At 61.8% G+C, this 112,632-nt stretch carries 107 protein-coding genes (2 of these 107 only partly in view); 48 read left to right on the top strand and 59 right to left on the bottom strand.

Features of this window, described 5'->3' with window-relative positions; translation table 11 throughout:
* The 4 genes from QD172_RS02440 to kdgR form a co-directional block, all read right to left on the bottom strand.
* Window positions 1-921: the 5' portion of an L-carnitine dehydrogenase gene (locus tag QD172_RS02440; RefSeq protein ID WP_279854789.1), read on the bottom strand. The gene continues 33 nt to the left of window position 1, outside the view; 921 of the gene's 954 nt are visible here — the first part of the coding sequence; the start codon lies at window positions 919-921; its stop codon lies off the left edge, out of view.
* Window positions 918-1,853, bottom strand: a complete 936-nt coding sequence (locus QD172_RS02435) for a 3-keto-5-aminohexanoate cleavage protein (protein ID WP_279854788.1) — start codon at window positions 1,851-1,853, stop codon at window positions 918-920. Before QD172_RS02435 ends, QD172_RS02440 begins: the two co-directional genes overlap by 4 nt.
* A gap of 723 nt (window positions 1,854-2,576) precedes the next feature.
* Window positions 2,577-3,605, bottom strand: a complete 1,029-nt coding sequence (locus tag QD172_RS02430) for a polysaccharide lyase family 7 protein (protein WP_279854787.1) — start codon at window positions 3,603-3,605, stop codon at window positions 2,577-2,579.
* Between the two features lie 597 nt (window positions 3,606-4,202).
* A complete protein-coding gene (kdgR, locus tag QD172_RS02425; protein ID WP_077371163.1) occupies window positions 4,203-5,003 on the bottom strand; it encodes a DNA-binding transcriptional regulator KdgR in 801 nt (266 codons plus the stop codon).
* Window positions 5,004-5,354: 351 nt separating this feature from the next.
* Here kdgR and QD172_RS02420 point away from each other — a divergent pair, with 351 nt between their 5' ends.
* The 7 genes from QD172_RS02420 (at window position 5,355) to QD172_RS02390 (ending at window position 16,094) form a co-directional block, all read left to right on the top strand.
* Window positions 5,355-5,699: a cupin domain-containing protein gene (locus QD172_RS02420; protein WP_279854786.1), complete on the top strand. Its 345-nt coding sequence runs from the start codon at window positions 5,355-5,357 to the stop codon at window positions 5,697-5,699.
* 165 nt (window positions 5,700-5,864) lie between these two features.
* Window positions 5,865-6,638: an SDR family oxidoreductase gene (locus QD172_RS02415; RefSeq protein ID WP_279854785.1), complete on the top strand. Its 774-nt coding sequence runs from the start codon at window positions 5,865-5,867 to the stop codon at window positions 6,636-6,638.
* 137 nt (window positions 6,639-6,775) lie between these two features.
* Entirely contained in the window at window positions 6,776-8,935 is a 2,160-nt protein-coding gene (locus QD172_RS02410; protein WP_176494129.1) for a heparinase II/III family protein, read from the top strand.
* A gap of 105 nt (window positions 8,936-9,040) precedes the next feature.
* Window positions 9,041-11,182, top strand: coding sequence for a heparinase II/III family protein (locus QD172_RS02405; protein WP_279854784.1), 2,142 nt, complete (start codon window positions 9,041-9,043; stop codon window positions 11,180-11,182).
* A gap of 224 nt (window positions 11,183-11,406) precedes the next feature.
* Window positions 11,407-13,194, top strand: coding sequence for a transporter (locus QD172_RS02400; RefSeq protein ID WP_077371173.1), 1,788 nt, complete (start codon window positions 11,407-11,409; stop codon window positions 13,192-13,194).
* A 337-nt stretch (window positions 13,195-13,531) separates the two neighbouring features.
* Entirely contained in the window at window positions 13,532-14,224 is a 693-nt protein-coding gene (locus tag QD172_RS02395; RefSeq protein WP_167592992.1) for an oligogalacturonate-specific porin KdgM family protein, read from the top strand.
* Window positions 14,225-14,378: 154 nt separating this feature from the next.
* Window positions 14,379-16,094 carry a hypothetical protein gene (locus QD172_RS02390; RefSeq protein WP_279854783.1) on the top strand — a complete coding sequence of 572 codons (1,716 nt, stop codon included), beginning with the start codon at window positions 14,379-14,381 and terminating at the stop codon, window positions 16,092-16,094.
* 23 nt (window positions 16,095-16,117) lie between these two features.
* On the opposite strand, the gene QD172_RS02385 is transcribed toward QD172_RS02390, so the two are convergent.
* Window positions 16,118-17,155: a LacI family DNA-binding transcriptional regulator gene (locus QD172_RS02385; protein ID WP_279854782.1), complete on the bottom strand. Its 1,038-nt coding sequence runs from the start codon at window positions 17,153-17,155 to the stop codon at window positions 16,118-16,120.
* A 162-nt stretch (window positions 17,156-17,317) separates the two neighbouring features.
* Here QD172_RS02385 and ltnD point away from each other — a divergent pair, with 162 nt between their 5' ends.
* The 6 genes from ltnD (at window position 17,318) to QD172_RS02355 (ending at window position 23,764) form a co-directional block, all read left to right on the top strand.
* A complete protein-coding gene (gene ltnD, locus QD172_RS02380) occupies window positions 17,318-18,256 on the top strand; it encodes an L-threonate dehydrogenase (RefSeq protein ID WP_279854781.1) in 939 nt (312 codons plus the stop codon).
* A complete protein-coding gene (otnK, locus tag QD172_RS02375; protein ID WP_279854779.1) occupies window positions 18,256-19,608 on the top strand; it encodes a 3-oxo-tetronate kinase in 1,353 nt (450 codons plus the stop codon). Before ltnD ends, otnK begins: the two co-directional genes overlap by 1 nt.
* On the top strand, window positions 19,605-20,258 hold the full coding sequence (otnC, locus tag QD172_RS02370) for a 3-oxo-tetronate 4-phosphate decarboxylase (RefSeq protein WP_084208428.1): 654 nt from the start codon (window positions 19,605-19,607) through the stop codon (window positions 20,256-20,258). The genes otnK and otnC overlap by 4 nt, the downstream gene beginning before the upstream one ends.
* Before the next feature lie 38 nt (window positions 20,259-20,296).
* Complete coding sequence (gene otnI, locus QD172_RS02365; RefSeq protein ID WP_279854778.1) at window positions 20,297-21,109, top strand: 2-oxo-tetronate isomerase; 813 nt, start codon at window positions 20,297-20,299, stop codon at window positions 21,107-21,109.
* 127 nt (window positions 21,110-21,236) lie between these two features.
* Window positions 21,237-22,232: a D-erythronate dehydrogenase gene (denD, locus tag QD172_RS02360; RefSeq protein WP_279854777.1), complete on the top strand. Its 996-nt coding sequence runs from the start codon at window positions 21,237-21,239 to the stop codon at window positions 22,230-22,232.
* Window positions 22,233-22,387: 155 nt separating this feature from the next.
* Window positions 22,388-23,764, top strand: coding sequence for a gluconate:H+ symporter (locus QD172_RS02355; RefSeq protein ID WP_077371191.1), 1,377 nt, complete (start codon window positions 22,388-22,390; stop codon window positions 23,762-23,764).
* A 94-nt stretch (window positions 23,765-23,858) separates the two neighbouring features.
* On the opposite strand, the gene QD172_RS02350 is transcribed toward QD172_RS02355, so the two are convergent.
* The gene (locus tag QD172_RS02350; protein WP_084208432.1) at window positions 23,859-24,803 is read right to left on the bottom strand and encodes a hypothetical protein; all 945 of its coding nucleotides are present in this window, start codon (window positions 24,801-24,803) and stop codon (window positions 23,859-23,861) included.
* A 412-nt stretch (window positions 24,804-25,215) separates the two neighbouring features.
* Between QD172_RS02350 and QD172_RS02345 the strand changes: the two genes are divergently transcribed.
* The 3 genes from QD172_RS02345 to QD172_RS02335 all read left to right on the top strand — a co-directional run bounded on the left by QD172_RS02345 (window position 25,216) and on the right by QD172_RS02335 (window position 28,523).
* The gene (locus QD172_RS02345) at window positions 25,216-25,551 is read left to right on the top strand and encodes a hypothetical protein (RefSeq protein ID WP_240499702.1); all 336 of its coding nucleotides are present in this window, start codon (window positions 25,216-25,218) and stop codon (window positions 25,549-25,551) included.
* Window positions 25,544-27,055 (top strand): sodium:solute symporter family protein, encoded by a 1,512-nt coding sequence (locus tag QD172_RS02340; protein ID WP_279854775.1) that lies wholly within the window; start codon window positions 25,544-25,546, stop codon window positions 27,053-27,055. The genes QD172_RS02345 and QD172_RS02340 overlap by 8 nt, the downstream gene beginning before the upstream one ends.
* Window positions 27,056-27,296: 241 nt before the next feature.
* Complete coding sequence (locus tag QD172_RS02335; RefSeq protein ID WP_279854774.1) at window positions 27,297-28,523, top strand: GGDEF domain-containing protein; 1,227 nt, start codon at window positions 27,297-27,299, stop codon at window positions 28,521-28,523.
* Here the strand turns inward: QD172_RS02335 and QD172_RS02330 are convergent.
* The 3 genes from QD172_RS02330 to QD172_RS02320 all read right to left on the bottom strand — a co-directional run bounded on the left by QD172_RS02330 (window position 28,507) and on the right by QD172_RS02320 (window position 32,884).
* Window positions 28,507-30,126 carry a sigma 54-interacting transcriptional regulator gene (locus QD172_RS02330; protein WP_279854773.1) on the bottom strand — a complete coding sequence of 540 codons (1,620 nt, stop codon included), beginning with the start codon at window positions 30,124-30,126 and terminating at the stop codon, window positions 28,507-28,509. The two genes, QD172_RS02335 and QD172_RS02330, sit on opposite strands and share 17 nt — an antisense overlap.
* 65 nt (window positions 30,127-30,191) lie before the next feature.
* Complete coding sequence (locus QD172_RS02325; protein WP_077371203.1) at window positions 30,192-31,625, bottom strand: hypothetical protein; 1,434 nt, start codon at window positions 31,623-31,625, stop codon at window positions 30,192-30,194.
* Window positions 31,626-31,714: 89 nt separating this feature from the next.
* Complete coding sequence (locus tag QD172_RS02320; protein ID WP_077371205.1) at window positions 31,715-32,884, bottom strand: iron-containing alcohol dehydrogenase; 1,170 nt, start codon at window positions 32,882-32,884, stop codon at window positions 31,715-31,717.
* 342 nt (window positions 32,885-33,226) lie between these two features.
* Here QD172_RS02320 and QD172_RS02315 point away from each other — a divergent pair, with 342 nt between their 5' ends.
* From QD172_RS02315 to QD172_RS02305, 3 genes are all read left to right on the top strand, one after another.
* Window positions 33,227-34,321 carry a helix-turn-helix domain-containing protein gene (locus QD172_RS02315; protein WP_279854772.1) on the top strand — a complete coding sequence of 365 codons (1,095 nt, stop codon included), beginning with the start codon at window positions 33,227-33,229 and terminating at the stop codon, window positions 34,319-34,321.
* A gap of 63 nt (window positions 34,322-34,384) precedes the next feature.
* A complete protein-coding gene (locus tag QD172_RS02310) occupies window positions 34,385-35,239 on the top strand; it encodes a trimeric intracellular cation channel family protein (RefSeq protein ID WP_136939264.1) in 855 nt (284 codons plus the stop codon).
* Between the two features lie 160 nt (window positions 35,240-35,399).
* The gene (locus QD172_RS02305; RefSeq protein ID WP_084208438.1) at window positions 35,400-36,290 is read left to right on the top strand and encodes a LysR substrate-binding domain-containing protein; all 891 of its coding nucleotides are present in this window, start codon (window positions 35,400-35,402) and stop codon (window positions 36,288-36,290) included.
* Here the strand turns inward: QD172_RS02305 and QD172_RS02300 are convergent.
* A complete protein-coding gene (locus QD172_RS02300) occupies window positions 36,247-37,578 on the bottom strand; it encodes a Y-family DNA polymerase (RefSeq protein WP_279854889.1) in 1,332 nt (443 codons plus the stop codon). The genes QD172_RS02305 and QD172_RS02300 overlap by 44 nt on opposite strands.
* An 8-nt stretch (window positions 37,579-37,586) precedes the next feature.
* A complete protein-coding gene (umuD, locus tag QD172_RS02295) occupies window positions 37,587-38,048 on the bottom strand; it encodes a translesion error-prone DNA polymerase V autoproteolytic subunit (RefSeq protein WP_176503848.1) in 462 nt (153 codons plus the stop codon).
* Between the two features lie 203 nt (window positions 38,049-38,251).
* On the opposite strand from umuD, the gene QD172_RS02290 reads away from it, so the two are divergent.
* Window positions 38,252-39,166 (top strand): LysR family transcriptional regulator, encoded by a 915-nt coding sequence (locus QD172_RS02290; protein WP_176494115.1) that lies wholly within the window; start codon window positions 38,252-38,254, stop codon window positions 39,164-39,166.
* A gap of 21 nt (window positions 39,167-39,187) precedes the next feature.
* On the opposite strand, the gene QD172_RS02285 is transcribed toward QD172_RS02290, so the two are convergent.
* From QD172_RS02285 to QD172_RS02250, 7 genes are all read right to left on the bottom strand, one after another.
* Window positions 39,188-39,937, bottom strand: coding sequence for a 2OG-Fe(II) oxygenase (locus QD172_RS02285; protein WP_279854771.1), 750 nt, complete (start codon window positions 39,935-39,937; stop codon window positions 39,188-39,190).
* 110 nt (window positions 39,938-40,047) lie between these two features.
* The gene (locus tag QD172_RS02280) at window positions 40,048-40,368 is read right to left on the bottom strand and encodes a multidrug efflux SMR transporter (protein WP_279854770.1); all 321 of its coding nucleotides are present in this window, start codon (window positions 40,366-40,368) and stop codon (window positions 40,048-40,050) included.
* A gap of 14 nt (window positions 40,369-40,382) precedes the next feature.
* Window positions 40,383-40,751 carry an SMR family transporter gene (locus QD172_RS02275; RefSeq protein ID WP_279854769.1) on the bottom strand — a complete coding sequence of 123 codons (369 nt, stop codon included), beginning with the start codon at window positions 40,749-40,751 and terminating at the stop codon, window positions 40,383-40,385.
* Window positions 40,752-40,953: 202 nt separating this feature from the next.
* Window positions 40,954-42,363: an NAD(P)/FAD-dependent oxidoreductase gene (locus QD172_RS02270; RefSeq protein ID WP_279854767.1), complete on the bottom strand. Its 1,410-nt coding sequence runs from the start codon at window positions 42,361-42,363 to the stop codon at window positions 40,954-40,956.
* 171 nt (window positions 42,364-42,534) lie between these two features.
* Window positions 42,535-43,392 (bottom strand): PAS domain-containing protein, encoded by an 858-nt coding sequence (locus QD172_RS02265; RefSeq protein ID WP_279854766.1) that lies wholly within the window; start codon window positions 43,390-43,392, stop codon window positions 42,535-42,537.
* Window positions 43,389-44,276 (bottom strand): response regulator transcription factor, encoded by an 888-nt coding sequence (locus QD172_RS17345; RefSeq protein WP_347882021.1) that lies wholly within the window; start codon window positions 44,274-44,276, stop codon window positions 43,389-43,391. The genes QD172_RS02265 and QD172_RS17345 overlap by 4 nt, the downstream gene beginning before the upstream one ends.
* Window positions 44,273-45,583: a histidine kinase gene (locus QD172_RS02250; RefSeq protein ID WP_279854765.1), complete on the bottom strand. Its 1,311-nt coding sequence runs from the start codon at window positions 45,581-45,583 to the stop codon at window positions 44,273-44,275. Before QD172_RS02250 ends, QD172_RS17345 begins: the two co-directional genes overlap by 4 nt.
* Before the next feature lie 274 nt (window positions 45,584-45,857).
* On the opposite strand from QD172_RS02250, the gene QD172_RS02245 reads away from it, so the two are divergent.
* The 3 genes from QD172_RS02245 (at window position 45,858) to QD172_RS02235 (ending at window position 50,289) form a co-directional block, all read left to right on the top strand.
* Window positions 45,858-48,269, top strand: a complete 2,412-nt coding sequence (locus tag QD172_RS02245; RefSeq protein ID WP_279854764.1) for an aminomethyltransferase family protein — start codon at window positions 45,858-45,860, stop codon at window positions 48,267-48,269.
* A 355-nt stretch (window positions 48,270-48,624) separates the two neighbouring features.
* A complete protein-coding gene (locus QD172_RS02240) occupies window positions 48,625-49,983 on the top strand; it encodes an ammonium transporter (protein WP_077371230.1) in 1,359 nt (452 codons plus the stop codon).
* Between the two features lie 138 nt (window positions 49,984-50,121).
* Window positions 50,122-50,289, top strand: coding sequence for a hypothetical protein (locus QD172_RS02235; RefSeq protein WP_157109453.1), 168 nt, complete (start codon window positions 50,122-50,124; stop codon window positions 50,287-50,289).
* Between the two features lie 139 nt (window positions 50,290-50,428).
* Here QD172_RS02235 and QD172_RS02230 read toward each other — a convergent pair whose 3' ends face one another.
* The gene (locus tag QD172_RS02230; protein ID WP_279854763.1) at window positions 50,429-51,838 is read right to left on the bottom strand and encodes an NAD(P)/FAD-dependent oxidoreductase; all 1,410 of its coding nucleotides are present in this window, start codon (window positions 51,836-51,838) and stop codon (window positions 50,429-50,431) included.
* 901 nt (window positions 51,839-52,739) lie between these two features.
* Between QD172_RS02230 and arfA the strand changes: the two genes are divergently transcribed.
* On the top strand, window positions 52,740-52,919 hold the full coding sequence (gene arfA / locus QD172_RS02225) for an alternative ribosome rescue factor ArfA (RefSeq protein ID WP_077371234.1): 180 nt from the start codon (window positions 52,740-52,742) through the stop codon (window positions 52,917-52,919).
* Between the two features lie 111 nt (window positions 52,920-53,030).
* On the opposite strand, the gene QD172_RS02220 is transcribed toward arfA, so the two are convergent.
* A complete protein-coding gene (locus tag QD172_RS02220) occupies window positions 53,031-54,242 on the bottom strand; it encodes an oxidoreductase (RefSeq protein WP_279854762.1) in 1,212 nt (403 codons plus the stop codon).
* 118 nt (window positions 54,243-54,360) lie between these two features.
* Between QD172_RS02220 and QD172_RS02215 the strand changes: the two genes are divergently transcribed.
* Together QD172_RS02215 and QD172_RS02210 are read left to right on the top strand one after the other, a co-directional pair.
* On the top strand, window positions 54,361-55,254 hold the full coding sequence (locus tag QD172_RS02215; RefSeq protein ID WP_279854761.1) for a LysR family transcriptional regulator: 894 nt from the start codon (window positions 54,361-54,363) through the stop codon (window positions 55,252-55,254).
* Window positions 55,255-55,354: 100 nt separating this feature from the next.
* Window positions 55,355-56,164 carry an NYN domain-containing protein gene (locus QD172_RS02210; protein ID WP_279854760.1) on the top strand — a complete coding sequence of 270 codons (810 nt, stop codon included), beginning with the start codon at window positions 55,355-55,357 and terminating at the stop codon, window positions 56,162-56,164.
* A 144-nt stretch (window positions 56,165-56,308) separates the two neighbouring features.
* Here QD172_RS02210 and QD172_RS02205 read toward each other — a convergent pair whose 3' ends face one another.
* Entirely contained in the window at window positions 56,309-57,421 is a 1,113-nt protein-coding gene (locus QD172_RS02205) for a CNNM domain-containing protein (protein ID WP_084208453.1), read from the bottom strand.
* A 519-nt stretch (window positions 57,422-57,940) separates the two neighbouring features.
* On the opposite strand from QD172_RS02205, the gene QD172_RS02200 reads away from it, so the two are divergent.
* Window positions 57,941-58,954: a helix-turn-helix transcriptional regulator gene (locus QD172_RS02200; RefSeq protein WP_279854758.1), complete on the top strand. Its 1,014-nt coding sequence runs from the start codon at window positions 57,941-57,943 to the stop codon at window positions 58,952-58,954.
* 134 nt (window positions 58,955-59,088) lie between these two features.
* Here the strand turns inward: QD172_RS02200 and QD172_RS02195 are convergent, their stop codons facing one another.
* From QD172_RS02195 to QD172_RS02185, 3 genes are all read right to left on the bottom strand, one after another.
* Complete coding sequence (locus QD172_RS02195; protein WP_279854757.1) at window positions 59,089-61,068, bottom strand: tripartite tricarboxylate transporter permease; 1,980 nt, start codon at window positions 61,066-61,068, stop codon at window positions 59,089-59,091.
* 79 nt (window positions 61,069-61,147) lie between these two features.
* Entirely contained in the window at window positions 61,148-62,281 is a 1,134-nt protein-coding gene (locus QD172_RS02190; protein ID WP_279854756.1) for a tricarboxylate transporter, read from the bottom strand.
* A gap of 206 nt (window positions 62,282-62,487) precedes the next feature.
* Window positions 62,488-63,603: a 4-oxalomesaconate tautomerase gene (locus QD172_RS02185; protein WP_279854755.1), complete on the bottom strand. Its 1,116-nt coding sequence runs from the start codon at window positions 63,601-63,603 to the stop codon at window positions 62,488-62,490.
* A 134-nt stretch (window positions 63,604-63,737) separates the two neighbouring features.
* On the opposite strand from QD172_RS02185, the gene QD172_RS02180 reads away from it, so the two are divergent.
* Window positions 63,738-64,628 carry a LysR family transcriptional regulator gene (locus tag QD172_RS02180; protein WP_279854754.1) on the top strand — a complete coding sequence of 297 codons (891 nt, stop codon included), beginning with the start codon at window positions 63,738-63,740 and terminating at the stop codon, window positions 64,626-64,628.
* A gap of 267 nt (window positions 64,629-64,895) precedes the next feature.
* Window positions 64,896-66,728: a dipeptidase gene (locus tag QD172_RS02175; protein ID WP_279854753.1), complete on the top strand. Its 1,833-nt coding sequence runs from the start codon at window positions 64,896-64,898 to the stop codon at window positions 66,726-66,728.
* 191 nt (window positions 66,729-66,919) lie between these two features.
* Here the strand turns inward: QD172_RS02175 and QD172_RS02170 are convergent, their stop codons facing one another.
* Window positions 66,920-68,368: an amidase gene (locus tag QD172_RS02170; protein ID WP_279854752.1), complete on the bottom strand. Its 1,449-nt coding sequence runs from the start codon at window positions 68,366-68,368 to the stop codon at window positions 66,920-66,922.
* Between the two features lie 275 nt (window positions 68,369-68,643).
* Between QD172_RS02170 and QD172_RS02165 the strand changes: the two genes are divergently transcribed.
* Window positions 68,644-68,838, top strand: a complete 195-nt coding sequence (locus QD172_RS02165; RefSeq protein ID WP_077371330.1) for a DUF3008 family protein — start codon at window positions 68,644-68,646, stop codon at window positions 68,836-68,838.
* A 197-nt stretch (window positions 68,839-69,035) separates the two neighbouring features.
* Here QD172_RS02165 and QD172_RS02160 read toward each other — a convergent pair whose 3' ends face one another.
* Complete coding sequence (locus QD172_RS02160) at window positions 69,036-69,827, bottom strand: OBAP family protein (RefSeq protein WP_279854751.1); 792 nt, start codon at window positions 69,825-69,827, stop codon at window positions 69,036-69,038.
* Between the two features lie 262 nt (window positions 69,828-70,089).
* On the opposite strand from QD172_RS02160, the gene QD172_RS02155 reads away from it, so the two are divergent.
* Together QD172_RS02155 and QD172_RS02150 are read left to right on the top strand one after the other, a co-directional pair.
* Window positions 70,090-70,818 (top strand): HAD family phosphatase, encoded by a 729-nt coding sequence (locus QD172_RS02155; RefSeq protein ID WP_176494099.1) that lies wholly within the window; start codon window positions 70,090-70,092, stop codon window positions 70,816-70,818.
* A gap of 230 nt (window positions 70,819-71,048) precedes the next feature.
* Entirely contained in the window at window positions 71,049-72,086 is a 1,038-nt protein-coding gene (locus tag QD172_RS02150; protein ID WP_279854750.1) for a capsular polysaccharide synthesis protein, read from the top strand.
* Window positions 72,087-72,355: 269 nt separating this feature from the next.
* Here the strand turns inward: QD172_RS02150 and QD172_RS02145 are convergent, their stop codons facing one another.
* Window positions 72,356-72,787: a hypothetical protein gene (locus QD172_RS02145; RefSeq protein WP_279854749.1), complete on the bottom strand. Its 432-nt coding sequence runs from the start codon at window positions 72,785-72,787 to the stop codon at window positions 72,356-72,358.
* Window positions 72,788-73,176: 389 nt separating this feature from the next.
* Between QD172_RS02145 and QD172_RS02140 the strand changes: the two genes are divergently transcribed.
* Window positions 73,177-74,808: a BCCT family transporter gene (locus tag QD172_RS02140; RefSeq protein WP_077371258.1), complete on the top strand. Its 1,632-nt coding sequence runs from the start codon at window positions 73,177-73,179 to the stop codon at window positions 74,806-74,808.
* A 102-nt stretch (window positions 74,809-74,910) separates the two neighbouring features.
* On the opposite strand, the gene QD172_RS02135 is transcribed toward QD172_RS02140, so the two are convergent.
* The gene (locus QD172_RS02135; protein WP_191237162.1) at window positions 74,911-75,921 is read right to left on the bottom strand and encodes an LLM class flavin-dependent oxidoreductase; all 1,011 of its coding nucleotides are present in this window, start codon (window positions 75,919-75,921) and stop codon (window positions 74,911-74,913) included.
* A 232-nt stretch (window positions 75,922-76,153) separates the two neighbouring features.
* On the opposite strand from QD172_RS02135, the gene QD172_RS02130 reads away from it, so the two are divergent.
* The 9 genes from QD172_RS02130 (at window position 76,154) to QD172_RS02090 (ending at window position 85,689) form a co-directional block, all read left to right on the top strand.
* Window positions 76,154-76,924, top strand: coding sequence for an extensin family protein (locus QD172_RS02130; RefSeq protein ID WP_279854748.1), 771 nt, complete (start codon window positions 76,154-76,156; stop codon window positions 76,922-76,924).
* Window positions 76,925-77,194: 270 nt separating this feature from the next.
* Window positions 77,195-77,575 carry a hypothetical protein gene (locus tag QD172_RS02125; protein WP_084208465.1) on the top strand — a complete coding sequence of 127 codons (381 nt, stop codon included), beginning with the start codon at window positions 77,195-77,197 and terminating at the stop codon, window positions 77,573-77,575.
* 80 nt (window positions 77,576-77,655) lie between these two features.
* Window positions 77,656-78,402: an SAF domain-containing protein gene (locus QD172_RS02120; protein ID WP_176494095.1), complete on the top strand. Its 747-nt coding sequence runs from the start codon at window positions 77,656-77,658 to the stop codon at window positions 78,400-78,402.
* Between the two features lie 133 nt (window positions 78,403-78,535).
* Window positions 78,536-80,518 (top strand): pilus assembly protein N-terminal domain-containing protein, encoded by a 1,983-nt coding sequence (locus QD172_RS02115; protein ID WP_279854747.1) that lies wholly within the window; start codon window positions 78,536-78,538, stop codon window positions 80,516-80,518.
* A gap of 10 nt (window positions 80,519-80,528) precedes the next feature.
* The gene (locus QD172_RS02110; RefSeq protein WP_279854746.1) at window positions 80,529-81,296 is read left to right on the top strand and encodes a hypothetical protein; all 768 of its coding nucleotides are present in this window, start codon (window positions 80,529-80,531) and stop codon (window positions 81,294-81,296) included.
* On the top strand, window positions 81,293-82,729 hold the full coding sequence (locus QD172_RS02105) for an ATPase, T2SS/T4P/T4SS family (protein ID WP_176494093.1): 1,437 nt from the start codon (window positions 81,293-81,295) through the stop codon (window positions 82,727-82,729). Before QD172_RS02110 ends, QD172_RS02105 begins: the two co-directional genes overlap by 4 nt.
* 1 nt (window position 82,730) lies before the next feature.
* Window positions 82,731-83,594, top strand: a complete 864-nt coding sequence (locus tag QD172_RS02100) for a type II secretion system F family protein (protein WP_167592994.1) — start codon at window positions 82,731-82,733, stop codon at window positions 83,592-83,594.
* Window positions 83,591-84,472 carry a type II secretion system F family protein gene (locus QD172_RS02095; RefSeq protein ID WP_279854745.1) on the top strand — a complete coding sequence of 294 codons (882 nt, stop codon included), beginning with the start codon at window positions 83,591-83,593 and terminating at the stop codon, window positions 84,470-84,472. The genes QD172_RS02100 and QD172_RS02095 overlap by 4 nt, the downstream gene beginning before the upstream one ends.
* A 50-nt stretch (window positions 84,473-84,522) precedes the next feature.
* On the top strand, window positions 84,523-85,689 hold the full coding sequence (locus tag QD172_RS02090) for a hypothetical protein (RefSeq protein ID WP_176503872.1): 1,167 nt from the start codon (window positions 84,523-84,525) through the stop codon (window positions 85,687-85,689).
* A 52-nt stretch (window positions 85,690-85,741) separates the two neighbouring features.
* Here the strand turns inward: QD172_RS02090 and QD172_RS02085 are convergent, their stop codons facing one another.
* Entirely contained in the window at window positions 85,742-86,164 is a 423-nt protein-coding gene (locus QD172_RS02085; RefSeq protein WP_077371280.1) for a VOC family protein, read from the bottom strand.
* Window positions 86,165-86,419: 255 nt separating this feature from the next.
* Between QD172_RS02085 and QD172_RS02080 the strand changes: the two genes are divergently transcribed.
* The 4 genes from QD172_RS02080 (at window position 86,420) to QD172_RS02065 (ending at window position 91,367) form a co-directional block, all read left to right on the top strand.
* Window positions 86,420-87,103 carry an SCO family protein gene (locus QD172_RS02080; RefSeq protein WP_279854744.1) on the top strand — a complete coding sequence of 228 codons (684 nt, stop codon included), beginning with the start codon at window positions 86,420-86,422 and terminating at the stop codon, window positions 87,101-87,103.
* Window positions 87,100-87,573 (top strand): hypothetical protein, encoded by a 474-nt coding sequence (locus QD172_RS02075; RefSeq protein WP_077371284.1) that lies wholly within the window; start codon window positions 87,100-87,102, stop codon window positions 87,571-87,573. Before QD172_RS02080 ends, QD172_RS02075 begins: the two co-directional genes overlap by 4 nt.
* A gap of 111 nt (window positions 87,574-87,684) precedes the next feature.
* Window positions 87,685-89,202 carry a PepSY domain-containing protein gene (locus tag QD172_RS02070; RefSeq protein WP_176494089.1) on the top strand — a complete coding sequence of 506 codons (1,518 nt, stop codon included), beginning with the start codon at window positions 87,685-87,687 and terminating at the stop codon, window positions 89,200-89,202.
* A gap of 74 nt (window positions 89,203-89,276) precedes the next feature.
* Entirely contained in the window at window positions 89,277-91,367 is a 2,091-nt protein-coding gene (locus QD172_RS02065) for a TonB-dependent receptor (RefSeq protein WP_279854743.1), read from the top strand.
* Between the two features lie 154 nt (window positions 91,368-91,521).
* Here the strand turns inward: QD172_RS02065 and QD172_RS02060 are convergent, their stop codons facing one another.
* Window positions 91,522-91,896, bottom strand: coding sequence for an NAD(P)H-dependent oxidoreductase (locus tag QD172_RS02060; RefSeq protein ID WP_347882020.1), 375 nt, complete (start codon window positions 91,894-91,896; stop codon window positions 91,522-91,524).
* A 271-nt stretch (window positions 91,897-92,167) separates the two neighbouring features.
* On the opposite strand from QD172_RS02060, the gene QD172_RS02055 reads away from it, so the two are divergent.
* Window positions 92,168-93,247, top strand: coding sequence for a site-specific integrase (locus QD172_RS02055; protein ID WP_279854742.1), 1,080 nt, complete (start codon window positions 92,168-92,170; stop codon window positions 93,245-93,247).
* Window positions 93,248-93,413: 166 nt separating this feature from the next.
* On the opposite strand, the gene QD172_RS02050 is transcribed toward QD172_RS02055, so the two are convergent.
* The 14 genes from QD172_RS02050 to QD172_RS01985 form a co-directional block, all read right to left on the bottom strand.
* On the bottom strand, window positions 93,414-93,635 hold the full coding sequence (locus tag QD172_RS02050; RefSeq protein WP_271302897.1) for a pyocin activator PrtN family protein: 222 nt from the start codon (window positions 93,633-93,635) through the stop codon (window positions 93,414-93,416).
* A 47-nt stretch (window positions 93,636-93,682) separates the two neighbouring features.
* Complete coding sequence (locus QD172_RS02045) at window positions 93,683-94,096, bottom strand: hypothetical protein (protein ID WP_279854741.1); 414 nt, start codon at window positions 94,094-94,096, stop codon at window positions 93,683-93,685.
* On the bottom strand, window positions 94,093-94,734 hold the full coding sequence (locus QD172_RS02040; protein ID WP_271302899.1) for a helix-turn-helix transcriptional regulator: 642 nt from the start codon (window positions 94,732-94,734) through the stop codon (window positions 94,093-94,095). The genes QD172_RS02045 and QD172_RS02040 overlap by 4 nt, the downstream gene beginning before the upstream one ends.
* Before the next feature lie 50 nt (window positions 94,735-94,784).
* Window positions 94,785-95,189, bottom strand: coding sequence for a hypothetical protein (locus QD172_RS02035; protein ID WP_279854740.1), 405 nt, complete (start codon window positions 95,187-95,189; stop codon window positions 94,785-94,787).
* Window positions 95,190-95,512: 323 nt separating this feature from the next.
* On the bottom strand, window positions 95,513-96,217 hold the full coding sequence (locus QD172_RS02030; RefSeq protein WP_141391752.1) for a hypothetical protein: 705 nt from the start codon (window positions 96,215-96,217) through the stop codon (window positions 95,513-95,515).
* 77 nt (window positions 96,218-96,294) lie between these two features.
* Window positions 96,295-96,666, bottom strand: coding sequence for a hypothetical protein (locus tag QD172_RS02025; protein ID WP_279839972.1), 372 nt, complete (start codon window positions 96,664-96,666; stop codon window positions 96,295-96,297).
* 1 nt (window position 96,667) lies between these two features.
* Complete coding sequence (locus tag QD172_RS02020; protein WP_271302902.1) at window positions 96,668-96,940, bottom strand: hypothetical protein; 273 nt, start codon at window positions 96,938-96,940, stop codon at window positions 96,668-96,670.
* Window positions 96,937-98,322 (bottom strand): DEAD/DEAH box helicase, encoded by a 1,386-nt coding sequence (locus QD172_RS02015; RefSeq protein WP_279854739.1) that lies wholly within the window; start codon window positions 98,320-98,322, stop codon window positions 96,937-96,939. The genes QD172_RS02020 and QD172_RS02015 overlap by 4 nt, the downstream gene beginning before the upstream one ends.
* 8 nt (window positions 98,323-98,330) lie before the next feature.
* Complete coding sequence (locus tag QD172_RS02010; RefSeq protein ID WP_271302904.1) at window positions 98,331-98,483, bottom strand: hypothetical protein; 153 nt, start codon at window positions 98,481-98,483, stop codon at window positions 98,331-98,333.
* Entirely contained in the window at window positions 98,480-98,632 is a 153-nt protein-coding gene (locus QD172_RS02005; protein ID WP_279854738.1) for a hypothetical protein, read from the bottom strand. The genes QD172_RS02010 and QD172_RS02005 overlap by 4 nt, the downstream gene beginning before the upstream one ends.
* 159 nt (window positions 98,633-98,791) lie before the next feature.
* Window positions 98,792-99,658, bottom strand: a complete 867-nt coding sequence (locus QD172_RS02000; RefSeq protein WP_279854737.1) for a PD-(D/E)XK nuclease family protein — start codon at window positions 99,656-99,658, stop codon at window positions 98,792-98,794.
* 10 nt (window positions 99,659-99,668) lie between these two features.
* The gene (locus QD172_RS01995) at window positions 99,669-102,167 is read right to left on the bottom strand and encodes a primase-helicase family protein (protein ID WP_279854736.1); all 2,499 of its coding nucleotides are present in this window, start codon (window positions 102,165-102,167) and stop codon (window positions 99,669-99,671) included.
* 268 nt (window positions 102,168-102,435) lie between these two features.
* The gene (locus QD172_RS01990) at window positions 102,436-103,002 is read right to left on the bottom strand and encodes a 3'-5' exoribonuclease (protein WP_279854735.1); all 567 of its coding nucleotides are present in this window, start codon (window positions 103,000-103,002) and stop codon (window positions 102,436-102,438) included.
* Between the two features lie 72 nt (window positions 103,003-103,074).
* Window positions 103,075-103,368 carry a hypothetical protein gene (locus QD172_RS01985; RefSeq protein WP_279854734.1) on the bottom strand — a complete coding sequence of 98 codons (294 nt, stop codon included), beginning with the start codon at window positions 103,366-103,368 and terminating at the stop codon, window positions 103,075-103,077.
* A 235-nt stretch (window positions 103,369-103,603) separates the two neighbouring features.
* Here QD172_RS01985 and QD172_RS01980 point away from each other — a divergent pair, with 235 nt between their 5' ends.
* On the top strand, window positions 103,604-104,398 hold the full coding sequence (locus QD172_RS01980) for a hypothetical protein (RefSeq protein WP_279854733.1): 795 nt from the start codon (window positions 103,604-103,606) through the stop codon (window positions 104,396-104,398).
* Between the two features lie 19 nt (window positions 104,399-104,417).
* Here the strand turns inward: QD172_RS01980 and QD172_RS01975 are convergent, their stop codons facing one another.
* The 15 genes in view from QD172_RS01975 to QD172_RS01905 are tightly spaced (at most 51 nt apart) and all read right to left on the bottom strand, a layout consistent with a single transcriptional unit that may run on beyond the window.
* Entirely contained in the window at window positions 104,418-106,268 is a 1,851-nt protein-coding gene (locus QD172_RS01975; protein WP_279854732.1) for a DNA polymerase, read from the bottom strand.
* Window positions 106,268-106,804: a dCTP deaminase gene (dcd, locus tag QD172_RS01970; RefSeq protein WP_279839965.1), complete on the bottom strand. Its 537-nt coding sequence runs from the start codon at window positions 106,802-106,804 to the stop codon at window positions 106,268-106,270. Before dcd ends, QD172_RS01975 begins: the two co-directional genes overlap by 1 nt.
* A 51-nt stretch (window positions 106,805-106,855) precedes the next feature.
* Window positions 106,856-107,677: a hypothetical protein gene (locus QD172_RS01965; RefSeq protein WP_279854731.1), complete on the bottom strand. Its 822-nt coding sequence runs from the start codon at window positions 107,675-107,677 to the stop codon at window positions 106,856-106,858.
* Between the two features lie 10 nt (window positions 107,678-107,687).
* A complete protein-coding gene (locus QD172_RS01960) occupies window positions 107,688-108,410 on the bottom strand; it encodes a hypothetical protein (RefSeq protein ID WP_279854730.1) in 723 nt (240 codons plus the stop codon).
* 1 nt (window position 108,411) lies between these two features.
* Window positions 108,412-108,612, bottom strand: coding sequence for a hypothetical protein (locus tag QD172_RS01955; protein WP_279854729.1), 201 nt, complete (start codon window positions 108,610-108,612; stop codon window positions 108,412-108,414).
* Complete coding sequence (locus QD172_RS01950) at window positions 108,605-109,570, bottom strand: hypothetical protein (RefSeq protein ID WP_279854728.1); 966 nt, start codon at window positions 109,568-109,570, stop codon at window positions 108,605-108,607. Before QD172_RS01950 ends, QD172_RS01955 begins: the two co-directional genes overlap by 8 nt.
* Complete coding sequence (locus QD172_RS01945) at window positions 109,567-110,019, bottom strand: hypothetical protein (protein WP_279854727.1); 453 nt, start codon at window positions 110,017-110,019, stop codon at window positions 109,567-109,569. Before QD172_RS01945 ends, QD172_RS01950 begins: the two co-directional genes overlap by 4 nt.
* A 16-nt stretch (window positions 110,020-110,035) precedes the next feature.
* Window positions 110,036-110,614 (bottom strand): hypothetical protein, encoded by a 579-nt coding sequence (locus QD172_RS01940; RefSeq protein WP_279854726.1) that lies wholly within the window; start codon window positions 110,612-110,614, stop codon window positions 110,036-110,038.
* A 12-nt stretch (window positions 110,615-110,626) separates the two neighbouring features.
* The gene (locus QD172_RS01935; protein WP_279854725.1) at window positions 110,627-110,926 is read right to left on the bottom strand and encodes a hypothetical protein; all 300 of its coding nucleotides are present in this window, start codon (window positions 110,924-110,926) and stop codon (window positions 110,627-110,629) included.
* The gene (locus QD172_RS01930) at window positions 110,923-111,363 is read right to left on the bottom strand and encodes a hypothetical protein (RefSeq protein WP_279854724.1); all 441 of its coding nucleotides are present in this window, start codon (window positions 111,361-111,363) and stop codon (window positions 110,923-110,925) included. The genes QD172_RS01935 and QD172_RS01930 overlap by 4 nt, the downstream gene beginning before the upstream one ends.
* Window positions 111,364-111,373: 10 nt before the next feature.
* On the bottom strand, window positions 111,374-111,580 hold the full coding sequence (locus QD172_RS01925; protein ID WP_271302921.1) for a hypothetical protein: 207 nt from the start codon (window positions 111,578-111,580) through the stop codon (window positions 111,374-111,376).
* The gene (locus QD172_RS01920; protein WP_279854723.1) at window positions 111,577-111,738 is read right to left on the bottom strand and encodes a hypothetical protein; all 162 of its coding nucleotides are present in this window, start codon (window positions 111,736-111,738) and stop codon (window positions 111,577-111,579) included. The genes QD172_RS01925 and QD172_RS01920 overlap by 4 nt, the downstream gene beginning before the upstream one ends.
* Window positions 111,738-112,166 (bottom strand): hypothetical protein, encoded by a 429-nt coding sequence (locus QD172_RS01915; RefSeq protein ID WP_279854722.1) that lies wholly within the window; start codon window positions 112,164-112,166, stop codon window positions 111,738-111,740. The genes QD172_RS01920 and QD172_RS01915 overlap by 1 nt, the downstream gene beginning before the upstream one ends.
* Window positions 112,167-112,168: 2 nt before the next feature.
* Window positions 112,169-112,492: a hypothetical protein gene (locus QD172_RS01910; protein WP_279854721.1), complete on the bottom strand. Its 324-nt coding sequence runs from the start codon at window positions 112,490-112,492 to the stop codon at window positions 112,169-112,171.
* Between the two features lies 1 nt (window position 112,493).
* Window positions 112,494-112,632, bottom strand: partial view of a hypothetical protein gene (locus QD172_RS01905; protein ID WP_279854720.1) — the 3' portion only. 488 nt of this gene lie beyond the right edge of the window; the window shows 139 of its 627 coding nt (coding positions 489-627); its start codon lies beyond the right edge, outside the window — the gene reads right to left on this strand; the stop codon is at window positions 112,494-112,496.

Here is a 112,632-nt window from a genome sequence, read left to right as displayed (position 1 = left end):
CCAGTACTTGCGCGTCAGCGTCAGCAGCTCGACCAGGAAGTCATCGCGACGACGATCCAGCTCGGCAACCGGGCGACCCGCTGCCTGGTATTCGCAGCCTTCCACGACCTTGTCGATCAGCTCGTCGGTCAGCTCCGGCGCTTCGAGCTTGGTCCACGGCAGTTTCAGGGCCGGGCCGAACTGTTCGAGCATGTGACGCATGCCCGGCTCGCCGCCGGCGAGGTGGAAGGTCAGGAAGGTGCCCATCAGCGACCAGCGCAGACCACAGCCATAGACGACGGCCGCGTCGATCTCTTCGGTGGTGGCGACGCCATCGTTGACCAGGTGCAGGGCTTCACGCCACAGCGCTTCCATCAGACGATCCGCGATGTGACCTTCGATCTCGCGACGCACGATCAGCGGACGCATGGCCAGTGCTTGATAGTCTTCGCGTGCGCCTTCCAGCACCGCCGGGGAGGTGTGCTCGCCACCCACCAGCTCGACCAGCGGCAGCAGATAGACCGGGTTGAACGGGTGGGCGACGATGACGCGGCCCGGCGCCTTCTTGCAATCCTGCTGCAGATCGGTCGGCTTGAAACCGGAGGTGGAAGAGCCGATCACCACGTGCTCTTCGGCCGCGGCATCGATGGCGCTGAGGATTTCCTGCTTGAGCGGCAGACGCTCCGGCACGTTTTCCTGGATCAGATCAGCACCGACGACAGCTTCTTCGAGGGTCGCGGCGAAGCGCAGACGCTCGACGGAAGCGCCTTCCGCCAGGCCATCCTTCTCCAGTGCATGCCAGGCATTCTCGACGAAGGCGCGAGTGCGGGCTTCGGCGTCCGGGGCCGGATCAAAGGCGACCACATCCCAGCCATTGGCCAATGCACGTGAGATCCAGCCATTGCCGATGACACCGGTTCCTACGACAGATAACTGGCTCATGCGACACCTCCAGCGGTTTCGAGGGCTGCCACGTCGCCGGCGGTCTTGCCGGTGGACGGATCACGCAGCTTGAGGAAGGCGCGAGTCTCGGCCGGGGTCATCACGCTGGAGCCCAGGTTCTCGATGATGCCAGAGGACTTCTCGACCAGCTGAGCGTTTGTGGCCATCACACCCTTGGACAGATAGAGGTTGTCTTCGAGACCGACGCGAGCGTGACCGCCCAGCAGCACAGCCTGTGCGACCATCGGCATCTGCATGCGGCCGATACCGAAGGCTGCCCAGTTGGAGTTGATCGGCAGCTTGTTCTTCATGGTCAGCATGGTTTCGGTGTCGGCTTCCGCGCCCCACGGAATGCCCAGGCACAGCTGGAACAGCAGGTCGTCGTCGAGCAGGCCTTCCTGCTGCAGCTGGCGAGCGAACCAGACGTGGCCCAGGTCGAAGCACTCGAGCTCCGGCTTGACGCCAGCGGCCTGCACCAGACGAGCGTGCTCACGCAGCCAGTCAGCGGTGTTGATGTAGACCATGTCGCCGAAGTTCAGGCTGCCGCAGTCCAGGGTGCACAGTTCCGGCAGCAGTTCCTGGATCGGCGCGTGACGCTCGGCCGGGGTCTGGATGTCGGTGCCCGGGCCACCACGAGTCGGGTCGTTGACGTCAGGAATCCAGTCGCCGCCGCCACCGGCGGTGATGTTCATGACGATGTCGGTGTCGGCGGAACGCACACGGTCCATGACTTCACGGAAGTGCTCGGTAGAGTGGCTGATGCCGCCGGTCTCCGGATCACGCACGTGAATGTGGGCCACGCTGGCGCCGGCCTTGGCCGCCGCGATGCAGTCATCGGCGATCTGCTTCGGCGTCACCGGGACATTCGGGTTCTTGCTGGCGGTATCACCCGCGCCAGTGATGGCGCATGTCAGGATAGTCTTGCGATTCATCGTCGAGCCTCACGTGTCAGGACACTTGTCTGCGGTAAGTCGCAGCGGCCATGTCACCAGACGTCAACCTGCACGTCCCGGTCGTATCGCCTCTGCGCCTTTGTTGAACACAGTGTCGTGAAGTTGGGGGCAGCGAGATGATCAGAACACGCCGGATACTTTGCGTTTTACGTCAACCTGCCGCTCGTAGCAGATTGAGGGTGATCACTGACCTCCCTTGCAGGCTTCTCGACGTCTTCTCCGGCAGGCAGGGCAAGGTTATCGATACGCTCATTGCGTTGAGGAGGAGAGGGTCGAGATGAAGGAAGAGTGTAGGGATGAGAGATGAGAGAGGAAGTGAGAGGGAGTGAGAGGAGAGAGGGAGTGAGAGGAGAGAGGGAGTGAGAGGGAGCGAGAGGAGAGAGGGAGTGAGAGGGAGTGAGAGGGAGCGAGAGGAGAGAGAAGAAAGGTGGCGTGAGAAGAGAGCGACAGGAAGGAGAGACAAGCCAAGGGAAATGGACAGTCTCGAGTGCCCTGGTCATCGGCAACGCAACTCCCCCTGGATTGCCAGAGGTAGGGCTTCTGACAATCCAGGGGGAAGAGGACGACATGCCCCTGGCTGAAGAGACATGTCCCTGGCTCAAGAGTATGAGTGGCAATCCCTTGCCCGAGACTCGTGATCTCACGCGGGTCTCATCCCTTGGGCGTCTCAGCGCTTCAGCATCTGATCAGTTCAATCTTTCATCACTGAATCTTGCCGCTTTTCAGCTCAGAGAAGACCACCTTGGCGTAGTCGCCGTTGGCCTTGTCGGTTTCCCATACGCCCGTACCTTCACAGGCATTGGAACTGGCCTTGGTGTTGCACTGGTTGTAGGAGCCCGCCTTGAAGTACATCCAGTCACCGGCGTAGCCCGCCGGAAGGTCATCTGCGTCCACCTTGCCGTTGGCATCGACATTGTCGGCAAGGTTGATCTCGAAATTGCGTGTCGGATGGCCGTCCGAATTGAAGGTCAGATGCATGATGTCGCCCTTGACCTCGACCTTGTAGCTGAAGGTCTCGCCCAGCGAAATGCCTTCCTTGCCGGGATCAGCGTTGCTGCTCCAGTCGTTGCCCCATACCGCATAGCTGACATCCGTGCGTTTGGGATCTTCCTTGGCGAGATTCTTCTCGTAGTTCCAGAACACCGAGCCAGTGTCCTGATCCGGCAGCTTCTTGTAGAAGATCTTGAGTGGCTCGTTGCCATGTCCAAAGCCTTCATTCGCCTCCATCAATGCCTGGTCCTTGCCAGCATGTATCTGGCCGATGACCACCGAATAGGCTGACTTCCTGTCTGGTTTCTTCGAACGCTCCGCGACATGTTCCACGCGCAACGTGGCCTCAAGGTAGCCGCCTATCTGAGCGAATTCATCGGCCTTTTCATGCGAGGCGAGTGCGAAGTTGTTCTTCGGATCATGGGTGCCGATGCTGGTGTCGGTACCGCGTAGCATCTGACGCAGTTCCGTGCGGGCATTGCTTGAATTTGGCGTCGTGAAGGCGCTGTTGGGCGTCACGAAGACCATATGGGAATCATCGTCGAGATAGAAGTAGTCAGAGTGACGATAGCTCTGAAGGTCTGACACCTTGATTTCATCCACCTTGCCATTGCCGTCGGCGTCCATCGGCAGTGTCAGCTTCCAAGTGCTGAGGTCGAATGTCTCTCCGGGGGGAGTGTCATTGGCAGCACTTGGCGATGAAATGATACCTGCACTGGCAGCGAGGAGAAATGCTGTCACCAAGGGGTGGCGTACCCGAGTATTACGCATGGTCTCAAGCCTTTTTTATGCTTATGGGGTGAGTGCCAAGATGGCAGTCGAAGGCTAGAGCCAGTTGATCATGACTGTCAAGACGATTATTGATGAAAATGAAATAGCGTTTTGAAAACTGGATTTCCAATATTTTACAGAGGGTTATGTGGTGATCTGAGAGGTGGAATCGTGCTTTCAGCCATGAGAGAGGAAAGGTATCGCTGTTGGCATCTCAATGATTGATAAGGAAAAAATCATATCAATGCGTTTTCTTGAATTTCCATGTCATCCATTGGTCATGCATGGCGGTTTCGCCATGGTGGACGCTGAATGAAGACAAGGCTTGACCGCCTCACGCAAGAAGAGAGTGAGTAGTTGCCTGAAGAGAATGAAGAAGGTGTGGCACGGCGTGTCGACGCAATTGCTGGCATGAAGTGCTGGCATGCGGACAACGGTGTGACAGCGGAGATTCTTTCACGCTATGACATCCATCCATGGATGTCAGGCGACTGGCGAGCAATGACTTGCACGCTGCGTGTCGGATAGCGAAGCGCTACCTGACGTCGTTCAGGCGTGATGCGTGTCTCAATCCGTTTCCTTCCAGCCAAGTTGGCGGGAAATATTGCGCCCGGATTCACACAGGTTGGCCTTGTAGGCCAGGGTGATGTCCTGGTGATAGCGAATGGTGGGGATGGACATGCTCAAGGCGGCAATGGCCTTGCCGGTGTGATCAAGAATCGGTGTCGCGAAACAGCACACTCCGGCGTCCATTTCCTCGAGATCTTCTGCCAGACCCGACTGACGCGCCTGTGCGAGCTGCTCATCCAGCGCCTGACGCGAGGTCAGCGTGCGCTCGGTACGCGGTTCCAATGGTTGCAGTGTCAGCAGGTGCTCAAGCTGGGCTTCGGTCATGCGTGACATCAGCGCCTTGCCCATGGCAGTGGTGTGCGCGGGGCAACGGTCACCGATGCGGGTATTCATGCACAGGTTGAAGTGCGAGTTGTACTTGTGGACATAGACGATCTCCCCGGTGCTGGCATCCAGAGTGCCCAGGTGAACCGCTTCACGGGTCAATTGCGACAGGGCGGCCATGTCGGGGTCCGCCATCTTGATCAGGTCCATGTTGCCCAGGGCTGAACTGCCCAGCACGAAGGCTTTCATGGTCAGGCGGTATTTCTCGCTTTCGCTGTCCTGGGCGACATATCCGAGGTTCTTGAGTGTCTGAAGAAACCGATAAGCAGTGCTTTTCGACATCATGGCACGCTGCGAGAGTTCGGCGAGGCTGGACTCATGATCGATATCCAGCCCCTCCAGCACTGCCATCACCTTCATCACCGCGGTGACGTTGTCGACCTTGGCTTCGGCAGCCTTGGTTTCTGAAGACATGAGATCCCTTATTCTGAAATTAATGAAACTTGATTTTAGAACACCCATCTTCGCTTTTACACCCTCAGCCGCGCTACCACAACGCTTGCGGCCGGTGGTGGCATCGATGGATGCGCTGAGCGGCAGATCATCGTCCAGGGATTGGAGCGGTCTAAAAGTCTAAGATGGAATGAAATGCTGTTTCAAAAATAAAAATCCCCTGCTACGTTTTCAAAACGCCATTTCAGATTGATGTCTCAATCGACGGTGTCCCTCGCGAATCTGCTCGCGCTGCGAGTGCGAGGGAGCGTCTCAAGGATGGGACATGGTGCTCAGGATTCAGTACCCGGTACTCAGCAGGGAGCGACAGCGATGAACGCAGGCAGTTTCTTCATCAACGACGAACAGGATTGGCAGGATGTCGAGCCGGGCATCCAGCGCAAGATCGTCGCCCACACCCCGGACCTGATGGCCGTATGCGTCAAGTTCGACCTCGGTGCCGTCGGTACGCCCCATCAGCACGAGATTCATGACCAGATCGGCTACGTCGTGCAGGGCGCATTCGAGGTCGTGCTTGACGGCGAGAAGCGCCGGCTCGGGCCGGGCGATGCCTTCGTCGCACCGCATCACACCCTGCATGGCGCCGTGGCGCTGGAGTCTGAGAGTGTGGTGATCGATCTCTTCTCGCCGCGCCGCGATGACATGCTGACACCGTGACGTTACGCCGCTCTCGGGCTCTGGCCCGGGTTGGCACTCTGGCGTCCTTAATGATGCGGTTTATCTAAATAAGACTTTGTTGATTGATGGGTGATGGCCGTTGTGCCGGGGCCACTGACGCCCGCCATTCCCCCAATTTCATTCCACAATTTCAGGAGTGTCGTGATGTTTGAAGATCTCAAGGACAGACGTGTATTGGTGACCGGTTCCACTGCAGGCATCGGGCTTGAGGTGGCGCGAGCCTTCCTGGCGGCAGGTGCCAAGGTCGTGCTGCACGGCAGCCGGAGCCCGTCTCAGGCGGAATCGCTGCTGAGCGAGCTTTCCGCGCCGGGACGCGTGTTCTATCTGCAGGCGGACGTGCGCGAGACGGCTCAGTGCGAGGCGCTGGTGAAGCAGGCCGTCGAGGCCATGGGCGGACTGGACGTGCTGGTCAACAATGCCGGCGGTCTTGGCGGGCGCCAGGGGCTCGAGGGCATTGACGATGACTTCTTCGACAATGTCATCGACCTCAACATTCGCTCGGTGGTGATGGTGACGCGCTTCGCGATTGAGCCGCTGCGCGCCTCGGCCCACCAGTCCGGACAGAGCAGCAGCGTGATCACGACCGGGTCAATCGCGGGGCGTGAAGGCGGTGGCCTGGGCGCGTGCCTTTACGGTGGCAGCAAGGCGATGGTGCACAACCTGCATCGCAACTGGGTCAAGGAATTCACCAAGGACAGCATCCGCTTCAATACCGTGGCGCCGGGCACCATCGATACGGCCTTCCATGCCGACAAGAGCGATGCGCTCAAGCAGACCATCGCCGGCAGCATCGCCATGGGGCGCTTCGGCGAGTGCCAGGAAATGGCGCCGACCTACCTCTATCTCGCCTCGCATGCGGCCAGTGGCTATGTCACCGGCCAGGTGATCGACGTCAATGGTGGGCAGATGTGTCCGTGAGTTCGTCAATCCGTGCTCAGGCAACCCCAGCGCCCCCTGGTGTCGCGGGACCGGGCGAGACTGAGCCAACCCGGGCCGCCCGACGAGCTGTCGGGCATCAAGACGACACGCCAACCATCATCACGAGTGGCCACGCCATGGAACAGACATTGCTATTGGATCGCGCAGCACTGACGGCGCTGCGCCAGGCCCATGAATCGCAGGACAGGAGCGGACTGCTGGCACGCCGGCTGGCACATGCCGAGACGAGCCTGGCGTCGGTGCTCTCGGCACCCCTGTGCATTCCCGGGCAGGGTGAGGCGGGCGGAGAAGAGCATGCACGCCACAAGCTCAACTATCAGCACGTCAATCTGGCCTCTCAGCTGTGGCTGGTGACACATGATGAGCGCTATCTCGAATTCGTGCGTGGCCTGTTGCTGGGATATGCCGAGATCTATGAAGCGCTGCCCGCCCATGTCTCCAGGGACAGCAATCCGCCGGGCAAGCTGTTTCACCAGTGTCTGAACGAGGGGATGTGGCTGCTGTACGCCGCGGATGCCTACGGCAATATCCGCTCCGAATTGCCTGAGGCGGAGCGTGAGCAGATCGAAGCGCATCTGTTGCGTCCGATGATCGACCTGCTGGTGGTGCAGAACGCCCATGACTTCGATGTGGTGCACAACCATGGCATCTGGTCCGTGGCGGCGGCGGGGATTGCCGGGCTGGTACTGGGAGACGAGGCGCTGGTGGAGCAGTCATTGCTCGGCAATGCCCGTGATGGCGTCAGCGGTGGCTTTCTCGCCCAGCTGGACCAGCTGTTCTCGCCGGATGGCTATTACCTGGAAGGCCCCTATTACCATCGCTTCGCCCTCAGACCGATGGTGCTCTTCGCCGAGGCATTGGTGAACAGTGGCGTGCGGCCGGACATCCATGATCATCGCGATCAGATCATTCGCAAGGCGATTCTGTGTCTGCAGGAGGTCGCGTTCCCCGATGGCCGTTTCCTGGCGCTCAATGACAGCTCAAGAACCATGGGACTGATCGATGAGGGCGCGATGCTGGGCGCGGCCACGCTGCTCAAGCGCTATCAGGATACGCGGCTCAATCCGGCGGTGGCCGGGCTGGTGCGCGACAAGGTCGAACGCCTGCCGCTGTGTGGTGGCAGTCAGTCGCTGGCGGAATTCGCCGAGACGGCGTCACGGGCCCCCGGCGCACGCGCCAGTCAATTCATTTCCGATGGACGCGAGGGCAATGCGGGCGGTCTGGCCATCCTGCGTGCGCCTTCGGCGAGCGGTGCGGAAACCATGGTGTATCTGGCGTTCGGCCAGCATGGCAGTGACCCCACGCTGCACTCGGCGCTCGATCATGGTCACTTCGATGGCCTGCACTTCGGTTATCACAACGGCCAGCACGAAGTCCTGACCGACTATGGCTTCAGTCGCTGGGTCAATATCGAACCGAAATTCGGTGGCCGCTACACCCCGGAGAACCGTTCCTACGCGAAGCAGAGCGTGGCGCACAACACCCTGGTCGTGGATGAAACCTCGCACCATGGACTGGACACCGCGCGCGCCTGTGAACATCACGGGGAACTCGACGCCTTTGACACGACTGACCCGCGTCTGCAGATGGTTCGGGCGCGGCTTCGGGATTACGTGCCGGGCGTGGTGCTCACCCGCAGCCTGCTGCTGGTCTCGCTGCCGGAGATGGCCGAGCCGCTGGTCGTGGACCTGATGCAGGCACGCAGTGATGGCACGCATCGCTATGACTACCCCTTGCATTACCAGGGGCAACTGATGATGGCAGAGCCGGCGCTCGAGCAGCAGGCCTCACCCACGGCATTGGGTGCAGCCAATGGTTACCAGCACCTGTGGAAGATGGCATCCGGCGCGGAGCAGGCGGCGGGCGTCTCGCAGGCTGTCACCTGGTTGCAGGAGAACCACTTCGTCACCGCGCGCATGGTGTGCACCGCGCCTGCCACGCTGGTCCAGGGCGTCATCGGGGCGAATGATCCCGAGCGCAATCTGCGCGATGAGCCCTACCTGCTGCTGCGCTCTCAGGCCTCTTCGCAGACGGTGGCCTGTGTCATCGAGACACACGGTGTCTTTGAGGAAGCGCGCGAGATCGCCAGTGAGGCGCGTCCCCGTGTCCTCAAGCTTCAGCTGCTTCAGGAGAGTGACGAGGCCTGTGTGCTGGCGCTTGAGCTGCGCGATGGCACTCGACACCGTCTCGCCGTCGCGCTGACGCCCGGCGAGCAGCATGCGGTGAGCGTGGCAGGCGAGCGTCTCGAATGGCAAGGCGGGTGCGCCTTGCTGTGATGCACCGCCACCTGCCTCGTGAGGCCATCCGTGTCGGTCGCTGCGAGGCAGGCCCCGGGCAACAGGCAGGATCAGTGAACGCTTCATTCAGTGAGAATTCTATCTATGTCGGCACAAGGTGATTACCTGCTCTGGACCCGTGAGGAGCTTGACGAGATTCGCAGGCAGCAGGGGCAGGACAATGCGATGGGGCGCAGCCTCGCCGCGCTGGAGGCCAGAGTGGCGGCCAGCATGGCGCGCGGTATCGTGATTCCGGGGCAGGGCGAGGCGGGTAGCTTCGAGCACAATACCCACAAGGAGAATGCCCGCGTGATCGAGGGGGCGGCTCTGTGGGGACGGCTCAGTGACAACGCGCAGGCCCTGGCGCACGCCGAGGAGCTGCTGGCGGGCTACGCGGCCTGCTACCGCGACATGCCGTATCAGGTCGCGCGCAATACCAATCCGCCCGGCAGGCTGTTCCATCAGATTCTCAACGAGCATATCTGGCTGCTGCATGCCTCGCTGGGGCTGGCGTTGCTCAAGCCGTCCCTGAGCGAGGCGCGGTATCAGGCGCTGCTGGATGGGCTTTTCCAGCCGATGCTCGAGATGTTCACCGAGACCTACCGCCACGATTTCGACCGCATTCACAATCACGGCCTGTGGGCCGTGGCGGCAGTCGGGATCTGCGCGATGGTGATCGAGAGTCCTGAGCATCTGGCGATCTCCATCGATGGCCTGGATGGCAGCGGCGAGACCGGTGGCCTTCTCGCCCAGATCGCGCTGCTGTTCTCCCCGCAGGGCTATTACGTCGAGGGCCCCTATTACCACCGCTTCGCCATCCATCCGCTGTGTCTGTTCGCGGAGGCGATCGAGCGTCACCACCCTGAACGCAGGGTGCTGACACATGCCGACGGACGCATCGAGAAATCGCTGCACGTGCTGCTGTCCACGGCCTATCCGGATGGGCGCTTTCCGGCGCTCAATGACGCCTCGCGCAGCATGGATCTCGATGATGAGGGCGCGCGCTGCGCCATGTCGCTGCTGGCGGCACGCTATGAGGCACCCCGGGAGCTGCTGGCTCTGGCGCGTCAGCAGCAGGGCTGCTGGATCCATGCCAATGGGCTGGCGCTGCTGAACGCGGTGCAGGGTGTCGACACGCAGGTGGAAGCGACCAGCCAGCTCTTCCGCGATGGCCCGGATGGCCAGTCTGGCGGGCATGCGCACCTCAAGCGTGGGCAGGGGCTTGCGGCACAGCATGTCGTGCTGACGGCCGGTCAGCACGGCATGGGGCATGGCCACTTCGATGAGCTGGGGCTGAGCTTCTTCTCGCGCGGCAAGGAAGTGCTCAAGGAATATGGCTTCGCACGCTGGGTCAATGTGGAGACCAAGTTCGGTGGGCGCTACCTCAAGGAAAACGAGGGCTATGCCAAGCAGAGTGTCGCCCACAACCTGGTCGTGGTGGACATGCAGTCGCAGCACGCGGCGAACCACGCGCTGGCGGACGAGCGACATGGCGAGATCTCATTGCTGTCTGGTTGCGCGGCGGGTGCGCGTGCCAGATGTGACAACGCGCATGACGGCGTGGCCATGCAGCGTGAGGTGCTGCTGGTGGAAAGCCGCCATACCGAGACGCCGATTCTGCTGGATGTCTTCACGCTGACCTCGGAGCAGCCGCACGTCTATGACTACACCTTCCATCATGGTGGCCATGTCGTGCGCTGGTGGGGAAGTGAATTCACCGCGCTGGATGCCCTGGAAGTGATGGGGGATCGCCACGGCTATCAGCACCTCTGGAAGCAGGGGCAGTGCCGACCCGCCACCGGACACAGCATGACCTGGCTTGAGGGTGACAGTTTCCATAGCTGGCATCAGATCACCCAGGCACCTGCTGAAGCCTTCCAGCTGCGTGTCGGTGCCAATGACCCTGATCACAACCTGCGGCCTGACGCCAAGGTGATGACGCGCCTGACCGCCACCTCGCAGACCTTCTATTCCCTGTTCGAGAGTCACGGGCATTTCGATGAAGCTCTGGAGCAGTGTGGTGGGGCGCGTCCGCAGGTGATCCATTTCCGGGTGCTGCCGAGTCCGGATGGCGTGACGATTATCGAGTTGACCTTCGCTACCGGTCGACTGCTGGTGGTGCTGGCCGAGCCAGCCCGACAAGGGGAAAGCCTGACGCTCGAGGCCGGGGAGCGCCCCCTGCGAATCGAGCAGGATGTCACGCTCATTGATCTTCCAGACAAGGCGCGGGTGTCACACAACGCCTGACCCGCCGTCGGCGTCCGAGGTCTGGATGGCGTCAACCGGGAGTCGATTCAGGATGTGATTTGGACCGATCCAAGCAACGGCCGGGATCTCTCCCGGTGGTAGAAGACGCTGCCAGCGACAGATGAGACAGCGGCCCCCGTGGTCAGGGAAAGGCGGCGGGGAAACGTGCACTGCCGGGTGCGCAACAACAATGACAAGACAGATAAAGACAAGAGTGCATTGCCATGAACCTAGATCTGGATACTGCCGTCATCGGCATCTATTTCCTCTTTCTGATCGCCATAGGCTGGCTGTTCAGAACCTTTACCTCAAGCACCAGTGATTACTTCCGCGGTGGCGGCAAGATGCTGTGGTGGATGGTCGGTGCGACCTCCTTCATGACCCAGTTCAGTGCCTGGACCTTCACCGGTGCGGCAGGCAAGGCCTACAACGATGGCTTTGCCGTGGCGATCATCTTCATGGCCAATGCCTTCGGCTATCTGATGAACTATCTGTATTTCGCACCACGCTTCCGGCAGCTGCGGGTCATCACCGTGATCCAGGCGATCCGGCAGCGCTTCGGGGCCGTCAACGAACAGGTCTTCACCTGGTCCTCCATGCCCACCAGCATCATCAATGCGGGCATCTGGCTCAATGGTCTGGCCATCGTGACCTCCGGGCTGTTCGGCTATGACATGGAAACCACCATCATCGTGACCGGTCTGGTCGTGCTGGTGATGTCGGTGACCGGCGGTTCCTGGGCGGTCATCGCGTCCGATTACATGCAGATGGTCATCATCATGGCCGTCACCATCACCTGTGCCATCGTGGCCGTGATCCACGCCGGCGGCCCGAGCCATGTCGTGGAAGACTTCCCGGTGAACTTCCTGATCGGGGGTGACATGAACTACCTGTCGCTGTTCGCGCTATGGGGGTTCTTCATCTTCATCAAGCAGTTCAGCATCACCAACAACCTGCTCAACTCCTATCGCTACCTGGCGGCCAAGGATTCGAAGAATGCGCGCAAGGCGGGTCTGCTGGCCTGTGTCCTGATGACCATGGGTCCATTCATCTGGTTCATGCCCAGCTGGTTCATGGCCAGTGAAGGGGTGGATCTGTTCGCGATGTATCCCGAGGCAGGTGCCAAGGCGGCCGACTTTGCCTACATGAGCTTCGTCAGCCTCTACATGCCTGCCGGGATGCTGGGGCTGCTGGTGGCGGCGATGTTCGCCGCGACCATGTCCTCGATGGACTCCGGCCTGAATCGCAATTCCGGGATCTTCGTGAAGAACTTCTATGAGGTCGTGCTGCGTCCCAAGGCGTCTGAAGGTGAACTGCTGCTGATGTCGCGCCTGTCCTCCACCGTCTTCGGCCTGGCGATCATCGGGTTTGCCCTGTTCATCAACTCCCTGAAGGGACTGAGCCTGTTCGACGCCATGATGTATGTCGGCGCTCTGATCGGTCTGCCGATGACCATTCCCGGCCTGCTCGGCTTCTTCATCCGCAAGACGCCTGACTGGGCGGCCTGGGCGACGCTGGTGGTCGGTGGCCTGGTGTCCTATGTGGTCGGCTTCTTGATGACGCCGGACTTCATCGTCAACACCTTCGGTCTCGACGCGGACCTGACCTCGCGTGAATGGAGCGACATGAAGGTGGCGGTCGGCATCATGGCGCACACCGTGATCACGGCAGGCTTCTTCGTGCTGACCACGCTGTTCTATCGCGGCCTTTCCGCCGAGCGCGAAGCGGAAGTCGCGACCTTCTTCACCAACCGTGACACGCCCGTCATCAGCGATGACGAGGAACATCGCAGCGTCGACAACCGCCAGCGCAACATTCTCGGCTACCTGATCCTGGTTGCCGGCCTGGGCGTGATGCTGATGTTCCTGGTACCCAATCCCTTCTGGGGACGCATGGTCTTCGTGCTGTGTGGCGGCATCATCGTGGCGATCGGTCTGCTGCTGGTGACCTCCATCGACAAGACGTCACATTCCAGGGAAGAGCGCCTGGTCAGCGATGGCAGTACGCGCTGACGCGGCGTGATGGTGAGCGGCGCTGGCACCTGGTGCCTCGTCGCTCACTTGGCTCGCCATTCGTGCGCGCCACTCGCTCCGTGAACCTCTGATACCCCGAACCCGAATCCCCACCTCCTGACTCGGTCAACGCCAATGACCACATCAGCAGGAGAGTCGATGCGCCTTTGCGCCATCGGCAGGGGATTCTGCGGCCTGCATCTGGCGTCTGGATCGATCCAGTACGCCGATGCCAACACAAGGCAACCCACGCGCTAGCCAATGCCGGGCACGCGACAGGACGCGGGTTGCCTGCAAGTCAATTGACTGACTCCCCATAAAAACAATGAGGTACGCCATGAAACACTACAACAAGATCTCCCTTTCGATTGCCGCACTGGTGTTCACTACCAGCGCCCAGGCCGTGACACTGGATATTCGTCATGAATACAAGCATCACGCCAAGCAACATGCCACCCGAGTCAAGGTGAGCGATTCCATCGACAACTTCTATTACGGGCTGGAATCCAAGTTTGCGTCCGAGAAACGTGAAGATGGCTCACAACCCGCGATGGGGAATCTGGAGCGCGGTGACAGCGAGATCGATTGGGGCTTCAAGTTCAAGCTGGACGATAACTGGTATATCCAACCCGGCATGCCCATCGCGTTCGGGGACGGCAAGTACACGATCAAGCCGCAGCTGCGTGTCGGCTACAAGGCCAGCAGTATCCCCTTGACCACGGCGCTGCGCTATCGTCGGGAATACTCCAACTACAGTGAAGATTCCAATGATGATTATGAACAGAACAAGATCACCTTCACCATGTCCTACAACCACGGCAAGAATAAATACTGGCTGGAGGCCAACTATTATCGCAACGAAGACAAGGACATCTACAACAATACCCGCGAGAACTACGATTATATTCTGAGTGCGGGGCGTCGCATGGGGTCATGGTTCCCGTATCTGGAATTCGCGGATGTCAGTTCCAGTTCCAGTTCCGATACGCGTCAGCTCAAGACGCGTGTTGGCTTGAAATATTATTACTGATCATGAAGTGCTAGACAGATGAGCGCGCAAGTCTTGCGCGCCCGGCGTCAGTATCACGCCTCATGATGGGGAAGGGCACTCTCGAGCCCCCGCATACTTGTGTTCGAGAGTGCAGGAATGTGCGTCGGCACGGGAATGATCGGCAGGGAGCCACATGACACAGCTGGATAGAGTCGCACTGTTCTTCTCCATCATCCTGATCGTGCTGACGATCCTGGTCTATCGTCGTCGCAGCCAGACCCCGGACAGCTTCATCCGGGGGAGCGGCAACGTGCCCTGGTGGATGGCGGGGAGTACGGCGTTCATGACGCAGTTCTCCGCCTGGACCTTCACCGGGGCCGCCCAGAAGGCCTACGAGGATGGTTTTGCCGTGCTGGTGATCTTCTGGGGCAATGCGCTGGGCTTTCTGCTGGCGGCGCTGTATTTCGCGCCGCGTTTCCGCCGGCTGAGGGTCAGCACCTATTCCGACATCCTGGAGCTGCGTTACGGCAAGACGACGCAACTCGTGTATGTCATCAGTCAGATCTTCCTGACGCTGATGACCGCCTCCATCGGCCTCTACGGCGTCTCGCTTTTCCTGAGCGCGGTCTTCGGCTTTCCGGTGGTGAGCATCGCCGTGCTGATCGGCAGCCTCATCATCGCCATTACCCTGGTGGGCGGCGTGTGGATCGTCTCGGCCAACAATTTCATACAGATGATGCAGCTGGCGATTCTCACGCTTGTCATCGGTGGCTTCTGCCTCACGCTGATGTGGAACGGATCGTTGAGCTTCCCTGAGTCGAACCGGGATTTCTGGATCGGCAGTTCACACAATAGCCTGCTCATCATGGGGATCTGGTCACTGGCCATGCTGGTCAAGCAGTGCATCAGCATCAACAATGCCACTTCCAGTTATCGCTTTCTGACCACGGCAGATGACGGCGAAGCGCGCAAGGCGGCAGGCCTGGCGTCGGTGCTGTTCGTGATCGGTCCCGTGACCTGGTTCCTGCCGCCGTGGTTGCTGGGGTCGGCGGGCATCGACCTGGCGGCACGCTATCCTGAGCTTGGCAATGACGCGGCCAACGTGGCCTATGTGCATTTCATCATCCACTACCTGCCGTCCGGTGTGCTGGGACTGGTGATCTCCGCCATGCTGGCGGTCACCATCGCGCCCATCACCACGGCCTTCAATCGTGATGCCGGCGTGATGATGCGACTCGTGATGCCACTGCTCGAGCAGACCTCCGGCATGGCAACGCGACTGGTGAGCCTGGGGCGGATGTTCGGTGTCGTGCAGGGCGTCATCGTCGTCCTGTTCGTCATCGTCCTGAGTCGCGTTGAGCTGGTGAGCCTGTTCGACATCATGATCATGTTCGGGGTCCTGCTGCAGATGCCGCTGGCACTCCCGGCCCTGATGGTGCTCTTCAGAACGGGGGCGCCTGACTGGGCCGGGTGGGGCAGTGTGCTGGTGGGGATCACGGTCACGCTTGGCAGCTATCTCTGGCTCGACATGGCGACATTGCAGCGCCTGCCCTGGCTCTCGGGCTTCCCGAAATCCCAGCTGGTCGACATCAAACTGGCGATATCGCTGGTCATCCAGATCGTGACTGTCGTCGGCTTCCTGTTCCTCGCCCGTTATCTGTATGCGCCAAGACGCCCGTTCTCACGCGCGCGACGGCTGGCGGAATTCTTCGCCAACCTCAGGCGCCCCGTCATTGCCCAACGTGAATCCCTTGAGCCTCGCCGCACGTTCAGCCTGCCGTCGCGTCTGATGTGCGTCGCGGCACTGCTGTCCGTGGCGCTGGCCAGCTTCTCCTCCACGCTGGCGGGCCTGAGTGTCTTCGTGTGTATCGCGCTGGGCCAGCTGATGATGGCGTGGCTGATGCGCTGAGCTTGTGTGTGCTCAGGGGGTGTTCAGGTACTGTCGCCGACCCGCAGCGTGAATCCCAGGTCGTGACTCAGCTCACCCACGGGCTCGCCTTGGATGCGTGCCAGCAACTTGCGTGCGGCCACACGGCCGATCTGCTCTCGCGGTGAGACGATGGTGGTGAGACGCGGGGTGACGTGCTCACCGATGGGCAGGCCATTGAAGCCGGCGATGGCGATATCCTCCGGGATGCGTACCCCAAGCCGCGCGGCGGCGAGAATCGCGCCACAGGCCATGTCATCGTTGGCGAAGTGAATGGCGTCGCAGTCAGGGTGGCTCTCGCGGATGCGCTCCAGCGCCTGCGCACCGCTGGTCATCTGCTGGCGCACGGGCAGGTCGAGCAGGGGAGCCTCCTCGATGCCGGCGGCGGCCAGCGCCTCACGGTGCCCGGCGTAGCGCATCGCTGCGCGATAGTCGCGATCGAGCTCGGCACCGGCGAAGTGGATCGTGCGATATCCGCGTGCCAGCAGGTGCTCGGTCATGGCGCGTCCGGCGGCGACATGATCCATCCCCACGTTCAGATCCAAGCCTTCCCCCAGCTCCATGATCTCAACGATCGGCTGATTCCAGTTCTCCAGTATCTGGCGCGTCGCATCGTCATGGCGCAGCCCCGTCACCACCAGTCCCGCGGCCGACCAGCCCAGAAAGGTACGGATCAGCTGGGTTTCCCGAGCCAGATCGTAATCCGTCTTGCCCAGCAGCAGCTGATAGCCGTGCGCCTCGAATTCGTCCTGCAGGCCCTTGATCACATCGATGAACACCACGTTGGACAACGAGGGCACGATCACCGGAATCACGCGACTGGAGGCCGAGGCCAGGCTGCCGGCAATCATGTTGCGCACGTAGCCGACCTTCTCGATGGCCGCTTCGACCTTGAGGCGGGTCGCTTCGCGCACGCTGTCGGGACTGTTGAAGTAGCGCGAGACGGTGATCGAGGAGACCCCGGCTTCCCGGGCCACGTCATTCAGGGTCGGCTGCATGGCACCCTTGCGGCTGCGGCGGGGAGATGATGGTGGATTAGACATATGTCGCGTTTTCTCATTTGCCGCTTGTCGTGGCTTGGAGCCTAATCTATTAATGATGTTAGCGCTAACATGGTAGCGCTAACATTCAGTAAAGTGCTGATCGGTGTGCCGCATGAGGTCGCCTTGATCATCACTTGAAACAGCTTCCGCGGGAGATGCGAGATGACAGCAGCAACGACTTCACCAGTGATCGGCCTTGTCGGCCTCGGCGCGATGGGAATGGGCAGTGCGCGCGCCATGCTGGAAGCAGGCCTGGACGTGATCGGCTGTGATATCTCGCCCGCCGCCTGTCAGGCCTTCGAAGCGGCGGGTGGCCGCGCCGTTGCCTCGCCGCTGGAACTGGCGGCCGAGTGTCAGGTGGTGGTGCTGGTGGTGGTGAATGCCGATCAGGTCGAGCAGGTGCTGTTCGGGGCGCAGGGTGAGGGGGGGCTGGCCGAGCGACTCGCGCCGGGTAGCCTGGTGATCCAGTGCGCCACCGTGGCGCCGAGCTTCGCGCGTGATCTCGAAACCCGCCTGAACGACATGCAGCTGGAGCTGCTCGACGCCCCGATCAGCGGCGGCGCCGTCAAGGCACGCAGTGGTGAGCTGTCCGTGATGTCCTCCGGTAGTGAAGCGGCTTACGTCAAGGCGGAACGCGTGCTGGCGGCGATGGCAGCCAATGTCTATCGGCTGGGCGACTGCGCCGGCCCGGGCTCGAGCGTCAAGCTGGTCAACCAGCATCTCGCCGGCGTTCACATCGCGGCGGCGGCAGAAGCCATGGCGCTGGGCATGAGCATGGGGATCGACCCCGACACCCTGTATGACGTCATCACCCATTCTGCGGGCAATTCCTGGATGTTCGAGAACCGCGTGCCGCACATCCTCAAGGGCGATTACACGCCGCTGTCGGCTGTCGACATCTTCGTCAAGGACCTGAACATCGTGCACAGCACCGGGCGCGAGCTGAAGCTTGCCATGCCGGTGGCCGGCAGTGCCCTGCAGCAGTTCACCGCCGCCAGTGGCGCCGGCTTCGGGCGCGAGGACGACTCGGCGGTCATCAAGGTCTATCAGCGTCTCGGCAGCTTCAGCCTGCCGGCCGCCAATGATGAAGGAGCGCAGTGATGCCGATCGTACTGGGCGGAATCGCCGATGACTTCACCGGCGCGACGGATCTTGCCAACAACCTGGTACGGGCCGGCATGCGCACCGTACAGGTGATCGGGGTCCCCCAGGACGCGCTGCAGGAAGGGGCGGCGAACGGGCTGGATCTGACTGAGGTAGATGCCGTGGTGGTCGCGCTCAAGTCGCGTAGCTGCCCGGTGGATCAGGCGATCAGTGAATCGCTGGCGGCGCTTGAATGGCTGAAAGCCCAGGGCGCGCGCCAGCTGTTCTTCAAGTACTGCTCGACGTTCGATTCCACGCCGGAGGGCAATATCGGCCCGGTCGCCGATGCGCTGCTGGAGGCGCTGGACAGCACTCAGACCGCCTTCGTGCCGGCGTTCCCGATCAACGGGCGCAGTGTCTATCAGGGGCATCTGTTCGTCGGCGACCGCCTGCTCAATGACAGCGGCATGCAGCATCACCCCCTCAACCCGATGACCGATGCCGACATCGTGCGCGTGCTGTCACGCCAGACGCCCCATGGCGTGGGGCTGCTCAACCACGCCACGCTGAGTGAGGGAGCGCAGGCTGCTGGTGAGCGACTTGCCACGCTGAAGGCTCAAGGAGTGCGTCATGTGGTCTGCGACAGTCTCGACGAGCGTGATCTCGAGGTATTGGCCGAGGCGCTGGTGGAGCACGCGCTGGTCACCGGTGGCTCTGGCCTCGCGCAGGCCTTGCCTGCCCAGTACCGCCGAAAGGGCTGGCTTGCGCAGATCGATGATGCGGCGGTGCTGGCCCCGGCGCAGGGCGCCGCGATGGTGCTGTCCGGCAGTTGTTCGCGCATGACGCTCAAGCAGGTGGCGCACTTCACCCAGCAGCATGCCGCCTTCGCGCTGGACCCCGTCAAGCTCAACGCGAGCGATGCCCACTTCGAGGCGGCACTCGACTTCGCTCGTGAGCAACTGGCGGCGGCGGCCCCCCGGCCATTTCTGATCTACGCCTCGGCCGAGCCGGAAGGCGTCAAGGCGGCGCAGGTGTCACTGGGCGTCAAGCAGGCCGGTGAACTCATCGAGTGCGCCCTGGCCAGTCTGGCCAGCACGCTGGTCGCGGAAGGGGTCGGTCGCCTGCTGGTGGCGGGGGGAGAAACCTCCGGCGCGGTGGTCTCGGCACTCGACATCCGTGAGCTGCGCATCGGCGGTCAGATCGACCCCGGCGTGCCGTGGACACAGGCACCGCACCCGGCCGCCGGCCCCTCGCGGCCGGAGGCGATGCTCTCGCTGACCCTCAAGTCCGGCAACTTCGGCGGCGAAGACTTCTTTACCCGGGCATTCGATGTCCTCGATGCCATGAATCCTCGCGAGGAGACCGCATGAGTCAGTCACGGCACGACATCAACGTGTTGCGCGAGCAGATCGCCACCTACGGCAAGTCACTGTTCGACCGCGGCCTGACCATGGGCTCCAGCGGCAACATCAGCCAGCGGCTGGAGGATGGCGGCTGGTTGATGACGCCGACCAATGCCTGTCTGGGGCGCCTGGACCCGGCGCGCATCTCGCGTCTCGACGCCCAGGGCGTATTGATCGATGGCGATGCCCCGACCAAGGAGCACTTCCTGCATCGCGCCATGTATGACGAGCGCCCGCAGTCCGGTGCCATCGTTCACCTGCATTCGACCCACTCGGTGGCGGTGTCCTGCCTGCCGGATGTGAATCCCTGCGAGTGCATTCCGCCGCTGACGGCCTATTACGTGATGCGGGTCGGCAAGCTGCCGCTGGTGCCTTACTACATGCCGGGCGATCCCGCGCTGGGCGATGCCGTGCGTGGTCTGGCCGGCAAGCATTGCGCCGTGCTGCTGGCCAATCATGGCCCGGTGGTGGCCGGCAAGACCCTGGAAGCGGCGGTCTATGCCACCGAGGAGCTTGAGGAAACCGCCAAGCTGTTCCTGCTGCTGCAGGGCAAGAACCCGCGTGGGATGACCCCGGAACAGGTGGCGGAACTCGAAGCCAAATTCGGCCGCCCCTGAGTGATGACCTCTTCGTCTGTGACATCCAAGGATCTGACATGACCCGATTGGCCGCCAATCTCAGCATGCTGTTCACCGAGCATGACTTTCTTGATCGCTTCGCGGCTGCGGCCGACAGCGGTTTTCGCGGGGTCGAATATCTCTTCCCCTATGCCTATTCCCCGGAAGAACTGCGCGCAAGGCTCGAGGCACACCAGCTGTCGCAGGTGCTGTTCAATCTGCCGCCGGGCGACTGGGAGGCCGGTGAGCGTGGCCTGACCTGTCTGCCGGGCCGCGAGGAGGAGTTTCGGGCCTCGGTGGCCGAGGCGATTCGCTATGCCCAGGCACTCGATTGTCCCCGCGTGCATGCCATGGCGGGGCTGGTGCCGGAGGGGGCGGATGACGCCATGCGGGCCCGTTGCACCGAGACCTACCTCAGCAACCTGCGTTACGCCGCCGCAGAGCTTGAGAAGGTCGGCAAGACACTGCTGATCGAACCGATCAACCCGCGCGACATGCCCGGCTTCTATCTGAGTGGCCAGGCGCAGGCACGCGAGATTCTCGCCCGGGTCGGCGCCGCCAACCTCAAGGTGCAGTTCGATCTCTATCACTGCCAGATCGTCGAGGGGGACCTGATCCGCAATCTGGAGGCGCAGTTCGCACACATGGGTCATGTGCAGATCGCCGGCGTGCCGGACCGTCACGAGCCGGATGTGGGGGAAGTGCACTATCCGGCGCTGTTCGCCCGGCTGGAAAGCCTGGGCTACGACGGCTGGATCGGCTGTGAATATCGTCCACGCGGTGAGACGCGCGCAGGCCTCGGCTGGGGACAGGCTTTCGGGCTCAACGACGGCCTGTCCGGCACCGCCTGATCATCAGACAAGCCAGCAACAACGCCGATAACACCAATAACGCCAACAACCACAACAACCACAACAACCACAACAACGACAACACGCCATGGGCCGTCATGCCGACGGCTGGCAAGGAGTCCACACGATGCACGTCATGATTACCGGCGCCGCCGGATTCCTCGGTCAGCGCCTGACCGAGGCCCTGATCGACAAGGGCAGCCTGAACGGCCAGCCATTGTCACGCCTGACCCTGCTGGATCAGATCGAGGCGCCACGTCCCGAGGCGGCGTCATGTCTGGCAGTCGAACCGGCCACCTCGCTGGATGTCGAGATCGTCGCCGGCGACATCGCCGATGCCGAGGTGCTTGATCGCTGCCTGGCGGGCGAGCCTGCGGTGATCTATCACCTGGCAGCCGTGGTCAGCTCGGCGGCCGAGGCGGATCTGGCACTCGGCATGCGCGTCAATTTCGACGCGACTCGCCTGCTGCTGGAAGGCTGCGCGGCACACGGGTTGAGCGATACCCGACTGGTGATGGCCAGTTCGGTCGCCGCCTATGGCGGTGATCTCCCCGAGACGCTGAGCGACATGACTGCCCTGGTGCCGCAGAACTCCTACGGCACTCAGAAGGCGATGTCGGAACTGCTGATCAATGATTACAGCCGTCGCGGGCTGGTGGATGGCTGCGTGCTGCGTCTGCCCACCATCATCGTGCGCCCGGGGCGCCCCAACGCGGCGGCCTCGAGCTTCGCCTCCTCAATCCTGCGCGAACCGCTCAATGGCGAAACCGCCATCTGCCCGGTACCGACCGAGCTTGAGATGTTCGTGATGTCGCCGCGTCGCGTGGTCGCGGCCTTGATTCAGGGCGCGGAAGTGCCGGCGGCTGATTTCGGCCTCTCGCGCTGCTTCATGCTGCCGGGCATCACCGTCAGCGTCGCCGAGATGCTCAAGGCGCTGGCAGACATCGCCGGCGAGCAGTCGCTGGCCCTCGTCAAGCATGAGCCTGACCCGCGGATCACCGCCATCGTCGGCAGTTGGCCGGCGCGCTTTGACACCCGCAAGGCGCGTGCGCTGGGCTTTGCCGGCGATGCCGACCTGCACGAGATTCTCAATGCGTATCGCGACGAGAGCGCCATCGCCTAGCCAGCGTTCGGGCATCTCATCCAGGACGAGCTCGCCAGACACCTTCGCCAGACCTGCTCGTCACACCCGTACGTCAATAACAACGATCGGTGACATGCCAGACGGCAGCGCCGACACCGCACGCCACACAATAACAATCGACAGGAGCATCACCCATGACAGACGCCGCCGTCGCGGGGCCACAGGTCATCATCGGCCTGGGTATCGCCATCTTCGTCATGATCTATCTGGTATTGAAGACCCGCGTGCATGCCTTGCTGGCCTTGATCATCGCCGCCTCGCTGGCGGGGTTGATCGGTGGCATGCCGCCCAATGAGGTCATCAGTGCCATCACCACCGGCTTTGGCAAGACGCTTTCCACCATCGGTCTCGTGATCGGCTTCGGCGTGATGATGGGGCGTGTGCTGGAGGTGACCGGTGCCGGACAGCGCATGGCCTATGCCATCCTCAATCTGCTGGGCAAGAACAAGGAAGAGGCCGCGATGGCGCTGACGGGCTACATCGTCTCCATCCCGATCTTCTGTGATTCGGCCTACGTCATCCTCAACCCGCTGGTGCGTTCACTGGCGCGCAACAGCGGACGCTCGGTGATCGGTCTGGGCATCGCGCTGGCGGCTGGCCTGATCATCACCCACTCTAGCGTGCCACCGACCCCGGGCCCGCTGGGCGTGGCGGGTATCTTCGGTGTCGACATCGGTCTGATGATCGGCTGGGGCCTGGTGATCACCGCTCCTGCGCTGATCGCACTCGTCATCTACGCCCGTATCATGGGCCCGCGCATCGAGGCGATGCTGGAGGCCCAGCCGGGTGGTTTCGAAGGTAGCGTCAAGCATGACACCGACAGCATGCTGCCTGAATCGGAGCTGCCTTCCCTGCTGATGTCCTGCATGCCGATCGGCCTGCCCATCGCGCTGATCTTCCTCAATACGCTGGTCAGTGCCGTGATGGGCGATACCAGCAATGCGCTCACCAGTACCATCGCCTTCATCGGCAACCCGGTAATCGCCGTGGGCATCGGGGTGCTGGTCGCCATCTATGGCCTGATGCCGAAGACCCCCAAACAGGAAGTCTTCGATCATCTGGAAAAGGGCGTCGAGACGGCGGGGATCATCCTGCTGGTCACCGGTGCCGGTGGTGCACTGGGCTCGGTACTGCGTGCCAGTGGCGGCGGCGATTACATCGCCATGCAGGTCGCGGCACTGGGGCTGCAGCCGCTGTTGATTCCGTTCATCATCGCAACGCTGGTGCGCTTCATCCAGGGGAGCGGCACGGTGTCGATGATTACCGCGGCCTCGATCTCCGCGCCGATCCTGATGGGCATGCCGGACGTCAACATGGTGCTGGCCGCGCAGGCCGCCTGTATCGGCGCGATGTTCTTCAGCTACTTCAATGACAGTTATTTCTGGGTCGTCAATCGCATGCTCGGCGTCAAGAGCACCAAGCATCAGATGCTGGTGCTGACATTGCCGACGACACTCGCCTGGGCCATCTCCATCATCACGCTGCTGATGCTCAACGCCATCGTCGGTTGAGCCAGCCAGGACAGTCTGCTGCAACAGCAACGCCGGGCCTCATCGAGGCCCGGCGTTGCTGTGTTGAGCTGCGTGTTCTTGAGCCGTGTATCCATCAGCCCTTGAGCTGCTCCTGATAATCGATCCTGTCGCTCTTGCCGATCAGCGCCTTTCGGGTCTTGAGATAGATCACCGGGAAGGACAGCACCAGGCAGAGACATGCGGCCCACCAGGGGTAGGTCAACCCGGGACCCAGCCCCTCGGAGAAGTGATCGATGAGGGCGATGATGAGGGAGGAGAGGAAAGGCAGCATGAGCAGAAGCACCATGACCAGAGCCAGCAGAGGTTTCCTCATCCTGCGCCGCCAGAAGAAGTGCTTGCCGTACTTCTCGAGGACACCATCGATGTCGATCTTGTCGTCATATTGCAGCACGACCATGTAGCCGTGGTCTGGGCTTCCCTGGCGCGCGAGTCTCAAGAACGGGAAGAGAGTCCGAAACGGTGGCGATACGCCGTCAGGGACATGGGCACCAATGACGGATATCTCCTCGCCGAGGGCTGGACGGACGATGTCATCAGCCCCGGGCGGCAAGATCAGGCGGGTATTGCCCAGATAGTAGTGGCGAGTGGTGATCTTTCTGGGGTTGCTGGAGTGATAGCTGATGCCTTCATGTGTCTGTTTCCATCCCTGTCTTTGAAATCTGTCCTCGATGATCGAGTCCGGAGGGGTAGTGGGGGTCGAGGATGTCACTTCCTCAAGCTGCCCGGTCATCCGTCCTGCCGTCGGTGGCATGCCATGACGGGCGTGGTAGGGCAGGCTCATGAGAAACAGGCCCACCCACACGATGACGATCACCACCAGGTCGGCAGGCCAGGGAAGGCTGTCCTTCGCCGGGAAGAGCAATGGCGCCATCAGGAATACGCATGAAAGACCCACCAGCAGGATGCCTACCAGCGCCAGGCTCCAGGCGGTATATAGCTTGCGTCTGCGGATCGGGGCGACATATTCCTGTTCGTGCCGCGTGAAATATCGAATGTCCTTTTCGAAGATGGGGGTCACGGTACCAATGCCTTGTCGGTAGATGAGGGAGAGCTCGCTCAGCGCGCTGCAAGTGAGCGAGGCGTCTCAGGAGGTGGCTCTCGGCAGAATTTCTGCACAGGAGGCCTGGGGATCAAGCACCTCTCGATGCTCCTCGGTTGAATGCGTCTTGTCTGATGAAAGATCGCGCGAACGCTACCACAGCCAGCCGATGCCCTCCATTCAGTGCTGGTGGAGACTCATCGCATCCGCATGACCGGACTCTGCCCTGACTCTGACCTGACTCTGACCGGATGAAGAGGTCAGAGCATGACCACTGACATCCCCGGCGGTCAGACCTTTTACCCTCATGGCAACTCCCCAGCCGCGCTTCAAGCGGCTACACTGCGCGCCGAGATTTTTCATTCACTCCCTGTTCATATCGGAGCTTGTCTTGGCTACGCCTGACACCTCGTCGTCTTCCTCTCCTTCCTCCGCGCCGGACACCGGCGAGGTTGCCTCCACGTCACGCCTGCCATGCGTCGTCATGCCTGCCAGCTGGCGGGGCTGGAGTCTCTTGGCGGTCTTTCTGCTGTTGATCGCGCTGGGTATCTGGCCGGTGATCGGCTGGGTCAATCAGCAGAGCTCGCTGTGGGGCATGCCGTCGTTGATCCTCTGGAGCTACCTGATCATCTTCGCCTGCAGCGGGGCCATGCTGCTGGGCAATCGTCTGTTGCCGGATGAGGAGGATGGCGCACCGCGCGAGGATGAGAGGGCGTCACATGAGTGAGTCACTGACCCTCACGTCCTGGCAGGGCAGCGTGCCGCTGATGATGACCCTGGGCTATATCGCGCTGGCGATGCTGATCGGCTTGGGCGCGCGCGGCGGCCGACGCATGGATTCGCTGGAGCAGTGGGGCGTGGCCGGCCGCTCGATGGGGCCGATGACACTGTATCTGTTGATCGCGGCGGGCAGCGTGAGTGCCTACACCTTCATGGGCGCGCCGGGCTGGGCCTACAGCAAGGGAGTGCCGGTCTTCTATGTCGCGATCTATCTGGCCTATCTGGCGCTGGTGGCCTGGTACTTCGGGCCCAAGGTGTGGAAGTTCGGTGAGCAGTTCGGGCATGTCACCCAGGCAAGCGCGATCGCGGATCGCTATCAGAGCCCCGCACTCGGCGCGCTCTCGGCGCTGGTGATGTCGATTGCCTCGGTGGCCTATGCGGTGCTGCAGACCATCGGCTCGGCCTACATCCTGCTGGTGATGAGCGGGGGACGTATCCCGCTGTGGGCCGGCGTGCTGCTGGTGCTTGCGGCGATCGCCGTGTATCTGTTCGTCAGTGGTCAGCGCGCCATCGGGCGTACCAATGTCTTCCAGGGCGTGCTGATGGTGGTGGTGGCATGGGTCATCGGCCTGTGGGCGGCGCACCTGGCCACGGGGGAGTGGGGCTTCAGCGGAGTGTTCGAGCGCCTCGAGCGGTCACATCCCGAGTATCTCCGCCTGCCGGGGGCGGGGGGCGACATGAGCTTCAGCTTCTGGACCACCTCGATCATCGTCTCGATGCTGTCCTTCATGCCACCGGTGTGGACGCAATGGATGAGCGCCTCCTCCGCGCAGACCATCCGCCGCAGCGCCAGCTGGCTGCCGACCTACTACGTGGTGATCCTGCCGCTGGTGGTGGTGGGTTTCATCGGCATCTTCAGCCTGCCCGAGCTTGAGCGTGCCGATACGGTGGTGCTGGAGTACGCGATGGCCAACATGCCGGTCTGGCTGGTGGGGCTGCTGGGGGCGGGGACGCTGGCTGCCTCGATGTCCTCCAGCGAGCCGTTCATCCATTCGGTAGCCCTGAGCCTGAGCCGGGATGTGCTGCAGCCCGGGTTCAAGCTCAGTGATGCACGCGCCGGCCAATGGGCACGGTGGCTGATCTTCCCGGTGATGTTTCTGATCATCGCGCCGCTGGCCATCATCGAACCGGGCAATCTGGTGATGATTCTGCTGATCGGGCTGGGCTTTGCCTCCCAGGTGCTGCCGGCGTTTCTCGGCATGTTCTTCTGGCCGCGTGCCTCGGCCGCCGGGGTGTTTGCAGGCATCTGCGCCGGCTTTGTCGTCACGGTGCTGTTGACCATCGTCTGGCCGCATCCGCTCGGGATTCACGCCGGTTTCTGGGGCCTGATGCTCAATCTGCCGGTCTTCGTGCTGGTCTCGCTGATCACGCGTCCCGTGGACGAGGCCGTCACGCGGCGCTTCTTCCGGATTGCCGCGCCGTGGCGCTTTTCATTGCCTGCCGATCGCTGAGGGCGCACTGCCGATTGTCGCCTGCAGGGGGAGAATCTCGGGTGATGAGCGAGACGGGAGGGACCCCGTCGCCTCGTCCCACCCGCCGGGGCGTGGGGGCAATGTCCGAGGCCTCGAATATTTGGACAATCGTTTGACAAGCGTGAACGATTGTCACGTTTGGTCCTCATGCCTTATTCACCGGTGTCGCCTTGTATAGAGTGTGATCATTGATTGACTGTCCTCAAGGGAGGGGGCGTGGATGAATGATCTGATGGTACAGGTGGACAGGCAGATACACCGCAACGGCGGGCTGGGTATCGACTTCCCGGACGAGATCGAGGCGCGGTTCGAGCGGGACATCCACGCAGAGCGCAGTCACAAGCTTGTCTGCATGGGGGCGGTGGCGATCAGCATCTATGTGCTGTTTCTGATCAATGACTGGCGCTTTCGGCCGGATCACATGCTGGAAGCCATCATCATCCGGGTCGGAGTGATGACGCCCATCGCGTTGCTCTGCATCTACCTGCTCAAGCGCGGTGTGTCGCCGGTGTTGCGCGAGATGCTGATGACCGCTCTCGTGTGCTTCGCGATGATCTTCACGGCCCTGTTGATCCAGTTGTCAGTGTCACCGCATTCCTTTCTGGATCTGTTCGCGCTCGGGCTCATCGTGCTGGTGGGAAATGTCCTGTTCCAGCTGCGTTTCTGGTACGCCCTGTGTTCGTCGGCCTTCCATTTCTGCGTGATGCTGTACCTGGTCACCGCCCATCCTGCCCCCTACGAGTCGGCAGGGTTCATGGCGTTGATGGTGTTCTTCTCCATCACGCTGTTTTCCATCATCTCCAATCTGCGCAGCGAGAAGGCCGAGCGGCTTTCCTACCTGTTGCTGCTGCGCGAGCAGTTGCGGGTCGAGGAGTTCACGGAGAAGAATGAAGAGTTTCGGCGACTTGCCTCCATCGACCCCCTGACGGAAGTCTACAACCGCCGCCACTTCGACAGCCTGGTGAGTTCCCTCATCGGCAAGCAGGTCGATCGCCGACTCCAGTACGGCGTCGCCATGATCGATGTCGATCAGTTCAAGGCCTACAACGATCACTACGGTCACGTGAAAGGCGATGTCTGCCTCAAGCGCATCGCGACGGCCATCTTCGAAAGCGTGCACCCCGATGTCGACATCGTGGCGCGTTTCGGGGGGGAGGAGTTCGTGGTGCTTCTGCCATCGTGCTCCCCGCAAGCGGCGCTGGCGCGAGCGGAGGAGATTCGCGAGCATGTCAGCGGACTGGCGCTACCGCATGCGGGCAATCCGCAGCAGGGGATCGTCACCATCAGCGTGGGGGTCTCCGCCGCTGGCAGCGGGGAGGATTACGACTTCGAGAATATCCTGAATCAGGCGGATGAAGCGCTCTATCACGCCAAGGCCAGAGGCAGGGACCGCTGCGTGCTGTCACCTCGCTCGCTGCCCGAGACCCCGGTCACTGCTGACGCCTGATGGCGTACTTCTGCATCTTCTTGACCAGTGTCGATTGATTGATGCCCAGCGAGGAAGCGGCAGCACGCGTCGTGACATGTCGCTCGAGCGCCCGGTGGATCAGTTCCCGCTCCAGAGCCTGGGTGCATTGCGTGAGTGTGGCGTGGTGCTCGCGCACTCCGGCAGGTATCGTCGCAGCGGCAGAGGGGGCCGCGAGACCGCCTGGCCCCAGGCATTCGGCGGGCAGCATGTCCGTGGTGATGAGCGTCTGGTCGGTGGTGACGACCAGTCGCTCGACCAGGTTGATCAGCTCACGGATGTTGCCCGGCCACTGATGCGAGGCCAGCAGTTCCAGCACCTCGGGATCGAAGTGGCGAACGCGGGCATGGCGTTGGCAGAAGTGACCCAGATAGTGGCGTAGCAGCGGGATGACCTCACCACGGCGCTCGCGAAGCGGGGGCAGCGTGATGGGGACGACGCTGAGGCGATAATAGAGGTCTTCGCGAAAGCGCCCCTCCCTCACGCGAGCGGCCAGGTCATGATGTGACGCGGTCAGCAGGCGCACGTTGGTCCGCCTGAGCTCGGTCCCGCCCACGGGCATGAAACGTTGCTCCTCGACGACCTTCAGCAGCTTGGCCTGCAGCGAGAGTGGCAGGTCGCCAATCTCGTCGAGAAACAGCGTGCCACCATTGGCCACATCCAACAGCCCCTGTTTTCCCCGGGCATTGGCACCGGTGAAGGCCCCGGGCGCATAGCCGAACAGTTCCGCCTCCAGCAGTCCTTCGGGCAGGGCGGCACAGTTGAGTTCCAGAAACACACCGGCAGAGCGCTCGCTGTGCTCGTGAAGATAGCGGGCCAGCAATGTCTTGCCCGTGCCCGTCTCGCCCTGGATCAACACCTTCACGTCGGTGGCGGCCACGCGTTCTGCCAGCGCGAAGCAAGCGGCCGTGGCCTCGCTGGTGACGAGTTCCAGTGCCTGCTCGTCGGTACCGGCGTTGACGCTGTAGGTCTCGTGCAGAGAGTGCAGTTGTCGCAACTGCTCCTGGGCATGCTTGGCGCGCAGCAATTCGGTGATATCACGCACGCTGGTGACGACGTGACTCAAGGCGCCATCCCGCGCGTGCATGGGCAGGCCACTGACCAGGATCTTGCGGCCATCGTGCAGGCTCTGGACCAGAGTGACGGGCTTGCCGTCCCGGATGACCTCCAGAGAGACCGACTTGGAGATATAGCCTCTGCGCACCAGTTCCTGCATGTGCCGGCCCAGCACATCGCTGCGCTTGAGCCCCGTGATGCGCTCATAGGCCTGGTTGATGGCCACGGTCACCCCGAGGGCGTCGGTGATGTAGACCCCGTCGTGCAAGGCATCCAGCACTCGCTGCACCGGAACCTCGGCCAGCAGGTCCGTGGCGGTGTCCGGTGGGCCGTCCGGCCCGGCGGCGAGGGTGCGCTGATTCGACCGGGCGAGGCGTTCCTTGCGCTCGGCGGCGGATTCCACTTCCTGGCGCGTCAAGACGCCGATCACCTCGCCGCGGGTGTCGATGACCTCGACAGCCTCCAGTGACTGACGTTCCAGCAGTGCCAGCGCCGCTTCCAGCTTGAGATCCTGTTCCACGTTCTGCATTGAGGGTTCCCCTGACAGAAGCCCCCGCGCGTTCAGGCGGCGGGGGGCCATGGGGTTACGATACGTCAATGCGAGGATGTCGTGGAAACGGTTGGCGTCACGTCACTGGCGGGAGCGTCGATATCGCCCTTGCCGAGATCGCGGCTGAAGGTCTCGTCGTTTTCCCCCGAGAAGAAGCGCTTGCCGTAGATCAACAGGCACAGGGCGATCCCGATTCCGAAGGCCCAGGCGGCGCCCTTGATCACCAGAACGGCGGCGATCACGCCGGCAATGCCGAGGTCACGCTGGCTGCGGGCTTCGAGAATCCCCAGTCGCACGCTGACATAGCCCTGGATCAACAGGGTCAGTGCCAGCGCGATCCCCAGAATGGGCTGGACCAGACTGACGATGGGCAGCAACAGCAGGCCGGTATTCGTGCCCCAGCGGAAGGAGCCTGAGCCCCCGAACAGCGAGTGCATCGCCTGCTTGCCTTCCTTGTAGCGCTCGACCACGACGACCTGCATGGCGGCCCACAGCGGCCCGCACATGGTGACGTCCGGACCGAACAGGCTCATCAGCGTATTGCGGCCACCGAAGATCATGTGGGCACGGTTGGCGTCGTAGTCGATCTTCTCGTCAGGCCGTGACTCATCGGCTTCCTCGACCAGCGCCTTGGATTGCAGGACATCGCCGAACAGCACGATATAGGCGGCCAGTACGGTGGGCAGGGCGGTCAGGAACATCGACAGCGGCGGCAAGCCCACGCCAAAGACGGTGTACTGGCTGAACATGGTTACGAAGTCCGGCTGACTGAAGCCCCACTGCACGTCAGGCCAGGCGGCCTCGCCGACCAGCGGTGCGACGATGATCGCCAGCAGGATGATCGGGAAGATCCCCAGCTTGCCCAGGTTGCCCCAGAACGGATTCGAGGTCTTCAGCCTTGCGAAGTGGCGCGAGAAGATGATGTAGAACGCCAGACCCACGGCGATGCTGATGGTAATGGGATAGGTGTCGAAGCGTCCGCCTTCCTTGAAGACCACGCTGATCGCGGCCAGGCCTGCCCCCATGATGATGCCGGCCTTGATGGCCGAGGGAATCAGGTTGACCACCTTGCTGGCCAGCCCCGTTCGCCCGAGCACGATGGCCAGTATCCCGAGCATCAGCTGGAAGGCGATCAGGGCATGCACCCGCGTCTCGCCCTCGGGGAAGGTGGCCACATAGGCCATCAGCAGAGGGATGGCCGGCGTGATCCAGCCGGGAATGACCGGGTCGCCCAGCAGATGGTGAACGAGATACAGCAGCCCGTTGAGCATCACGATGGCCAGGGCGGCTTCAAACGGCATGCCCAGCAGCTCCGTCATCAGCGGGATGGCGGCGAGATCCACCGCGCACATCAGAAGTCCCTGCAGATAGTCGGGCAGCTCGAATCGGTAGTGCAGGAAGGGCAGGCGAATCTTGAAAGGCCCCAGAGCGTAGTAGGGGCTTTCCTCTCCGGGTTGGCGGGTTTTCCAGTGGCTCATGATGGCGTTCCTGTTGTTATCGTTATTCATCTTCACCTGGGGTGGAGATGGTGTTCACGAGAAGGGGCAGTGCTCATGCCTGGCGGGCTTCACCAGGCGGCGCGATAGATGCACTCGATGTCGTGCTGGGTCAGTTGACGCGGATTGTTGCGCAGCAGGCGTTCCACCTTGACGGCATCTGCCGCAAGCGAAGGAATATCCTTTTCGGAAATGTCGAAATGGCGCAGGCCACTGGGGATGTCCACGTCTCGGCACAGCTGGTGCAGGCGCTCGACGACCAGTTCAGCCGCGGCCTCATCCTTGAGTGCATGATGCGCAGTATCCAGTGCCTCTGCGATATCCCGGAAGCGTTCGACGCAGGCCAGCGCATTCCAGCGCATCACATGCGGCAGCAGCAGGGCGTTGGTCACGCCATGGGGCAGGTGGTAGCGCCCGCCCAGCGGGTAGGCCAGGGCGTGGACCGCCCCGACCCCCGCATTGCCGAAGGCCATGCCTGCCAGCAGACTCCCCGTGGCCATGGCTTCACGCGCCTCGAGATTGCCGGGATTGGCATAGGCCTTGGGCAATGCCTTGATGATCAGGCGCATGGCCTTGATGGCCAGCGCATCGGTGATGGGCGTGGCGAAGTTGGACAGATAGGCCTCGATGGCATGCACCAGAGCATCGACGCCGCTGGCGGCAGTGACATGGCGGGGACAGCTGACCGTCAGCTCCGGGGCGACGATGGCGACGTCCGGCAGCAGGTAGTCATTCACGATACCTTTCTTCATGCGTGCTTCGGTGTCAGACAGAATGCCGATGTTGGTGACTTCGGAGCCGGTGCCTGCCGTGGTCGGCATCGCGATCAGCGGTGCACCACGCACACGGGCCTTGTCTTCCCCGAACAGGCTTTCCAGATCGCCGTCATGGGTGGCGTACACCGCCACGCATTTGGCGATGTCCATGGCGCTGCCGCCGCCCAGCGCGATCAGGCCATCGCACTGCGCCTCGAGGTAGACGCTCATGCAGTCCTCCACGATGTGCACTTCCGGCTCGGCACTGACCTCGCTGAAGATGCGGTAATGGGTCAGCTGGCCATTGGCCTTCAGTACATCGAGCTGATCCGTGATCGGCTTGAGGGTACCCGATCCCAGCACACCGGGGTCGGTGACCACCATCGGGCAGCGCATGCCCAGGCGAAGGATTTCTTCACTGAGGCGTGATGAGGCCTGTTGGCCCGTTATCAGGCGGTGGGCGGATTTGAAGCTGGCGATGCTCATGGCGATATCCTGTCCTGGATGACATGGGGAAGGGCGCTGGTTGGCGCCTCCTGTCAGGATGGATAGCAAATGGCATGCCAGTTTCTTGCTCTTTACAAGCCACTGAATTAATTGGGTTTTTATTGAGTTTTCGCCTAAGGTCGCTACGCCCAAGGTCGATGTTATGATGCCGTATGGAATCACTCGCGTGGCTTGAGTGATGCGTTATGTCATCAGACGCGATGCGATGTTGGCAGGTGACAGACGATCGAAAGCCGCGATTCTGCACAGGTCACTGGTCTCTTTTCCCCAATGTCATTATCGTTTGATGAAAACCGCCGAAGGATTGATGAAAATCGCCATATGCCTGATACCCCGACCGCGCTGGACATGAAGCCCTTGAGCACTGGTGCGCATCCCTACCCGCGGCCGAACTCACCACCCGTGCTGGCGCCCGGCGCCGCCGAGAATACGCTGAATGTCTGGCTGGTACCGCGCTTCTCGATGTTGACGCTGTTCTGCCTGCTCGAGCCCTTGAGGGTCGCCAATCGCTTCGGGCGGGATCTGTTCGCCTGGCGGCTGTTGTCAGCGGATGGTGAGGCGGTGGTGGCCAGCAATGGGGTCCGTATCGATGTCGATGGTCGCCTCGATCAGCTGATGACGGGGGAGCCCCGCCAGGCATCGGAAGCGGTGTGTGAACAGACCTCGGCATCCATGGCCCGGATGCGCCTGATGGTGGTGTCGTCCTATGAGCCAGAAGCGAGTGTCGACAGTGAGTCGCGTGCCGTGCTGCGCTGGCTGGCGGCCCATGGTGCCTGGCTGGGGGGGCTGGATACCGCCCCCTTCATCCTGGCGCGGGCCGGTGTGCTGGCGGGGCACCCGGTGGCGTTGCACTGGGAAAGCGTGCCGGCCTTTCAGCAGGAGTTTCCTGAGCTGGACGTCAGCTCGGCCCCTTATGAATGGCAGGGTGAGCGTCTGACCGGCTCCGGCGGGGCGGCCAGCATCGACATGATGCTGGCCTGGATCGAGCGGCTCTATGGCCCTTCGCTGGCCGATGCCGTGGGACGTCAGATCATGCACCAGCGCACGGCCGTGAATGTGGAGAGCCCGACTCCGCGCGATTCGTCGTTGCCGCGCAGTGTCGTGCGGGCGCTGGCGGTGATGGAGGCCAATCTTGCCCAGGCCCTGCCCATTCCGGTGGTCTGCCGGCTCGCGGGGCAGTCACAGCGCCAGCTGACGCGCCTGTTCGTGGCGCAATTCGGCGAGACACCCAAGCAATGCTATCTCGGCATGCGTCTGGATCATGCGCAGCGGGTGCTCGCCGACAGTCGGGTCAGTGTCTCCCAGGCGGCCTTTGCCACGGGATTCACCCATCTGGCGCACTTTTCTCGTGCCTATCAACAGCGTTTCGGTGAGGCACCCAGCGTGACGGCGCGTCGCGGACTGGCCGCTGAATGAACGGCCGTCACGCTCGCGTGTGGCGCATGAATGACAGTTTCGACGTCTGAGGATGCTATGGGTATGAACTGGATAACCTGGCTGGATCTGGCCGGTGTGATGATCTTCGCGCTGACAGGCGTCGTCGTGGCCTGTCGTTCGCGGATGGACCCGATCGGCATGCTGGTGCTCGGCGCCGTGACCGGTATCGGCGGCGGCACCCTGCGTGATCTGGTGCTGGGCATCAGGCCGGTGTTCTGGGTCGAGCAGCCGGTCTATCTCTGGGTGATCCTGCTCACGGTGGGCGTGGCGACATTGGGCTTTCACTACATTCACCGCCTGACGCGGGTCTTTCTGCCCGTGACGGATGCCTTTGGCCTTGCGCTGTTCACCGTGCTGGGCGCTCACAAGGCCCGCACGATGGGGGTAGACGGCATCGTTGTCGTGGTGATGGGCACCATGAGTGGCGTGGCAGGCGGCATGATCCGGGATGTACTGGCGCGCCGCGTGCCGATGGTGCTGCGTCAGGAAATCTACGCCTCGGCGTCGCTGGCGGGCGGGATTCTCTATATCGCGCTGCTCGAGCTCGGGATGCCGCTTGCCTGGGCGACAGGCGCGGCCATCGTGATGGTATTGATGATTCGACTTCCGGCCATCTACTGGAATCTGACGCTGCCGACCTTCGCCTGGGTCATCATCCCGCCACCGGACCTGTCAGCGAGTGGTGAACCCCGCACGTCGGGCACGCCCTCAGACAATCAGCGCGAGCAGGGTGATGCCGAATTCGCCACCACCCTGGGGGGCTCAGTGGGGCTCAGCAAGCTCGAGGCCTCGATGAAGATCGACCAGCCCCCCGAGCCGCCGATGCTGCCACGTCGTACTCCCAAGGCGCGGGTGCGCATGCTGCGCCCCGGCGAGAGCCGGCGAGGCAGGAACTGAGCACGGAAGGCCATGGCGTGATCGCTTGGAAGCGGTGCGTGATTGTGGTGCAAGAAGTGCCTGACAGGTGCCGATCATTGCGATTTCTGCAAGGATTCGGGCCGAACAAGGGGTCATCAAGGTCTGACAAGGGCCATCGTCTTCTGGGAGAAGTTTCATCATGCGCAGTCGCTCACAAGACCTTGAATGGTTGCTGGCGGTGGTCGACAGCGGAGGTTTCAGTGCTGCCGCCAAGCAGCGGGATGTGCCCGTGGCCAAGGTGTCACGGGCCATCCAGCGGCTGGAAAGCGAGCTTGAGACACCGTTGTTGACTCGTACCACCCGCAGCGTCGCCCTGACGGACGAGGGGCGTGCTTTCGTCGAGCGCATCAGGGAAGGGCTGCAGCAGTTGAGCGAGGCCGAAGACGTCTTGCGTCAGCAGCGTGATCAACCCAGCGGCCGTCTGCGGGTCGATGCCGCCAGTCCTTTCGTCCTGCATCAGCTGGTGCCGCTGGTGGGAGAGTTCGAACGTCGCTACCCCGGCATTTCCCTGGAGCTTTCGGCGGGTGACGACATCATCAATCTGCTGGAGCAGCGCACCGATGTCGCCATTCGCATCGGCGAGCTCGAGGATTCGACCCTGCACGCCAAGGTACTGGGGCGCTCGACCCTGCACCTGGTCGCCAGCCCCGCTTATCTGGCAAGACATGGCACGCCGACGAGCGTCGCGGCGCTGGCGTCGCATCGCCTGCTGGGATTCCTGCCGCCCAGTCGCCTGAATCGCTGGCCACTCAAGGGTGCGCCCCGGGAACTGGAAACGACGCCGCACCTTTCCACCTCCAGCGGTGAAGTCATGCGCCAGCTATGCCTGGCCGGCCACGGCATCGCGCTGATCTCCCGCTTCATGCTCGCCGATGACCTGGCGTCGGGCGCTCTGGTAGAAGTGCTGCCGGGGCAGGTCCAGTCGCCCAATCCGCGTGAGTTGATCCAGGCGGTGTACTACCGCAACAGCACGCTCTCGCCCCGTATCAGTGCCTTTGTCGAGTTTCTTGCGTCGCGCCTGGCGTTGTAGGGAGCCGAGGGGGGCTCCCCAGTCGCTTCAGCTCCTGCCAGCGGGTGGTATAGCGTGAGCTGCGATGCGCGCAGCGCAGCTGCCAGGCGGCATCCGGGCGCGCGACGCCCAGACGCACGGTGCCACGGCCCATCTTCTGATTCATCGCATCCAGTGTCGCCATCAGCTGCTGGTTGCGTTCTCGTCTGGCGATATCGGCCTCGCTGTCGAGCAACGAGAGCTGCTCTCGGGGCTGGTCGATGAGGTCCAGCAGCATCACGCCTGCCTTCATGAAGCGATAGCCGCGCAGATAGATACGCTCGAGCGCCTGATGGGCGGCGGCGAGTATCTCGCGGCTGTCGCTGGTCGGTTCGGGGAGTTCGATGATGGTGCTGGGCGAGTATTGCGGGAGATCCGGGCGGTGGCGGTTGCTCTTGAGGAAGACCAGCACGGCACGTGTCTGGCTGCCCTGATGGCGCAGCTTCTCGGCGCCGCGCTGGGCGTGCTGGCGAATGGCATCCTTGAGCTCATTCATGTCATCGGTCATGCGGCCGAAGGAGCGTGAGGTCATGATGCGCTGACGGGCATCATCGGGGTCGTTCATCTCGAAGCAGGGCGTGCCTTGCAACTCGCGCACGGTGCGCTCCAGCACGACGGAATAGCGCTGACCGATGGCGCGCGGGTCCGCACAGCGCAGGTCCCAGGCGGTATGCAGCCCTTGCAGTGCCAGCCGTTCGACCAGGCGATGGCCCACGCCCCAGACATCGCCCAGCGGTGTGTCTTCCAGCAGGCGCTGGGTGCCGACTTCGGCAGGTTCCAGCACGCAGACGCCGCCGAATTCCGGCCGCTTCTTGGCGGTACGGTTGGCCAGCTTGGCCAGGGTACGAGTGGGGGCCACGCCGACACATACCGGGATGCCGGTGAACTTGCGCACATTGCGGTGCAGGGTACGACTCAGCGCCAGCATCGCGTTGCGGTCAAAGCCATCGAAGCGCACGAACATCTCGTCGATGGAGTAGGGTTCGACCCCCGCGCTGTATTCCTCCAGCACGTCGCGCACGCGCGCCGACATGTCGCCATACAGCTCATAGTTCGAGGAGAGCAGGTGGATGCGCCCCTCGCGTACCAGGGATTGCAGCTGGAAGGCCGGGGTACCCATCTCGATGCCCAGCGCCTTGAGTTCCTGAGAGCGCGCGATCACGCAGCCGTCATTGTTGGACATCACCCCCACGGGGCGGCCTTCCAGGCGCGGATCAAAGACTCGCTCACAGCTGGCGTAGAAGTTGTTGCAGTCGACCAGCCCGATCATCGGCGCGCTCATACCGCGTATTCGTGGATGACGGAGCGCACCACCCCCCAGACCTGACACTCGAGATCGACGATGGCCACCGGCGGATACAGGGCATTGCCGGAGCACAGATACGGCCGCTGGCCGATCAGTTCGTAGCGCTTGACCACCACCTCGCCCTCGACCAGCGCCACCACGATATGTCCGGGGCGGGCGTCGATGGAGCGATCCACGACCAGGGTGTCATTCTCGTAGATGCCGAAGCCTTCCATGCTGTCACCTGCCACCGTCATGAAGAAGGTCGCTGCCGGACGCTTGATCAGCCGCTCGTTGAGATCCAATGTCCGGCCAGCGTAATCCTCGGCCGGTGACGGAAAGCCGGAAATTCCCGCACGCCCCGTGATGTGGGGGTATGGCAGCTCACATGGCGCAGGAGCGGGATGAGGGCGAGCCAACGTCTCGTGAGTGGCAAGGGGGGCAGATGCGGTCATGGAAAGCTCTCCTGTCATGGCTGTATTTATATACAGTATCCGTGGCAGGCAAGCGTTAGGCAACCGCTAATATGCAAAGCCGCCTCAAGTGAAAGTGGCCGCTGCGAAGCCCGGATGGCGAGGGTGTTATGCTCGGCATCGGCGAATGCCATCGGGCGCAAGGTCCGGTGTCTACGTGAGAGGCGGATTCACTGTGGAGAGCCATGAACGAACTGACCCAACGACTGCGCACCTTCCTCAAGGTGGCGGAGCATCAGAGCTTCAATGCGGCTGCGCGTGAGCTGGAGATCGCCAGTTCCACGGCGACGCGTCACGTCAATCATCTGGAGCGACAGCTGGGCGAGCCGTTGCTGGTGCGCACCACGCGCCATGTGCGGCTTTCGCCTGCCGGTGAGCGAGCCGTGATCCGTTTCCGAGCCATCCTGGGCGAGGTGGCTCAATTGACGGATGAGCTCGAGACGCTGAGTGAGCGAGTCGCGGGGCCGCTGCGCATCTCGGTGCCGTGGCGATATTCGCGCCTCTATCTTGCGCCGCTGGTGAGTGAATTCATGCAGTGCTACCCCGAGGTGGCGCTGGATATCGTCAGCAGTGATCAGCGCGTGGATCTGATCGAGGAGCAGTTCGATGTCGCCATCCGCATCGGCCATCTGGAAGACTCGAGTCTGATCGCACGGCACATCAGTGACCAGCGTTTCGTGCTGGCCGCGGCGCCGTCCTATCTCAGTGCCCAGCCGCCCATTCGTCAGCCTGAGGACCTGGAGCGGCACCGCCTGCTGACCTTCAGCTATACCACCGCCAATCATCACTGGCGGCTGGTGCAGGGTGAGCGGGAGCACCGCATCTCGGCGCGAGCACGCGCGTTGCGCACCAACAACGCCGACATTCTGACCCAGGCAGCCCTCGAGGGAGCTGGTGTCGTGGTGCAACCGCTCTGGGCCATCCGTGAAGAACTGGACCAGGGACGCCTCGTGGCGGTGCTGGAGGACCATCAGGTCACGTCGTCGGATTTCGACACTGGCATCCATGTCGTCTTCGCACGCGAGAATCAGCACAACCCGCGCGTGCGTGCCTGGGTCGACTTCCTGCTCGCCCGCCGCGAGCGGCTGGCCGGTCGCTAGCAGGTTCTCGGCAGGTGGTCATCAATAGAGAATATCGCTGCGGATGATGTACTTGGCACCATCGCGGATCGGCTCGCCTGCGTGCACGCAGTGCTGCGGGTGCGAGCCATGCGGGAAGCACAGCACGCCACCCTTGGGCGTTGCGACCGAGACTGTCTGGATGTCGTCCTGTGACTGGGCAGGCCTTTCGGGGTCGCGACGGCTGACCAGAAACTCGGTGCGCCCGCCGGTATAGCCATCGCTCAGGAAGATGAGGAAGGTGTACTGGCTCATCAGGCCCGGATAGGCGTCCTGGACGATCTCGCCATTGATGACGCGACTACCCGGCCAGGCACCATCGGTATGCGGCTTGAAGAAGTCGCCGGCCTCGTAGCGATAGACACGAAAGCGCGCATTGATGCCTTTTGCGCCTTCGCCCTGGATCTGCTCGGTCACCAGTGGCGCCGAGCGCGCCCAGATGACCTGATCGATGGCGTCACTGACGACCCAATTGACGTTGTGGTTGTGGCGTACCGAACGCGGCAGGGAGACGGGCGCATCCTCCTCGAAGCCCATTGCCTCCAGGGCGGCGACGAAGTTGTCGGCCTCGGCAGGCGTCAGCACATTGAGCAGCTGGAAGGCGCCCGGGACACCCTCGACCTCCTGACGGACCACCTCTGGTGTCGCCTCGGTCTCGAAGAGGTCAGACACGTCACCGTTGTCCGTCCAGATGGGCAGGGGCGTGGGAGAGAAGCCGCGCTCGTGACTGACGGCGTAGAAGGACAGGCTCATGGCAAGACTCCTGAATGGCATGATCACGAATGTTGCCCGAGAGGCTAGTGCACTGCCGACGACAGAAAAAGGCACCTGACGGCAATTGGTCATTGCACGAATGGCAATGATCAATGTCCGCCTGTCAGGTTGAGGCCGACGATCGACAGCACGATGAGGCCGATGCAGGCCATGCGGCGAAACGAGAAGTGCTCACGCCAGAACAGTACGCCGATGATGGCGCTGACCACGGTGCCGATGCCGGAGAATACGGCATAGGCGATGCCCAGGCTGATGGTGTCCATGGCCAGATACAGCAGGCTCAAGGAGGCGCTGAAGCCCAGTGCGACCAGTAACACGCCCATGCGGCGGTGCTGATTGGCGTACTGGTTGAAACCGGTGACGCCGACGACTTCACAGCAGCCGGCGGCGATCAGATAGACCCAATCCATGTCATCCCTCCTGCTCATTCACTGACGGTGGTCTGTGGTGTGGCACTCGCGCGAGTCCGCTTATCGGCAGGCGCGCCGGGGGCCGTCTTGAGCACGATGATGCCGATCAGCATCAGCACCACGAAGCCCAGCGTGGACCACTGGAACTCGAGCTCGAAGAACAGCAGGTCAGTCACCACCGTCCCCAGCGTGCCCAGGCCGACGAAGATGGCGTAGGTGGTGCTGGCGGGCAGTGTCCTGGCGATCTGGGTGACCAGACTCAGGCTGATGATGACCAGCAGCACCGTCAGTGCCCATTCCAGGGGAGTGTCGGCGACCTTCAGGCCCGTGGCCCAGCCGATTTCGCATAGGGTCGAGATCAGGAAATAGAGCGTGATGCGCATGGTGATCGGGCGTCCTTGTGGGGTGTCGGGAAAATGAGGCGTTCAATCGCCAGCGAAAGACATGCGTTGCATGAATGCGAGTCTATATGAGGTTTTGTTGATGTTTCTGGCCATGAAAAGGCGGAGGGAGCCCCTCCGCCTGGTGCCTGGCAAGTCGTCCGCGCAGCTCCTTCTCACAAGAGCGTCAGGTGACCAGAAAGCGTCAGGAGGCCAGCGGCGTGGTCGTCGCCTGAGCAGCTGACTCCTCGTCGGATGGCGCCTCGGCCTCGGTCGTCTGGGCCAGATAGGCTTCCAGCGAGTCATCCATCGCCTCAAGCCACGGCGTGTGATGTCTGGGCGCCTGGGTGCCGGTCATCAAGGAGCGATAGCCGTGATCGCGGAAGGTCATGATGTTCTCGTGCTTGTGATGCTCCCACTCGAGGAAGGTGCGATTCACGCCATCGATATCGAAGCTCGGGTAGTCGGTCTCGCTGATCAGCGATTTCACGTAGTCACCCTGGAAGATGATCATCGCCTCGTCGCTATCCAGCGTTTCCTCACGCTCGCGCCATGCCTGGCTATCGGCTTGCATCGCCGCTTTCGCCGGCAGTGTCTGGGTGCCGAGAATCGCATCGCGCACCCACCAGGCCTGGGCATCGAACATGTTGAAGGTGTACCACTGGTCCTGCATGCCGAGATAGAACAGGCGCGGATTCTCTTCCCACACCACGCCCTTGTAGAGCCCCAGCGGCCACATGCGGTTGGCAGTCTTGAGGCGCAGCGACTCCTCGAGGAACGGGAAGTGATGCAGATAGCCGGTGCACAGGATGATGGCATCGACTCGCTTATGGCTGCCGTCACTGAAATAGGCGGTATCGCGATCGACCTTCACCAGCAGCGGCTTCTCTTCCCAGTTGTCCGGCCATTTGAAGCCCATCGGGGCGGTGCGGTAGCTGGTGGTGATGCTGCGCGCACCGTATTTGTAGCACTGCGAGCCGATGTCCTCCGCGGAATAGCTGCTGCCGAGCAACAGCAGATCCTTGCCCTTGAATTCCAGTGCATCGCGGAAATCATGCGCATGCAGAATGCGGCCATTGAAGGTCGCGAAACCGGGGAATTCCGGCACGTTCGGAGTCGAGAAATGCCCGGAAGCCACGATGACGTGATCGAATTCTTCGCTGGTCACCAGATCGAGCGCCTGATCATGCACGCTGACCGTGAATTGCTGGGTAGTCTCATCGAAGGTGACCTGGCGCACCGGGCAGCCGAAGCGGATGTACTTGCGCACGCCAGCCTTCTCGACACGCCCCTTGATGTAGTCGAACAGCACGGCGCGCGGCGGGTAGGAGGCGATAGGGCGCCCGAAATGTTCTTCAAAGGAGTAGTCGGCGAACTCGAGACACTCCTTGGGACCATTCGACCACAGGTAGCGATACATGCTGCCGTGGACCGGCTCGCCGTGGGCATCCAGGCCGGTGCGCCAGCTGTAATTCCACAGACCACCCCAGTCATCCTGCTTCTCGTAACAGACAATCTCGGGGATCTCGATGCCCTTGTCGGCAGCGGATTGAAAGGCGCGCAATTGAGCCAGTCCACTGGGGCCTGCGCCGATGATCGCGATACGTTGGGTCATGGATACCATCCTGTTCTTGTTGTGTCTTGATGCGTTACCTGAGGTTTCGTGACGTGATGACGTCGAGAAACACTGACAACGAAACAGGCTAGCGAGATGTGACCTGGCTGCACATTGCTCGGAAAGGGTAGCCATAAAGGAGTATGCGATGCCGGTGCCATACCCACCGGATCATGCGGAATCCCCTGCCAGGTCCGAGGTGTCGACGGCGAAGATGATGCCTTCCACGGCCAGTGGCGTGCCGTCAGGTGAATAGATGCCATGGCCCTTTTCCTGTACCCGGCGCACGTCGCCATCGCGGTGACGAATGCGGTAGGCAAGGGTGAAGGGTGTGTGTGCCTGGAGGGCGGCCTGTACCTGGTCCCACACGCGGTCGGCATCCTCGGGGTGGATCATGTCGCCGTAGGTGAGGGAGGGATGATCGAGCAGGTCGCGCGGGCTGAGGCCGGTGATGGCCAGGCAGCCGTCACTGATGTACTCCATCGACCAGTGGCGGTTGTTGCGCGCGCGATAGACCATCGCGGGCAGGCCCTTGATCAGGCGCGTCAGGCTGCGCAGGTTGGCGGCGTCGATCTGCTCCTGCTGCACGCGCTCGCTGATGTCATGCACAGTGAGCGTGGCGGGCCAGGGCGATGCCAGCGAAAGTGACTGGCTACGGACTTCACACCAGCGATAGTGGTGGTCCGGCCCGAGGATGCGCAATCGCCAGCAGTCAGGCCGCTCACGGCGTGACACGTGGCGGGCCAGCACGTCCCAGCGGGCGTGATCTGCGGGGTGCAGTGCTTCCCGCAGGCGCCGCGGTGCCGTGCCGCCCCCCTCCGTCCGAGAGGCGATTGGCGTGTCTTCCCGTGGGCCGCTCGATTCGTGTCCGCTCAGGGCCTGCCAGCCACGCGAGGCATACAGCAGCGTGCTGTCAGCATCCACCACGACCACGGCATCACTCAGGCTGTCGAGAATCGCCTGTGCGCTGAAGGGCGAGGCAGTCGAGGCGGGTGAGGCGGAGGCGAACTGTTCGAGAAAGCGCATCATCTCAGGCTCTCCTTTTCGGCCCGTGTCATGGCCTCTTTGGCGCTTGTCGCGTCCTCGGTGGGCGCTCGGCTGGCATCACTCGCTGGCGTCAGCGGGTGGGCGTAAACCCAGGCGGCCAGCTCCAGTCGTGAATGCAGGTTCAGCTTGCGCAGCAGATTCTTGACGTAGACCTTCACCGTGCTGTCACTGATGCCCAGCTCGCGCGCGATCAGCTTGTTGCTGAGGCCGCGCCCGATCCATTTGAGGGTATCGCGCTCACGCTCGGTCAGACCGCGATGCCAGTCCGCCGTCTCGATCTCAGCCATGCCGTCAGTCAGGGCAGCGTCTGTCGCCTCGGTCAGCGGCACGCCCGGACCCGGCGTGGGAACGCCACCTTCCGGCGGTGCATGTTCGCGTGCCGAGCGCTGGCGGTGGTCCTGCTGCAGGCGCCTGGCCAGCAGCAGCAAGGTCTCTTCCTCCAGCCCCAGCTTGCCGTCGATGACGGCCTGCAGGCGCTCGAGAATGCGTTCGGGGGCGGTGTCCTTCATCAGGTAGCCATCCGCCCCTTGCTGGATGGCATCCAGCAGATGTCGGCTGTCGTCGGAGGCGGTCAACAGCACGACCTTGAGGGCGGTATCACGCTGCTTGAGATGGCGCATCAGGGTCAGGCCATCGAGTTGCGGCATCTGCCAGTCGACGATCACCAGCTCGGGGGCGAGGGCGGGGAGGCGCTCGAGCAGATGCGCACCATCATCGAAGTCGGCCACGACCTCGAACAGGCCACCTTCACTCAAGAGCTCGGCAAGCCCGCGCCGAAACAGCGGATGGTCGTCGACGAGTACCACTCTTGTCGGGAGTGTCTGACGTGTCGGGTGCGTCGAGGGTGTCTGTCGTGTCGCGGTCATGTGTCGCGGCGCTCCCAGCTCAGTGTCACGCGGGTACCGCCCTGGCGAGGCTGGGTGATGGCGAAGTCGGCCCCGAGGTGGCGTGCGCGATCCTGCATGATGCCCAGCCCGAAATGCGCGGCGGGGATCTCGGTGGGATCGAACCCGCAGCCGTTGTCCTCGACGGTCAGCAACACCCGCGCCGCCAGCTGCGGCCCAGAGGACTGATAGCGCAGTTGCAGGCGCAGGTGGGTGGCCCGGGCATGGCGCACGCTGTTGGTCATCGCTTCGCGCACGATGAACATCACCTGCAGGGACAGGGCATCGGGGAGGTGCAGTGACTGGATGCGATTGTCGAGCTCGAACACCATGCTGGAACGGGTCTCGAATTCCTCGATCAAGGCCTCCAGCACACAGGCAAGCGGCGCGTCTCCCCAAGTGGCGTGCGCGCCATTGATCAGTTCACGGGTCTGGCGGAAAGTGCGCCGGGCCTGGGTATGCACCTCCTCAGCCAGTGCCTGCACCTCTTGTGGCGCATGGCGGGCGGCACGTGTCAGGCGTGCGCTCTGCATCTGCAGGTAACTCAATTCCTGGGCGAGGGTATCGTGCAGCTCCGCCGCCAGTTGTCGTCGTTCGTTCTTCAGGGCCTGTGCCACCGCTGCCTGCCTGTCTTCGGCGTGACGCGCCTGTTGCTGCTGCTGCAATGCCAGCCCACGGCTCAGAGCGTCGATGACGGCGTGTGCCAGCGGTGTCTCGCGTGAAGGGGCTGCGGCTGCCGGCTCTCCAAGCCATAACCAGCCATCGCCCGTCGCCCCTCTGCCCGTCTCCCCGCTGTCAGTGGCGTCCGTGAGGGCGATCAGCACGCCACCTGGCGTGCCGGCTATGCCAGACGCCTGCTGTCGAGCGCCGGGATCGCGACCGATATCCCTGACGACTTCCTGCAATCTCTGGCGCGCAGCGGCTGACAAAGCGATGCCGGCAGGGGAAATCACCGCATGGGTCGCCTGACCGGGTGCGCGATGCACGACACAGAGTTCGCCAATCGAGGAGTGCGCCATGCCGCTTTCAGGACAGCCGTTCAGCATGTCCAGCAGCTCTCTCAGCACGGATGGCAACGCCTCCTCAAGGTCAGCGCAGGTAGCGATGCGCAAGGTGATGGCATCGAGGTGGTGTCTGTCACGCAGATCAGGCGGCGGGATGGTAGCAGGGCGAACGGGAGTCTCGGCATCGGCGGGACAGCCTCGTGCGCGCTGGACATCAAGGCGATGCGCTATCCCTTGCGATGCAGGCGCCTTGCCTGTCTTCGATGCGCCGAGACTGAGTGCCATGCGAGTTCCTCTGTCGTTTCGCCGCCCCTGCGGCGCGCCATGATTCGAGTGTCACACCAGCAAGCTTCATGCCAGCGAATGGATTACTCCTTCATGGGTACCTCTCTTGATGGATTGTCGTCGCATCTACTGAGAGTAAATTTAATTAACCATGAAGAACGTGGTGCGCGCCGCAAGGGGTCATGCACCATCCAGGCACATCTGATCCAGGCTTGCCCTTCGAGCACTTCCTTCGACTGGCTCGCCTGCCATGACAACAAGAGGTATCACCAGGATGGGACTTGCAGTCGAGATACCCGCTGCCACGCCGAACCAGCCGTATCGTTACCGAATCGCCGGCCTGGAGGTGTTGGCACTTGATCTGTCGCCCGGCGATAGCGTGCAGGTGTCATCCGTGGACGGTGCGCAGTCCTGTGAGTGGCTGGCGCTGAAGGCAATGGGTGATGAAGCCGCCGATGCGGCACAGCAGAGCGGGGAAAGTCCCCGCGAAGCGGTGAAGGGGGCAGGCACGACAATCGAGGCGTCGCTTGCGCACTTCGCGAGCGTCGTCAGCCAGGGAGATCACGCCTTCGCCAGTCAGCCTCAGGCCAGCGAGGCACAGGAGATGTCCGGCAACAGGAGTCCGCACACTCAGGCACGCCTGGAGGCGCTGGGAGTCGCGCATTGCCCGCCATCGCACTGGCAGCGCCTGTCAGCGGCCGGATTGCCGGCCGAGATTCGCTGGCCGCTGGAAGCGCCTGCCGCACGCCTGATTCTGCTGGCCCCCGGCAGTGACATGACGATCGAAGGAGAGCGGCTGGCCACTGAGCTTGAGGTGTCCCATTTCTGCACAGGGCTTGTGGGGCTGGAACATCTGCCGGTGCCGCTGGCGCCGATCCGCCAGGAGACGAGAGTCGCGGCGGGGACGGTCGAGGTCTATGAGGTCAAGCAGGGCGAGTGGATCCAGATCATCGATGTGGCGGGGCGTCAGTGCTCCGACTTCGTGGCCTTCGACGCCACTGCCTGGGCACAGGGCGAGGAGCTGGGGCTGGATGCTGGCGCCACGCGCAGCCTGTCCGGGCATTGCATGCCCAATCCGGGACTGTATTCGGTGTTCTTTGATCAGCACCTGCATCCGATGCTCGAGGTGATCCAGGACACGGTCGGACGTCATGACAGCTTCATGCTGGCCTGCTCGCCGCAGTATTACGAACACCACGGCTACTTCGGTCACGACAGCTGCACGGTCAACTTCAACAATGCCCTGTCGGCGTCTCATGGTATCCGACAACGTGCCAGCTGGCCGGCCATCAACTTCTTCTTCAATACCTGGGTACAGCCCTGCGGCACCCTGGCGGTGGATGAGCCCTGGTCACGTCCCGGCGACTATGTGCTGCTGCGCGCCGACCGTGACCTCATCTGTGCCTCATCCGCCTGTCCGGACGACATCGACGCCGCCAACGGCTGGGTGCCGACCGATATCCATGTGCGTATCTACGCCGCTGAACATGACTTCCCCCGCGGTATCGCCTATCGCAACCGGCCCGAGGAATTGCCGCGCATGACTTTGCCCACCGCCTTCCATCCCTGCACCTCCGCCTTGACCAAGCAGTACATCGATTACCACGGCTACTGGCTGGCCACCCATTACGAAGGGTGGGGCGCGCGGGCCGAGTATCTGGCCTGTCGCGAACGGGTCGCGGTGATGGATCTCTCCGCATTGCGCAAGTTCGAGGTCGCCGGACCGGACGCCGAACGCCTGTTGCAATATGCGCTGACCCGCAACGTGCGCCGACTCTCCATCGGAGAAGTGGTGTATTCCGCCATGTGTCAGGAAACCGGCGGCATGCTCGATGACGGCACCCTGTTCCGCATGGGCGAGCAGACCTTCCGCTGGATCTGTGGTGATCCGGCCAGCGGCCAGTGGCTGCGGGATCTCGCAGAGCAGCAGGGCTATCGCGTCACGGTGCGCGACTCCACCCATCAGCTGCACAACATCGCGCTGCAGGGGCCGAAGAGCCGCGAGGTGCTGGCGCCGTTGATCTGGAATGCGCGTACCCAGCCGGAGGTGGAAACGCTGGGCTGGTTCCGCTTCATGGTCGGTCGCCTGGCGGGGCCGAATGGCATCCCGCTGATGGTGTCGCGGACCGGCTATACCGGTGAGCTGGGCTATGAGATCTGGTGTCATCCGCATGACGCCCCGGCCGTGTGGGAGGCGATCTGGGCGGCCGGTGAGCCACATGGCATCGCGCCGCTGGGGCTGGATGCCCTCGACATGCTGCGGATAGAGGCGGGGTTGATCTTCGCTGGCCATGAATTCTGCCCGCAGACGTCTCCCTACGAGGCCGGCATCGGCTTCACCGTGCCGATGAAGAGCAAGGAGGATGATTTCGTCGGGCGTGCGGCCATGCAGCGCGAGACGCCGGAATCCCGCCATCGGATCATGGGCCTGAAGATGGACAGCAGCGAGCTGGTCAGCCATGGCGATCTGGTCTATCACGGGCGTTATCCGGTCGGGGTGATCACCAGCGCGACCCGCTCTCCCTTGCTCAACCAGTCCATCGCCATGTGTCGTCTTGCCCCGGATTTCTCAAGCCCCGGAACGCAGCTTGAGATCGGTCAGCTGGATGGCCACCAGAAGCGTCTCGTCGCCGAGGTGGTGACATTGCCTTTCCATGATCCTGAGCGTCTCAAGGTGCGCAGCTGAGTGATGCATGGCGCATGACCGAGACCTCGCGCGTGAGGCTGGCCGGTGACGATCCGTATATGCAGTACGACTCACGTCATATCACGGTGCAGGACGCCGCCTGCCTGCCTCAATAACGAACACCCTCTTGCCAGGTGGTGATTTCCGGGCTTCATATGTGAAGAGGTGTCCACGATTTCGAGAAGATGCCAATGAAAACAACGTATTACTGAAGGTGGCCATCAGGGGTCATCTGGCATGTCGCTTGCTTTATCCAGCAGGTCCCCCTTGAAAAACAACAACAACCTTCGGGCAGACAGGGTTTCCACCGGCAGGCATGCGGTGGCAGACCCGGCCCGGAAAAGGAGAAAAGACGATGGATGAAAAGACGTTGCAAAGCATATTGGATATGCACCAGGCGATGAACATCGAGGTGTTCTACTGGTGGTGTACCGCCATCATGTTCCTGATCCACGCAGGCTTTCTGGCCTATGAGATCGGTGCCTCCCGTTCCAAGAATGCCCTGGCGTCCGGCATGAAGAACGTGCTGACGCTGGCCTCGATCATCCCCGCCTTCTACTTCGTGGGCTGGTGGATCTACAACGCCTTCCCCAACGGGCTGATTCCCATCGAGGCTTCCGCGGCACTGCCGTGGAGCGCGAGCATGCGCCCGGACGCCGATGACATGGGCACCGGTATCTTCTTCGCGGCCTTTGCCCTGTTCGGTGCGACCACGGGCTCGATTCTCTCGGGGGCGGTGATCGAACGCATCCGCCTGGGCGCCTTCCTGTTGCTGGCGGTGATTCTCGGTGCGGGTGTCTGGATCCTGGCGGGTGCCTGGGGCTGGCATCCGGATGGCTGGATGCTGCACAAGCTGGGCTACCACGATGTCGGCGCGGCGGGCGTGGTGCATGCCGTGGCCGGCTTCTTCGCGCTGGGCGTGCTGCTCAATCTGGGGGCACGCATCGGCAAGTACAGTGACGATGGCAAGCCGCAGGTGATCGCACCGCACAACATGCCGATGACCTTGATCGGGCTGATGCTGATCATCGTCGGTTTCTTCGGCTTCCTGGGTGGCTGCATCATCTTCAACACCGGTGACATCGGCTGGACCACCATCTACGGCAATCGCACCAACCTCTCGGCCTTCGCCTTCAACACTTTGATGGGCTTCGGTGGCGGCGTGATCGGTGCCTATCTGTCCTCGCGTGATCCCTTCTGGACCATGTCCGGTGCGCTGGGCGGCATCATCACCGTCGCGGCGGGGCTGGATCTCTACAACCCGGGCCTGGCCTTCGTACTGGCCGTCACCGGTGGCGCCTTGATGCCGAAGATCGGCGCGCTGCTCGAGAAGCGTGGCCTGGACGACTCCGTCGGCGCCTTCGCGGTACATGGCTTCTGCGGCTTCTATGGCGTGGTACTGGTGGGTGTCTTCGCCGCGGGCTTCCCGAATGTCGGCGAAGGCGTGCCGGACGTCTCCTTCACCGGGCAGCTGACAGGCGCGGTGGTGATGGCAGTGACGGGCTTCGTGCCGGGTTGGGGCGTTGCCTATCTGCTCAAGAAGTTCAACCTGCTGCGCGTGCCGCCGCATGTCGAAGTGCTCGGGCTGGACCTGTTCGAAGTGCCGGCCAAGGCCTACCCGGAGAGCATGGCAACCGAGTCATCTTCCAGCGTTCCGGCACGTTCCGGTGGGGTAGTGGCAGCACCGATGGACAAGCGTCCCGATATCAGCTGAGTCGGTTCTGACGATCACCCGCATGAGGATTGGCTCGTTTGTTGCAGCGTTCGTTGCCATCTGTCCTGAAGTCTGGCTGCCAGCCAGCGACGGAGCGAACGGGCCGATTCGTTTTCTTTCTTCTCCAGGAGTCTTGTCATGGAAACTGTCGATACTGCGGTACATGCTGCCAACTATGCGTTCTTCTTCAGCAATTCAGGGATGGTGGCGGTCAGTCTGTTGATCGCGGCTGGCGTCTGCATCTCGTTGAGCGTCAATATCCTGCGCCATGAGAAAGCGTCATTCCGCAGCAAGAAGACCCTCTGATCCATCGGGGCCTTCTTGCTCCGCAACCACAGAATGCACAACGCCGCGAAGCCATGCTTCGCGGCGTTGTGCATTCTGTGGGCCGACGTCACATGTCAGGTGACACAAGGCTGTCAGTCAATCAGATCCTGTCCGTCACTCAGACCTTGTCAGTCGCGAGGGAGCGTTCGGCGGCTGTCTGACTGCCTGCCTGGCGGGTGTCGCGTTCGGGCTGCGCCAGGAAGGCTTCCAGCGAATCATCCATCGCGTCGAGCCAGGGCGTGTGATGGCGTGGGGCCAGGGTGCCGGTCATCAGCGAGCGATAGGAGTAGTCACGGAAGGTCATGATGTTCTCGTGCTTGTGGTGCTCCCACTCGAGGAAGGTGCGATTGACGCCGTCGATATCGAAGCTCGGATAATCCGTCTTGGAAATCAGTGACTTCACGTAATCGCCCTGGAAGCGGATCATCGATTCATCGCTGTCTAACGTCTCTTCCCGGTCACGCCATGCCTGACTGTCTGCCTGCATGGCCTCGCGGCTGGGCAGCGCGATCTCACCGAGAATCACGTCACGCACCCACCATGCCTGGGCATCGAACATGTTGAAGGTGTACCACTGATCCTGCATGCCGAGATAGAACAGGCGCGGATTGGCTTCCCAGGCAGCGCCCTTGTAGAGACCGAGCGGCCACATGCGGTTGGCTGTCTTGAGGCGCAGCGGTTCATCGAGGAACGGGAAGTGATGGAGGTAGCCGGTGCACAGGATGATGGCATCGATCTTCTTGTGGGTGCCATCGCGGAAGTAGGCGGTGTCGCGGTCCACTTTCTGCAACAGCGGCTTCTCTTCCCAGTTCTCCGGCCAGGCAAAGCCCATCGGGGCGGTGCGATAGCTGGTGGTGATGCTGCGAGCGCCATACTTGTAGCACTGTGAACCGATATCTTCGGCAGAGTAGCTGCTGCCGATCAGCAGCAGGTCCTTGCCCTTGAACTCCAGCGCATCGCGGAAGTCATGTGCATGCAGAATACGGCCATTGAACTCCGAGAACCCCGGGAATTCGGGCACGTTGGGGGTAGAGAAGTGTCCCGATGCTACGATGACGTGGTCAAACTGCTCCTGAACGACCGTGTCCGACTGCTGGTCATGGACGCTGACGGTGAACTGCTCGCGGGTATCGTCAAAGCTGACGTGGCGCACCGGGCAATTGAAGCGAATGAACTTGCGCACGCCCGCCTTCTCGACCCGACCCTTGAGGTAATCGAAGATGACCGCGCGAGGCGGGTATGAGGCGATGGGGTGGCCGAAGTGCTCCTCGAAGGAATAATCCGCGAACTCCAGACATTCCTTGGGGCCGTTGGACCACAGGTAGCGATACATGCTGCCGTGGACGGGTTCACCATTTTGATCAAGACCGGTGCGCCAGCTGTAATTCCACAGGCCGCCCCAGTCGCTCTGCTTTTCAAAACAGACTATCTCGGGAATGTCGATACCCTTGTCAGCGGCAGATTGAAAGGCGCGCAGCTGTGCCAGGCCACTCGGCCCTGCGCCAATGATCGCAATGCGTTTTGTCATGGGTATTTCCTGTTGAGACTGTAATGAGACGTCGTGTTCCGTGAACCCCGCGTTGCGGGATGTCGTGTTGACCAGGTGCTTTTTCCTCTGTAGTGGATCGCGATAATAATGAGCATTATCCAGCGCTTGGGTGGCCTGGAAAGGTAAGGAATCCAGTTGACTGGCCACCTGTAATTTCGCTGAGCCTGAGCACGGAAGGCGTATTTTTTATTGCCTTGAGAGCCATCTACGGCTCGCGGAACGTGAGGCATCCTCGCAGAAATGATGCGTCATCTCAAATGTGAGGTGTTGATTCTGAGTGCATGAAGTGTACACGATCATGAGAGTGTTTAGGCTTTAGTGGCAAGATCCTTGTGGATTGTGTCTTTCTCCAGAATGGCCAGGATGAAGGATGTGGTTTATCGGCTCATGGTTGGTGTAGTTATTTGGTAAATTGTTGATTTTCAGTATCTTTTTTATGTCGTGGTGGATTTCTATGGCGTTGTCTGGCGTGTTTTTCTGTGTAGAAAAAAGAAGATTTCCGTGTTGCAATGCCGCTTGGGAGGTGGATGATTTTCTGTCTCTTCAATGCGTAATTTGTCAAGCGGTTGGTGGGATAAAATATCCTCTTTGTCAAGCAGGTTGGCGCTCGTGATTTTGAGGTGTGGAGTAAATAAGGGTGTGAGAAGGATGTGAGCGTAGTGTCGGAGTAGTGAGTGGCGTGAGAATGGAGAAAGAACAGAAATCAGAAAGGAAAAGGGTGCCAGATTATCGAATGATCCTCGCTGGAGGATTTTCTAGAGGATCTGCGGGGCTATTCACTCACCAGACCAGCGACGAGGGGTAAGCGGAGGTTGATCACTCTGCATGGCGAAAGGGCGTATACTGGGCCGGTGACAGAGAGGCCACAGGAGAAGACACCATGACTCACAAGCGCAAGGTGCAGGACAACGCCCTCAAGGCAGTGCTGCGTACCCCGATGTTCAAGCAGCGTGTCGTGAAGGCGCGCAAGGGCAAGGGCAGCTACCAGCGCAATGGCAAGCAACAAGGGGGTAGCGGTGGCAGTGAGGCTCCTTCAGTCGGTGTGTATTGCGCCGCTTGAAGAAGCCTCATTGCCGCCTCTGAAGGGAGCCCCTGTCTAAGGCGCTGGTCACACGAACGCCGCAGCATCAGCGCTGCGGCGTTCGTGTATCTGGCCACTTCGAGAAGCGGCTCAGTCGCGGAGACAGTCGGCGAAGTGCGCGTTCCAGGTCTCGGCGCGTGCGGCGTCGCGCGCTTCATAGTCGGCCAGCACCGTCTCCAGTTCGCCCAGTGATTCCTGCTCACGGTCCTCGCCCAGCTGGGTCAGGCGCAGCGTATACCAGGCGGTCACCCCACCTTCCGGCGGCGCGCTGAAACGCGGGAACTCTGGCGCGGGGCATTCTCCCGCTCGCCATAGCGTGGGCAGTGACGGGTGCAGCGCCAGTGGGCGGGCCAGGCCGACGAAGTCGACGGCGCCTTGTGCCACGGCGTCTTCGGCCTGCGCCAGAGTCTTGAAGCCGCCGGTTGCCATCAAGGGCAGGGACGTCACCGCGCGTGCACGCCTGGCGAACTCGACGAAGTAGGGGCCGCTGGCACTGGCGTCCGACGCGGAGCTGGCGCCGGGGAAATAGGTGCCGCCACTGATGTCGATCAGATCGATGGGCAGCTCATCGAGCGCTGCTATCACCTGTAGCGCTTCGGCTTCCTCGAAACCGCCCTCAAGTTGATCACTCGAGTTGAGTTTCACCACCACCGGGTAGTCGTGGCCAACGGCCTCACGCATGGCAATGATCACCTCACGCATCAGCCGCATACGGTTGTCGAGGCTACCGCCGTAGTCATCCGTGCGCTGATTGAAGAGGGGAGACAGGAACTGGCTGAGCAGAAAGCCGTGTGCGGCATGTACCTGCACCCCGCCAAACCCGGCGTCACGGGCCAGGCGCGCCGTGGTTGCCATGGCGGCAGGCAAGGCCTTGATGGCCTCCAGGCTCATGGCCTCGCAACGTAGCCCGGGGATATCCAGCGCGCTGGGGCCATGTGGCGTACTGGTCGGCGGGTAGGCCATCGCGCCGGCATGGCCGAGCTGCAGCCAGAGCTCGGCTCCGTGCTGCTGGCCGCGCTGCGCCAGTTGCGTGAAGGCCGCGAGGTCGGACTGCGCATTGAGGACCAGATTGCCGGGCTTCTCGGCGTGGTGGTGGTCCGGTTGCACTTCCCCGACCAGCGCCGCCGCCACGCCGCCTTCCGCCCAGCGCTCATAGAGGCGCATCTGGGCGTCACTCGGATGCCCCGTACCATCACCGAGAGAATCCGACATCGCGGCCTTGATGAGGCGATTGGCGAGCACTCGCCCGCAAGGCAGCGTGAAGGGCGTGAACAGGGCGGAAGCGGTCGGCTGATCTATCATGGTGGCGATGTCTCTGGGCACTGAATATGGCATGGAAGGAACAGATGCCATGGTGACATGGGCAGTGTCTGGTGATAATCCGGTGTGTGAGCACAGTATCCGTGAGCCAATGGAACATATGAAAACGTATACGGATCTCGATATCTTTCATGCCGTGGTCGATGCCGGCACCTTTACGGGAGCCGCGCGACAGCTCGGCATTACCCACTCGGCGATCAGCAAGCGCATCGCGCATCTCGAGCAGCGCCTGGGCGCGCAGTTATTGATTCGCTCCACACGGCGGATGCGCCTGAGTGAAGCGGGTCAGCTCTATGCCTCGGAGACACGTGAGCTGCAGGAGCGGCTGCGCAATGTGGAGCAGGAGATCGCCGAGGGCAGTGGTGCACTCAAGGGGCGCATTCGTCTCTCGTGTTCCAATGCACTGGGGAAATTGCAGGTAATGCCGTTGCTGATGCGCTTCATGGAGCGCTATCCCGAGGTCATCGTGGACCTGACCCTGACGGATGCCGTGGTCGACCTGGTGCATGAGGGGATGGATCTGGCCATCCGCAGCACCGCAAAGCCCGAGCCCGGCCTGATCGCCAGGCGGCTGGCCACCAATCAGCGTGTCATCTGTGCATCGCCGGAGTATCTGGCAAGACATGGCACGCCGCGCTCAGTGGCGGATCTGGCGGAGCATGTCAGCCTGATCCTGAATCTCCCCGGTGGCTTCAACGCCTGGGGGCTCAGGTCACTGCCCGAGATGCGTTGCGGCTTTCTCTCCAACTCCCTGGAAACCCTGCACGCCGCCTGTCTGGGAGGGCGTGGCATTGCCTGTCTGCCGTACTACCTGATCGCCGATGACCTGGCCTCTGGGCGCTTGATCCCGCTGCTGGAAGACATTCGTGGCGACGGTGCCGATACCAGCATCTTCCTCGTCCGCCCGGAGGCGTCGATTCTGCCGCGCCGGGTGAGATTGCTGATGGATGCCTTGATCGCGGGATTTGACGCAGAGGAAGCTCAGCGTACGTGAGTAAACGACGATTTACCGAGTGATTGTCTTGCAGGATTCATGACATATTGACCCAAGGAGCGACCTTGAGACTCCTGTGACGTAGATCATGGAGCGAGACATGTCACCAACGGGAAAAGATCGATTTGCGGTACTGATTGATGCAGACAATGCCCAGGCAGCCGTCTGTGAGGAATTGCTGGCGGAGATCGCGAAACTGGGAATCGCCAGTATCAAGCGCGCCTATGGGGACTGGACTACCTCCAATCTGACGCCCTGGAAGGAGCCACTTCTGCACCATGGCATTCAGCCTATCCAGCAGTTCCGTTATACCCAGGGCAAGAACGCGACAGATTCCGCCTTGATCATCGATGCCATGGATCTGTTGTATGCGGGCAATGTGGAGGGATTCTGTCTGGTGTCCTCGGACAGTGATTTCACGCGCCTGGCGACACGTCTGAGGGAAAGCGGCATGCGCGTGCATGGCTTCGGGGAAGCCAAGACCCCTCAACCCTTCGTTTCCGCCTGTGACAGTTTCCTGCATACCGAGTGTCTGCGCAGGGAGCCGGATACGCCCGCCATGGCGAAGCCCTCGAGCAAGTCGCCTGTCGTGAAGAAGCCCCCGAGCAAGCCGCCGGCCGAGACGGTCACCCTCGTCAAGCCGACCAAGGCACAGCGACAGCTGAGGTCGCATATCCTCAATGCACTGAACGAGCTGCCACAGACGGATGGCTGGACGGCCCTGTCAGCGCTGGGAAGTTACCTGAAAAAGAAGATGCCCGGCTTCACGCCGGCGGATCATGGTGCCAGCAAGCTGGGGGGAGTGATTCAGCAATTGGAGTATCTGGACAAATGGCAACGCCCTGTCAAAGGCGGTTCCGTGCATTTGTATGTCCGGAAAAAGGCCAGGGAGACGGCAAAGGCCAGCTGAATCCTCGTCATCTCACGATGCACGATGCCTTTCGACACAGAAGCCCCGTGATGGCCAGTCTCCTGTCTGGCTGTCACGGGGCTTCTGTCGTTCAGTGTGGCGGTGGTTTCACGCCTGACGCGCGCGGGGCTCGCGCAGTCCATGTCACGACTGGCCGGGCTTGGAGTCCTCCGTTGATGCCTTGTGTTCTGTCGGTGATGTGTCGTTCTGTGAAGAGCTCTCTCGGGCGTCGTCCGGTGTCGAGGGGGCGGCACCGATGCGCTTGATCCAGCGCTGGCGGGCGAAGCGACGCAGATTGGCCACGTTGTCCGTCTCGTCGATGATGTCCTCGCCGAGAATCGTCTCCATCACGTCTTCCAGCGTGATGACCCCCAGCCAGTTGCCGAGATTGTCGTAGACGACACACAGGTGCTGGCGCTCGCGCTGCATGCGAGCGAAGGCCTGTTCGACGTTGTCTTCGGCGTGCAGTTCGCTGATCGGGCGCATCAGGTCCTTGAGCGGAGTGGTGGGTTCGGCCTGATGCGCATCGGCGCGGTGGATCATGCCCAGTGTCCTTTCATCGGCGGTCATCACCGGGTAGCGGCTGAAGGGCCAGACCGTCAACTGGTCATTGAACTCGGCCACGGTCATCTCGGGGCTGACCGTCTGGCAGACAGGACGTGGCGTGAGCACATCACGCACCTTCATCTCATGCAGGTTGAGGATGTTGGTGATGACGCGTTGCTCATCATTTTCCAGCGCCTTCTTTTCCAGCCCCAGTTGTGCGAGCGCCTTAATCTCGCCACGCAGATCAATGTCATGCGAGTGCTTGCCGATCCGCGAGGTGATCATTTCCGACAGCCAGATCAGCGGCTTGAGCGAGATGACCATGATGTTGAGCACGCCGGGCAGCATCGGGGACAGCTGACGCCAGTAGGTGGCACCGATGGTCTTGGGGATGATTTCCGAGGCCACCAGGATCAGCAGCGTCATGACCGCCGAGGCAACGCCGACCCAGGCCTCGCCGAACACGACGGACACCTGTGCCCCCACGCCTGTCGCACCGACCGTATGTGCGATGGTATTGAGCGTCAGGATGGCGGCCAACGGCTTGTCGATGTTGTCCTTGAGGGTGGCCAGCGCCGCATGGCGCTTGGGGTGTTGCTCACGCAGGCTTGCCACATAGCTTGGGGAAAGCGACAGCAGCGCCGCTTCCAGCACGGAGCAGATGAACGAGATGCCGATGGCGATGGCGGCAAAGAGAATCAGCAGAAACATGCAGCGTGCTCCTTGGGTGGATAGGCCACCATTAGTGACAGATGCCCGGTGACTGTCAAACCTTTGGCGTTGATTGCCTGGCGCTTGTCATCGCGACGCACATTTGGGTGTTGGAGGCACTGTCGGGAGAGGGTGCGTGGAAGAAGGCGAGTGGAGAAGGCTAGAGGGAGAGTCGCAGCGCGAAATATGAATGAGATTGTTTTGCTTTTGAGATCTGTTGTATTTTAAAGCAGCTCTTATCAAGGGAATTTGCATAAATAAAGGTGTGAGGCAGTCAATTCCTCGATTTCTTCGATGTCATGGCACGTCGCTCGCACGCCCAGAGGCAACTCCTACCTATCCATGACTCCAGGGAATGGCGCTTTCATGCAGCAGGGCTTGAGACAGCAGGGCTTGAGACAGCAGGATGCTTCCTCCTTGCCTCCGTGCGGTGTGCGGAGGGGGGGCTGGCAGTCCGTCCGCTATGCATACAGCACCGGCTGGGTTCAGGAGATCCCGGTCTGGCCCGGAGGGCGTCTGGTGCTGTGTGATCTGACGATCCGTGACGGCTATCAGGAAGTGCATCCCTTCCATGAAGGACTCTATGTCTGCCTGATACTGGAAGGCACGCTGAGGCTGTCGGGCATGGCAGCGACGCCAACTGCCACGTGCCCGTGTCCTGAGCCCCTCTTGAGTGCAAGCGAGAAGGTCGCGGAAGAGACGCGAGTCCAGATCGATGTCACCCGGGGAGAAGGCGGCGCCTTTCGTGCCCCGATGGTGGGTTCCCCGCATGCTCTGAACGTCGGGTACTTCCCCGGGCGGCTGCGGTGTGTGGTGCTGCATATCGAGGATGAACGTCAGCAGTCCGACAACATCCTGCAGCGCTTTGCCGAGTGGGATCTGCATTCGCCCCCCTGGCCGGCTCAGCCTCGCCGGTGGCGGCCGGGGTCAGGCCTTCGTCAGCAGCTGGCGGAATGTCTGGCGCAGCGCCTCGACGGTGCAGAGCACACTCGTGAGACATGTTGTCTGCTGGAATGGCAAGGGCTGGGCCTGCAATTGCTGGGAGGTGCCTTGCGTCGCCGGCATGCTCGGCAGTGTCATGCCGGTCAGGTGTCCGAGGATCGGGTCGCTCGTGACAGGGGCGCTGACGGCCGAGCCCCGAACGCCAATCGACGAGAGAAACGGGCTCACGAGAGGCTGACGCCGGGGTACCCGGAGACATCCAGCAGTACGTGTCGGCATCTCGAGGCGGTGCGTCAGCGGTTGAAGATGGCGCCGGAGCGTCAGCATGCCTTGCCGGAACTGGCGCGGCTTGCCTGCATGAGCGCGTCGAGTCTGCGCCAGAAGTTTCGCGAGACCTATGGTTGTTCGCTGAGCCAGTATCAGCGCGAATGTCGCATGCAGCGCGCACGTCAGGCCTTGTTGCAGGGCATGAGTGTGCAGCAGGTGGCGCATCGTGTCGGCTATGCGCATGCCTGCAACTTCGCGACGGCCTACCGGCGTCATTTCGGGCTCTCGCCCCAGGCTGTGCGGGCTCGGCCCCGGGCTGACTGAGCACTGCTGGCCGTCAGCCTCTGTCATGGTCGGGCGTGAAAAGAGAACGGGCACCCTCAGGGTACCCGTTCTCTTGTGTCGTTGCCTGGTATCTCTTGCGCTGCGTTGCGTGGCTGTCTGCGGCGCGAGAGGCCTTACAGGAAGGGAATCATCGGCAGTACCACGTCATCCAGCAGTCCCGTCGGATAGTGCAGATTCATGGCCGCCTGCATCCCGAGCAGGAAGACCGCGACGCCCAGGGCGAAGAGTCCCGCGAACGCCGCTGACTTGCGTGCGACGATGAGCTGGAAGCCCAGGCAGAACAGCACGGCGGTGGAGACGAAGCCCAGCAGTGCGCTGACGCCGATCAACCCGAAGAAGCCGAGTACCACACCCACTGCCTTGAAGGCCGGTTGCTTGACGCGAATCATGCCGCGACGCCAGCCGTTGAAGACCACGGCAATCACCGAGACCAGCGTGATGAAGGCGGCCAGCGTCGGGAAGGCCTTGCCGAGTGGCATCAAATCCTTGACGTCGTAGAGCGCCCAGAGGCCGGCGAGCCCCATCAGGCCCAGCAGCAGGAAGTCGACGCCACCGAAACCGCGTGATTCCAGCACATCCTCTTCTGGGGACGGCGCGGTCTCGACCACTTCATGGGTCTGGCGACGACGCATGATCGCCTTGCGGATCACCGGCAGGAAGAAGGCCAGCAGGATCAGGCCGAGGATGATCAGCACGCCCGGACGCAGGAAGGCTTCGGCGCCGTGGAACTGCATGCTCTGATAGAAGTAGTTCTCGGCACCCGGTGCCAGCACGAAGCCGATCAGGAAGGCCGGACGCGACCAGCCTGCCGTCTTGAACAGCACGCCCAGCATGCCGATCATGCCCAGCGCGGCCCAGTCACCCAGCGAGCGGCTGGCCTGATAGGCGGCGAACAGGATCAGCACGGTGATGGCCGGCGCCAGAATGGCGAAGGGCACACGTGTCAGCTGCGCGACCGGACGCGCCAGCATCAGACACAGGCCCGCGCCCAGGATATTGGCCAGCGCCAAAGACCAGATGATGGTGTAGGTCATGTCCAGATTGGTGGTGATCATCGACACGCCCGGCTCCAGGCCCAGCAGCAACAGGCCCCCCAGGAAGACGGCGGCCGTCCCGGAGCCCGGCACCCCGAACAGCAGGGTCGGCACCATGGCGCCACAGGCACAGGCATTGTTGGCGGACTCCGGCGCGATGACGCCGCGGATGTCGCCCTTGCCGAACTGGCTCGGGTCCTTGGCGGTCTTGACTGCGAAGCCGTAGGTGATCCAGTCGACCACGGAACCCGCCAGACCCGGAATGGTGCCGATCAGGCTGCCGATCCCGGCGCAGCGCGCGACCAGCCACCTGTTCTTGACCACATCCTTGATGCCGGCAGACCAGCCCTTGCCCAGGTCCGTGTTGCCGTCCTTGGCGATGCTGCCACGTCCCAGCAGCAGCTCGACGATCTCCGGCAGGGCGAAGATGCCCAGACCCAGCACGATCAGCGGCACCCCGTCGTACAGATAATCGATATCCAGATTCATGCGGTACTCGCCGGTCGCCGGCGCGGCACCGATGGCACCGACCAGCAGGCCAAGACCACAGGCCGCCGTGCCCTTGAACAGGTTCTTGCCGGACAGCACCGCCACCATCGTCAGACCCAGCAGCGTCAACACGAACAGCTCTGCTGACGAGAAGGCCAGTACGAGGGGGCGCGCGACGAGGATGAAGCCGGTCAGGATGATGGCACCGATCACGCCCCCACACAGGGAGGACAGGAAGGCACTGGTCAGCGCACGCGCCGCCTGGCCTTTCTTGGCCAGCGGGAAGCCATCAAGCACCGTGGCCTGTGACGCGCTGGAACCGGGGATGCCCATCAGCACCGAGGCGAAGGTATCGCCGGTCGGGATGACCGCGACCATGCCCATCAGCATGCCCAGTGCATAACCGGGGTCGAGCCCGTAGAGGAACGGCAGCAGTAGCGCCATGCCGGCGATGCCGCCCAGGCCGGGGATGATGCCGACCAGCAGGCCGACGAAGATGCCGATCATCATGAACAGCAGATGCGTCAGCGTGAAGACGTGTCCAATGCTGGACAGGAGGGTGTCGATCATGGCGTTGCTCAACCTCTTGTTCTTCTCTGGTGCTTCTTGCGCTCTCCAGCGTCATGGCGCTGGAGAGCGTCAGCGGGCTTCAACGAGATTGCAGGCGAATACCGTGTCGTTCCATCAGCCAGTGCTTGACCCATTCGTGCTGGGTTTCGCTCAGTTGCATGGCGTCTTGCAACTGCGCCGCTGCCGCCTTGCCGACCATCAGGCCATAAGGACCGACCTTCACCGCCGCTTCCTTGAGGAACTCGGGGTCCTTGGCCATGTCACGTGCCGCCTGACGGTATTGCTCCAGCAGTGCTGGATCGACGCCCTTCGGCACCAGCAGCATCTTCTGCATGGCGTAACCGGAGGCGAAGAACTTGTGGAAGATCTGATAGGCCTCGTCATCGCGTGAATGGCCTTCCCGCGCCAGATACAGCTCGGAGAAGGTCGGCAGGTCCGGGAAGGACGGGTCGCGCTCGATGTGGCCTTCGTCATTCATCACGCCGAGACTGAACAGCGGCACGGCCTGGCCGGCGTCGACCAGCGGCGTGACGTTGCTCCTGTAGGCAGAGGTGGTCTGGAAATCGAGGGCGACTTCGCCACGCTCGAAGGCCAGGCGACCTTCACCACGGCTCTTCATGCCGAAGACCGGATCAACCTGGAAGTCGAGCAGATCGAACGCCATCAGCACCGGCATCTCGAGCCCGGTCGGGTTCTGGCCGGCGAACTTCACCGTCTGGGAGGCGAGGGCCTCGAGCACACTGGCGCTGTCCTTGCCCAGCGAGCTTGAGGCATAGACGACACCGCCTGTCGGGGCGGCGAGGATCGGTTCCCAGTCGGCATAGTCGTAACGCACGCGGCGATCACGCAGCATGGCCGGATACTGGGTAGAGGCCGAGGTGACGACCATCTCGTCGCCGTCATCGCCGGCACGCTTGCTGAACAGGTTGACGCCGGTGATGGAACCGCCCCCCGGCACATTGTCGATGACGACAGCCGGGTTGCCCGGCAGGTCCCTGGTCACCCAGTTGGACATGAAGCGTGCCCAGACATCGGTGCCGCCCCCGACCCCGAAGGGCACGGTCCAGGTCAGGGTGTCAGGGACTTTCGCCGCGGCGTGCACGGCGGAAGACAGCGGCAGAAGGCCCATGACGGGCAGCATGACGGCCAGGGCGGTGGTGCGGGCATGGCGCTTGAGGGCATGGCGTTTGGGCGTAGACACGATGAGGGACATGGTCTGACTCCTGATTATTGTTGGAATGCGTTGTCAATCAGTGATGCGCTAACTGCATGGCGGCGCAGAGAGGTCATTTCATTTCAATCAAATGCATTGTAAATCAATCTTCTGCAGTACTTTCGTCACGCTTGTCGAGGCGCTGTCGGCGCTGAGTCGCATGCGATCGTGACAGCCTGGCGATCCTGCACGCGCGCGGACTGCGCTCAGGCGCGTTCAGGCATTTCCAGCGAGTCCGGGAGGTTCAAGAACACCTCGCCATTCATGATCTTGCGTGCCGTGCGCAGCAGGGACACACGGCTGGGGGTCATCGGGTCGTCATCGGCGTGTTCGACCTCGACGTCCAGGAACCCGGCCGGGTGTTCGAGCTTCACCTTCTCCGCCAGAGTCCCCGGTGTCAGGGTGCCGGCGGCCAGCGCCACGCGGTTGGCCAGAGTGCCGGGGAGACTGGTCGCGACGGCCAGCGTGATGGCCCCCGTGACGGCCAGCGCGCCATGGCAGCGATGCGGCACGAAGTAGCGTGCGCACAGGGTGCCGCCCTCGGTGCGCGGAGCGGAGAGAATCACCGGCTTGGGCAGCACCGAGTCACTGACGTCGCCCATGCCCATCAATTCCCCCGCCTTGAGGCGAATCTTCTCGAGGCGTGCCATCGCGTCACGGTTGGCGTCCATCTCGGCCGGCGCTTCGTTGCCTGCCCAGCCCAGACTTGCCGCTTCGATCAGTACCACCGGCGTGGCGGAGTCGAGGCAGGTCACCTCCACGCCCTCGATCACGTCGATGACCTGACCGCTGGGCAGCAGCTTGCCTGTCTTGGCACCGACAGCGCCCAGAAAGCCCAGCTTGATGGCACTGCCGGCGCCGGGCACACCACTGATGCGCGTGTCGCCCAGGTAGGCGACGCGACCATCGGGTGTCGGGACCTGGCTATCGATCAGGGTGCCGGTGTTGAGGTTGTGAATCCGCAGCCGGGTCAGGTCACCCTTTGCCGGGATCATGCCGGTCTCGATGGCATAGGGGCCGACCGCGGCCAGCATGTTGCCGCAGTTCGGCGAGAAATCGACCTTGTCGCCCTCCACATCGACCTGGGCGAACAGATAGTCGATATCCGCTTCAGGATGCGTGGAGGGGCCGACAAGGGCGACCTTGCTGGTCAACGAATTGCCGCCGCCCAGCCCATCGATCTGCAATGCGTGGCCGGAGCCCATGACCTGGCGCAGGACTTCGCGACGGCCGTCGTCATCGGCGGGGAGGTGATCCAGACGCAGGAAGGGGCCCCGAGAGGTACCGCCACGTAGGATCATGCAAGGAAGTGAATGCATCATGTTGGAACACGCTCCTGTCTGTTTGCGCCTTTCTGAAGCATCACAGCCGATGATCTATGCATCAAATGCAAATAAAAACTATACTGTCACCATTACGCGCATTAATCCGAATAATGAATCAATAGGATAGTTGCATGCATAGATTGGAGTTTCTGGATCTGTCGGCATTTGTCGAAGTGGCCGAGAATCATTCCTTCAATGAAGCGGCGGAGCGACTGCACATCTCGCAGCCGGCCCTGTCGCGCCGTATCCAGAAACTGGAGGAAGTGCTCGGTGCAAAAGTGCTGGAGCGTACGACACGGAAAAGCCGACTGACGCCAATTGGACGTGATTTCCTGCCAAAAGCCCGCAAGTTGCTCGAAGATTACGAATCCTCTCTGGTGGGCGTTCGCGAGCTGGCCACCCACCGCAAGGGGGTGCTGACCATCGCCTGCCTGCCCACGGCAGCCTTCTACTTCCTGCCCAGCGTGGTGCGCGAGTTCAACACCGCCTACCCCGGCATCCGGATTCGCATCCTGGATGTCAGTGCCAATGAAGGGGTCGAAAGGGTGGTCTCGGGGGAGGCAGACTTTGGTATCAACATGGTCAGTGCCCACCACCCGGCAGTGGATTTCACCTCCATCTATCGTGATCCCTTCGTGTTGGCACTGCGTCGCGACCATCCGCTTGCACAGAAACAGCGCGTCGAGTGGAGCGATCTGGATGATGTGCGCCTGATCACCGTCTCGCGTGACAGCGGCAACCGCATTCTGCTCGACAACACCCTGCTGTCCGCCGGATTGCATCTGGACGGCTTCTACGAGGTCCAGCATCTCTCGACCTCGCTGGGGCTGGTCGAGAGCGGGCTTGGCGTCGCCATCCTGCCGTCGATGGCGATGCCCGGGCCGGAGCACGAGGTGCTGTGTCAGCGTGAGCTGCCCGAGCCACGCATTGATCGCACCATTGGCCTGCTGCGGCGCCGTGGGGGATCCCTGTCACCGATCGCGGAGCTGTTCATCGAGATTCTGCTCAAGCGCTGGAACTGACCACACGCAAGGGAAGGGCCCATGAGTGTCAGGCGTGCAGGGGCTGGCCAGCCCCGGCTCAATACATGAGGTGTTTATGTATAAGTTTTTTGTGTTTCACTAAAGGAACAGGTCACGGCCAGCATGTTCGACGGCGTGGCCGATGACAGCGTCTCGATGTCGCGGGATCCGCCTGATGGCGCAGGTCGGTGAGGGGCCTGCTCCCACCTCCTGCCGTCAGGCCATTGATGACGTGGATACCTGCCCAACACAAGGATGCACATGCCCATGAGTACCCGCATAGCCACTCACGCCACCTCCCGTCAGACAGCCCTTGCGCTGGGCCTGGCGCTCGGGCTTGGCAGCGCGCTGCCTGTCAGCGCAGATGAGCCGATGGCAGCCGATGACACTGGCAAGCGCGCGCCGCAGGGCGAGCACACGCTCAAGCATGAGCAGCTGGCCAGTCTGGTCGAGCAGGGGCAGGAGACACTGGCGGCAGACTTCAACGGTTTCCTCAAGCAGGTCGCGGAACGCAATCAGGAAGACAGCGCGGTTTCCGGCGCCATTGACCACTATCTGGCCGGCGAGCCGCTGGAGGGGGATGACTTCGTCAACGTCTATCGCCTGCTGGGGGTCTACAACCGACTGCAGTATGGCGATGACGTCCAGGAGCTGCTCAAGGAAATGGTCGCGATCCCGACCTTCAAGGTCGGTGAGAAACCCCAGCATGAAAACCCCGAGATCTCGCGTTTCGGTGAGTTGATCAAGGACAAGGCCGAGGCATTCGGCTTGACGTTCCGCAACGTGGATGACCGTGTCTTCGAGGTGGAGCTCAAGGGGACGGGGGAGAATGTGTTCGGCATTCTCACCCACGGGGATGTGGTGCCGGCGGACCAGGAGGGCTGGACGCTTGAGGATGGCACCCACCTGGATCCGTTCGAGGTCACCGAGATCGATGGCAAGCTGTACGGGCGTGGCACCGAGGATGACAAGGCCTCCATCGCCGCGGCGCTGTATGCCATGAAGTCTCTCAAGGAGAATGCGGTGCCGGTCAAGCGCACCATTCGCCTGATGATCGAGACGACGGAAGAGACCGGTGGTGACGGCTTCGCCTATTACAAGGCGCACAACGCGCTGCCCGAATACAACATCGTGCTGGACAGCGGCTATCCGGCAATCACCGCCGAGAATGGCTTCGGCACCATCGATGCGCGCTTCCCGCTGGCACGCGAGACACAGACGGGGCAGGCGGCGGATGCCCTGCCGGCGATCACTTCCTTCAAGGGGGGACTTGCGACCAACCAGATTCCCGAGCGCTCCGTCGCCACCTTACACGCCAGTGATGCCGCGGGCGCCAAGGCGCTCAACCACAAGCTGGAAGCGCTTGGCAGCCGTTACGTCAACGAGCACGGCAAGGATTTCAGCGTCGCCAGTGAAGTGAAGGGCGCGGACGTCATCGTCACGGTGACGGGCAAGTCGGCCCACTCATCGGCACCGGCCAATGGCGTGAATCCGGTGACACGACTGGCGGGACTGCTGGCCACCTCCGGTATCGATTTCCAGGACAGTGCCTATGAAGATGCCGTGCACTACCTGAATGACAATTACGGGCTGGATTATCACGGCAAGCTGCTGGGCATTGCCTACTCCCATGAATTCATGGGGCCGCTCAAGGTGACGCCGACCTATCTGGAGAAGGAGGACGACGCGCTGCGTGTCGCGGTCAACGTGCGGGCTCCGGCGGGCGAGAAGTCGCCTGAGGAACTCAGCCAGGTGATCAAGGAAAAGCTCACAGCCTATGCCAGGGAGCAGGGCATGGATGTGGCGCTGAACGTCGAGATTCGCGACTGGATGCTGCGTGACCCCAGTGGTGCCTGGCTCCAGACGCTGCTCAACATCTTCGGCGATACCACGGGACTCGATGCCGAACCGCGTTCCTCGGCGGGGAGCACGACCGCCAAGCTGCTGCCCAATGCGATCAACTTCGGGCCGTCGATGCCGGGCGAGACCTATACCGGGCATACCTCTGAAGAGTTCAAGCGTGTCGACAATCTGCTGCTGGACATCCAGATGTTCACCGAGATGATGGCCCGCATCGGCAATCAGGATTCGCTCAAGTAATCGGGTGAGTTCGCGGGGCCGTGGTCATGTGAATCGCCTTTTGCATGGCGTATTGAAATAGCCCTGGAAATTGCCTCTTGCCTGGGTGACAGGCAACACATGCCAACGCCCGCCACCGCCCCTGATGAAGAGGCAGTGGCGGGCGTTGTCGTCTGTGAAGGTCGCCGGTCAGCCAGTGCGGCCGCGCGACCTCACCTCGGGCGGTAGGGCTCGGCGGGGTGCGCGGTCGGGTAGGCGTCCATATAGGCGGTGGCTGCTTTCAGGAGATGGACGTCAGCGTGCCTGGCGCCTGCCAGCTGAAAGCCGACCGGCAGTCCCTGCGAAGTGAATCCGCAGGGGACCGAGGCGGCGGGTTGGCCGCTCAGATTGAAGGGGTACGAGAACGGCGCCCATTCCTCCCAGTCGTGCCATTGGCTGGCGGGCGGCACCTGATGATTCAGTGCGAAGGGGAGGACGGCGACGCTTGGCGTCAGCAGCAGAGGGTAGTCCTGATGGAAGCGCTCAAGCTGTTGGGTGAGCCGGTGCCTGGCCTCGAAGGCCTCGAACAACTCCAGCGAGGTCCAGTCGCGGGCACGCATGGCATTCTCGACCAGGCCGGGGTCGAGCTGTTCGCGCTGGCGGGCATCACAGCCTTTCCAGACCCCTAGCGACGCGGTGAACCAGATCTTGCGAAACATCTCGAGGCTTGAGTCGATGGGGGGATCGACCTCCACGATCTCGGCGCCAAGCCCTGCCAGACGCTCTGCGGCGCGTGCTACCCGACTGGCGATCCCGGGGTCGACATCGGCCTGCCCGAGGCGCGGGGAGTAGGCGATTCGCAGGCCTGTCAGTGGCGTGCCGATCTCCACGCCCCAATCCTCGGGTTGTCCGCGGGTGGCGTAGGGGTCCTGTGCATCATGACGGCCGATGACATTGAGCATGGCGGCGGCGTCGCGCGGGCTGCGGGTGAGCGGCCCGATACTGGACAGGGACGCGGCCTGGGCGGGAGGCCACTGGGCTGTCCAGCCGAAGGTGGGCTTGAAGCCGAAGACACCACTGAAGGCGGCAGGAATGCGAATTGACCCGCCGGAATCCCCGCCCTGATGCAGGACTCCCAGGTTCAGGGCGGCGGCGGTGGCCGCCCCCCCTGAAGAGCCGCCCGGGGTCAGCGCGGTATTCCAGGCATTGCCGGTGGCGCCATGCACGCGATTGTCGGTGACGGCCTTCCAGCCGAACTCGGGGGTATTGGTCTTGCCCAGCAGAATCGCGCCTGCCTCGCGCAGGCGCCGCACCGGAGGGGCGTCCTGCTGACAGGGCGTGGCCGCCGTGGTGAGCGAGCCCTCGCGCGCCGGCATGCCGGCGACATCGGTGAGATCCTTCAGCGAGATCGGGATGCCATCGAGCGGGCTCAGGGGCTTGCCCGCCTGCCAGCGCTGTCTGGCGTGATGCGCCGCCTCCAGCGCCGTGTCATGCGCGACATGCACGTAGGCGTTGACCGCCGGATTGAGTCGCTCGATACGGGCGAGCACTGCCTGTGTCACTTGCAGCGGGTCGAACTGGCCACGTTGATAGCCGCGCGACAGCTGCTCGGCGTCCAGGGTGGTCAGGTCATCCTGGGCGGAATGTGGCGTCAGGTCGAGGGGGAATTCGGCGTCGGGCATGGCGGCTCTCCTGCGGGTGAACGGGGCCTATCGATGGATGGCATATGGCGCTTGCATGGATGAGCGGTACGCTGTGGCTGGCGCATCGCAGACAAGACGTGGCCTGTTGTTCATGGCCTTGGGTCAGCGGGGCGAAACTCAAGGCTTGTCGAGGCTTGAAAAGCTCGCGGGAGAGCCGCATGGCGGTGAATGAGCATGACAGCGAGTCACCGCGTCAGGCTCGCTGGCGCCGATCATGGCGCATGAAATTCATCCAGAGTGACGGGAGGAGAGTCATGCCAGCCAAGTCCAGAGCACAGCAGATGGCAGCAGGAGCGGCGTTGGCCGCGCGCCGGGGAGAGCAGAAGGCGAGCGAGCTGGAGGGCGCGGCGCGTTCGATGTACGACTCCATGAGCGAGGAGGAACTCGAGAAGATGGCCTCCACCTCACGTGAGGGAAAACCGCGGCACGACAACCAGAGCGACGATTAGCACGACGACCAGAGCGACGACCAGAACTACAACCAGCACGACCGCCACGATCGAGGTGGTGCCGAGAAGAAGCCACCCCGAGTGGTTTGCTCAGATGACAGGGCGCCCGGCAATTGCCGGGCGCCCTGTCATGAGTGCTGTCATGAGTGCTGTCATGAGTGCTGTCATGAGTCGCGTCATTCGCTGTCGAGAGAGGGTCAGCGCTGGTCGTCCAGGCTCTCGTGAGGCGGCTGATGCGACTCGTTGTCAGGCGGTGTCGGGCCGCCATTGGCCTTCGGACTGACCTTGGGCATCGCGATATCCGCACGCTTCCGGCGGCGCTCCTCGGTGCTGATGCCCAGGCGTTCATCGCGGCGCTTCATCAGCTCCTCGTCGATCTGGCCGTCACGGGTGAAGGCCATCATCAGTTGCGGAATCCCGTAGGGGAAGTCGTCGCGGTCGATCTGCCAGGTGTGGAAGGTCTTGCCGTAGGTCGTGACCAGATCCTCGAAGTAACTGCGCTCGGCCAGTTCCGGGATGCCCGGAGCCACCAGGATGCCGGACTTCACCTCATAGTGATGGCTGTGCCAGAGCGGCTTCTCTTCTTCGGGGAGACGCTCGTAACGTTCGGCGCTGATGATGTACTCGATCCCGATCAGACGTGCGTCGCTGCGGTTGGAATCGAAGATGACGCACTGGTGGAGATCATGTTCCAGGTGGATGCAGAAATGACTGGCTTCCACCTGGCGGCCCATGTCATCGGCGTAATGGTGGAAGCCGTTGAGGTAGGTGCTCATCGCTTCCATCGGGTACTTGCGCTGCATGACCTGCGAGGCCGCGTCCAGCACCTGGTGCTTGAGCGGATGGCCACTGCTGACCTTGCGAGCACTGTTGAGACGGCGCCCCAGAAAGAAGGCGGTCGCCGCGGCCGCGCCAGCGAGCAGGCCAGTGCCGAAGCCGCGCGTGGAATGTGAGGCGTGATGGCATGGGGTGGACGTACGATGTTGCATACTTCCTCCTGCGTGGTCGTCTCGAGTAAGTGAGAATCCCTGTCACACCTTCTCATTGCAGTGCATCTTGCTTGGCGAGGTCAAGGGATGCGCGATGGTGACGTTCGGAACACGGCAATTCGTGCTCAAGGATTGCCTTGTGTCGCCTCCGCCCTCATGAATGAGGGTAATGATGACTGTCATGGCGTCATCGTTGCCCTGACAAGCCCCCTCGGGTGACAGGCCGATGCCATGCACCTCCCTTTGATTGCCTGGAGATTGAATGAAACAGCTGATATTTGATTGTGATGGAGTCCTGGTCGATAGCGAGATCATTGCCGACGGCGTGCTCAAGGAGAAGCTGCCGCTGTGGCTGCCGGATCTCGGCACGAGCGAGCAGATCGAGCATGAGCTGGATCGCTGCCTGGGGATGATGACGCGTGACATCCTGGTGGACCTGGAAGGCCGCAGTCAGCATCGCCTGCCGGCCGATGCCCTGGAGCAGGTTCGTCTGGAGGTGGATCAGCGTCTCGCCAATGGCCTCGAGGCCATGCCGGGCGTGGTGAAGACGCTCGAGTGGATTCGCGATCAGCGCCTGCCCCTGGCGGTGGTGTCCAACAGCTCCGCCTCACGCATGAAGATCAATCTCGAGAGCTCGGGACTGCGTGGCATTCTGGACGAGATCGCCGCGGCCAATGGCGACCGCGAACTGCCGATCTTCACCTCCGATGACGTCATCAACCCCAAGCCGGCGCCCGACCTCTATCTGCTCGCCCTCAAGACGCTGGGTCGTTCCGCCGAGGAATGCCTGGTGGTGGAGGATAGCCGCACGGGAATGCAGGCAGCCGTGGCTGCGGGTCTCAAGGTCGTGGGGCATCTGGGGGCCAGCCACATTCCGCCGGGCCACGCCGAGGTGCTGCGGGATACCGGCGCCTGGCAGCTCATCAAGCATTGGGAGGAATTCCCCGAACGCTGCCGGGAGGCAGGCCACCAGGTGCAGGAGCCGGCATGACACGATGCCGTCCGAGGTGAACGACTGACATTGTGCACCCGCAGGACGGCACTGGCCGGCTGTTGTAACATCGCGGGAGTGCCGTCATCGAAAAAGCGTCACAAGGGTGTCGCCACAGCGTCGCAAGCCGCTGTGCCTGATACCGTCGCGTGTCGAGATGCCGGCAGTCCTGTCCATTCATCGCTCCCTCGTGGCTTCTGGAGCTACCTCTTCGTCTTTCGGAAATCGTGATGATCAACGCCTTCATTGCCAGTGATACCTTTGAAAACAAGGGCTATTGGCTGCGCAAGCGTGTCCCCTGGTTCAGTCGTCGCTACGACGCCCATTACGGCATTGACCAGCTTGAGCCCGGCACCCCTCGGCATCAGCAAGCCTCTGCGGCGCTTGAGCATCTGCGCGCCGCGTGCGAATGCCAGACGAGTGAAGAGCAGCAGGGCGTCGAGAAGATCATCTGGATGTATTGGCACGCCCCGCTACAAGAGGCGCCGGAAGTGGTGCAGTTGAGCGTGGCATCCTGGCAGAGACAGAATCCGGATCACGAAGTGCGCCTGTTGAACGCTGACAATCTCGAGCAGGTGCTGGGCGTGGACCTCATGGCAGCGTTCGAGCTATCCACCGTCAGGCTGTCGATGGCGATGAAGACGGATGTTCTCAGACTCTATCTGTTGAGTCGCTTCGGTGGCATCTGGGCGGATGCCACGACGTTCTGCCTGGCGCCGCTCGAGATATGGTTGCCCGGCGCCACCGCCAGACATGGCGTCTTCACCTTCCGTCAGCACAAGGCGCCCAGCCGGCCCGTGGAAGCCTGGTTCATCGCCGCCCGGCAAGGGGCCCCGGTGGTCACGCGGGTTCTGGCACTGTTCGTGGAGCATCTGTTCCAGCCACGCCAGACGGCCGTGTTCGTGTCCAATCGTGCCAAGAATCACGCGAAGCTGGGGATCGGCCGTCAGCATCCCACGCTGCTGTATGCCGATTTCGTTCGGGACGCCGAGCGCCACGGTTTCATGCCGTATTTCTCGGTGGGCTACTTCTTCAACGAGAGCCTGCGTCAGCACTACACGCCTTCTCTGATCGAGGCGTTCATGGCGCTGGACAATCGCTTCGCCAGCAATGGTGCACCGTTCGAGGTGTTCGAGACGGCCGTGGTCTCCAAGCAGACCTACAAGCGAGACTATGAGCACCGTGAGTTGTTCAAGGCACGCAAGGCCCACCTGCTGGCGCTGCTGGAAAGGCATCCCGAGACAGCGCCAGAAGCGGCCGAGGTCTGAGCCTGGCCAGTGTCCATCCCTGGGTGTCTATCCTTGGGTGTCGACAGATGAGGTCAGCGGCGTCGGCGGGAGGGTGACGCGAGAGTGACGCAAGAGTGACGCGAGGGTGACGCAAGAAAGCAAGACGACAAGACAGGCCCCCGGAGTCTCTCCGGGGGCCTGTCTTGTCATGGGACGTAGCGGTGGGAGCTGGCAGCAGGAGCTGGTGGCAGAAGGGCGTGCTTGCCGGAGAGCCCCACAGAGCCTGCGAGGCGTTGGGCGTGTCATCGCTAGCGAAAGCAGATCCGCGTTCCCCAGGCCAGCAATTCCTCCTGAGTGAGGGAGCGCGACACCATGCCGATCATCTCATCCCCCCACTGATCCGCCCAGGTCAGCACGCCGTGACTGATGCCCCGCGATCTCATGAGGTCGCGTATCTCTCCCGTGCCCTTGAACCACAGGGCCTTGCCATCAAGGCGAGTCAGATCGGAAATGCCGTGGCAGTGGTGAATGCGCACCTTGTAGATGCCATCCAATGACATGACCTCGACGACCGGCACCATGCCCTGTTGCAGGGCGCGCGACAGGGAGTCGAGCGTCATGCTGGCCTCAGCCTGCCGCTCGGCAGGTGAGCTGACATGCAGTGTGTCAGGGGGCGTTGTAGGGAGGGTGGCATTCTCGGTGTTCGCCGTGTGGCGCGAGGTGGAGGCTTGAACAGGCATCGGGGATTCTCTCCGTGGCAGGTCATCTTTCTATCACTTGTGTACAAGTAATGTAGAAGTCTTTCGGCGTGTTCGCCAATGCCCGTCAGGAGCCGCCTGCCAAAAACCGCCTGTCATGAGCTGCCTGTCAGGAATCATCTGGCAAGCTTCGCCTGCCATGAATTCACACGCCGCTTTCCGACATCAGGATGATGCCCGTCATCTGCCTGCCCCTTGGCGCACCCAGCGCCGGCCAGACGCAAGTTTTCCGTCGCTAGCCCTTGAAGTTCTGGGGAATCAGAGTCATGTCTACAAGGCACTGCGAATATTCGTTGGCGATAGCGCTACTCGTTTCTCGCTGGTGCGCGATCCACCTCACCGCTGTCACAGCTAACAGGGAGTAGCGATATATGACATCTGGAGGAAAGCGCGTATTCAGCGCGTCAGTCATCATCATTCTGGGTCTGGTCGCGTTGGGGGCAGGATTCCCCACCCGTTTCGGTGAATTGGCTGATCAGGCGCTTGGCGCCGTGACCAGCATGTTCGGCTGGTTCTATCTGATTTCCGTCTTTGGTTTCGTGATCTTTCTGGTCAGCCTCGCGCTGAGCAAATACGGCAAGATCCGTCTCGGGCCGCAGGATTGCCGGCCTTCCTACAGCTTCTTTTCCTGGGTCAGCATGCTGTTGGCGGCGGGGTTCGGGGTCGGGCTGGTGTTCTACGGCATGGCAGAGCCCATGCAGCACTATCTGAAGCCTCCCTTCGGTGACATGCCGGGGGAGACGCCTGAGTCCGCGCGCTACGCCATCCAATATGCCTTCTTCAACTGGGGCGTCCATCAGTGGGCCGCCTTCTCGGTCGTCGGGCTGATCATCGCCTATTTCCAGTTCAGGAAAGGGCAGGCGGGGCTGGTCTCCTCGGTGCTGTCGTCCGTGACGGCCAAGCACCCCAAGGTGCGCCGCTACGGGCCAGTTCTGGATGTCTTCGCGGTGGTGGCCACCGTGATGGGGGTCGCGACGTCGCTGGGGCTTGGTGTGTTGCAGATGAATGGTGGTCTGCACTTCGTCTTCGGAGTGGAGGAGAGCTGGCAGTGGCAGTTCATCATCATGGGGGTGATGTTCTGTGCCTACATGGCCTCGACCTGGTCCGGGCTCGACAAGGGCATCAAGCGGCTGTCCAACCTCAACATGAGCATCTGCATCGCGCTGATGCTCTATGTGCTGTTCACCGGGCCGACGCTGGACATCCTCAAGACGATCACGCTGGGGATCGGCGATTATCTGCAGAACTTCATCGGCATGAGTCTGCGCATGTCGCCCTATGACGGCAATGACTGGAACAGTTCCTGGACCGTCTTCTACTGGGCATGGGTCATCGCCTGGTCACCCTTCGTCGGTACCTTCGTGGCGCGTGTCTCGCGGGGACGCACCATCAAGGAATATGTGGTGGGCGTGCTGATCGTGCCGCCGCTGCTGGCCTGTCTGTGGATCGGTGTCTTCGGTGGCGCGGCGCTCAACATGGAGCTGGGCGGGGATGTCGGACTGGCTGCCGCAACGGATGCCAACATCACGTCCGCGCTGTTCGAGATGTTCGATCTGATGCCCTTCAGCAATGTGCTGTCCGTTGTCGCGATATTGCTGATCTTCGTGTTCCTGGTGACGTCGGCGGATTCCGCTTCCTATATCGTGGCGCAGATGACGGACGCCGGCTCGATCAACCCGCCGCTCTACAAGCGTGTGGTCTGGGGCGTGCTGATCGCGGCCATCTGTCTGACGCTGATCTCGACGGGCGGTCTCAAGGGCCTGCAGTCGGCCTCGGTCCTCTCGGCCTTGCCCTTCACCTTCATTCTTTACGGAATGATCGTGGTGCTGGTGAAGGAGCTGCGTGCAGACCGCCGCCAGATGCTCAGCCAGCTCTATCGCCGTCATGGCGAGACACCGGTCGGTGCGGATGTCTTCGAGGCTGATAGCCTGGCCGAGGAAGACCGCATCCGTCGTGCACCGGACGTCAAGAATCGCCGAGTGAACCCGCGCGATCACCATTGAGCCGAGCCTGTGCTCTGACAGCAAGACGCCGCTCACATGTCATGTGGGCGGCGTCTTGCGTGGGGCAGGAGGGTGGGGCGTGGTGGGGAAATCCCCTTTCGGTCAACGCCTGGCGACCTCGGCGAGTATCTCGTAGCTCTTCAGACGGTCTGCATGGTCATAGAAGTCTGAGTTGAACATCAATTCGTCCGCCTGCGTCACTTCCAGCAAGTGCTCGAGTTCGCGGTGAATGCGCTCAGGCCCACCGATGATGGCGGCTGCCAGATTCTGGCCGACCATGGCTTCCTCCCGCGCTGACCAGTCCAGCGTCTCGCGGGGTGGCAGGGCGCGCGTGCTCTCACCGCGGATCAGGTTCAGGAACTTCTGTTGCTGGGTGCTGGCCAGGAAGTGGGCGCGTTCATCGCTCTCGGCGGCGATCAACGGCAGGCCGAGCATCACGTAGGGCGCGTCCAGCACCGCGGAGGGCGTGAAGTTCTCACGATAGAGCCGGATGGCCTCCAGCATGTAGCCGGGCGCGAACTGGCCGGCGAAGGCGAAGGGCAGTCCCTTCTCGGCCGCCAGGCGTGCACTGAAATCACTCGACCCCAACAGCCACAGGGGCACATGCGTGCCTTGGCCCGGCATGGCCTTGACGCGCTGAGCGGGGGAGGCCTCGCCCAGGTACTGCTCAAGCTCGGCCAGCCGCTGAGGGAAGTCGTGCACGCCGGCGGAGGGATCGCGGCGCATCGCCTGCATGGTGATGCCATCGGAGCCCGGCGCTCGCCCGAGTCCCAGGTCGATGCGGTCAGGATAGAGCGTGGCCAGGGTACCGAACTGCTCGGCCACCACCAGAGGGGGATGGTTGGGCAGCATGATGCCGCCGGAGCCGACTCTCAGACGTGATGTCTTGCCGGCGACATGGCCGATCAGCACTGATGTCGCGGCACTGGCGATCCCATCGATGTTGTGATGCTCTGCCAGCCACAGGCGATGAAAGCCCAGCGCTTCGACATGCTGGGCGAGGCTGACGCTATTGTGGAAGGTTTCGGCAACACTGCCGGTGTCTCGGATGGGGGCAAGGTCCAGCACCGAGAGCGGTATCCTGCCCAGTCGTGAGGTGGATGCTGTCGTCATGTTCGCTCCTGAAATCGCGTTGCCGTGCAGAGGCAGTCAGAGGATCGCGGCCCATCAGGGTGCGTCTGACCGCTCTGCTGGATTGCGCCCAGCATAGTGGACAGGCGAGTGTCTGGCAGCGCCTCATCCTTCATTTCACTGTTTCTGATATGGCATGCATGGGAGATGTCTCAGGCATGCCGGGAGCCGAGCACGGCGACGAGGGACTCGAGCCACGAAGAGGAGACATGTCATGGACAGACCGCAACGCAAGGCAGGACGCAAGGGCCGCTGGGTCACGCTGATGTGCCTGGCAGTCATCCTGCTGGGCGTCGCGCTTCAGCGGGACATCCTCGTGCTGTCACGCTGGATACCCGAGCATCATCTGCCGTGGACGCCTCTGCAGCTGGCCGACCCGCCCGGCATGCTGACCGGCTGGAAGCTCTCACGACTCGACGATGATCCGGCCGCCTGTCGCGCCTTTGTCGAGCGGGAAGCCCCGCAACGGGTGACCTTTCTGCCAGATCGCCCCAGTGACAGTGGCTGTGGGCTCATCAACAGCGTGCGCATGCATGCCGTGCCCGGGGACACGGACAAGGGGCAGGGCGTTCGCTTCAACCAGTCCTTCATCGCCAGCTGTCCATTGGCCGTGAGCTGGTTGCGTTTCGAGCGCCATGGCCTGCAGACGGCGGCGCAGGAGGTGATGGGGAGTAGGGTGACGCAGGTGACCCATCTGGGGAGCTATGCCTGTCGCAACATCTATGGGCGGGAGAACGCACGTCGCAGTGAGCATGCCACCGCAGATGCGCTGGATGTCTCAGGCTTCACGCTGGCGGATGGGCGTCAGGTCCGCCTGCCACGCGACTGGACGGCACCAGAGGATGAGGATGCCCCGGGGCGTTTCCTGCGCGCCGTGCAGGACGCTGCCTGCGAGAGCTTCGGCACCGTGCTGGGGCCGGATTACAACGCGGCACATCGTGATCATTTCCATCTCGGCACACGGGGCTGGCGATTCTGCCGGTGATTCCTCACGGCGTCTGAGCGGCGCTTTCCAAGCCGACCAACATTGATCGAAAAAGGCACTGATGCGACTCGCACAGTGCCTTTTTCATGCCTGATGGCTACGCCATTTCCGGTGTGACATGGCGCGACACATTGGTTTGCAGTTGAAACTCTCTGAATCCATTAGTCTTCATGGCGTGGGCAGACGATGCAGATGACAGTCTGACGGTGGCCACGAATTGTCGGACAGGAAAGCGACGCTGACGCAGATATCCTCACTGGAGATTCTCAGATGAAAAAGACAACCAAGAAGTCCCAGGCAGGTTTCGTGATGACGACCGAGTTGGTGTTGATTCTCTCGGTGATGGTCATCGGTATGGTGGTAGGACTTGTCACCATGCGAGATTCATTGACGGCGGAAATGGAGGATGTCGCGGAGGCGATCGGGCAGCTTGATCAATCCTATGCATTTGATGGTCTGGTCAACGCGGAAGGTACGGCATTCCTGGAAGGTTCGGGCTTCATTGACAGTACCGATACCAATGCCGGTGACGAAGTCACCTTTGATTTCGTGGCGGTCGACTTCACCGAGTCCGGCGCTGCAAATGGCTCCGGGCCAAGTACGGGTGGCGCTGCGGATGATGCGGCAAGTGCCAGCAGCTTCACTCCGTAATCGACATCGTCACGGGTCGGGTATCAGCGTCAGGATCCCCGGCCCGCCCGCCATGCCATAACTGAATATCGGAGGATGCCATGAACATTCGTCTCAATGGCAGCACGACGATCGCCATGGTCGTTTTCCTGATATCCACCTCGATGGCAAGCCTGTTGGGGTATCGACAGTACGAGCGTGTGGGGGCTGAAGAGGTGCTGGTGGCCAACGATCTCATCGCTCGGGGTCAGATCGTCACCCCTCAGATGCTGGAACTCAAGATGATGAAGGATGTGGCAGGAGGGTTGCAGGACATGAGCATGGCAATCGGCAAGGTCATGACGCGCAATCGTCTGCCGGGGGATGTCATCCAGCCTCAGGATCTCCAGCCGGTGAAACGTCAAAGTCTCTCGCACTACATTCCTGAGGACAGAGTACTTTTCTCGCTCCCCATGGCGAGTCATTCCTTCCCCGTCTCACAGATAAAACCCAGTGATACCTTCGATGTCATCGGTAGCCTGAACGGGCGAGTCCGTGTCATCGCACAGCAGGTTCGCCTGATGGGTACCATGAACAATCCGCAGCCTTCTCCGGTGGAGAGTGGCCCCCTGTCATCGCTGTCACCCCAGGCCATCGGCAAGTCTTCCAGTCAGACATCCGGCCTGGTCATCGCGGCTCTTCCTGAGGATATCTTCCGGCTTGCAAGTCTGGGCGCCCAGGAAAGAGTGTCATTGGTATTGCATGGCAAGGAGGTCAAACATCGCTTGCCAATCGCACCTGCCGTTCAGACGCGTCAAATCGAGATCTTCCAGGGATTGCAGCGTCGAAGCGTGGACATAACGCTGTAGGATTTCCGCTGGTGGAGACAGGGCCTTTTCCTCATCTGATGCCCGACGATTCGTGAAAGGAATACCGAAAACGTCTTTCTTGGATCAGCGGTCTCGGCGTGATCCTCGAGATCAGCCTTACCCCGGAGTGCCCATGAACAAGCTTTCCACTCTTCTTCCCGAGACCCCTCGTCTCCTGTTGTGTCTGGCACTTTTCAGTGCCGGCACAAGTCATCTCGTCATTGCGGCCGAGGTGGACAGTGCTCCCCTTGCCGTGGGAAAGCCGGCCTTGGTCGGCAGTGATCTCCCCGCCGCCGGGCTCATCAATGTGGATACGGCCTACAGCAGCGGCAGTTCCCGTTCGCGCACCCTGGTGCAGTGGACGCACGCGCGATTGGCCTTCGGCAAGGACATCGAACGCATTGCCGTCGGCAAGCAGAGCATCATCGAGGTCGAGGTGATCGGCGGCCGTGAAGTCCTGATGCTGGGCAAGGAAGTCGGTCGTACCACGGTGATGGTGTGGTACGCCGATGGCAGCAACGAATCCTTTCTGTTCAGCGTGAGCCCGGATCTGAGTGTCCTGGGCAGTGCGCTGCGCGAGATTCACCCCTCCATCTCCATTCATTCCGCCCCGGACAGGCCTGTACTGGTGATGCGCGGCAAGGTGCCCACGGCAGACTATCGCCAGGCCGCCCAGCAGGCCGCGATGGATTACCTGCTCTCCGGTCAGCGTGGCGCCGCCCAGCCTGCCGCCGCCATGGGGCTGCAGGCAGGAGCACCGACGATGGGCATGAGCACCAGCATGGCAAGCCCGGTCATCAACCTCATCAAGGTGACCCAGAAGCCCAAGCCGGTTGCCGACAAGCTCAAGGAGGCCATCGCGTCGCTGGGGGGAGAGGAGGTCACGGTCAGGCGGCTGCAATTCGGTGAGATGCCCAATGATCTCTTCGATACCTTCCTGCTGGAAGGGGAGGTGCGTGATCAGGTGGCGTTGACGCGGATTCTGAACGTCGCGGCGCGCGTCGTCGGGGGCAGTCCGCTGGCCGGTGGTGATGCGGGGATCGATGTGCTGGCGGATGAGTCCGGGGCGCTGATGGGGGACAACGCTCGCGCCGGGGGCTATGGAGGCTCGATCACCTCCAGCAGTGGTGTCGGTGGTGGCGGCAGCCTGAGCAACAACATCCGCAACAACATCGCCCGCTCCAAGGTGCTTTCCATCGCGGGAGGGCGCCTCATCTCGATGATCGAGGTGCGTGACGTGCCGCAGGTACGGGTGGCGATCCAGATGCATGAGGTCAATCGCTCGCGCATGAAGGCCTGGCGTCCGGACCTGAGCATCATGACCAACGGCTACAACGCCAGTGGTCCGCTGGCGCTGGGCGAGACCGGCGCCGCCGGTGCCTCGGGGCTCGAGAATGCCCTGCAGATTCTGGATGGCACCCTGATCAACAACCTGCAGATCGGCGGCAGTGACATCGCCTTTGACCTGCTGTTCAGCCTGATGGAGAACGAAGGCATCTCGCGCACGCTGTCGCGTCCGACCTTGACGGTACTGGCCGGCGAGAGCTCGGTCTTCCAGGTCGGCGGCGAGATTCCGGTCCCGTCCGCCTTCGCGCCCTCCGGCGTGGGCCAGGATGACACCCTGGGCGCCAACACCAACGGGGTGTTCAGCGGGACTGACTTCAAGTCGTTCGGGGTCCAGCTCAGCGTGCGTGCCCTGGTCGATGAAAATGATCGCATCACGCTGGATGTGCTGCCCACCATCTCGACGCCGGACACCCTGCTGACTCAGCAGATTGCCGACAGCACCGGCTCCGAACTCAACAGTACCGCCTTCAATGTGCGCAGCCTGCGCACCACCACGCGCCTGCGCGACGGGCAGCCGCTGATTCTGGGCGGACTGGTCTCGCGTGACATGAGTGGCCAGGAAGACCGCGTGCCCGGCGCCAGTGACGTCCCGCTGCTCGGCTGGATGACACGCTCCTTCAATCGTTCCGATGTCGACAAGGAGCTGGTCATCATCGTGACCCCCACCTTGATACGGGAGCCGATCAATGAAGTCGCCCAGTGGAGTTTCCCGGATGGTGCCAGCCGTCTTGCCGACATGCCGCTGAGTCGTCTGCCATCTTCGCGTTGAGGAGTCCGTCATGAACATTCGTGAATCCGTGTGTCGTCTTGGGGTACTGGGCGTGATGGTGGGGTGGTTGGCTGGCTGTGGCTCCATCGACAGCATGCGGGAGTCTCGCCCGGATGCCGGAGATCGCCTCGAGTACCTCAACGAGCGCTATCAGCAGTTGATGGTGCAGGGCCGAACCTGTCTGGAGCTTGAGGATGTGGCGAGCCCGATGGTGGATTGTCAGCGCCTGCTGCGGGAAGCGGAGCGGCTGCATGTCGAGTACCCGCGCAATCCCGAAGTCCTGTACTTCAATGCCTTGCTGAGTCATGCGGCGGGGCGTGGAGACAAGGCCCAGTTCTTCCTCGATCAGATGAGCATCGGGCCCTCGCACCCGCCGGAGGCCTTCGTGCTGCGCAGTCAGTTGGCGCTGGAAGAGGGCAACACGACCCTGGCGCGCAACGTGCTTGAACGTGGCATGTTGCTGCACCCGAATTATGCCGGTCTCTATGAAGGGCTGGCGGCGGTGGGCTATGTCGAGGGGCGTTATGACGATGCCGAGCAGCAGTTGACGCTGGCCTCGCGTCTCGGGGCGCCGGCCTGGCGGGTGGAGTATCACCGTGGCTTGATCAATGAGGCGCAGGGGCATCTGGCGAACGCCTGCCGTCAGTTCGATGCCAGTCTGGCCAGCAGGCAGGACCATCAACCGGCACGTGCCCATCTGCTGCGCCTGGCGACGGCAGGGCACTGTCGGGGCGATGCCCTGAAGGCAGCGGCTGGTGGGATGAGGATTTCCTCATGAACGGCGCACTGTCACGCATGCGACGTGGTCGAGCGTCCTCACAGGATGCTGAACGCCTCGCGGTGAGCGAAGTGGAGGAGGTCTCAGTTGCTGAAACACGTGTCTTGATCGCGCCCGAGATCATGGATCGTCTCAAGCGCGTACTGGTCACGCGTCTGGCCGATGAGCAGGGACAGGCCGTGCGTTATCGTCGCCTTGCGACGCGCCAGGGTGACCTGGAGGGGGATCACCAGACTGCCATGGAAGGGGTGCAGCAGCGCCTGGCCTCATCCCTCACCGTGCTCTGCGAGGAGTACCAGATCCAGCTCGATGGGCCCAGTCGCGAGCGACTGCTGGCCAGTCTGACCAATGATCTCTGTGGTTTCGGTCCGCTCACCGAGTTGATGAGTGATGAGAGCGTCAGTGACATCCTCGTCAATGGCGCTGATGAGATCTGGGTGGATCGCGGCGGGCGACTGGAGGCCACCTCACTCAGTTTCGACGACGAGGCGCATCTGCAGCGCTTCGTCGCGCGCCTGATCGCGCCGCTCGGCAAGCACCTGGATGCCTCAAACCCCATCGTGGATGCACGTCTGGCCGATGGCAGTCGTCTGCATGCAGTCTGCGCACCCCTGACCCCCGATGGCATCCTCGTCTCGATTCGCCGGTTCCGCCGGCACCATCTCACCGGGGCGAGGCTCGTGGACAGCGGATTTTTGAGTCCGGGCCTGCTGGCGTTGCTGGAAGCGGCCGTGATCGCTCGGCTCAACATCGTCATCAGTGGCGGTGCCGGGGCCGGCAAGACCTCCTTGCTCAACCATCTGGCCGGTTACATCAATGCGCGCGAGCGGCTGGTGAGCGTGGAGGAGTGCGCCGAGCTGGATCTGCAGCATCCGCATGTCGTCAGGCTGGAAAGCTATCCCGTCGCCGGAGACACGCCGCGCCCACAGGGGCTGGGGGAGCTTCTGCGCGCGGCATTGAGGATGCGCGCGGACCGTATCATCGTCGGCGAGGCACGTGGTGGTGAAGTCTTCGAGATGCTGCAGGCCATGACGGTGGGGCATGACGGCAGCCTGACCACCCTGCATGCCAATGGCGCGCTGGATGTGCCGGTGCGCATGCTGGCACTGGCCTTGATGAGCAGTGCTCATCCGGACCGTCAGGTGATCGAGGAGATGGTGCGTCTGAGCGGGGCGCTGATCGTGCATCTCGAGCGCGATGCCGACGGCCACCGTCAGCTTGCCAGCCTGGCTTGGCTGGGTGAGGCGCGTCCTCGTGAGCTGTTGCAGCGTCGTGCAGGCATGCCGGCCGGTGAGGCATGTGATGAAGACGCCTATCAGGCCGACCCGGAGGTGCTGGATGCCTTCCTCGCGCATCTGGCATCGCGCGGGGCCTCCCTGGCAAGCGGTGTCAGGGATGGCTGGTGCCAGGGCCCGTCACCGCAGGGGAACTGACATGTTGATCCTGCTGCTGGTCTGCATCGCGCTGTCTGCCCTGTGGTTGATCATCAGCATGATCAGGGCGCAGCGTTTCATGGGCGCGGATACCACGCTCGGGCTGATGCACCGCCGAGAGATGCCACGTCTCGAGCGCCTGCTGGCGTTGCTGGACATCAGCATGCGGCCGGTGCTGTTCGTGGCGGGCGTGTGGGGAAGCAGCGTGATGATCTTCGTGATCTTCCTCGGCTGGTTCCCCGGCAACCTGTTGCTTGCCTCACTGGCATTGATGACGAGCCTGTTGCTGGTCGGCTTCCTGCTGCATGAATTCGCCAGTCGGCGCATCTTCCGCTTCGAGGGGGATCTGATCCAGGCGCTGGACATGCTGGAAGCGAGCCTGAAGCTGGGAGACAACCTGCGCAACGGGCTGCGCCTGGCGGGGGCATCGTCCCTCAAGGCCTCACGCCGCGAACTGATGCAGCTTGTCTATCGGCTGGACATGGGACTGTCACTGAACGAGGCCTGCGAGCGGATGCTGCGCCTCTACCCCTGCGAGAGCGTCAGACTGTTCACGGCGGCGATGATCAGCGCCGAGCGGCGTGGCATGAGCTTCGCAAGCCTGCTGCCCTCTCTGCTGCCCACGCTGCATGAGCGTTACCAGATGCGCCGTCAGCTGCGTACCGAACTGTCCGGCGCGCGCTACTCCCTGCTGGTGATCGCCTTGCTTCCCTACGCCATCGTGCCCTTCATTCTCTGGAAGGAGCCGGACTGGCTGAGATTGCTGCTGGAGCACCCGCTGGGCAGCGTGCTGTTGCTGGGCGCCGTGTGCTGCCAGATTCTGGGCTTTGCCTGGCTGCGTCACATGATGAGGAAGCAGCCATGAATGGCCTTGCCTCGCTGCCGTCATGGTCGCTCCCCGACGCCTACCTGCCGGACATCATCATCCTGTGTGTGCTGGGCGCGCTGCTGGCGCTGTATCTGGCCCTGCAGAGCACCTTCAGGGTTCGTCTGGAGCAGAGCGGCATCGCGCAGGTGCTGCAGGAGCTGTTGCGCAATCCCGATGACATCCGACAAGGCCGCTCACTCACGCCACGTCGGCGCATGCGTCAGGCCGGGCTGGAGTCGCGTCGCGTGATCTGGTGGTGGGTATTCCAGCTGATGTTGCCCGTTCTGCTGGGCTTGCTGGTTCTGCGCGTTATGGGTACGGGGCTTGGCGCTCTGGCGGGCCTGCTGATGGGAATCCTCCTGCCGCATCTGTGGCTGGGGCAGCGTCGGCGTGAACGCCAGACACGCATCGCCGCGGCGCTGGGCCATCTGCTGGCCGTCTCGCTGGCGTATCAGCGCCATGGCCTGTCGCTGGCCGCATCGTTGCGGGAGGCTGCTCGTCAGGCACTGCCGCCTGCCCATCCGCTGGCCTTCGAGCTTGAGCTGTTCAGTGCAGAACTGGAAGGCGGGTTGTCGCTCAAGGAAGCCGCCTCGCGAATTTCTAGGCGCACTGGCAGCCGCGAATTGCACCAGTTCGCCATGTTGCTGGTGGCGGGCAACCGGATGGGCAACCCCTTGCATGATGTGCTGGAAGCCTTTGCCGCCCAGCTGGCGCGCCAACAGAGCGAGCGCCAGCGCAAGGCGATGCAGCAACGCAGCGTCAAGGCGCTGTTTCCGATGTTGCTCGTCGGCGGCCCCTTGTTCTTCGTGCTGGTGATCTTTCCGGCCAGTCTGCGCGTTCAGGAGGTTCTGATCCTGATGAGAGAGCTGTGGTAATGCGGCGAGGCCGACAGCCTCGCCAGCACAATCATCTCGGGGGAAAGCACATGGCGGCAGATAAGAGGTCGGTCACTCACGCATGCCGTTCGCCTGGCAGACAGGGCGGTTTCATCATCACCATCGAGCTGATCCTGATCACTTCGATCCTGATCATCGGCTCGCTGGTCGGGCTGGCGGCGATACGGGATGCCCTCTTCAAGCATTACATGACCCAGCAGTCACGCGAGCTGGTGGTCGAGGATGCCAACGGGCGCGCGCTGGGTGAGGTCTTCGATGTCGATGAGCATGACGCCCCGCGCATTCTGTATTTCGATCGCAGCCAGCCTCCCGTGGTCAGTCGCGCCTTGATCGGGATACGGGATGACCGCTTCTCCAGTCGTGAGCCACTCTATTACGCCACTGCCAATTGCAGTGGTGACCCTTGTCTCAAGTCCGCCAGTGATGAAGCGACCGACAGCCGTGATATCGCCGGTGACGTGAATGCCGGCAGTGTCAGCTATCTGCATGCGCTGCAGGGCGGACCTGTCTATGCCATCGGCCCCGGCGAACCTGCTGCCTTGCCGGGATTTCTCTATCGCGGAACACCCCAACAATGTCCTTTCAGCGGCAGGGACGTGCAGTCGCGCTGGATATCGCAGAAGGTGATCGCGGGGACGCCTTGCGAGACGTTCACGCTGGAAGAGCAACAGAATCCGCCGGCGGATACCAGCTGTCTGTTGAGCACCGGGGTGCTCGACCTGTGCACGCCACCCCCCGGGACCGTCGCGCAGGATGACATTCTCACCAATTACCTCGGCCCGGTGGATGCGTTGGTGGATGCGACCCTGGGCACGGTGAATGCATTGCCCACCTGTAGTCTGCTGGGAGTCTGTGTTCCAGAAGTGGAGGTGGGAACCCTGTACTGTCCCGTGGGGACGCAGCTTCAGGAGGACGGTGATCTGGTGACCGCACTGGTACGTTCGTTGTTCGATCAATTGCGAGCTACCACTGACCTGGGACTGATCGAGCCCTTGCTGCAGGAGGTGACGAACCTGCTCCCCGGCACGCTTGAATGCTCCGCGGAAGGGGGCTTCCAGCTGGCGGAAAGCGTGCCCTCTGCGGAGAATCCCTCCGACAATGCGCTCGAAGGACTGGCAGCGCCCTTCCAGTTGCGGTCACCAGGCAGCGCAGGCAATGTCTGGTTCAGAACCTCGCCGGATGGAGAAGGGCGCTAGCGGCATGAGCCATCGGCGTGTCTTTTATTTCGTGTCTTTCACTGCGCGTCTTTCACTGCGCGTTCTTGACACCTCGGCTGATCACCGGCGCGCAGCGCTCGGGGTTGATGCTGACCACGCGCAGGCGATGCCCATCAGGCAACACACAGTCCAGGACCTGCCAGGCACAGCCCGGGGCGCTGCTGCCGTGGCTTTCCATCAAGTGTGCGCCGTGGGCCTGCAGCAGGTACCTGACGTGGGGGAAGTCATCGCGATCCACCTCCAGAGTCAATTTGCGGCTGTCCGGTTGCTCTGCGCTCAACTGCAACAACAGGACGCTGGTCTGCCCATCGGGTGCGTGATGCAGTTCGAGCGTCGCGCTGGTCGCGTTGCGCAGCAATGTGGGCAGGGCGAGAGTCTCCTGGAAGAAGCGGCAGGCGGCTTCCAGATCGCGCACCTCCAGAATGGCTGGGTGCAGGGACAGGCGTTGAATCATGGGGGACCTCATGACAAGAGGGAGGGAATGAGCCTAGTGTCGTGGCAGTCCGTGGGCGGCGCACTTTGAATCTGATGATGGTCATGATGGCTTGTCGCTATCGCAGCGTGCACCGAGCGTGGCGTGGCAACTTGTCGCATTTGTCGCATCTCGCGACTGAACCGTTAGCATCCGTGCAACTGACAGAGTCAGGACCCATCGTCCAGGCGCACCGCATCGTGCGGTGACGCTCATTGCCATGCTTCCGGGGCTTTCATGTCGCTGCGCAAACTGGCCCTCATGGGGCTCAGTGCTCTCGCTATCATGTTGATCGTGCTGGTGATGGGGTTCAATGCCTCCCATCAACCGCGCGAGGCCTGGCCGACGACGCTGGAACTGTCTTCAACGCGCGGCACCTTGACTCCCGGCACGCTAGCCGGTGAAGAATCCGGGCATCTGAGCCTGTTGATCCCCGGCTTCACCCATTGCCCGGATATCTGTCCGCTGTCCCTGGCGCGTCTGCAGATGGTCTGGCAGCGCCTGGACCTTCAGGATCAACACAGGTTGCACCCGCTGTTCCTGACCCTGGACCCCGCCCGCGACACCCTGCCTGTCCTCACTCGCTATCTTTCCGCCTTCCACCTGCCGGTGACAGGGCTTCGCACGGCCCCGGACGATGAGCAGAGTCTCAAGGCCCTGACGCAGCGATTGGGCCTCCAGTTTCATGTGCGCGAGCACGGTCCAGCCGCTCATCCTGCTGACGACTACATGATCGACCACAGCGTGGCGATTCTCGTTCTCGATGATCAGGGCCGACTGCGCGATACCTTGCCGCTCAGTCAGACGCCGGCCCAGCTAGCCGATCGCATCGAACAGCTGCTCGACTCGGTGCATGACTCGGTGCACGACTCGATAGATCAGGGCGCGGGGCATGATGTGCCAGCGGAGTCGGCCTCATGATGTCGGCTCCATGCTCGCGCCAGACTCGAGATGAGTCCGTCTCCTTCCACCGTGCACTGTCACGCCTGACGGCGGCCAATGGCCACGCGGTCTTCGTGATGTTGCTGGCGCTGGCCGCGATGCTGGTGATGCCACTGGCGGCGCCACGTGTGGTGATGGTGAATGATCACGCTGTCTTCGAGAGCCCCGGCGCCGGGCATTGGGTCAGCGGGGATAGCGACTGGATCACTCGCGCGGCACGCGAGAGTGGCTCCCAGGCGCAGATCACCCACAGTTCTGCCGCCTCGGATTGCCCATTGGCCAGCATGGCCGCCTTCACGCTGGCATTGATCGCCGCCGTGCTGGTACTGATGCTGGCAGTCCTCGGGCGAGACGCCACGCCTCGCCCATTGCCGGTCTCCCGACGGGAGATCGGTGTCCATCTACGTCCTCCCGGGCGGGCACCGCCTTTCCCATCAGTGTTTGCGTGAACGCTTCCGGGGCCGTCGTGACGGCTCCAGACCATGTTCGGTGACCCCGCGTTGACCGACGGACCCTGGATCCGTCGCACGTGGGGCGCCTGCTGATGGGTAATTTGTGCAATGAAGACCGCAACAGACACTGGAACCGCCAGCCGCGCCGGGCGGGGGTTCAGCGATATCTACCGGGCAGTATGGCGCTGGCATTTCTATGCCGGCCTGTTGGTGCTGCCGTTTCTGGTACTGCTTTCCGTGACGGGAGGCCTGTACCTGTTCCGCGATGGCATCGATCAATTCGTCCATTCCGACCTGATGAAGGTCAACACGCCCGTCACGCAGAGTGCTCAGAATCCGGCAGTGACAAGCCTGCCGTTGAGCGAGCAGGTGGATCAGGCGCTCGCGAGTCTTCCGGGCACGCCGGTGCGCGTCGTGCCATCTCCCGCCCGTGACCTGACCACGGAAGTCGATATCGTGGCAGCCGATGGCAGTGGCAAGCAGGCCGTCTACGTCAATCCTTACAGCGGCGAAGTCCAGGGGCAGATGGCCTACCGCGACAGCATCATGTGGACGGTACGTCGTCTGCATAGCCTCGCGATCACGGGGCCGATCGGTAACGCGGCGCTGGAGATCGCTGCCGGGTGGTCGATCCTGCTCGTGTTCAGCGGGCTATATCTGTGGTGGCCGCGGGGCCAGAAAGGGGGTGTGGTCACGCTGCGGACCACGCCGGCGCGCCGGCTGTGGTGGCGGGACCTGCACGCCGTGTGTGGCATCATCGCGGCCGGCTTCATCGTGTTTCTCGCCGTGACCGGCATGCCGTGGTCGATGGTCTGGGGGGCCAAGGTCAACGAGTTGGCCAATGGGCATAACTATGGGTACCCCGATGGCGTGCGCGTGAACACGCCGATGTCGGATGCCCGCCTGGTGGATCAGGAATTGACCAGCTGGTCGCTTGAACAAGCCGTTATCCCGTTATCTTCTTTGCCGGGTGACGCCGCTGATCCCATTGTCGACGAGGGTGAGCACGCCGGTCACGGCGGCTCTGGCGCAAGTTCCGCGCCGGTGAAAGCGGCTGTGCCACTGAGCGCTGCGGCGATTGCCCACGCCGATATCGGCCTCGACGAGGCAGAACGCATCTTCGCTCGCGAGGGCCTGGCGCCGGGCTATGCCATCAATCTGCCGAGCACCGCTCAGGGCGTCTATACCGGCTCCGTGTATCCGGATGCGCTGGAGCGCCAGCAGGTCGTGCATGTGGATCGCTACTCCGGCGATGTGCTGCTCGACATGCATTACGCCGACTACGGGCCATTGGGACGGGCGCTGGAGTGGGGCATCAATGTGCATCTGGGGCAGCAGTACGGCCTGATCAATCAGCTGATTCTGCTGATGGCGTGTCTCGCGATGGTGATGATGAGCGTCGGGGCAGGCGTGATGTGGTGGAAGCGTCGTCCGGTGGGCGGTATCGGTATCCCGCCGCTGCCCAGGGAGCGCAAGCGTATCGCCGGTGTCTGGGGCCTGATGATGATCATCGGGGTGATCTTCCCGCTGGTCGGCCTCTCGCTGATCGTGATGGGCCTGCTCGATTGGCTGTGGATTCGTGTCAGTGCCTCTCGTCACCACGATGCGGCGGAGGCCAGCGCATGAAGCCGTCATCCGTCTTCCCATCACTTCCCTCAACTGGCTTCCCATCACTTCCGTCTTCTCCGCTCGCGCAGGCCATGAGCGGTCTGCCCAGTCGTCGGCGTCTGCCAGTGACGGTCGCGGCGGTATTGGCGAGCAGTGCCTCATTTGGCGTCCACGCCGAGGAGAGCTCCGTCTCGCAACTGCCTCTGGTGCATGTCGAGGCCGAGGCACCCATGGCCAGCCCCATCGTCGAGTCAAGCCAGGGGCATGCCAAGGGCAATCTGGATATCGGTGAGCAGCTGCGTGAGGTCAACGGCGTCAGTGGCTCTCGTCTGGGCAGTCATGGTGTCTCGGCCATCTTTCGGGCGCAGGGCGGTGAACGCCTGATTCAGGAGGTCGATGGGGCGCCGCTCTATCCGGCCTGCCCCGGCGGCATGGACACCACGCTGGGCTATGCGACCACCGGCAGTCAGTCGGATCTCACCCTCTACAAGGGCGCGCAGAGCGTCAGTCGTGGTCCCAGCTTTGCCGCAGGCACCGTCGAGGTGACGCGTCACACGCCATCACGCACCGACGATGACGGCGTGCATGGCACCTTGGGGACCGGCTGGCGCAGCAATGATGATGCCACCAGCGAGACGCTGTCGCTGACCGCCAAGCAGGGCGATGTCTGGGCTGCGCTGGACGTCGAGCATTCCGAGCGCAACAACTATGAGGACGGCAACGGCGATACCCAGTCTGGTGCCTATCGCAGCGACAATGGCAGTGTCCGTGTCGGCGCCTTCGCCACTGAGGATGTCGCCATCGAGGCGGGGGTCGCTGTCGTCAGGATCGACGATGCGCTCTATCCCACCATGGATGCGCCACGCAGTGACATGGACCGCCAGTACCTCAAGTTGACCATCGACAATGCCGGGCCTTTCTCGCACACCGAATCGCAGATCAACCATGCCCGCGTCGTGCACGACATGGACAATGTCACCCTGCGTGACGTTGATGACTCCAGATCGAGCATGGACATGAGTTCCAGCATGGACATGAGCTCGGGCATGGACATGAGCGACATGGCCATGTTCTCCAGCGCGACCACCGAGACCTGGTATGCCAGCACCCAGGGCGATATCCCGCTGACCGTCGCCGGGCGTGACGCGACACTGACATTGGGCGCTGACGCCGAGCGTCTGGAAAGCAACGCCGACTCCCGGATGGGCATGTCGCTGGACAGCCTCTCGGACAGTCAGACCTGGCCGGATGTCGTGCGCACGCGCGGTGGGGTGTTCGCGGAACTGGATACCACGCTGGATGCCGACAATCGCCTGGTGACTGGCGCGCGCTATGACGTCTCCCTCAGCGATGCGCGAGATGCCGATGAGGTGGTGGGCAGCAATACCTCGGCCATCTCCGCCTGGCGGGATCAGTACGGAGAGGATGTCGAGGTCAGTCAGCGGGATGGGGAATTCAGTGCGCTGGCGCGCCTGGAGCATCGCGTCAATGAAGCGGTGAAAGGCTACGCGGCGCTCAGTCGCAGCGTGCGCTTCCCCACCGCCACCGAGCGTTATTACAACCGCCAGTCCGAAACTGACGGTTGGCTGGGCAATCCCGAGCTTGAGCCAGAGATCCATCAGCAGCTCGAACTGGGGGTGGCGGTCAGGCAGGGCGCCTGGCGTTATTCGGCGGACACCTACTACAACCGGGTGCATGACTGGATCGAGCTGACCGAAGGGGACTCGCTGACCACCTATGACAATGTCGAAGCCGAGATCTATGGTCTCGAGCTCGAGGCCAGCTGGCAGCAGCATGGCTGGCGGCATTCGGCAGGCGTCGCCGCCACCCACGGCACCAACCTGAGCGATGGCACGCCGTTGTCCCAGGTGGCACCGTTCAATGGCTATCTGGCGACACGCTATGACGCCGATGCCTGGTGGGCCGGTGCACGTCTCCATGCGGCAGCACGCCAATCACGCATCTCCGACAGCGAACAGAAGACGGCAGGTTTCGGCATCGTCGGGCTGGAAGGGGGCTATCGTGTCACTGACGCCATCGAGCTGAGCGCCGGCATCGCCAACCTGTTCGACAAGGCCTACGCCTACCACGTCAATCGCTTCTACGATGATCCGCTGCAGGGCGACGTACGCGTCAATGAGCCCGGGCGGATCTTCTGGACGCATGCCCGCTGGAGTTTCTGAGGTCAGTGTCACTGCAACAGTGAGCGCTGGTCGTTATCCGTTAGAGCGCGAGAAGCCCGCCATCGGTCGTCAAACATGACTGATGGCGGGCTTCTTGTTCAAGGCAAGTTACAGCTTGATGGCTCTCAGCGCTGGTGGGTTCTCCTCAGAGCCTTCAGGCGCGGCCGATATGCTCGCGCAGATGCTCACGATAGGCCCGCGTATAAGCCTCCAGATCGGGATTCTTGATCACATCAGTGGCCAGATAGGTCGGAAGTGCCGACATGCCCAGGAATTCCATCGCCTTGTGCACGGGATAGTAGACGGCATCGATGCCTTTGCCTTCGAAGAAGTTGCCCGCTTCATCAAAGGCTTCGAGGGGCGCATTCCAGGTCAGTGACAGCATGTAGCTGCGGCCCTGCATCAAGCCACCCGTGCCGTAGCCCTGGGTCGGGTTGGTGCGGTGACGGCCATCGCTGGCATACAAGGCACCATGGCCTTCTGTCAGGACATCATCGAGATACTGCTTCACGGTCCACGGCAGGCCCATCCACCATGGGAATAGCGCTTTTTCCCGGCGATTAATACTAATTCTCTAATGTTACTTGCGGGCGTCAACCACGCGGGTTTGCGGCGTTTTTGTCTTCCTCCACGCTACCGTTGTATATCATCAATTACGGCCCTTTCTGTATCATCAGTGTACCAAATGACTTACTGGTACCAAATGAGAGGGGATGGTACACATTTTGGTACTCTCAAACAGTGTTTCTTAACCCAGAATCGAGCCATTTTTCGGCTTGGCACTGTACCAAGGAGGCAGCGTGGCAACATACCAAAAGCGGGGGAGCAGCTGGAGAGCAATCGTTAGAAAACAAGGGTTTCCCGTGCAGAGCAAAACGTTCCGCACGAAGGGCATGGCCCAGGAGTGGGCGCGAAAAATCGAGGATGACATGGCCTCGGGAAAAATGGATGAAGACGCGCGTCTACAGAGCATCACGCTGGGTGAGATATGGAAGTCCCACGTCGAGCATCTGAAGCATCAGTCGCACCGCCGGGACTACCGGAACCTGACCGACGCAAAGATCATGAACGAGTATTTCGGCTCCGATATGCCGATCGGCGAGCTGGACTACAACGCCCTGGTCAAGTTCTGTGAATACCGGGTCAAGCACGATGGCGTTGCCCCCGCGACCAACCAGCGCACCTTGATGGCACTGTCCAGCGCACTGTCCACGGCGACCATGACACTGGACCTGCCGTCGTCGTATGTGGTGGAGATGAAGAAGTGGCGCAAGCAGGTCGGGCGGTCAGGCTTGTCCGGCAAGCCGCAGAGCCGTGAGCGTCGTGCATCGCCCAGGGAGCTGGACGCGATCATCACGGCGGCGTACCACACCCGCCACATGCTGACGTCACCGTTGCATGATGTAGTGGATTTCGCCGTGGAGTCCGCCATGCGCCAGGGCGAGATTCTGTCGATCCGTTGGGATGACCTGGACGCAGAGTCGGGGATTATCGTGATCCGCGATCGCAAACACCCCACCATGAAGTCGGGCAACCACCAGCGCGTCCCGTTAATGGGCCGAAGCCTGGAAATCATTCAGCGACAGCCGCGTGTAGACGAGCGGATTTTCCCCTACACAAAGACGCAGATCGGCGGTGGATTTACCCGTATCTGTGAGCGGTTGGAGATCAAGGACCTGCGTTTCCATGACCTGCGCCATGAGGGGATTAGCCGTCTGTTTGAACAGGGATATCAGATTCAGGAAGTCGCAATGGTGTCAGGTCATCGGGACTGGGGAAGTTTGAAACGCTATACGAATCTGCGCCCGGAAGACCTGGTCAATCGTGAGCGTGAGCAGCTGGCAAAGAAGGACCGCCCACCGGCTGGAGAGGGGGAATAGGGCAAACAAATACGCCCCGGTTGTCCGGGGCGCTGGTACCAGTCATCGCTTCACAGCGTCTGGTCCTTGGCTAGATAGGATCACCTCCTTGCCGCTTGCCTCAGAGCGGGCCTAGCGCAAAGGACACTGCAAGAATGACCTTGGCACTAGGCCCGCCGGCAAGCGGTCAGGCGGCGGCTTCCGCACGCTGTTTGTCGATGTACTCCGCAACATCGGTAATGTGAACCATCGGCTTGCCATTGATGCGGGTAACCTTGATCGGGAAGGTGCCCTGGGAAATCTGGTTCCGGGCAGTGGACAGGGCGATGCCCAGGATATCTTCCGCGACCTTGGGCAGCGGGAGCGTGACGGTTTCATACAGGGCTAGCAGGGCGAATTCGGTTTTCATGGTAGCTCCTACTGGTTACTGGTGTGATTATTATAAGTAGTGCTTATTTATTTCCGCAAGCGCTTGGACTCAGAGTAGGTAATGGGGCGTGGGTCCAAACAGCGCTTGATGGGGTAGCCGAGCTTGCGGCGGCGGTAAAACGTATCGGGGCTCAAGCCGTTGGCGACTGCCTGACGGACCAACCCCCCGCGCAGAGGGGTTGTCAGGGCTTCTTCTTCCGTCATGCCTAGCTGACTCATGCGGTAATAGGCAGTCTTGGGCGCGATGCCGTGGGCCTTGCACCGGGCCTGGAAGGATGGGCGGATGGGGGCGACCAGCTTGTCGCCCCTGTGCCCGCGCACATACCGGGAACGTACTGTGGCGAACTTGAGCCCATGTTTCTCGGCCAATGCCCTCAGCTGCGCATGAGTCAGCTTGTCGCCTGACTTGCGGTTCTTGGCAAGTGCAACAAGGTCTTTCATAGGCGTGATACCACTCTATAAAAGTCGATGTCCTCCCGAGTATCCGCACTGCTTATAACGTGACCCGGTTTAAGGGCGTCATCGAGCTGGATGATGTAGCTGATCTTACTGCCGACACGGAACAGCTCGTTTGTATCGTCCCGGTAGACAAGAACCTCTTCACCTTCCTTCAGTTCCTTGGGATCAACATGTTGAAGCAGCAGTCGTTCGCCCAGGAAATAGCGAGGCTGGTAGTGGTCGCAATCAACCACGATCACCGTCAGGTTCTCGGCGGGTATAGCGGCATCGGCGGTGACATCCACTATTTCCCCTTTGGTGGCGTTGCTCATCATTCCTCCCTTAGACATGACAGATCGTGTGACGAGCGTCATCCGTGGGTAGGCTTCACTGACAAGGATTTTCGGGTCCAGCTCACGCGGTTCGACACCCATCAGACTGGCGAAACGAATGATGAAGTCGGTGTTGGTAGCAACTTTTCCAGACAGATACTGCGAGAGGGCGGGTTGTGACATCTCCAAACGAGCAGCAGCTTGGTGCTGGCTTAGACCCAGGTTCTTCTTGTTAGCGTCCCACACGGCTTTTATTCGCTGCGCGACTTCACGGTCGCGTTCTGTGATCCGGCGGTTCGGGGCAGTCATAGTGATTCAGCTCCAACGGAGTTAGGGGCTACTACATACCCCCCAAACGCTCACGGCCTTGTACAAATATACAGTATCGAATGTATGAAATCGGCAAACGAGACGGACTTTTCGACTAGCGCTTTCGTCGTATAACCCTGTCGGCATTCGTCCAGATCAGTAATGACCAGAACCCCCTTCGGGTGACCAACGACAACCCACGCTTCTATCCCAGATTTCTGTAAGCCTTCCAACCATTCGTACTGTAATTCTGATACATCGGGGGTAACAACTGTGCTCTCCCGCTTAGGGATTCCACTAATATATTTATATTCAACCCACAGTTGATTTTTAGCGCAATAGAAGGCGTCAGGCACACCGCCCTGGAAGTTGTCATTGATCTTCCAGATGCGGGTGAGCCTGCGTTCTTCCTTCAGCGCCCGATGTACCTTTCGCACAAAACCGTGCTCATTCATCGTCGCTTTCCTCCCTGTAGGGGGGTAGCGGCACGGGGGGCGATAGCAATTCTAACGAAAAATCGAGAACGAGGTCAGCGACCTTGTTCCTACGCACGGTTGATCCTACAGCATTCCTGCGTAAAAAATCGTCAATTCGAGGCGCCAGGTCCAGCCGTAGTTCGTGATCCCGGGCTTCCTGCTCCGTTTCGTGTGAGGTGCCGTCGGAGGCGACGTACACCACTCGTTGTGTCACAGGCATTGTCTTGGTCATCCGTTCTCAAGGTGGGGGTACAAGAAGACCGGCCGGAGCCGGTCTTATCTTGAAGGTCAGTAAGCAGTGCTTATGCTGCTTCGCGCGACTTCTCCGCTTCTTCTTCGAAGGACGCCTTGATCTGGGTGTAGAACTGCTTGGCGTGCTCGTACAGGTCCTCGGACGCCCAGCCCAGGTTCTCGACCTTGTAGTTGTAGAAGTCGCCCTTGGAGTTGGACTGAGAAGTGACGCTCAACTTCCAGACACTGGAGAAGCGGTCACCGCCCAACTCATTGAGATCAGTGTTCCAGCGGCGGCTGATCTTGAGCTTGGTGGAGTTCATGTTGAGGATGGCCGGGCGCAGCTCGCCGGTTTCCGGGTTGACGATCAGGACGGTGTGGCGACCCGTCTCCACCACCTCGAACATCTCGGTGCTGCCACCGCCTTCTTCCTTGGCCTTGGCCATTGCGGCATCGGCGGTCGGATAGGCACCATGGAAACCACCACCGAACTTGCGCTTACGGAACAGCGCGTATTCGTGATCGTAGTAGAGGTTGATCAGGATCAGCTCGTCGTGCAGCGCGCTGCCCAGGGTGACCAGAATCTTGCCAGGCTCTGCACCAGGCACGTATTCCGCCTTGTCCTTCTTGATTTCCGGGGAGAGGTCCTGGAGCAGCTTGATGGCCGGGATGGCCATGTCAGCAGAACTGACGTTCTCGTTACCCGCGCCGGTTGCGTTGGCAACGTGAGACGGCAGTTTCTTGGAGTCATTGTTGACGATGAGATCGTTAGCCATGATATCGGTCCTATTGGTTCGATTGATTCTGAGGTTGTGACGCACAACCCCAAATATAAGCACTGATTATTGAATTGTCACGCCTTACGGAATGACAATTTGTCTCGCTCCATCGGAGAGGTGCCCGGCGGCACCACACCGTCTACCTGCAGCACCTCGCGGTAGGCGGCGCTGGCGATGCGTTTCTGGAGCAGGTAGAACGCATCGTGCTGCTTCACGTAGCCGAAGAACGCTTCCCAGTCGTCCACGCTGGCGACCGTCTCGGTGCTGTAGCTGGCCGTATGGCCCGCCGCAGACACACGATCCAGCTCGTTTTCCTTCAGGTACTCGAGCAGCTGTGATTCCAGCTCGTCGTGCAGCTTCTTGAGCACCTTGGCGCGGTCGTTGGCATCTTTCAGCTCGGCCTTGGCTTCGCTGAAACGAGTGATCAGGTCGTTGAGTTCGCTCATGTCAGAAGTCTCTGTTGTAGACGGTCATCACGACCGTTTTACCGTTGGAGAGGCGCACGACAGGGAAGACGCAGCGCCGTGTGATGTAGAAGCCGGGTTTGGCCCCTGCATGCTTGTTGTTGCGGATGTGCGGGAATGCGCGGTGGCCGAGGAGCTGGCGCACTCTGCGAGACGCGGGTCGTGCCTGGTGCCATTCGTCCTCGATGCCGTCGAGGTCATCGAAGCGAGCGGCCCACCGTGCCCGCGCGTGATGCGTGAACACGACATGCTTCATGCCGCCGTCCGTTGCTGGAAGAGGGCGAGCAGGTCATCCATCCGGGTCAGCTTGCCCTCCAGCTGCTCGTAGACCTGTTCCTCGGCGGTGTCACGGGCAGCGATGTGGATGGTCTGCGTGGCCTTGGTCTGGCCGGCGCGATAGATGCGGCGGTTGAACTGCTGGTAGTGCTCGGCGTTGTAGGTCGGGGAGCACCAGATCGTGGCCGTGCCCTTGGTCAGGGTCAGACCGTGGCCGGCGGACTGCGGGTGAGCAAAGACCACCTGAAGGCGACCGGCCTGGAAGTCCTCGACCACCTTGATGCGGTCCTCGTTCTTCACCGACCCATCGATCACGCCGTAGGGAATCTTCAGCTTGTCAGCCAGCTTGGTCAGTGCCTCGACCTCATGCTTCCAGTTGAAGGCGACCAGGCTGTGCTCGCGTTCCTGGACCAGCTGCATGACCAGGTCATAACGGTCCTGGTGGAAGGTGGTCACATCACCGTCGCCGTTGTAGACCGCACCCGTCAGGAGCTGGAGCAGCTTGCGCACGCGGACACCGGCATTGACCGCTGTCACCCGCTCGCCGTCGTCGTTCTCGACCACATTGGTTTCAAGCATCTGCAGGTACAGGGCCCGCTGCTTCGGGGAGAGATCGACGTGATAGGTGAGGGTCTGGTTGGCCGGGATGTCCAGGCAGTCTTCGAAGCGGTAGCGGATGCAGATATCGGCCAGTGCCTGCGCGACGTGTTCCTCGGCACCGTCCTTGGCGACCCACTTGACCATCTTCGGGTCTGGGCCGACCTGGATGGGGTCGGTGACCTGGTTGCGGAACTGGAAGAACTTGTTCCCCAGGTGCTCGCCGTCATCGATGATCAGCGTCGGATGGAAGATGTCGAGCACGTCCTTGGCCGTCGGGGTACCGGACATGGCGATGCGACGGTCGAAATAGGTGCGAAGGGTCAGCATGGCCTTGGACCGCTGACTGGTAGCGTTCTTGAACGCCGTGGCCTCATCGATGACCAGCCAGTGTTCCTGGTCATCGGGGAATGCTTCATGCATGAATCGGGCGTTCTCCTTCTTGGTGGCCCACTTCACCGCATCGTGGTTGGTGATGATGATGTCGGCGCCGGAGAGGAACGCTTCCAGGCGGTTCTTAGCGTAGGCGATCGAGTAGGTGAACTCGTCACCCAGCCACTTGGCGATGTCATCGCCCCAGGAAGGCTTGAGGATCGAGAGCGGAGCGAGGACCAGCATGCGACCCTGGCCACCGTCACGGCGCCAGCGGCGGAAGGCTTCCAGCGTACTGATCGTCTTGCCCGTTCCCGGGTCGCTCTGGACCCAGGCGCGGGGAGTGTTCGTCAGAAAGACAGCGGTGTGTTCCTGATGATCAAACAGCTCCATGGAGTCTCCTATGAGGCATACGCCTTGCGATTACGGTTGGCACTGAGAAGCGCTGCCACGACGACGACCAGCAACTGGATCATTTGCAGGGTGGCCATCACGGTGCGCACGACGGTGGTCGCGGTGAACGCGATTTTCTGGAGCAAGAGCAAGAACGTCATTCACGTCTCCTGGGAGTCATGAGCCACAACAGCCCGAGGGCAGCGGCCATGATCATCAGGGCAATCAGCAAGTAGCCGATCGCGTTATGGATTGCGGCCAGCATCGCGCCTGTGAGGGCGATGGCGACCAGGGGCTTGCTTAGATTCATGAGTGGTTCCTTTCTCTATCAGGTGGAGGGGAGTGCCCGAGAGGCGGGCAAAGACGCGCGGCGGGCAGAACTTGTAGCGGTCGAGGTTCATGGCCTCGGCCCACTGCGCCACGGTGAAGGGGCGGTCCCGTTGCACCATCTGCAGGAACCGGGCTGTGATCATTCGGCGACCCTCCATTGGCAGGCGCCAGTCTCGGCGTGCGGGCAGAACTTGCAGTTGTTCTTCGACGGCTTCGGACGGGACAGCTGCTCGGCTGTGGCGTTAGTGAGCGCGAAGGCCCGCTTCTCGATACGCGGGAGGAAGACCATCGCCTGCTCACGGGTGAAGGACTTCTCGAGCTTCTGGCCCTGGTCGGTGTAGTAGAAATCGACCTTGATGAACTCAAGCTCCGGGTAGCGCTTGAACGCACCGACCGCGTACTGGAGCCCCTGATCGGAGTGCTTCAGCTCGTTGCCGAATTTCTTGCCGGTCTTGTGATCGATGATGTGGGCCGAGGTCCCCCAGCGACGGAACACGTCCAGCTTCATGCGGCACCAGACGTCCTTGTCGAAGAAGCCCGTCTGCCCCCAGGTGGCGGTGAAGCCCCAGTTCTGTTCCAGCTCGAACTGCTCCGGGGACTCGTCGAAGGCTTCGCGCAGCGTGCGATACTCGAAGCCCAGCTTCTCGAGGTTCTTGGGCACCCTGTCGGTGTACAGCTCGCCACGGATGAAGTGCTCGGCCTCGTCGTGAATCCGGTTACCGCGATCGGCGGCTTCGCTGGACGGCTCGGCGATCTTGTCCACCTTGCTGAGGTAGACGCGGTAGGGGCATTCCTCGAACTTCTTGAGGACCGAGAACGACCAGGCCGGTACCGGGCCGCGCGGGGCCTCGGCCAGTGACAGGGCATCCTCGGCCAGGGCAGTGGCGTCCGGGCGCTTGCCGGCGAACAGACTGTGGTTGGTGACGCTCGGCCCCTTGGGCGTCGCGGCCGGTTGCTTTTCAGGCGTGGTGGCGCCGTCGGGGCGCCCATTACCGAAGAGGTTCATGGGGTGGCTCCTAGTGGGTCTGGATGGAAGAGAGCGACTTCTGCTGGGCCGGGGTGCCGTTGTCACGGATCAAGGCCATGAGATCGACGTCCTCGTTGATTTCCCATGCGACGGGGGCGACACGAATCCGTTGGCCTGCGATGCGACGACGTTCGAAGTTGAGGCCGTAACGGGCCATCATCTTGGAAAAACTCAGCTTCCGAGTGACGTCGCCCGCCAGGGCGTTGTAGAGAATCAGCGCGTCGTCGAGGTTGAGAAAATCCCGAGACTCACCCGCCTCGAGGATGTCGATCGCCAGCCGCGCCAACACCTCGCTCGCCTGGCTGAGACGTACCGCGTCATCCGGTTGCGTCGGGCGAACATCCAGGACGTTGTTGATCAGCCACTCGAAGTCGCCACCGCGCAGTGCATCGACGTAGTCATCGACCCAGGTATTCGAGGCGTTACGCATCGCCGCCTTGGCTTCGGTCTGGAGCGGAATACGGGCGAATGCCTTGTCGATCTTGAAGGTGGTGAGGAAGTCCGCGAACTGCGGCAATTCCTGGGTAATGGCAAAGATCAACTTGGCCGTGTCGTACAGCGCATTGATCGGCGTGTTCTGGGCCGGAGCGACACAGAAACGGCGGTCGGTGGCACTGATCTTCAGCGCGTCGCGGGTGTTGGAGAAGAAGATCATGTTCTCGAACAGCTCGACGTTCTTCTGGTTGGAGCGCATGTGGCGCACCGAGCCGCTGGTTTCCGAGATCATGTTCTTCAGCTTCTCGTACATCCGGCTCCCTTCCTTGGCATCGGCCATGCGGAATTCATCGATGACGACCAGCAGCATCTGCTCGCGCCAGCCGTCATAGTTGTCTTCCAGGTCGAAAATCTTCTTCAGGGAGCTGTAGCGCTCGGTGAACAGCGGCTTGATGATCTGGTGGAACAGCAAGCCCTTGCCGGTGCCCTCGACCCCGTGGAACATCCAGGCGACGGACGTTTTCTCGCGGTACACGAAGGCGAAGGCGAGCCAGTTGATGAAGTGCTCATACTCCGCTTGGCCGTGACCCACGACGTGGTCGATCAACTTGTGGATGTTGGGCGCGACCTGGTTGAGGTAGCCGGCGGCATAGCCGTACTGGACGCCCTGGAACTCCTCGCTGATTTCCGGCTTGCGCATCATGTACGGCGAGGGGCGGAACAGGTTGAAGTGCTTGTTCGTTGAGTCGATCTGGCCCGTGGTGGACTTCGGGTCGAAGCTGACCTGCCAGGACTCGATCGGGTCAGGAAGGTCGGCGCCGTACTGGAGCATGAAGTCCCGAAGTGCCACACGGCTGGCATAGGCGTGATGCACCAGGGTGCTGTCCTCGGTGTTGTAGAGGACCGTCGAGTAGGTATCGGCATCCCGGTCGCGGAAGACCAGCGGTGAGACAGTTTCATCGACGACTTCATCCGAGATCGAGGCCATGTAATCCCGGTAGAAGTCCGGGGCCACCTTGACCATCTCGACGACAGGCTCGTCCTTGAAGTTGTAGATGTACTTCGGGTTGTCCTTCGGCCAGTAATAGGCGTTGGAGTCACCGCCGTTGAGGTTCGCGTAGACGAACGGGTCGTTCTCGTAGGCAATCTCGATGCTGACCGTATCCGGGTTGGTCAGCAGTTCGTGGTAGTGACCCTTGCGCGTCTCGATGACCTTGGTCTTGCCGACACGGCTGGGCAGCTGGGCCAGGGCGCGCAGCTCCTTGACCTTCTGCTTGATCAGGTTGTCAGCGGTCTGGGGGACAACCGCATTGATTTCCTTGGAGACGTTGGCCACCGGGGTTTCGCCGGGGATCAGGGCCACGCGCTCCTGGGGAGAGGTGAACGGGTCCCGGATCAATTCGCCGAGGAACAACGGCGTGGCGATATAGATCAGCCGGCTGTTGTCCGCCGTGCAGCGGTCCAGGGTGAAGTGCAGCGACTGACCGGACGGATTCAGCTCGATCTGCGCATCCAGGTCCGGGTGCGCAAAGTTGGCCTCGGTCAGCCACGCCTTCAGCTTGCCGGGTACCACGGGGGCGTCGAGCAGGAAGAACAGGTGCAGGCTGGCCGTCTTGGGCTTCATGCCGAAGGAGGAACTGGCATGCGCGACGCAGGCCGTGTTGCGTAGAGAGTCCGGCAAATAATCACGGGCGCGGTTGGCAGCGGCGGTCAGCGCTTCCTTGCCCAGTGGGCGCGGCAGGTCCATGTTGCCCAGGGGCATGTCATCGATGTCGATGACCAGAATCTGCGGGCGGAACTTCGGGTCGCTGCGACCGGCACGGGATTCGTTGGCCAGTGGCGTCGGGAAGTGCCCGGTGAAGAACGCATCGCCGCCACCGGAGTGGCGGGCGATCAGCTTGGCCAAGGTGTCCAGTCCCTCGAAGTCCGCCGTCAGCGGGTACTCGATCGAGGTGAGGTTCTTGGCATGGGGCGGGTTCTGCCGCCCCTCGAGGGTGTAGGTTTTCCCCAGGTGGACCTGGGCATTGACGAATGTGGCTGGGAACTGGTCCATCATCCCCTCCTGAAATGGCTGGCACGTTGGCGCTTTTGCCAGTCATCGCGGCAGTCTGTGTCGCAGAAGCGTGTCTCGGGGTCGTCGAGTGCTTCCTGGCAGTTGAAACACCGACCTGTGGCCGGTGGTAGCTGAGAGGCTTGCCGTGCAGCACGAAGGCCATGATCAATCATGGCCTCCGCGATCTCCTGCGCCTTCTCGTCGTCGAGGTCGTGATCCATAGAGCCCCTGATAAATCTGACGTGTGACGCTTGAGTATAAGCAGTGCTTATTGTTGTGGTCTAGCCGCTTTCAGCTGTTCTTTCAGAGTCTCGATCATGCGGAGCTGGTGAATGGCGTCATCACGGGCGTCGTGGTGCGTGCCTTCGCGCTCGACCTTGGTGTATACGCCCAGGTCCTCGGCCAGAGCCTTGAGGGTGCGCAAGTCACGCGCCATCCAGAATGCCCAGGGCGGTTGCATGCCGTGGGACCGGAAGGCGTGCTCGAGCATGGCGACATCGAAGCTGGACCCGTTGCCCCAGGGCGTGAGGCGGGCATCCTTGTCGCCCAGCTGGATGTACCAGGACTGGAATGCCAGCAGGCCATCGCGCATCGATACACCGTCCGCGCACCGGGCCATCATCTGGTCATACAGCTCGCCTTGCTTGCGCCACCAGGTCAGCGTGTTCGGATCGATGTGGCGGTCCCGTTGGGAGGTCTTGACGTCGAGGTAGCAGACGAAGGTTTCCAGCTCACCGTTCACGCGGGCGGCGGCACCAATCGTGGTGATACGGGCGTCCTGTCGGACTGACAGGGTTTCCAGATCGATGGAAACGGGCAGTTCATACTCGGACATGGGGCAGGCTCCGTTCTTGAGGCACGAAAAAACCCCCGTGGAATCCACGGGGGCGAGAAGCAGCGGGGCGGCTTAGGCAGCGGCCCGTTGCTCCTGGGCCACCTCGATCAGCTTGTCGAGGGCTTCGCGCACTTCCTCGTTGTCGCTGTCGGTTGAGTTGAGCATGCGATCCAGAGCCGCGTGGGCGCGGTTGAGCTGGCCCATTTTCTTGTTCATCTCGACACGGTCCTGCTCGGCGCGCACCTCGGCGTCCAGAGTGGCGATCTCGTCGCGCTTGGTCGCAATGCGTTCTTCACGAGTCTCGATACGACGGTTGGCCTGGGTCACGCGCTTGGTGGCAGTCTTGAGGGTGTCGATATTAACCATTGGGGCGTTTTCCTTTGTTGTAATGAAACCTGGAAGGGCGCTTTTGGTAAGCAGTGCTTATTATAATTGCGATAAGAATTTTTGCAAACCGTAGGGCTCTCTTTGAAGGTGAGAAGGTTATTAGTCAATAGTCTAAAGAGATAGCAGTTGTATATTCTTACATGATGTTCTAATAAGTCAGTTGCCGTGTAAGATTACTTGACATTAGATAACTTTGGACGAGAGGTGTATTAATATGGATCATGCAGAGGCACTGGCAAAGAAAATTCTTGTCAATAAGTTTGGAGAAGAAAAAGTTATTTACCACGAAGCACAATCTAATGGTGAAGCAGATTTTATGGTATACGATAAGTCTACTCGGCGTTATGTCGAGGTTACCTCTGCAACCGACTCGGTAAGTAAAGAATTAAGAGCTGTAATTGGTAACAAAATACCACAAGGAGAACGTTACTTTAAAAGTGATAAATTAAACTATTTTTGGGTGGTAAGGTTGAAGGTAACCTCAAAGGTAAAGCTTTTAGAAAAAAAGATTGAAAAAATATTGATAGAGGTGGAGAACAAGATTGACAATAAAGAATTGATATGTGGAGACTTTTATAATTATATGGCATCAGATTATCTTTGCAGCCTATATCAGGATAATGGTATAGATTCACTGTCTCTCTTTAAAAGTGAGTCGGAGACAGGGTATTTTCTGGCGATGCCATTAGGTAAAGCTAGCGAAGATAAAAGTAAGTTAATGGCAGACATTGGAAGGGAAGCTAGAAAGAGGGATAATATACGAAAGATGAATTACAGGCTTGGTGAGGAAGGTATTACAAAACCTATATTAATGGTATTTATAGATAGCTTGGATAACTATAGTGCTAGCTTTGCCTTTGATAATAGTGAAATACTTGAAATCCCCTGCGAACTATTTTCCGTAGAGGGGATGGAGATATGGGTCTTTTCTTATATTGATAATAACAAAGCGAAGCTTGACATATTTAATAATGTCGGGGCTCCACATTCTGAAATAGTAAATGTATAGGTGATGATCCTTAGCAGCGCTACTTCGAGTAACAGGTATCCCAGCCGCCTTCACTGTCGAGCGGCAGGTCAGAGGCCCAGTCCGGTGACACTCGCATGAGGTCTTCGAGTCGGGCCTGACGGTCGTCGCTATTGTCGTCCGGCATCATCATCACGATTTCATCGTGGACCGCCAGAACGAGGTAGCTGTCGGGGAATTCGCGCACGGCAGCACGTATCTGATCAGCCACGATGGTGCGGGACAGGGCCTGGACGATGTTCTCGGCCAGGATGCCGCCATAGATGCGCTGTGTCTTGCCGTTGCGGCGATCGCAGACCAGTTGGTCGCGTCCGTCCTGTTCGTCGGTGATGACGCGCAGGTTGGGGTACTTGAGCGCCATGCCATTGGGCATCTCGAGGCGTTCATATCGGACCCGGATCGGGCCGATCCAGTAATCGGTCTTGGGCAGCATCATGTCGTAACCGGCCTGAGTGAGCAGCCGCCAGTAGTTGACGATGTTGGGGCTGTCGGCACGGAAGGTGTCCACGGCCGTCTGTGCGAAGTGCTGGGATACCAGGATCGGGGGTGATCCCATGGGACCGGAGGCCAGGGTCGCGCGGAACTTGGGGGCGCCCATGCCATAGCCGAGGCCGAGGCGGGCGGTCTTGCCGACGTTGCCTTCCTCTTCCTGCTTCTTGCTGCCGTCCGGGTTCTTGGCCTTGCGATCGACGGGGTAGCCGTAAATCTTGGTGGCCATGTCGTTATAGATGTCCTCCTTGCGGCGGATCATCTCCAGCAGGCTGGTTTCACCGGCCACGTAGGCCAGGACACGGGCCTCGATGTTCGAGGAATCCGCGACGTGGACCTTGTAGCCTGGCGGGGCCGTCAGCGCCTTGCGCAGATCACCGCCACGGGGCAGGTTCTGCAGGTTCACTTTCTGGGTGCCGGACCAGCGGCCAGTGTGCGCTCCGTAAAACGACAAAGGCACCGGGATGCGTCCGAGCTGGTCGTCCAGATCGAGCAGACGCTGGGCACGGGTCGTGTTGAGCGTGGACTTGACCGCTGCGCGGGCCTTCCAGACGTGGGCGAACTCCGGGTAGTCGGCCATGGTGGCCAGGAATGCCGGGTCCTTCTGACCCAGGGCATCGGTTTCCTTGCCGGTGCTGGGGCTGACCTTGCGGGGCACCTCGATGCCGTTCTCGCGCATCCACTCGGCGAACTTGGGATTCGAGGACAGCGTGGTCTTGGCCAGCCCCGAGTCCTTGATCAGCTGCTTGGTGTGGGACAGCTCCTTCTCCAGGAAGCCTTCCACCAGCGGGCGGTCGAGGATGAAACGTGGCTGGATGTACATGCGCAGTGTCAGTTCAGCCAGCTCGACCTCGCTGTCGGGAATATTGGGCCGCAGATAGTGGAACAGGGCGCGGGTCAGACGGACGTCCTGCTTGCAGTAGTTGCCCATGACCGCTTGCTGCTCGGCGTCCAGCTCCCGGCAGTTCTTGAAGTTGGCCAGCTCCTTGCCTTTCTGCATGTCGGGATCATCGGGCCAGGCCCGTTGGCACATGGCCTCGAGGCTGACGTCCTGACCCGGCCACATGCCGCGTCCCAGCGACTGGGTATCGACGTAGTGCTTGGCGTAGCGGTTGTAGCGCAGGGCCAGCACGGTGGCATCGAACATCAGGTTCTGGCCGACCAGGGTGGCCTCCTCGAGCGGCAGGTTCGCGATCGCGGCCTCGACTTCATGCTCGGGGTAATACTCGATCTCGCCGTCATCGATGGCGATCCCGACCCCCTGGCAGAGCCAGCGGTCATCGAGGATGTATTCCGGGTAGGTAAGGCCGGTCAGGGTGTACTTGTTGGCGTAGTAGCTCTCGAAATCGAGAAAGATGTGCATCAGGCAACTCCCATGCTGGCTGTGACGGCGACCTGGCCGTTGTAGCGGCCGCGCTTGCGGTAGCTGTATTCCCCTGCCGAGGCGTGGCGGTGGAAGACCAGCTGTCCTAGCCGCATGCCAGGACGTACCAGCAGACGGTGGTATTGGCAGACGTTCTGGAACTCCAGAGTGAGCGTCCCGTAGAAGCCGGGATCAGCCCAGCCGGACAGGGCGTGGTTGAGGGCGGCACGACCGGCGCTGGAACGCAGCTTGAACTCGCAGGACAGATCGTCAGGCAGGTCGAGGATTTCCTGGGTAGCGACCATGAAGAACTCCCCCGGATGAATCATCATCCCGGCGGCCGGTATCTTCACACGCTCCATGTCCAGCTGTTCCTTGGCGCCCAGGTCGATGATCGCCGAGCGGTTCAGGTTCTCGATCAGGGCCTCGTCGCCGATGCGCACATCGAGGCTGGAGCCATTGATATATTCAGGGGCGGCGCCCTTGATGACGCCGCTGTTGATCAGTTCGAGGATTTCAGGACCTGCCAGAATCATGTCGATATCGCTCCTTGTGGGGGTCCACGATAATAAGCACCGCTTATATGATCATTCAAGTTCATCGAGCAATGGCTTCCAGTCATCGCTTAGATGTTCCGCGATGCCGTTGGTGCTGTGATCACTGCCGTAGAACCCCCAGCAAGAGTCCGCGACATACCAGAGATCGTCGTCCGCCAGCTTGAGCGGGGAACCATCGAAGCCGAAGGCCACGGCAGGGCGTGCCTCAACGACAAAGCCGTAGACCTCACCGCGCAGGTACTGGTCGTAGGTTTCCAGCTCGGCCGTCAGGGTGGCGTCCGGGTCAGGCAGTATCTCGCTGCCGTCAGGCATCCACAGGTGCCAGCCGACCTGGCCGGAGTCCCAGTGGCTGGAGAAAGACGAGTGGCTGACTGTGATCCCTGAATGGTCGTAGAGGTAGACCGGCTTGCAGAGGGTGCCTTCCGGGAGCAGGCCACCTTCCTCCAGCATCTCGATGATCCGACCCACATGCGCCAGGTCGTTGGGCTGCAACAGCTCGACGATGTTCTGGCCGTTAAAGGTCTGCTCGATCTCGATCTCGAACGGGTTGCTGATCCAGCCGCTGTGATCGCAGCGGTTGCAATCATCACTGGGCTGACGCTCGTCGGCCCGGCACTTGGGGCAGATGACCTGGTCATCGTCCAGGTCGCCGGGGAAGTTGGCCTCCTGGATGTACTGGGTCATCAGCGGTTCCAGGAACCGGGTCACCTGCTCCATGCCGCCGATGTCGCCCAGCTCATAGCGGCTGTGGCGAAGGGCCAGCACCCCCGCGTTGTCATCCTCGGTGCGGGGGTTCGAGGGGGTCAGGTCCTGCTCGATGCGCAGGCGGTACTCAGTGTGGTGCTTGATCATGACGGGCTCCTCAAACGCGGGCGGGCATCACGATGGCGATGGCGCCGGTATCACCGAAATCGAAGCGGACGGATGACGACGCATTGTCCGGCAGGTATGCCGTGACTTTCGACTGGCTACCGACCGGCGTCGGGAAACGCAGGGCTTCCTCGGCATAGCGCTGGTTCATGGCCGACTGCCCGAGCTTCAGATAGTTGCGGTACTTGGGACGGTTGTCGGGGAAGGTCATCTGCTCGAACTGGTCCAGCTGGACGTCCTCGCGGGCCTCCATCGCGGCGATCCCCGGAATGACGCGGTCGGTATCGGGGAACTTGCCATCGACCTCCATCTTCTGGCGGGTGGCCGGCTGGTAGTACCCGGGCTCGACACCCTCGGTATTCGGGATGCGGTGCAGGCGGTGGCCGTCGGTGGCCTCGATCCACTTCTCGCTGACATGCACGTAGTTGAGGTAGTAGCGCACATCATCGGTGCCGGCGGCCTTGGCGACCCATTCCCAGAGGTCCTTGGGCTTCTTGGCCGGCGTGGGCAGGAAGAAGTTGGCCAGCGTGTGTAGCTCGACGTCGCCGGGCAGGCGGTCGCCGTGGTGCATCTCCAGCTCCTCGGTCAGCTTCTTGAGCGCCTTGAGGGCGTCGTCGCGGTTGGACTTGTTGCCGGCGATACGGTGGCGGTATGCCTCGGCAGTGATGGCTTCGAACGGGTGCTGGGCACGCTTGGTTTCTGTCATGGCATTCATGTCACTTCTTCGGGATATCGATGTCAGTGATGTCGCTGAGGTGGTACTGATCAACCCAGATCGCGTAGCAGTGCAGGCAGGTGATGGCCTGACGGGCGTGTCGGTCATCTATCGAGACGGAGCCACCTTCGAGGTCGTTGCTCTCGCAGAAGGGGCAAAGGTTGGGGTCGGCCAGATAGCGGGCCCTGGTTGCCTCATCCATCAGCGTTCTCCAGGGCGGTGTTGATGTGATCGCGGATCAGCTGGTTGATGACGTTGTGGCTGGGCAGCGGTTGCGGGTCGGCCGTCACCAGCGTGGCGTAGGCCGCGCCGACCGGACGACAGACGCTGTTGAGCCAGCCGATCAGGTCGTCGGCGTAGAGCCGGCAGGTCAGTTCCAGTTCCTCGACGTCATTGGTGAGCTTCTGGATGGCCTGGAAGTCGTAGGGTGCCGCGCCGAGGTACCCCGCTGTCAGGGCGATGACCGCCTGCCGGCAGCGCATCTCGATGGAGGGGCGAGGGATGATGACTTCCCCCAGGGTGGCCTGGGCGGCCAGGGCCTCCTCGCATGCCTCGCTGTGGACCTGTTCATCCAGCCAGAGGGCGAAGTCCTGACTGATGGCGGCGCGGTCGGTGACCGGGATGCGTGAGTGCGCCCAGGTCTGGAGGTACTTGCGGCGCAGGTCCGCCAGGTCGTGCTTGAGCGAGGTACCGGACAGGGTGTCGATGTAGGGCACGCACAGATGATACTTGCCCAGGGCCCGTGCATCGAGGTACTTGGCCACCGAGTCGAAGACGTTGTCGTCCATCGGGTGGTCGGGCGTGAGATGGGTGAGCGTCTTCTGGTGCCAGTCGGCCAGCACCAGCCCATCGACCGTGGTGACACAGTCCAGCTGGTCGCAGTCCTTGATGGTCTTCTGAATCAGGTTCCAGAGGTTGTCGGTGTCGTCACAGAGCAGTTCGTCCAGCTCGTTCTGGATCGACTGGGCGAGGTCGTCGTCGCCGAGCTTGCGCGCCACAAGATGGGCCACGTTCTTCGGGCTGGTGTTGTCGGTCAGGTCGCACAGGCGGATTTCCATGGACAGCATCTGATAGCCATCATTCTCGGCCAGCAGGCCACGCAGCTCCTCGACCTCGTCACTGGTGGCGCGCAGATAGGCGCCATGAATCTGGATAGTCATTCGCAGAACCCCTCGGTTGGTAAGCGGTGCTTATCGAAATCGGCAGGCGAAATCCACGTATCCTTGCGACGGACGTCCACCGCCTTGCACAGGCAGACGCCGTCGCACTTGGCGTACATCGTCGTAATGCTGCCGGTAGTGAATTCGGACATCAGGAAACTGACCATGCCGTTCTCGCGGGTGTAGCGCAGGGGGGGCAGGACATTCAGCGCCTCGTCAAAGGCCAGCTCGTCGATGACGGCCGCCGGGTCGCTCAGGTAATGCGCGTCCTGCCACTCTTGCTGGAAGGCTTCGAACGCCTCCTCGGTCATGGCTTCGGTGCCCGGGGTCGCGGCCAGGTAGTCCTCGACGGACTGCCCACCGGGGTAGAGCACCTGGCCCTCCAGGGCAATGTTCTTGGCATAGCCTGTGAAGTCCTTGCGATCGATGAGGTAGGTGTAGACCTTCATGGCCAGTTCCTGTGTGTTAGTGGACGGTGTCAACGGTGGCAGCGGTAGCGACCACCTCGATGGAATCGATATGCACCACACCGTCTTCCAGCTCGATGTGGCCTTCGGGCGGGGCGATACCGAGCTGAATCAGCATGAACAGCTCGGGGTTGATCAGCGCGATGCGTTCCATCGGCGGGTTCGGGTTCTCCACGGTACGCACCACCCCTTGGTGCTCCTCTTTCACGCGCGCGCCGCCGATGCGGACACTGTCGCCGACCTGGATGTCGCGGCCATCGGCGTCCTGGGGGACAGGCTGGGGAGTCACCTCGAAGACCAGCTCCTCACCGTCACCCTGTTCCAGGATGGTGAGGGTGTTGGCGAAAACTGCGGAACTTTCGCCGTCTTCGTCGTCCAGGATCATCATCGGGTGTTGCGAGAGCATCGCCTGCTGTCCGGTGAAGGCCGGTATCCGAGGCAGGTGCTCAAGACGGATGACGCGATTCACTCGCCCCTTGTCTCCGTGGAACTCTTCCGGGGCACCTTCACCGATCTCGACCAGGTCGCCGACGTGGAAGGTCTTGCCGTTGCGGTCTTTCGGGGTATAGAGGTTCATGACTGATTGTCCTTATTGGCCAAGGGAGTGAAGGTTCCGACGACGTTCCACGTCGGTGACGCTGCTGCTGAGGGAGGCCCCGGTGGCCTCGATCGCAGGAAGCAAGTGGTTGGGGCCTGCCGGCGGCAGGACCCCGAAGTCGCGCAGGTGGCGCAGGGCGGTCAGCTCGTACTGAGTACCCCCGCCATAGGCGAAGGGCACGGTCAGCTGCTGCGGCGGCGAATCGTCATCGCCGAACATCTGGACGTGGACGCTGTGGTAGGTGTTCTGGCCGTCGAACCAGCGGCGTCCTTCCACGGTGAAATGGCTCATGAGATCGACTTGACCTCCTTAAGGTTGGCGATGGTCATGCGCTTCTCGTTGCGCAGCGGCGCGGGGTAGGCCAGCTGGTGGCTCGGGTCCGTGCTGACCCGACCGTCCATGCCGAAGTGCAACAGGCGGGTGATGGTGCCGCCGAGCTGCATGGCGATGATCGGGTGGTTGCCCGGTGCCCGGGTTTCCAGAATCTTCACCTCCTGGCCGGTGCTGGTGACCCAGGTCGTGCCGACATTGACGAAGATCGGACGCTGGATGTGGCGGATCGCGCTCTCGTCCACGATCTCGATCTTGCCGTAGCCCAGGTGGACCCGGCCGGTCGATTCGCACTGCTTATAAAAGAACTCACGCTGAATGGCGTGCTCCTCGGTCTGGTACTCCACCAGGTCGGACATCTGTGCCAGCGCCAGCGGGATGGTTGCCAGAATGATCATGGTGTCGCTCCTACAGGATGGTGATGGGGTGCAGCGGACGCGCGTTGCGCGAAGGGGCAGCGTCGAGTTCCAGCACGCTGTCAGGGTCAAAGCCGTAGTGGTCCAGTTTGAGTTCTGCGTGGCAGATGTCGCCGGCCAGGAATTCGAGGGTGAAGACCCGTGCCCCTTGCTGGACGCGGGCGCGGTACACCGTCATGGTCGGGTGGCAGATGTTCACTCCTCCTCGTCGAAGTCTTCGAGGTAGGTGTTGCCACGCTCGATGGCGACCTCCTCGAGCACGCCACCATCGGCGTCTCCAATCTCGTCCGGGGTCCAGACGATGACGACGTGGCCCGAGTCACGCAGTTGTTGAACGGTCTGGTCCTTGAGGTTCATCAGTAGTCTCCCGGTGCCTGCAGGTAGGCGTCGTGTTCATGGTCGAGGGCAACGGCCAGGGCGTGTTCGGCCTCGGTCTGGGTGTCGTGGGTGGACAGCACCTCATCGTCCTCGGTGATCACCCGCCATTGGCCCAGGGACCAGAACCCGAAGTCGGCGCCGTCACCTTCGTGGGTGCCGAAGTAGGTACCGTCGGGGGCAGCGTTCTCCAGGGCGTTGATCAGCTCCTCCTGCAGGAAGGCGGCTTCCTCGCTATCCCACCACTCACTGTCGTCGCCCTCGTCCTGGACATAGGCCGGGATCGGCGGGTGCGGCTGGGCGACCAGCTGTTCGTGGGCGGCGCTGTCGTACTCGGCGAGCGCGGCCAGGAAGGTCGGGATCAGGTCCTGCGGGCGCAGGGTGCCCTGGCTTATGCTTCCGATGTGCATGTTCATTTCATGGCCTCATCGATCCGTTCGAAGTCGTTCATCGCGGCTTCGTTGTCGCTGGCGATGTCGATGACGATGTCCTTCTCATCGACGTCGTACATCAGCACCAGGGCGCCGACTTCGTGCCCACCGGGGGAGGTCGCCAGCAGGGTGCTGGGCTCGTCGGTGGCCAGCAGCTCGTCGATCAGCGTGTCCACGCTGTTGCCTTCCAGGGGCGTGACCTCGTCCTCGAAGGTGACCGCGATGTTGGTCCACCCCAGGGACTTGAGGCGGTTGATCAGGTCACGGGCGTGCAGCCCGTTGGTGGTAGCGAGCAGGGATGGCATATCAAAAACCCTCGGCCATGCGTTCATTGACACCCATCAGCGAGAGCGCGTGCTGATAGACCAGGAAGGGACGCGGGAACTCGTCCCGGATCAGGTACTGCTTGACCAGCCAGCGGCCGACGGGCTCGGCGATGTCGTAG

The sequence above is a fragment of the Cobetia sp. 10Alg 146 genome (assembly GCF_029846385.1).
Taxonomy (GTDB): Bacteria; Pseudomonadota; Gammaproteobacteria; order Pseudomonadales; family Halomonadaceae; genus Cobetia; species Cobetia marina.
Note: the sequence above shows the minus strand (reverse complement) of the source record. Positions and strands in the feature narration are given on the sequence as shown.

Excerpts from the sequence above, each read along its gene's own strand:
- QD172_RS02305 (WP_084208438.1), top strand. The coding sequence starts at position 35,400 with ATGCGCAGTCGCTCACAAGACCTTGAATGGTTGCTGGCGGTGGTCGAC.
- QD172_RS02320 (WP_077371205.1), bottom strand. The coding sequence starts at position 32,884 with ATGAGCATCGCCAGCTTCAAATCCGCCCACCGCCTGATAACGGGCCAA.
- QD172_RS02145 (WP_279854749.1), bottom strand. The coding sequence starts at position 72,787 with ATGCCTGTTCAAGCCTCCACCTCGCGCCACACGGCGAACACCGAGAAT.
- QD172_RS02245 (WP_279854764.1), top strand. The coding sequence starts at position 45,858 with ATGGGACTTGCAGTCGAGATACCCGCTGCCACGCCGAACCAGCCGTAT.
- QD172_RS02050 (WP_271302897.1), bottom strand. The coding sequence starts at position 93,635 with ATGAAAACCGAATTCGCCCTGCTAGCCCTGTATGAAACCGTCACGCTC.
- QD172_RS02205 (WP_084208453.1), bottom strand. The coding sequence starts at position 57,421 with ATGTTTCTGCTGATTCTCTTTGCCGCCATCGCCATCGGCATCTCGTTC.
- QD172_RS01945 (WP_279854727.1), bottom strand. The coding sequence starts at position 110,019 with ATGAAGGTCTACACCTACCTCATCGATCGCAAGGACTTCACAGGCTAT.
- QD172_RS02240 (WP_077371230.1), top strand. The coding sequence starts at position 48,625 with ATGGATGAAAAGACGTTGCAAAGCATATTGGATATGCACCAGGCGATG.
- QD172_RS02165 (WP_077371330.1), top strand. The coding sequence starts at position 68,644 with ATGCCAGCCAAGTCCAGAGCACAGCAGATGGCAGCAGGAGCGGCGTTG.
- QD172_RS02325 (WP_077371203.1), bottom strand. The coding sequence starts at position 31,625 with ATGAGCCACTGGAAAACCCGCCAACCCGGAGAGGAAAGCCCCTACTAC.
- QD172_RS01950 (WP_279854728.1), bottom strand. The coding sequence starts at position 109,570 with ATGACTATCCAGATTCATGGCGCCTATCTGCGCGCCACCAGTGACGAG.
- QD172_RS02300 (WP_279854889.1), bottom strand. The coding sequence starts at position 37,578 with ATGATCGGGCTGGTCGACTGCAACAACTTCTACGCCAGCTGTGAGCGA.
- QD172_RS02135 (WP_191237162.1), bottom strand. The coding sequence starts at position 75,921 with ATGACGACAGCATCCACCTCACGACTGGGCAGGATACCGCTCTCGGTG.
- QD172_RS02160 (WP_279854751.1), bottom strand. The coding sequence starts at position 69,827 with ATGCAACATCGTACGTCCACCCCATGCCATCACGCCTCACATTCCACG.
- ltnD (WP_279854781.1), top strand. The coding sequence starts at position 17,318 with ATGACAGCAGCAACGACTTCACCAGTGATCGGCCTTGTCGGCCTCGGC.
- QD172_RS02185 (WP_279854755.1), bottom strand. The coding sequence starts at position 63,603 with ATGATGCATTCACTTCCTTGCATGATCCTACGTGGCGGTACCTCTCGG.
- QD172_RS02115 (WP_279854747.1), top strand. The coding sequence starts at position 78,536 with ATGAACAAGCTTTCCACTCTTCTTCCCGAGACCCCTCGTCTCCTGTTG.
- QD172_RS01935 (WP_279854725.1), bottom strand. The coding sequence starts at position 110,926 with ATGAGCCATTTCACCGTGGAAGGACGCCGCTGGTTCGACGGCCAGAAC.
- QD172_RS01930 (WP_279854724.1), bottom strand. The coding sequence starts at position 111,363 with ATGATCATTCTGGCAACCATCCCGCTGGCGCTGGCACAGATGTCCGAC.
- QD172_RS02235 (WP_157109453.1), top strand. The coding sequence starts at position 50,122 with ATGGAAACTGTCGATACTGCGGTACATGCTGCCAACTATGCGTTCTTC.
- QD172_RS01920 (WP_279854723.1), bottom strand. The coding sequence starts at position 111,738 with ATGAACCTCAAGGACCAGACCGTTCAACAACTGCGTGACTCGGGCCAC.
- QD172_RS02270 (WP_279854767.1), bottom strand. The coding sequence starts at position 42,363 with ATGACCCAACGTATCGCGATCATCGGCGCAGGCCCCAGTGGACTGGCT.
- QD172_RS02065 (WP_279854743.1), top strand. The coding sequence starts at position 89,277 with ATGAGCGGTCTGCCCAGTCGTCGGCGTCTGCCAGTGACGGTCGCGGCG.
- QD172_RS02415 (WP_279854785.1), top strand. The coding sequence starts at position 5,865 with ATGTTTGAAGATCTCAAGGACAGACGTGTATTGGTGACCGGTTCCACT.
- QD172_RS02005 (WP_279854738.1), bottom strand. The coding sequence starts at position 98,632 with ATGAATCTAAGCAAGCCCCTGGTCGCCATCGCCCTCACAGGCGCGATG.
- QD172_RS02175 (WP_279854753.1), top strand. The coding sequence starts at position 64,896 with ATGAGTACCCGCATAGCCACTCACGCCACCTCCCGTCAGACAGCCCTT.
- QD172_RS02355 (WP_077371191.1), top strand. The coding sequence starts at position 22,388 with ATGACAGACGCCGCCGTCGCGGGGCCACAGGTCATCATCGGCCTGGGT.
- QD172_RS02285 (WP_279854771.1), bottom strand. The coding sequence starts at position 39,937 with ATGAGCCTGTCCTTCTACGCCGTCAGTCACGAGCGCGGCTTCTCTCCC.
- QD172_RS01980 (WP_279854733.1), top strand. The coding sequence starts at position 103,604 with ATGGATCATGCAGAGGCACTGGCAAAGAAAATTCTTGTCAATAAGTTT.
- QD172_RS02265 (WP_279854766.1), bottom strand. The coding sequence starts at position 43,392 with ATGATGCGCTTTCTCGAACAGTTCGCCTCCGCCTCACCCGCCTCGACT.
- QD172_RS02060 (WP_347882020.1), bottom strand. The coding sequence starts at position 91,896 with ATGGGCCTGCCGTGGACCGTGAAGCAGTATCTCGATGATGTCCTGACA.
- QD172_RS02130 (WP_279854748.1), top strand. The coding sequence starts at position 76,154 with ATGGACAGACCGCAACGCAAGGCAGGACGCAAGGGCCGCTGGGTCACG.
- QD172_RS01990 (WP_279854735.1), bottom strand. The coding sequence starts at position 103,002 with ATGTCCGAGTATGAACTGCCCGTTTCCATCGATCTGGAAACCCTGTCA.
- otnK (WP_279854779.1), top strand. The coding sequence starts at position 18,256 with ATGCCGATCGTACTGGGCGGAATCGCCGATGACTTCACCGGCGCGACG.
- QD172_RS17345 (WP_347882021.1), bottom strand. The coding sequence starts at position 44,276 with ATGACCGCGACACGACAGACACCCTCGACGCACCCGACACGTCAGACA.
- arfA (WP_077371234.1), top strand. The coding sequence starts at position 52,740 with ATGACTCACAAGCGCAAGGTGCAGGACAACGCCCTCAAGGCAGTGCTG.
- QD172_RS02025 (WP_279839972.1), bottom strand. The coding sequence starts at position 96,666 with ATGAGCGAACTCAACGACCTGATCACTCGTTTCAGCGAAGCCAAGGCC.
- QD172_RS02020 (WP_271302902.1), bottom strand. The coding sequence starts at position 96,940 with ATGAAGCATGTCGTGTTCACGCATCACGCGCGGGCACGGTGGGCCGCT.
- QD172_RS02395 (WP_167592992.1), top strand. The coding sequence starts at position 13,532 with ATGAAACACTACAACAAGATCTCCCTTTCGATTGCCGCACTGGTGTTC.
- QD172_RS02015 (WP_279854739.1), bottom strand. The coding sequence starts at position 98,322 with ATGGAGCTGTTTGATCATCAGGAACACACCGCTGTCTTTCTGACGAAC.
- denD (WP_279854777.1), top strand. The coding sequence starts at position 21,237 with ATGCACGTCATGATTACCGGCGCCGCCGGATTCCTCGGTCAGCGCCTG.
- QD172_RS02330 (WP_279854773.1), bottom strand. The coding sequence starts at position 30,126 with ATGCAGAACGTGGAACAGGATCTCAAGCTGGAAGCGGCGCTGGCACTG.
- QD172_RS01985 (WP_279854734.1), bottom strand. The coding sequence starts at position 103,368 with ATGGTTAATATCGACACCCTCAAGACTGCCACCAAGCGCGTGACCCAG.
- QD172_RS02290 (WP_176494115.1), top strand. The coding sequence starts at position 38,252 with ATGAACGAACTGACCCAACGACTGCGCACCTTCCTCAAGGTGGCGGAG.
- QD172_RS02000 (WP_279854737.1), bottom strand. The coding sequence starts at position 99,658 with ATGAACCTCTTCGGTAATGGGCGCCCCGACGGCGCCACCACGCCTGAA.
- QD172_RS02335 (WP_279854774.1), top strand. The coding sequence starts at position 27,297 with ATGAATGATCTGATGGTACAGGTGGACAGGCAGATACACCGCAACGGC.
- QD172_RS02195 (WP_279854757.1), bottom strand. The coding sequence starts at position 61,068 with ATGATCGACACCCTCCTGTCCAGCATTGGACACGTCTTCACGCTGACG.
- QD172_RS02215 (WP_279854761.1), top strand. The coding sequence starts at position 54,361 with ATGAAAACGTATACGGATCTCGATATCTTTCATGCCGTGGTCGATGCC.
- QD172_RS02035 (WP_279854740.1), bottom strand. The coding sequence starts at position 95,189 with ATGAATGAGCACGGTTTTGTGCGAAAGGTACATCGGGCGCTGAAGGAA.
- QD172_RS02080 (WP_279854744.1), top strand. The coding sequence starts at position 86,420 with ATGTCGCTGCGCAAACTGGCCCTCATGGGGCTCAGTGCTCTCGCTATC.
- QD172_RS02155 (WP_176494099.1), top strand. The coding sequence starts at position 70,090 with ATGAAACAGCTGATATTTGATTGTGATGGAGTCCTGGTCGATAGCGAG.
- QD172_RS02170 (WP_279854752.1), bottom strand. The coding sequence starts at position 68,368 with ATGCCCGACGCCGAATTCCCCCTCGACCTGACGCCACATTCCGCCCAG.
- QD172_RS02315 (WP_279854772.1), top strand. The coding sequence starts at position 33,227 with ATGCCTGATACCCCGACCGCGCTGGACATGAAGCCCTTGAGCACTGGT.
- QD172_RS02095 (WP_279854745.1), top strand. The coding sequence starts at position 83,591 with ATGAATGGCCTTGCCTCGCTGCCGTCATGGTCGCTCCCCGACGCCTAC.
- QD172_RS02435 (WP_279854788.1), bottom strand. The coding sequence starts at position 1,853 with ATGAATCGCAAGACTATCCTGACATGCGCCATCACTGGCGCGGGTGAT.
- QD172_RS02420 (WP_279854786.1), top strand. The coding sequence starts at position 5,355 with ATGAACGCAGGCAGTTTCTTCATCAACGACGAACAGGATTGGCAGGAT.
- QD172_RS02250 (WP_279854765.1), bottom strand. The coding sequence starts at position 45,583 with ATGGCACTCAGTCTCGGCGCATCGAAGACAGGCAAGGCGCCTGCATCG.
- QD172_RS02275 (WP_279854769.1), bottom strand. The coding sequence starts at position 40,751 with ATGCGCATCACGCTCTATTTCCTGATCTCGACCCTATGCGAAATCGGC.
- QD172_RS02230 (WP_279854763.1), bottom strand. The coding sequence starts at position 51,838 with ATGACAAAACGCATTGCGATCATTGGCGCAGGGCCGAGTGGCCTGGCA.
- QD172_RS01960 (WP_279854730.1), bottom strand. The coding sequence starts at position 108,410 with ATGAATGCCATGACAGAAACCAAGCGTGCCCAGCACCCGTTCGAAGCC.
- QD172_RS02030 (WP_141391752.1), bottom strand. The coding sequence starts at position 96,217 with ATGGCTAACGATCTCATCGTCAACAATGACTCCAAGAAACTGCCGTCT.
- QD172_RS02085 (WP_077371280.1), bottom strand. The coding sequence starts at position 86,164 with ATGATTCAACGCCTGTCCCTGCACCCAGCCATTCTGGAGGTGCGCGAT.
- otnI (WP_279854778.1), top strand. The coding sequence starts at position 20,297 with ATGACCCGATTGGCCGCCAATCTCAGCATGCTGTTCACCGAGCATGAC.
- QD172_RS02180 (WP_279854754.1), top strand. The coding sequence starts at position 63,738 with ATGCATAGATTGGAGTTTCTGGATCTGTCGGCATTTGTCGAAGTGGCC.
- dcd (WP_279839965.1), bottom strand. The coding sequence starts at position 106,804 with ATGATTCTGGCAGGTCCTGAAATCCTCGAACTGATCAACAGCGGCGTC.
- QD172_RS02140 (WP_077371258.1), top strand. The coding sequence starts at position 73,177 with ATGACATCTGGAGGAAAGCGCGTATTCAGCGCGTCAGTCATCATCATT.
- QD172_RS02340 (WP_279854775.1), top strand. The coding sequence starts at position 25,544 with ATGAGTGAGTCACTGACCCTCACGTCCTGGCAGGGCAGCGTGCCGCTG.
- QD172_RS01955 (WP_279854729.1), bottom strand. The coding sequence starts at position 108,612 with ATGGATGAGGCAACCAGGGCCCGCTATCTGGCCGACCCCAACCTTTGC.
- QD172_RS02400 (WP_077371173.1), top strand. The coding sequence starts at position 11,407 with ATGAACCTAGATCTGGATACTGCCGTCATCGGCATCTATTTCCTCTTT.
- QD172_RS02120 (WP_176494095.1), top strand. The coding sequence starts at position 77,656 with ATGAACATTCGTCTCAATGGCAGCACGACGATCGCCATGGTCGTTTTC.
- QD172_RS02190 (WP_279854756.1), bottom strand. The coding sequence starts at position 62,281 with ATGTCCCTCATCGTGTCTACGCCCAAACGCCATGCCCTCAAGCGCCAT.
- QD172_RS02220 (WP_279854762.1), bottom strand. The coding sequence starts at position 54,242 with ATGATAGATCAGCCGACCGCTTCCGCCCTGTTCACGCCCTTCACGCTG.
- QD172_RS02040 (WP_271302899.1), bottom strand. The coding sequence starts at position 94,734 with ATGACTGCCCCGAACCGCCGGATCACAGAACGCGACCGTGAAGTCGCG.
- QD172_RS01995 (WP_279854736.1), bottom strand. The coding sequence starts at position 102,167 with ATGGACCAGTTCCCAGCCACATTCGTCAATGCCCAGGTCCACCTGGGG.
- otnC (WP_084208428.1), top strand. The coding sequence starts at position 19,605 with ATGAGTCAGTCACGGCACGACATCAACGTGTTGCGCGAGCAGATCGCC.
- kdgR (WP_077371163.1), bottom strand. The coding sequence starts at position 5,003 with ATGTCTTCAGAAACCAAGGCTGCCGAAGCCAAGGTCGACAACGTCACC.
- QD172_RS02385 (WP_279854782.1), bottom strand. The coding sequence starts at position 17,155 with ATGTCTAATCCACCATCATCTCCCCGCCGCAGCCGCAAGGGTGCCATG.
- umuD (WP_176503848.1), bottom strand. The coding sequence starts at position 38,048 with ATGACCGCATCTGCCCCCCTTGCCACTCACGAGACGTTGGCTCGCCCT.
- QD172_RS02410 (WP_176494129.1), top strand. The coding sequence starts at position 6,776 with ATGGAACAGACATTGCTATTGGATCGCGCAGCACTGACGGCGCTGCGC.
- QD172_RS02310 (WP_136939264.1), top strand. The coding sequence starts at position 34,385 with ATGAACTGGATAACCTGGCTGGATCTGGCCGGTGTGATGATCTTCGCG.
- QD172_RS01975 (WP_279854732.1), bottom strand. The coding sequence starts at position 106,268 with ATGCACATCTTTCTCGATTTCGAGAGCTACTACGCCAACAAGTACACC.
- QD172_RS02100 (WP_167592994.1), top strand. The coding sequence starts at position 82,731 with ATGTTGATCCTGCTGCTGGTCTGCATCGCGCTGTCTGCCCTGTGGTTG.
- QD172_RS01915 (WP_279854722.1), bottom strand. The coding sequence starts at position 112,166 with ATGCACATCGGAAGCATAAGCCAGGGCACCCTGCGCCCGCAGGACCTG.
- QD172_RS02390 (WP_279854783.1), top strand. The coding sequence starts at position 14,379 with ATGACACAGCTGGATAGAGTCGCACTGTTCTTCTCCATCATCCTGATC.
- QD172_RS02150 (WP_279854750.1), top strand. The coding sequence starts at position 71,049 with ATGATCAACGCCTTCATTGCCAGTGATACCTTTGAAAACAAGGGCTAT.
- QD172_RS02105 (WP_176494093.1), top strand. The coding sequence starts at position 81,293 with ATGAACGGCGCACTGTCACGCATGCGACGTGGTCGAGCGTCCTCACAG.
- QD172_RS02010 (WP_271302904.1), bottom strand. The coding sequence starts at position 98,483 with ATGACGTTCTTGCTCTTGCTCCAGAAAATCGCGTTCACCGCGACCACC.
- QD172_RS02110 (WP_279854746.1), top strand. The coding sequence starts at position 80,529 with ATGAACATTCGTGAATCCGTGTGTCGTCTTGGGGTACTGGGCGTGATG.
- QD172_RS02075 (WP_077371284.1), top strand. The coding sequence starts at position 87,100 with ATGATGTCGGCTCCATGCTCGCGCCAGACTCGAGATGAGTCCGTCTCC.
- QD172_RS02280 (WP_279854770.1), bottom strand. The coding sequence starts at position 40,368 with ATGGATTGGGTCTATCTGATCGCCGCCGGCTGCTGTGAAGTCGTCGGC.
- QD172_RS01965 (WP_279854731.1), bottom strand. The coding sequence starts at position 107,677 with ATGATCAAGCACCACACTGAGTACCGCCTGCGCATCGAGCAGGACCTG.
- QD172_RS02070 (WP_176494089.1), top strand. The coding sequence starts at position 87,685 with ATGAAGACCGCAACAGACACTGGAACCGCCAGCCGCGCCGGGCGGGGG.
- QD172_RS02405 (WP_279854784.1), top strand. The coding sequence starts at position 9,041 with ATGTCGGCACAAGGTGATTACCTGCTCTGGACCCGTGAGGAGCTTGAC.
- QD172_RS02045 (WP_279854741.1), bottom strand. The coding sequence starts at position 94,096 with ATGAAAGACCTTGTTGCACTTGCCAAGAACCGCAAGTCAGGCGACAAG.
- QD172_RS02090 (WP_176503872.1), top strand. The coding sequence starts at position 84,523 with ATGGCGGCAGATAAGAGGTCGGTCACTCACGCATGCCGTTCGCCTGGC.
- QD172_RS01910 (WP_279854721.1), bottom strand. The coding sequence starts at position 112,492 with ATGCCATCCCTGCTCGCTACCACCAACGGGCTGCACGCCCGTGACCTG.
- QD172_RS02210 (WP_279854760.1), top strand. The coding sequence starts at position 55,355 with ATGTCACCAACGGGAAAAGATCGATTTGCGGTACTGATTGATGCAGAC.
- QD172_RS02125 (WP_084208465.1), top strand. The coding sequence starts at position 77,195 with ATGAAAAAGACAACCAAGAAGTCCCAGGCAGGTTTCGTGATGACGACC.
- QD172_RS01940 (WP_279854726.1), bottom strand. The coding sequence starts at position 110,614 with ATGAACCTCTATACCCCGAAAGACCGCAACGGCAAGACCTTCCACGTC.